This is a genomic window from Roseovarius aquimarinus (assembly GCF_043661195.1).
GTDB lineage: Bacteria > Pseudomonadota > Alphaproteobacteria > Rhodobacterales > Rhodobacteraceae > Roseovarius > Roseovarius aquimarinus.
The window spans coordinates 444,689-555,237 of record NZ_JBIHMM010000001.1; the positions used below are offsets into that span (position 1 = coordinate 444,689).

At 67.5% G+C, this 110,549-nt stretch carries 109 protein-coding genes, 6 tRNA genes, 1 pseudogene and 1 riboswitch (2 of these 117 running past the window's edge); of the genes and pseudogenes, 62 read left to right on the forward strand and 54 right to left on the reverse strand.

Annotated elements, in window-relative coordinates; translation table 11 throughout:
* The 5 genes in view from ACGRVM_RS02125 to ACGRVM_RS02145 are tightly spaced (at most 37 nt apart) and all read left to right on the forward strand, a layout consistent with a single transcriptional unit that may run on beyond the window.
* Positions 1-2,585, forward strand: partial view of a [protein-PII] uridylyltransferase family protein gene (locus ACGRVM_RS02125; protein ID WP_377170036.1) — the 3' portion only. Its footprint begins 253 nt before the window's first position; the window shows 2,585 of its 2,838 coding nt (coding positions 254-2,838); the start codon falls outside the window, past its left edge; it ends in the stop codon at positions 2,583-2,585.
* Entirely contained in the window at positions 2,582-3,043 is a 462-nt protein-coding gene (locus tag ACGRVM_RS02130; protein WP_377169159.1) for a hypothetical protein, read from the forward strand. The genes ACGRVM_RS02125 and ACGRVM_RS02130 overlap by 4 nt, the downstream gene beginning before the upstream one ends.
* Positions 3,010-3,657 carry a DUF6778 family protein gene (locus tag ACGRVM_RS02135; RefSeq protein ID WP_377169157.1) on the forward strand — a complete coding sequence of 216 codons (648 nt, stop codon included), beginning with the start codon at positions 3,010-3,012 and terminating at the stop codon, positions 3,655-3,657. The genes ACGRVM_RS02130 and ACGRVM_RS02135 overlap by 34 nt, the downstream gene beginning before the upstream one ends.
* Positions 3,658-3,694: 37 nt before the next feature.
* Entirely contained in the window at positions 3,695-4,903 is a 1,209-nt protein-coding gene (locus ACGRVM_RS02140) for an RSP_2647 family RNA methyltransferase (protein WP_377169155.1), read from the forward strand.
* Positions 4,900-5,445, forward strand: coding sequence for an RSP_2648 family PIN domain-containing protein (locus ACGRVM_RS02145; protein WP_377169153.1), 546 nt, complete (start codon positions 4,900-4,902; stop codon positions 5,443-5,445). The genes ACGRVM_RS02140 and ACGRVM_RS02145 overlap by 4 nt, the downstream gene beginning before the upstream one ends.
* A gap of 9 nt (positions 5,446-5,454) precedes the next feature.
* Here the strand turns inward: ACGRVM_RS02145 and ACGRVM_RS02150 are convergent, their stop codons facing one another.
* Together ACGRVM_RS02150 and ACGRVM_RS02155 are read right to left on the reverse strand one after the other, a co-directional pair.
* Positions 5,455-6,141 carry a M48 family metallopeptidase gene (locus tag ACGRVM_RS02150; protein WP_377169151.1) on the reverse strand — a complete coding sequence of 229 codons (687 nt, stop codon included), beginning with the start codon at positions 6,139-6,141 and terminating at the stop codon, positions 5,455-5,457.
* Positions 6,142-6,317: 176 nt separating this feature from the next.
* Positions 6,318-7,280, reverse strand: a complete 963-nt coding sequence (locus tag ACGRVM_RS02155) for a radical SAM protein (protein ID WP_377169149.1) — start codon at positions 7,278-7,280, stop codon at positions 6,318-6,320.
* 141 nt (positions 7,281-7,421) lie between these two features.
* Between ACGRVM_RS02155 and zwf the strand changes: the two genes are divergently transcribed.
* The 4 genes from zwf (at position 7,422) to ACGRVM_RS02175 (ending at position 11,762) form a co-directional block, all read left to right on the forward strand.
* A complete protein-coding gene (gene zwf / locus ACGRVM_RS02160; protein ID WP_377169146.1) occupies positions 7,422-8,879 on the forward strand; it encodes a glucose-6-phosphate dehydrogenase in 1,458 nt (485 codons plus the stop codon).
* Entirely contained in the window at positions 8,876-9,547 is a 672-nt protein-coding gene (gene pgl / locus ACGRVM_RS02165) for a 6-phosphogluconolactonase (protein WP_377169144.1), read from the forward strand. Before zwf ends, pgl begins: the two co-directional genes overlap by 4 nt.
* Before the next feature lie 2 nt (positions 9,548-9,549).
* Positions 9,550-11,154: a glucose-6-phosphate isomerase gene (gene pgi / locus ACGRVM_RS02170; RefSeq protein ID WP_377169142.1), complete on the forward strand. Its 1,605-nt coding sequence runs from the start codon at positions 9,550-9,552 to the stop codon at positions 11,152-11,154.
* Positions 11,155-11,486: 332 nt separating this feature from the next.
* Complete coding sequence (locus ACGRVM_RS02175) at positions 11,487-11,762, forward strand: glycine zipper 2TM domain-containing protein (protein ID WP_377169140.1); 276 nt, start codon at positions 11,487-11,489, stop codon at positions 11,760-11,762.
* Positions 11,763-11,826: 64 nt separating this feature from the next.
* On the opposite strand, the gene eno is transcribed toward ACGRVM_RS02175, so the two are convergent.
* The 3 genes from eno to xth form a co-directional block, all read right to left on the reverse strand.
* On the reverse strand, positions 11,827-13,104 hold the full coding sequence (eno, locus tag ACGRVM_RS02180; RefSeq protein ID WP_377169138.1) for a phosphopyruvate hydratase: 1,278 nt from the start codon (positions 13,102-13,104) through the stop codon (positions 11,827-11,829).
* Between the two features lie 109 nt (positions 13,105-13,213).
* Entirely contained in the window at positions 13,214-14,110 is an 897-nt protein-coding gene (locus tag ACGRVM_RS02185) for a DMT family transporter (RefSeq protein WP_377169136.1), read from the reverse strand.
* A 66-nt stretch (positions 14,111-14,176) separates the two neighbouring features.
* Positions 14,177-14,956 (reverse strand): exodeoxyribonuclease III, encoded by a 780-nt coding sequence (gene xth, locus ACGRVM_RS02190; protein WP_377169134.1) that lies wholly within the window; start codon positions 14,954-14,956, stop codon positions 14,177-14,179.
* 381 nt (positions 14,957-15,337) lie between these two features.
* Between xth and ACGRVM_RS02195 the strand changes: the two genes are divergently transcribed.
* Genes ACGRVM_RS02195 through ACGRVM_RS02205 form a run of 3 tightly spaced genes read left to right on the forward strand, consistent with a single transcriptional unit; the run spans position 15,338 to position 17,901 of the window.
* The gene (locus ACGRVM_RS02195; protein ID WP_377169132.1) at positions 15,338-15,856 is read left to right on the forward strand and encodes a hypothetical protein; all 519 of its coding nucleotides are present in this window, start codon (positions 15,338-15,340) and stop codon (positions 15,854-15,856) included.
* 42 nt (positions 15,857-15,898) lie between these two features.
* Positions 15,899-16,999, forward strand: coding sequence for a DUF6902 family protein (locus ACGRVM_RS02200; protein WP_394624015.1), 1,101 nt, complete (start codon positions 15,899-15,901; stop codon positions 16,997-16,999).
* Positions 16,996-17,901, forward strand: a complete 906-nt coding sequence (locus tag ACGRVM_RS02205; protein WP_377169128.1) for a DMT family transporter — start codon at positions 16,996-16,998, stop codon at positions 17,899-17,901. Before ACGRVM_RS02200 ends, ACGRVM_RS02205 begins: the two co-directional genes overlap by 4 nt.
* A gap of 41 nt (positions 17,902-17,942) precedes the next feature.
* On the opposite strand, the gene ACGRVM_RS02210 is transcribed toward ACGRVM_RS02205, so the two are convergent.
* Positions 17,943-18,266, reverse strand: coding sequence for a HesB/IscA family protein (locus ACGRVM_RS02210; protein ID WP_377169125.1), 324 nt, complete (start codon positions 18,264-18,266; stop codon positions 17,943-17,945).
* 106 nt (positions 18,267-18,372) lie between these two features.
* Here ACGRVM_RS02210 and ACGRVM_RS02215 point away from each other — a divergent pair, with 106 nt between their 5' ends.
* From ACGRVM_RS02215 to ACGRVM_RS02250, 8 genes are all read left to right on the forward strand, one after another.
* Entirely contained in the window at positions 18,373-19,581 is a 1,209-nt protein-coding gene (locus ACGRVM_RS02215; RefSeq protein ID WP_377169123.1) for a deoxyguanosinetriphosphate triphosphohydrolase, read from the forward strand.
* Positions 19,571-21,481: a cation:proton antiporter gene (locus ACGRVM_RS02220; RefSeq protein WP_377169121.1), complete on the forward strand. Its 1,911-nt coding sequence runs from the start codon at positions 19,571-19,573 to the stop codon at positions 21,479-21,481. The genes ACGRVM_RS02215 and ACGRVM_RS02220 overlap by 11 nt, the downstream gene beginning before the upstream one ends.
* Positions 21,482-21,530: 49 nt before the next feature.
* A complete protein-coding gene (gene argS, locus ACGRVM_RS02225; protein WP_377169119.1) occupies positions 21,531-23,276 on the forward strand; it encodes an arginine--tRNA ligase in 1,746 nt (581 codons plus the stop codon).
* A gap of 80 nt (positions 23,277-23,356) precedes the next feature.
* Complete coding sequence (locus ACGRVM_RS02230) at positions 23,357-24,355, forward strand: SPOR domain-containing protein (protein ID WP_377169117.1); 999 nt, start codon at positions 23,357-23,359, stop codon at positions 24,353-24,355.
* A 22-nt stretch (positions 24,356-24,377) separates the two neighbouring features.
* Positions 24,378-25,388, forward strand: a complete 1,011-nt coding sequence (gene nagZ, locus ACGRVM_RS02235; protein WP_377169115.1) for a beta-N-acetylhexosaminidase — start codon at positions 24,378-24,380, stop codon at positions 25,386-25,388.
* Complete coding sequence (locus tag ACGRVM_RS02240; RefSeq protein WP_377169113.1) at positions 25,378-26,172, forward strand: segregation and condensation protein A; 795 nt, start codon at positions 25,378-25,380, stop codon at positions 26,170-26,172. Before nagZ ends, ACGRVM_RS02240 begins: the two co-directional genes overlap by 11 nt.
* Before the next feature lie 43 nt (positions 26,173-26,215).
* Positions 26,216-26,833 (forward strand): SMC-Scp complex subunit ScpB, encoded by a 618-nt coding sequence (scpB, locus tag ACGRVM_RS02245; RefSeq protein WP_377170034.1) that lies wholly within the window; start codon positions 26,216-26,218, stop codon positions 26,831-26,833.
* 70 nt (positions 26,834-26,903) lie between these two features.
* On the forward strand, positions 26,904-27,110 hold the full coding sequence (locus ACGRVM_RS02250; RefSeq protein WP_377169111.1) for a hypothetical protein: 207 nt from the start codon (positions 26,904-26,906) through the stop codon (positions 27,108-27,110).
* 15 nt (positions 27,111-27,125) lie between these two features.
* Here the strand turns inward: ACGRVM_RS02250 and ACGRVM_RS02255 are convergent, their stop codons facing one another.
* The 8 genes from ACGRVM_RS02255 to ACGRVM_RS02290 all read right to left on the reverse strand — a co-directional run bounded on the left by ACGRVM_RS02255 (position 27,126) and on the right by ACGRVM_RS02290 (position 33,090).
* Positions 27,126-28,202: a 2'-deoxycytidine 5'-triphosphate deaminase gene (locus ACGRVM_RS02255; RefSeq protein WP_377169109.1), complete on the reverse strand. Its 1,077-nt coding sequence runs from the start codon at positions 28,200-28,202 to the stop codon at positions 27,126-27,128.
* Positions 28,203-28,324: 122 nt separating this feature from the next.
* A tRNA-Pro gene (locus ACGRVM_RS02260) sits at positions 28,325-28,401 on the reverse strand.
* A gap of 68 nt (positions 28,402-28,469) precedes the next feature.
* Complete coding sequence (locus tag ACGRVM_RS02265) at positions 28,470-29,390, reverse strand: MerR family transcriptional regulator (RefSeq protein ID WP_377169107.1); 921 nt, start codon at positions 29,388-29,390, stop codon at positions 28,470-28,472.
* Positions 29,391-29,393: 3 nt separating this feature from the next.
* The gene (gene ihfA / locus ACGRVM_RS02270; RefSeq protein ID WP_377169105.1) at positions 29,394-29,696 is read right to left on the reverse strand and encodes an integration host factor subunit alpha; all 303 of its coding nucleotides are present in this window, start codon (positions 29,694-29,696) and stop codon (positions 29,394-29,396) included.
* A 111-nt stretch (positions 29,697-29,807) separates the two neighbouring features.
* The gene (locus tag ACGRVM_RS02275; protein ID WP_377169103.1) at positions 29,808-30,782 is read right to left on the reverse strand and encodes a beta-ketoacyl-ACP synthase III; all 975 of its coding nucleotides are present in this window, start codon (positions 30,780-30,782) and stop codon (positions 29,808-29,810) included.
* Positions 30,779-32,032, reverse strand: coding sequence for a phosphate acyltransferase PlsX (gene plsX, locus ACGRVM_RS02280; RefSeq protein WP_377169101.1), 1,254 nt, complete (start codon positions 32,030-32,032; stop codon positions 30,779-30,781). Before plsX ends, ACGRVM_RS02275 begins: the two co-directional genes overlap by 4 nt.
* Before the next feature lie 81 nt (positions 32,033-32,113).
* Positions 32,114-32,320, reverse strand: a complete 207-nt coding sequence (gene rpmF, locus ACGRVM_RS02285; RefSeq protein WP_377169099.1) for a 50S ribosomal protein L32 — start codon at positions 32,318-32,320, stop codon at positions 32,114-32,116.
* Positions 32,321-32,505: 185 nt separating this feature from the next.
* Positions 32,506-33,090, reverse strand: a complete 585-nt coding sequence (locus tag ACGRVM_RS02290; protein ID WP_377169097.1) for a YceD family protein — start codon at positions 33,088-33,090, stop codon at positions 32,506-32,508.
* 88 nt (positions 33,091-33,178) lie between these two features.
* Between ACGRVM_RS02290 and ACGRVM_RS02295 the strand changes: the two genes are divergently transcribed.
* Genes ACGRVM_RS02295 through ACGRVM_RS02305 form a run of 3 tightly spaced genes read left to right on the forward strand, consistent with a single transcriptional unit; the run spans position 33,179 to position 36,219 of the window.
* Positions 33,179-33,640, forward strand: a complete 462-nt coding sequence (locus ACGRVM_RS02295) for an outer membrane protein assembly factor BamE (RefSeq protein ID WP_377169095.1) — start codon at positions 33,179-33,181, stop codon at positions 33,638-33,640.
* 12 nt (positions 33,641-33,652) lie between these two features.
* A complete protein-coding gene (locus tag ACGRVM_RS02300; RefSeq protein WP_377169093.1) occupies positions 33,653-34,387 on the forward strand; it encodes a GNAT family N-acetyltransferase in 735 nt (244 codons plus the stop codon).
* Between the two features lie 8 nt (positions 34,388-34,395).
* Positions 34,396-36,219 carry an ABC-F family ATP-binding cassette domain-containing protein gene (locus ACGRVM_RS02305; protein WP_377169091.1) on the forward strand — a complete coding sequence of 608 codons (1,824 nt, stop codon included), beginning with the start codon at positions 34,396-34,398 and terminating at the stop codon, positions 36,217-36,219.
* On the opposite strand, the gene ACGRVM_RS02310 is transcribed toward ACGRVM_RS02305, so the two are convergent.
* The 3 genes from ACGRVM_RS02310 to ACGRVM_RS02320 form a co-directional block, all read right to left on the reverse strand.
* On the reverse strand, positions 36,220-37,278 hold the full coding sequence (locus ACGRVM_RS02310) for an AbrB family transcriptional regulator (protein WP_377169089.1): 1,059 nt from the start codon (positions 37,276-37,278) through the stop codon (positions 36,220-36,222).
* A gap of 57 nt (positions 37,279-37,335) precedes the next feature.
* Positions 37,336-37,409, reverse strand: a tRNA-Gly gene (locus ACGRVM_RS02315).
* Between the two features lie 78 nt (positions 37,410-37,487).
* Complete coding sequence (locus ACGRVM_RS02320) at positions 37,488-38,057, reverse strand: YcbK family protein (RefSeq protein ID WP_377169087.1); 570 nt, start codon at positions 38,055-38,057, stop codon at positions 37,488-37,490.
* Positions 38,058-38,395: 338 nt separating this feature from the next.
* On the opposite strand from ACGRVM_RS02320, the gene ACGRVM_RS02325 reads away from it, so the two are divergent.
* From ACGRVM_RS02325 to ACGRVM_RS02340, 4 genes are read left to right on the forward strand one after another with little or no spacing between them, the layout of a single operon-like run.
* Positions 38,396-40,018 carry a L,D-transpeptidase family protein gene (locus ACGRVM_RS02325; protein WP_377169085.1) on the forward strand — a complete coding sequence of 541 codons (1,623 nt, stop codon included), beginning with the start codon at positions 38,396-38,398 and terminating at the stop codon, positions 40,016-40,018.
* 43 nt (positions 40,019-40,061) lie between these two features.
* Positions 40,062-41,153: a UDP-3-O-(3-hydroxymyristoyl)glucosamine N-acyltransferase gene (gene lpxD, locus ACGRVM_RS02330; protein WP_377169083.1), complete on the forward strand. Its 1,092-nt coding sequence runs from the start codon at positions 40,062-40,064 to the stop codon at positions 41,151-41,153.
* 31 nt (positions 41,154-41,184) lie between these two features.
* Complete coding sequence (locus tag ACGRVM_RS02335) at positions 41,185-41,442, forward strand: acyl carrier protein (RefSeq protein WP_377169081.1); 258 nt, start codon at positions 41,185-41,187, stop codon at positions 41,440-41,442.
* On the forward strand, positions 41,439-42,650 hold the full coding sequence (locus ACGRVM_RS02340) for a beta-ketoacyl-[acyl-carrier-protein] synthase family protein (protein WP_377169079.1): 1,212 nt from the start codon (positions 41,439-41,441) through the stop codon (positions 42,648-42,650). Before ACGRVM_RS02335 ends, ACGRVM_RS02340 begins: the two co-directional genes overlap by 4 nt.
* Here the strand turns inward: ACGRVM_RS02340 and ACGRVM_RS02345 are convergent.
* Positions 42,647-43,315: a glutathione S-transferase family protein gene (locus ACGRVM_RS02345; RefSeq protein ID WP_377169077.1), complete on the reverse strand. Its 669-nt coding sequence runs from the start codon at positions 43,313-43,315 to the stop codon at positions 42,647-42,649. The genes ACGRVM_RS02340 and ACGRVM_RS02345 overlap by 4 nt on opposite strands.
* A 91-nt stretch (positions 43,316-43,406) precedes the next feature.
* Entirely contained in the window at positions 43,407-44,114 is a 708-nt protein-coding gene (locus ACGRVM_RS02350; protein WP_377169075.1) for an invasion associated locus B family protein, read from the reverse strand.
* Positions 44,115-44,624: 510 nt separating this feature from the next.
* On the opposite strand from ACGRVM_RS02350, the gene ACGRVM_RS02355 reads away from it, so the two are divergent.
* From ACGRVM_RS02355 to ACGRVM_RS02415, 13 genes and pseudogenes are all read left to right on the forward strand, one after another.
* Entirely contained in the window at positions 44,625-46,163 is a 1,539-nt protein-coding gene (locus ACGRVM_RS02355; protein ID WP_377169073.1) for a helicase HerA-like domain-containing protein, read from the forward strand.
* 128 nt (positions 46,164-46,291) lie between these two features.
* Positions 46,292-46,864, forward strand: a complete 573-nt coding sequence (locus ACGRVM_RS02360) for an HU family DNA-binding protein (RefSeq protein WP_377169071.1) — start codon at positions 46,292-46,294, stop codon at positions 46,862-46,864.
* 19 nt (positions 46,865-46,883) lie between these two features.
* Positions 46,884-46,958, forward strand: a tRNA-Val gene (locus ACGRVM_RS02365).
* Between the two features lie 88 nt (positions 46,959-47,046).
* A pseudogene (locus tag ACGRVM_RS02370) lies at positions 47,047-47,118 on the forward strand (histidine phosphatase family protein); the annotation flags it as partial.
* Between the two features lie 85 nt (positions 47,119-47,203).
* On the forward strand, positions 47,204-47,620 hold the full coding sequence (locus ACGRVM_RS02375) for a histidine phosphatase family protein (protein WP_377169069.1): 417 nt from the start codon (positions 47,204-47,206) through the stop codon (positions 47,618-47,620).
* Between the two features lie 50 nt (positions 47,621-47,670).
* Positions 47,671-47,746 (forward strand) — tRNA-Val (locus ACGRVM_RS02380).
* A gap of 113 nt (positions 47,747-47,859) precedes the next feature.
* Positions 47,860-48,064, forward strand: a riboswitch (cobalamin riboswitch).
* A gap of 139 nt (positions 48,065-48,203) precedes the next feature.
* Positions 48,204-50,036 (forward strand): TonB-dependent receptor plug domain-containing protein, encoded by a 1,833-nt coding sequence (locus tag ACGRVM_RS02385; protein WP_377169067.1) that lies wholly within the window; start codon positions 48,204-48,206, stop codon positions 50,034-50,036.
* A 67-nt stretch (positions 50,037-50,103) separates the two neighbouring features.
* Complete coding sequence (locus ACGRVM_RS02390) at positions 50,104-50,913, forward strand: ABC transporter substrate-binding protein (RefSeq protein WP_377169065.1); 810 nt, start codon at positions 50,104-50,106, stop codon at positions 50,911-50,913.
* Positions 50,910-51,893, forward strand: a complete 984-nt coding sequence (locus ACGRVM_RS02395; protein ID WP_377169063.1) for a FecCD family ABC transporter permease — start codon at positions 50,910-50,912, stop codon at positions 51,891-51,893. Before ACGRVM_RS02390 ends, ACGRVM_RS02395 begins: the two co-directional genes overlap by 4 nt.
* Entirely contained in the window at positions 51,890-52,651 is a 762-nt protein-coding gene (locus tag ACGRVM_RS02400) for an ABC transporter ATP-binding protein (RefSeq protein WP_377169061.1), read from the forward strand. Before ACGRVM_RS02395 ends, ACGRVM_RS02400 begins: the two co-directional genes overlap by 4 nt.
* Positions 52,648-53,322, forward strand: coding sequence for an adenosylcobinamide amidohydrolase (locus ACGRVM_RS02405; protein ID WP_377169059.1), 675 nt, complete (start codon positions 52,648-52,650; stop codon positions 53,320-53,322). The genes ACGRVM_RS02400 and ACGRVM_RS02405 overlap by 4 nt, the downstream gene beginning before the upstream one ends.
* A gap of 115 nt (positions 53,323-53,437) precedes the next feature.
* Positions 53,438-53,514: transfer RNA gene (locus tag ACGRVM_RS02410), tRNA-Asp, on the forward strand.
* Between the two features lie 170 nt (positions 53,515-53,684).
* Positions 53,685-53,761 (forward strand) — tRNA-Asp (locus ACGRVM_RS02415).
* 20 nt (positions 53,762-53,781) lie between these two features.
* Here the strand turns inward: ACGRVM_RS02415 and ACGRVM_RS02420 are convergent.
* Positions 53,782-53,964 (reverse strand): hypothetical protein, encoded by a 183-nt coding sequence (locus tag ACGRVM_RS02420; protein WP_377169057.1) that lies wholly within the window; start codon positions 53,962-53,964, stop codon positions 53,782-53,784.
* A 157-nt stretch (positions 53,965-54,121) separates the two neighbouring features.
* Here ACGRVM_RS02420 and ACGRVM_RS02425 point away from each other — a divergent pair, with 157 nt between their 5' ends.
* Positions 54,122-54,568 (forward strand): type II toxin-antitoxin system RatA family toxin, encoded by a 447-nt coding sequence (locus tag ACGRVM_RS02425; RefSeq protein WP_377169055.1) that lies wholly within the window; start codon positions 54,122-54,124, stop codon positions 54,566-54,568.
* On the opposite strand, the gene ACGRVM_RS02430 is transcribed toward ACGRVM_RS02425, so the two are convergent.
* The 3 genes from ACGRVM_RS02430 to ACGRVM_RS02440 are packed head-to-tail and all read right to left on the reverse strand — an operon-like array spanning position 54,565 to position 56,656.
* Positions 54,565-55,032 carry a CinA family protein gene (locus tag ACGRVM_RS02430; RefSeq protein WP_377169053.1) on the reverse strand — a complete coding sequence of 156 codons (468 nt, stop codon included), beginning with the start codon at positions 55,030-55,032 and terminating at the stop codon, positions 54,565-54,567. The genes ACGRVM_RS02425 and ACGRVM_RS02430 overlap by 4 nt on opposite strands.
* Positions 55,029-55,526, reverse strand: a complete 498-nt coding sequence (locus tag ACGRVM_RS02435) for a phosphatidylglycerophosphatase A family protein (RefSeq protein ID WP_377169051.1) — start codon at positions 55,524-55,526, stop codon at positions 55,029-55,031. The genes ACGRVM_RS02430 and ACGRVM_RS02435 overlap by 4 nt, the downstream gene beginning before the upstream one ends.
* Positions 55,523-56,656 (reverse strand): bifunctional 2-C-methyl-D-erythritol 4-phosphate cytidylyltransferase/2-C-methyl-D-erythritol 2,4-cyclodiphosphate synthase, encoded by a 1,134-nt coding sequence (locus ACGRVM_RS02440; protein WP_377169049.1) that lies wholly within the window; start codon positions 56,654-56,656, stop codon positions 55,523-55,525. The genes ACGRVM_RS02435 and ACGRVM_RS02440 overlap by 4 nt, the downstream gene beginning before the upstream one ends.
* A 93-nt stretch (positions 56,657-56,749) precedes the next feature.
* Here ACGRVM_RS02440 and dusB point away from each other — a divergent pair, with 93 nt between their 5' ends.
* From dusB to hflX, 9 genes are all read left to right on the forward strand, one after another.
* On the forward strand, positions 56,750-57,766 hold the full coding sequence (gene dusB / locus ACGRVM_RS02445; RefSeq protein WP_377169047.1) for a tRNA dihydrouridine synthase DusB: 1,017 nt from the start codon (positions 56,750-56,752) through the stop codon (positions 57,764-57,766).
* The gene (locus ACGRVM_RS02450) at positions 57,763-58,878 is read left to right on the forward strand and encodes a two-component system sensor histidine kinase NtrB (protein ID WP_377169045.1); all 1,116 of its coding nucleotides are present in this window, start codon (positions 57,763-57,765) and stop codon (positions 58,876-58,878) included. Before dusB ends, ACGRVM_RS02450 begins: the two co-directional genes overlap by 4 nt.
* On the forward strand, positions 58,878-60,221 hold the full coding sequence (locus tag ACGRVM_RS02455; protein WP_377169043.1) for a response regulator: 1,344 nt from the start codon (positions 58,878-58,880) through the stop codon (positions 60,219-60,221). The genes ACGRVM_RS02450 and ACGRVM_RS02455 overlap by 1 nt, the downstream gene beginning before the upstream one ends.
* Before the next feature lie 120 nt (positions 60,222-60,341).
* Positions 60,342-62,588, forward strand: a complete 2,247-nt coding sequence (locus ACGRVM_RS02460) for a sensor histidine kinase NtrY-like (RefSeq protein WP_377169041.1) — start codon at positions 60,342-60,344, stop codon at positions 62,586-62,588.
* Between the two features lie 5 nt (positions 62,589-62,593).
* Positions 62,594-63,976, forward strand: a complete 1,383-nt coding sequence (gene ntrX, locus ACGRVM_RS02465) for a nitrogen assimilation response regulator NtrX (protein ID WP_377170032.1) — start codon at positions 62,594-62,596, stop codon at positions 63,974-63,976.
* Positions 63,977-64,055: 79 nt separating this feature from the next.
* Positions 64,056-65,432: a Trk system potassium transporter TrkA gene (gene trkA, locus ACGRVM_RS02470; protein WP_377169039.1), complete on the forward strand. Its 1,377-nt coding sequence runs from the start codon at positions 64,056-64,058 to the stop codon at positions 65,430-65,432.
* Positions 65,433-65,435: 3 nt separating this feature from the next.
* Positions 65,436-66,980, forward strand: a complete 1,545-nt coding sequence (locus ACGRVM_RS02475) for a TrkH family potassium uptake protein (protein ID WP_377169037.1) — start codon at positions 65,436-65,438, stop codon at positions 66,978-66,980.
* A gap of 158 nt (positions 66,981-67,138) precedes the next feature.
* Positions 67,139-67,378, forward strand: a complete 240-nt coding sequence (hfq, locus tag ACGRVM_RS02480) for an RNA chaperone Hfq (protein ID WP_076533031.1) — start codon at positions 67,139-67,141, stop codon at positions 67,376-67,378.
* Positions 67,379-67,402: 24 nt separating this feature from the next.
* On the forward strand, positions 67,403-68,731 hold the full coding sequence (gene hflX / locus ACGRVM_RS02485; RefSeq protein ID WP_377169033.1) for a GTPase HflX: 1,329 nt from the start codon (positions 67,403-67,405) through the stop codon (positions 68,729-68,731).
* Position 68,732: 1 nt separating this feature from the next.
* Here hflX and ACGRVM_RS02490 read toward each other — a convergent pair whose 3' ends face one another.
* Positions 68,733-71,207 carry a penicillin acylase family protein gene (locus ACGRVM_RS02490; protein WP_377169031.1) on the reverse strand — a complete coding sequence of 825 codons (2,475 nt, stop codon included), beginning with the start codon at positions 71,205-71,207 and terminating at the stop codon, positions 68,733-68,735.
* A gap of 132 nt (positions 71,208-71,339) precedes the next feature.
* Here ACGRVM_RS02490 and ACGRVM_RS02495 point away from each other — a divergent pair, with 132 nt between their 5' ends.
* Entirely contained in the window at positions 71,340-72,212 is an 873-nt protein-coding gene (locus ACGRVM_RS02495) for an NAD(P)-dependent oxidoreductase (RefSeq protein WP_377169029.1), read from the forward strand.
* A 99-nt stretch (positions 72,213-72,311) separates the two neighbouring features.
* On the opposite strand, the gene ACGRVM_RS02500 is transcribed toward ACGRVM_RS02495, so the two are convergent.
* From ACGRVM_RS02500 to ACGRVM_RS02515, 4 genes are all read right to left on the reverse strand, one after another.
* The gene (locus tag ACGRVM_RS02500) at positions 72,312-73,511 is read right to left on the reverse strand and encodes a peptidoglycan DD-metalloendopeptidase family protein (RefSeq protein ID WP_377170030.1); all 1,200 of its coding nucleotides are present in this window, start codon (positions 73,509-73,511) and stop codon (positions 72,312-72,314) included.
* A gap of 69 nt (positions 73,512-73,580) precedes the next feature.
* Positions 73,581-74,240, reverse strand: coding sequence for a protein-L-isoaspartate(D-aspartate) O-methyltransferase (locus ACGRVM_RS02505; protein ID WP_377169027.1), 660 nt, complete (start codon positions 74,238-74,240; stop codon positions 73,581-73,583).
* A complete protein-coding gene (surE, locus tag ACGRVM_RS02510) occupies positions 74,237-75,019 on the reverse strand; it encodes a 5'/3'-nucleotidase SurE (RefSeq protein WP_377169025.1) in 783 nt (260 codons plus the stop codon). The genes ACGRVM_RS02505 and surE overlap by 4 nt, the downstream gene beginning before the upstream one ends.
* An 83-nt stretch (positions 75,020-75,102) precedes the next feature.
* Positions 75,103-75,741, reverse strand: coding sequence for an SDR family NAD(P)-dependent oxidoreductase (locus tag ACGRVM_RS02515; RefSeq protein WP_377169023.1), 639 nt, complete (start codon positions 75,739-75,741; stop codon positions 75,103-75,105).
* 184 nt (positions 75,742-75,925) lie between these two features.
* Between ACGRVM_RS02515 and ACGRVM_RS02520 the strand changes: the two genes are divergently transcribed.
* Positions 75,926-76,507, forward strand: a complete 582-nt coding sequence (locus ACGRVM_RS02520; RefSeq protein WP_377169021.1) for a GNAT family N-acetyltransferase — start codon at positions 75,926-75,928, stop codon at positions 76,505-76,507.
* A 14-nt stretch (positions 76,508-76,521) separates the two neighbouring features.
* Here ACGRVM_RS02520 and purF read toward each other — a convergent pair whose 3' ends face one another.
* The 12 genes from purF to ACGRVM_RS02580 all read right to left on the reverse strand — a co-directional run bounded on the left by purF (position 76,522) and on the right by ACGRVM_RS02580 (position 88,705).
* On the reverse strand, positions 76,522-78,000 hold the full coding sequence (gene purF, locus ACGRVM_RS02525; RefSeq protein WP_377170027.1) for an amidophosphoribosyltransferase: 1,479 nt from the start codon (positions 77,998-78,000) through the stop codon (positions 76,522-76,524).
* A 98-nt stretch (positions 78,001-78,098) separates the two neighbouring features.
* On the reverse strand, positions 78,099-78,545 hold the full coding sequence (locus tag ACGRVM_RS02530) for a DMT family transporter (RefSeq protein ID WP_377169019.1): 447 nt from the start codon (positions 78,543-78,545) through the stop codon (positions 78,099-78,101).
* A gap of 19 nt (positions 78,546-78,564) precedes the next feature.
* Positions 78,565-79,185: a CvpA family protein gene (locus tag ACGRVM_RS02535; RefSeq protein WP_377169017.1), complete on the reverse strand. Its 621-nt coding sequence runs from the start codon at positions 79,183-79,185 to the stop codon at positions 78,565-78,567.
* Between the two features lie 25 nt (positions 79,186-79,210).
* Positions 79,211-80,578: a DNA repair protein RadA gene (gene radA / locus ACGRVM_RS02540; protein WP_377169015.1), complete on the reverse strand. Its 1,368-nt coding sequence runs from the start codon at positions 80,576-80,578 to the stop codon at positions 79,211-79,213.
* 48 nt (positions 80,579-80,626) lie between these two features.
* Positions 80,627-81,382 carry a DNA repair protein gene (locus ACGRVM_RS02545; protein WP_377169013.1) on the reverse strand — a complete coding sequence of 252 codons (756 nt, stop codon included), beginning with the start codon at positions 81,380-81,382 and terminating at the stop codon, positions 80,627-80,629.
* Between the two features lie 175 nt (positions 81,383-81,557).
* Positions 81,558-82,304, reverse strand: coding sequence for an ABC transporter ATP-binding protein (locus ACGRVM_RS02550; RefSeq protein ID WP_377169011.1), 747 nt, complete (start codon positions 82,302-82,304; stop codon positions 81,558-81,560).
* Positions 82,301-83,086 (reverse strand): MlaE family ABC transporter permease, encoded by a 786-nt coding sequence (locus ACGRVM_RS02555; RefSeq protein WP_377169009.1) that lies wholly within the window; start codon positions 83,084-83,086, stop codon positions 82,301-82,303. The genes ACGRVM_RS02550 and ACGRVM_RS02555 overlap by 4 nt, the downstream gene beginning before the upstream one ends.
* Positions 83,083-84,120 carry an alanine racemase gene (gene alr, locus ACGRVM_RS02560; RefSeq protein ID WP_377169007.1) on the reverse strand — a complete coding sequence of 346 codons (1,038 nt, stop codon included), beginning with the start codon at positions 84,118-84,120 and terminating at the stop codon, positions 83,083-83,085. The genes ACGRVM_RS02555 and alr overlap by 4 nt, the downstream gene beginning before the upstream one ends.
* A 57-nt stretch (positions 84,121-84,177) precedes the next feature.
* Positions 84,178-85,692, reverse strand: coding sequence for a replicative DNA helicase (locus tag ACGRVM_RS02565; RefSeq protein WP_377169005.1), 1,515 nt, complete (start codon positions 85,690-85,692; stop codon positions 84,178-84,180).
* Between the two features lie 177 nt (positions 85,693-85,869).
* Positions 85,870-86,544 (reverse strand): orotate phosphoribosyltransferase, encoded by a 675-nt coding sequence (locus ACGRVM_RS02570; RefSeq protein ID WP_377169003.1) that lies wholly within the window; start codon positions 86,542-86,544, stop codon positions 85,870-85,872.
* 52 nt (positions 86,545-86,596) lie between these two features.
* On the reverse strand, positions 86,597-87,652 hold the full coding sequence (pyrC, locus tag ACGRVM_RS02575; protein ID WP_377169001.1) for a dihydroorotase: 1,056 nt from the start codon (positions 87,650-87,652) through the stop codon (positions 86,597-86,599).
* 60 nt (positions 87,653-87,712) lie between these two features.
* Positions 87,713-88,705 carry a phosphoadenosine phosphosulfate reductase gene (locus ACGRVM_RS02580; RefSeq protein WP_377170025.1) on the reverse strand — a complete coding sequence of 331 codons (993 nt, stop codon included), beginning with the start codon at positions 88,703-88,705 and terminating at the stop codon, positions 87,713-87,715.
* A 168-nt stretch (positions 88,706-88,873) separates the two neighbouring features.
* Here ACGRVM_RS02580 and ACGRVM_RS02585 point away from each other — a divergent pair, with 168 nt between their 5' ends.
* The 8 genes from ACGRVM_RS02585 (at position 88,874) to ACGRVM_RS02620 (ending at position 99,176) form a co-directional block, all read left to right on the forward strand.
* Complete coding sequence (locus tag ACGRVM_RS02585; RefSeq protein ID WP_377168999.1) at positions 88,874-89,788, forward strand: AAA family ATPase; 915 nt, start codon at positions 88,874-88,876, stop codon at positions 89,786-89,788.
* A gap of 59 nt (positions 89,789-89,847) precedes the next feature.
* Positions 89,848-91,104 (forward strand): vWA domain-containing protein, encoded by a 1,257-nt coding sequence (locus ACGRVM_RS02590; protein WP_377168997.1) that lies wholly within the window; start codon positions 89,848-89,850, stop codon positions 91,102-91,104.
* Positions 91,105-91,210: 106 nt separating this feature from the next.
* A complete protein-coding gene (locus ACGRVM_RS02595; protein WP_377168995.1) occupies positions 91,211-93,265 on the forward strand; it encodes an OmpA family protein in 2,055 nt (684 codons plus the stop codon).
* A gap of 87 nt (positions 93,266-93,352) precedes the next feature.
* Positions 93,353-94,318, forward strand: coding sequence for an XdhC family protein (locus tag ACGRVM_RS02600; RefSeq protein ID WP_377168993.1), 966 nt, complete (start codon positions 93,353-93,355; stop codon positions 94,316-94,318).
* Positions 94,315-95,310: a molybdopterin-binding protein gene (locus tag ACGRVM_RS02605; RefSeq protein ID WP_377168991.1), complete on the forward strand. Its 996-nt coding sequence runs from the start codon at positions 94,315-94,317 to the stop codon at positions 95,308-95,310. The genes ACGRVM_RS02600 and ACGRVM_RS02605 overlap by 4 nt, the downstream gene beginning before the upstream one ends.
* A gap of 76 nt (positions 95,311-95,386) precedes the next feature.
* The gene (locus tag ACGRVM_RS02610; RefSeq protein WP_377168989.1) at positions 95,387-95,884 is read left to right on the forward strand and encodes a (2Fe-2S)-binding protein; all 498 of its coding nucleotides are present in this window, start codon (positions 95,387-95,389) and stop codon (positions 95,882-95,884) included.
* 38 nt (positions 95,885-95,922) lie between these two features.
* Complete coding sequence (locus ACGRVM_RS02615) at positions 95,923-98,304, forward strand: xanthine dehydrogenase family protein molybdopterin-binding subunit (protein WP_377168987.1); 2,382 nt, start codon at positions 95,923-95,925, stop codon at positions 98,302-98,304.
* A gap of 86 nt (positions 98,305-98,390) precedes the next feature.
* Positions 98,391-99,176 (forward strand): FAD binding domain-containing protein, encoded by a 786-nt coding sequence (locus ACGRVM_RS02620; RefSeq protein WP_377168985.1) that lies wholly within the window; start codon positions 98,391-98,393, stop codon positions 99,174-99,176.
* A 76-nt stretch (positions 99,177-99,252) separates the two neighbouring features.
* On the opposite strand, the gene infC is transcribed toward ACGRVM_RS02620, so the two are convergent.
* Entirely contained in the window at positions 99,253-99,747 is a 495-nt protein-coding gene (infC, locus tag ACGRVM_RS02625) for a translation initiation factor IF-3 (RefSeq protein WP_449619161.1), read from the reverse strand.
* 267 nt (positions 99,748-100,014) lie between these two features.
* On the opposite strand from infC, the gene ACGRVM_RS02630 reads away from it, so the two are divergent.
* Positions 100,015-100,830 (forward strand): prolipoprotein diacylglyceryl transferase, encoded by an 816-nt coding sequence (locus tag ACGRVM_RS02630; protein ID WP_377168983.1) that lies wholly within the window; start codon positions 100,015-100,017, stop codon positions 100,828-100,830.
* Between the two features lie 76 nt (positions 100,831-100,906).
* On the opposite strand, the gene ACGRVM_RS02635 is transcribed toward ACGRVM_RS02630, so the two are convergent.
* The 6 genes from ACGRVM_RS02635 to ACGRVM_RS02660 form a co-directional block, all read right to left on the reverse strand.
* The gene (locus ACGRVM_RS02635) at positions 100,907-101,770 is read right to left on the reverse strand and encodes a ferredoxin--NADP reductase (protein ID WP_377168981.1); all 864 of its coding nucleotides are present in this window, start codon (positions 101,768-101,770) and stop codon (positions 100,907-100,909) included.
* Between the two features lie 73 nt (positions 101,771-101,843).
* On the reverse strand, positions 101,844-102,248 hold the full coding sequence (locus ACGRVM_RS02640; RefSeq protein ID WP_377168979.1) for a DUF934 domain-containing protein: 405 nt from the start codon (positions 102,246-102,248) through the stop codon (positions 101,844-101,846).
* Entirely contained in the window at positions 102,245-103,018 is a 774-nt protein-coding gene (locus tag ACGRVM_RS02645) for a phosphoadenylyl-sulfate reductase (RefSeq protein ID WP_377168977.1), read from the reverse strand. Before ACGRVM_RS02645 ends, ACGRVM_RS02640 begins: the two co-directional genes overlap by 4 nt.
* Positions 103,005-104,696 carry a nitrite/sulfite reductase gene (locus ACGRVM_RS02650; RefSeq protein ID WP_377168975.1) on the reverse strand — a complete coding sequence of 564 codons (1,692 nt, stop codon included), beginning with the start codon at positions 104,694-104,696 and terminating at the stop codon, positions 103,005-103,007. The genes ACGRVM_RS02645 and ACGRVM_RS02650 overlap by 14 nt, the downstream gene beginning before the upstream one ends.
* Positions 104,696-104,998 (reverse strand): DUF2849 domain-containing protein, encoded by a 303-nt coding sequence (locus tag ACGRVM_RS02655; protein ID WP_377168973.1) that lies wholly within the window; start codon positions 104,996-104,998, stop codon positions 104,696-104,698. The genes ACGRVM_RS02650 and ACGRVM_RS02655 overlap by 1 nt, the downstream gene beginning before the upstream one ends.
* On the reverse strand, positions 104,998-105,978 hold the full coding sequence (locus ACGRVM_RS02660) for an NAD(P)-dependent oxidoreductase (RefSeq protein ID WP_377168971.1): 981 nt from the start codon (positions 105,976-105,978) through the stop codon (positions 104,998-105,000). Before ACGRVM_RS02660 ends, ACGRVM_RS02655 begins: the two co-directional genes overlap by 1 nt.
* A gap of 140 nt (positions 105,979-106,118) precedes the next feature.
* Here ACGRVM_RS02660 and ACGRVM_RS02665 point away from each other — a divergent pair, with 140 nt between their 5' ends.
* Complete coding sequence (locus tag ACGRVM_RS02665; RefSeq protein ID WP_377168969.1) at positions 106,119-106,580, forward strand: Lrp/AsnC family transcriptional regulator; 462 nt, start codon at positions 106,119-106,121, stop codon at positions 106,578-106,580.
* On the opposite strand, the gene tpiA is transcribed toward ACGRVM_RS02665, so the two are convergent.
* The 7 genes from tpiA to ACGRVM_RS02700 all read right to left on the reverse strand — a co-directional run.
* Entirely contained in the window at positions 106,575-107,336 is a 762-nt protein-coding gene (tpiA, locus tag ACGRVM_RS02670; protein WP_377168967.1) for a triose-phosphate isomerase, read from the reverse strand. The two genes, ACGRVM_RS02665 and tpiA, sit on opposite strands and share 6 nt — an antisense overlap.
* 11 nt (positions 107,337-107,347) lie before the next feature.
* The gene (locus ACGRVM_RS02675; RefSeq protein ID WP_377168965.1) at positions 107,348-107,677 is read right to left on the reverse strand and encodes a TfoX/Sxy family protein; all 330 of its coding nucleotides are present in this window, start codon (positions 107,675-107,677) and stop codon (positions 107,348-107,350) included.
* Positions 107,674-108,039: a HesB/IscA family protein gene (locus ACGRVM_RS02680; protein ID WP_377168963.1), complete on the reverse strand. Its 366-nt coding sequence runs from the start codon at positions 108,037-108,039 to the stop codon at positions 107,674-107,676. The genes ACGRVM_RS02675 and ACGRVM_RS02680 overlap by 4 nt, the downstream gene beginning before the upstream one ends.
* A gap of 62 nt (positions 108,040-108,101) precedes the next feature.
* Positions 108,102-108,464 carry an SUF system Fe-S cluster assembly protein gene (locus ACGRVM_RS02685; RefSeq protein WP_377168961.1) on the reverse strand — a complete coding sequence of 121 codons (363 nt, stop codon included), beginning with the start codon at positions 108,462-108,464 and terminating at the stop codon, positions 108,102-108,104.
* Positions 108,465-108,560: 96 nt separating this feature from the next.
* Positions 108,561-109,961 (reverse strand): 30S ribosomal protein S6--L-glutamate ligase, encoded by a 1,401-nt coding sequence (gene rimK, locus ACGRVM_RS02690; protein WP_377168959.1) that lies wholly within the window; start codon positions 109,959-109,961, stop codon positions 108,561-108,563.
* 138 nt (positions 109,962-110,099) lie between these two features.
* On the reverse strand, positions 110,100-110,396 hold the full coding sequence (locus ACGRVM_RS02695) for an NfeD family protein (protein ID WP_377168957.1): 297 nt from the start codon (positions 110,394-110,396) through the stop codon (positions 110,100-110,102).
* A protein-coding gene (locus ACGRVM_RS02700) for an SPFH domain-containing protein (RefSeq protein ID WP_377168955.1) crosses the window boundary here: on the reverse strand, positions 110,393-110,549 show its 3' portion. Its footprint extends 734 nt past the window's final position; 157 of the gene's 891 nt are visible here — the last part of the coding sequence; its start codon lies beyond the right edge, outside the window; it ends in the stop codon at positions 110,393-110,395. The genes ACGRVM_RS02695 and ACGRVM_RS02700 overlap by 4 nt, the downstream gene beginning before the upstream one ends.

Consider the following 110,549-nt stretch of genomic DNA (forward strand, 5'->3'; position numbering starts at 1 on the left):
GGCCTTTGCGGCAGGCCAAGCGGCGCGCGGCGCTTTTGATCGGGCTTGCGGATCTCGCGGGGGTCTGGCCGCTCGAGAAGGTGACGCAGAGCCTCACCGATCTTGCCGATCTCGCCTGCGAGGTGGCGCTCGGCCATGCCATCGCGCATGAGATTAAGCGCGGCAAGCTTCCGGGAATGCGCGAGGCCGATCTCGAGACCTGCGCCGGCATGACCGTGCTCGCCATGGGCAAGATGGGCGCGGGCGAGCTCAACTACAGCTCGGACATCGACCTCATCTGCCTCTATGACGACACCCGCTTCGATGCCGATGCCCAGCACGAGGCGCGCGCCGGGTTCGTGCGCGCCACGCGCCGCATGACGCAGATCCTCAGCGAGAACACGGCCGAGGGCTATGTCTTCCGCACCGATCTGCGTCTGCGCCCCGATCCCGGCGTCACGCCCGTCTGCATGTCGATGGCAGCCGCCGAGGCCTATTACGAAAGCCTCGGGCGCACCTGGGAGCGTGCGGCCTATATCAAGGCGCGGGCCTGTGCGGGCGATCTCGAGGCGGGCGCGCGCTTTCTCGAGACGCTGACGCCCTTCGTCTGGCGACGGCATCTCGACTTCGCGGCGATCGAGGACGCTCATAACATGCGACTGCGCATCCGCGCGCATAAGGGCCTCGGCGCCGATCTCGGCGGGCCGCTCGATCTCATGGGTCACAACATGAAGCTCGGGCGCGGCGGCATCCGCGAGATCGAGTTCTTCACCCAGACCCGCCAATTGATCGCCGGGGGGCGCGATCCAGGCCTGAGGATGCGCGGCACGCTGGCGGGGCTGAAGGGCCTCGCGGAAAAGAACTGGATTCCGGACGAGGTGGCGGCGGATCTGAGCGATCACTACCGCTTTCACCGCGAGGTTGAGCACCGCCTACAGATGCTGCGCGACCAGCAGACGCATGATCTGCCGACCACCGAAGAGGAATTCGCGCGCCTTGCGGCCTTCATGGACCGAGACACGGGCGATCTGAAGGACGAACTTCTGAGCCGGCTCGGCGCCGTCGATGCGGTGATCGAGCGTTTCTTCAAACCCGAGGGCGAGCAGAGCGCCGAGGAGACGCCGCAGGGCGCATGGCTCGATGCCAAGGTGATCGCGCGTTGGCCCAGCTATCCGGCGCTGCGTTCGGACCGCGCGGTGCAGATCTTTCGCCGCCTGCGGCCCGACATCCTCGCGCGGCTGTCGCGCACCTCGCATCCCGAGGAGGCGCTGCTGGCCTTCGACGGCTTCCTCGCAGGGCTTCCCGCCGGCGTCCAGCTTTTCTCGCTTTTCGAGAGCAATCCGCAACTCGTCGAGCTTCTGGTCGATATCGTCGGCACGGCGCCCGCGCTGGCCTCGTATCTTTCTCGAAACGCCGCCGTTTTCGATGCGGTGATCGCCGGCGATTTCTTCGCGCCCTGGCCGGGCCTTGGCGCGCTGCGCGCCGATCTCGCGGCGCGGCTCGCGCGGGAGGGCGATTACGAGGCGCGGCTGATCGCGCTGCGCGGCTGGCGGCGCGAATGGCATTTCCGGATCGGCGTGCATCACCTGCGCGGCCTTGTCGATGCGGCAACCTCGGCCCGCCACTATGCCGACCTCGCCGAGGCGGTGCTCTCGGCGCTCTGGGACGAGGTGGTGCGCGAATTCTCGGCCAAGCACGGCGCGCCTCCGGGGCGCGGTGCGGTCGTGATGGGGATGGGCTCGCTCGGCGCGCGGGCGCTAACGGCGGCATCGGACCTCGATCTGATCGTGATCTACGATGCAGGCGGCGCCGAGGGGTCGGACGGGCGCCGCCCGCTCGCCGTGCAGCCCTATTACGCGCGGCTCACGCAGGCGATGATTTCGGGGCTGACCGCGCAGATGACGGGCGGGCGGCTCTACGAGGTGGACATGCGCTTGCGGCCCTCGGGCAATCAGGGCCCGGTCGCCACGTCGCTTGCCGCGTTCCGCGACTACCAGACGACCCATGCCTGGGGCTGGGAGCATCTGGCCCTGACCCGCGCGCGCGCCATCGCCGGTCCGGAGGATCTCGGCGCCGAGATCGAGGCGTTCCGCGCCGAACTCATCGCCGAGGTGGCCGCGCGGCCCGGCACGGGCCCGCGCCTTGCGCGCGAGGTGGACGAGATGCGCGCGCGCATCCGCGCGGCCAAGGCGCCCGATGGCCCGCTCGATCCCAAGATCGGGCCGGGGCGCCTTCAGGACGTTCAACTCATCGCGCAGGCCGCCATCCTCGCCTCGGGCGAGGCGCCGCGACCGGGCCGTGCGGGGCTCGCCGCGGGCGTGCGCGCGGGCGAGCGGCTCGGCTGGTGGGACGCCGAGGGGGGCAGGGCGCTCGCGCGTGCGGGCAGTCTGTGCCGCGACGTGCAGATGACCGCGCGCCTTCTGGGAGAAGGCCCGCTCGATCCCGATGCGCTGGGGGCGGGCGCGCGCAGCTTCGTCTTGCGCGAGACGGGCGCGGAGGATATTTCCGGACTGGTCGCCGAGTTGGAGGCGCGGGCGGACGCCGCCGCCGAAGTCATCGAGTCGGCCATCGCGCGCGCCGCGTCGGCTCAGGGAACAATGCCATGAAATCGAGCGATCCTCTGGACAAGAAGGGCCTCATCTTCGAGGCCTACCGCATCGACGGCATCGCCCCCGAGGAATGCCGCTCGATCTTTCTCGACTGGGCCCTGTCGCTGCCCGAGGGGCAGGACACGCAGGAGGCCATCGCGCATTTCCTGGACCGCTACCGTGCGGACAATCCCGATCATCCGATGACCGAGGTCCTGCTTCAGGGACAGGCCGCCGCCGCGCGCCCCCGCCGCCGGGGGGGGCTGGAAATCGCGGCCGCGCGGCGAGGGCTAGGCCGCCTCCCGCCGCCGCAGAGTGGCCCGGCAATCATCATGCAATTGCGCGCAGTTCGTCGCGAATTGGCCCTAATTGACCAGCAATGTCGTCTCAAAGCGAGGACCAGACCCCTCGTGCAAAGGCCGAAGGCCGCAGGAGACCAGACATGCAAGCTTATCGCACCACGATCCGCACCCTGACAGCGCTCGCTCTCGCCCTCGGCGTTTCGGCCTGCGCCGCCACGCCCGAGAACGCCGTGACGCGCGCCGCCACGATGGACGCGCCGCAGGCGCCCGCCAGCATGGCGGTCAACATCAAGTCGGTCCGCGTGAGCGTGCCCGAGATGCTGGCCGTCTCCGAGGCCAACAGCTATTATCCGGCGGGCGACATCGTCTGGCGCGGCGATCCCGCCGGCGACCGCCACGCGCAGGTCGCCGCGATCTTCCAGGAGGCGATGACGCGCGGCACGCAATCCATGAAATCGGGCGTTCCGGCCATCCTCGACGTGCAGGTCCAGCGCTTCCATGCGCAGACCGAGAAGGCGCGCTATTCGGTGGGCGGCGTGCATGACATGGCCTTCCTCGTGACGCTGCGCGATCCGGCTTCGGGCGCCGCGCTCAGCCAGCCGCGCCGCATCAAGGCCGCGCTCAAGGGCTATGGCGGCAGCGAGGCGATCGCCGCCGAGCAGCGCGGCGAGACGCAGAAGGTGCGCATCACCGAGCATCTCGCCTCGGTCATCCAGCAAGAGCTGATCGCGCCGGGAAGCTACAAGCCCGAGAACCTCGGCCTGATGGCGATGTTCAGCTCCAATTGATCTTCCCGCAGGACGTGAGACAGGCTAAGGGGACGGTATGACACCGTCCCCTTTTCCCGTGATCCGCCTGAAACCCAAGACCTCGCCCAAGCCCGTGCGCTTCGGCGCGCCCTGGGTCTTCGACAACGAGCTCGTGACCGACCGGCGCACCCGCGCCCTCGCGCCCGGCACGATCGCCCTGCTCGAGGATGCCGAGCGCGCGCCGCTCGCGCTCGTCGCCGTCAACCCTGCCTCTCGCATCATGGCGCGCGTGCTTGATCTCGACACCAGGGCGAGCATCGACCGCGATTGGCTCGCCGCGCGCCTGCGCCGCGCGCTCGCGCTCCGCGAGCGGCTGTTCGATGCGCCGTTCTACCGTCTCGTGCATGCCGAGGCCGACGGCCTGCCGGGCGTCGTGATCGACCGCTTCGGCGAGACCTGCGTCATTCAGCCGAACGCGGCCTGGGCCGATGCGATGCTCGGCGATCTGGCCGCCGCCCTCGCCGAGGTGACGGGCGCGCGCACCATTCTCAAGAACGCGAGCGGCCGCGCGCGCGGGCTCGAGGGGCTCGATGACGTCTCCTCGGTCCTGATGGGCGCGGCGCCTTCGGCGCCCGTGCCGGTGCCCATGAACGGCGCGATCTACATGGCCGATCTGACAGGCGGGCAGAAAACCGGGCTTTTCTACGATCAGCGCCCGAACCACGCCTTCGCCGCGCGGCTCGCGGGCGGCGCGAAGGTGCTCGATGTCTTCAGCCATGTGGGCGGCTTTTCCCTCGCGGCGATGGCGGCGGGCGCGGCCTCGGCGCTGGCGGTGGACGGCTCGGAGCCGGCGCTCGATCTGGCGCGGCAGGGCGCCGGCGCGATGGGGCTGGACGCGGCGTTCCAGACCCGGCGCGGGGATGCGTTCGACGTGCTGACCGCGCTCGCCGAGGAGGGCGAGAGTTTCGACGTGGTGATCTGCGATCCCCCGGCCTTCGCGCCGAACAAGAAGGCGCTCGAGGCGGGGCTGCGCGCCTATGAGCGCACCGCGCGCCTCGCGGCGCCGCTGGTGCGGCCCGGCGGCTATCTCGGCCTCTGCTCGTGCAGCCATGCCGCCGATCTCGACGCCTTCCGCCGCGCGAGCCTGAGGGGCATCGGACGGGGCCTTTATGATACGGGCCGCGCGGCGCAGCTCATCCATACGGGCGGCGCGGGGCCGGATCATCCGATGCACCCGCAACTGGCCGAGAGCGGCTATCTCAAGGCGCTCTTTTTCCGGCTGTGAAGGCGCTTCTCGACACCTGCGTGATCTATCCCACGGTGATGCGCCAGATGCTTCTGGGCGCCGCCGCCGCGGGCGCCTTCACCCCGCTCTGGTCGGCGCGCATCGTCGAGGAATGGCAGCGCGCGGCGCTCAAGCTCGGTGCGGATGGCGCGGCGCAAGCGGCGGGCGAGGCGGCGCTTCTGGCACGCGATTGGCCCGAAGCCCAGGTGGGCTGGCCGCCTTCGCTCGAGGCGCGGCTCTGGCTGCCCGATCCGGCGGACACGCATGTGCTCGCCGCCGCCATCGCGGGCTCGGCCGACATGATCGTGACGCTCAATTCCAAGGATTTCCCGCGCCAGATCCTCGCCGAGGAGGGCCTCGCGCGCAGCGATCCCGATACGCTGCTTCAGGGTTTCTGGCAGGCCGACCCCGAGAGGATCGGCGCCGTCGCGCAATCCGTTCTGGACGAGGCGCGGCGCCTCGGCGGCGAGGACTGGAGCATGCGCGCGCTGATGAAGAAGGCGCGCCTGCCGCGCCTCGCCAAGGCGCTCACGCGATCCTGACGCGGCGCGTCAGCTTTGACCCCAGCGCCCCTCGAGCTTCTCGATCGCCGCGATGCGGTCATCGGTCTTGGGATGGCTCATCAACCAGGCCGGCGCGGCGCCGGAATTCGACTGCGTCAGCGCCTCGAGTTTGCGAAAGAGCGATTTCTGCGGCTCCGTCCCGATCCCGGCCTTGACCAGAAGCGCGGCGGCGTATTCGTCCGCCTCGTATTCGTCCCGCCGCGACAGCCGCGCCGCCAGAAGCGAGGTCAGCGCGCCCGCGATCATGACGCCGACCCCCGGCAGGAAGCGCGAGAGCACCATCGCCAGCGCCGTGCGCAGCGCGTTCTGGCCCGAAAAGTCGATCATGCGCCGCCGCGAATGGCCGAGAGCGACATGGCCCAGCTCATGCGCGATGACCGACGTCATCTCCTCGCCCGAAACCTCGCCCGACTGGAATTTCCTGTAGAATCCGCGGGTGATGAAGATGCGCCCGTCCGGCGCGGCCAGCCCGTTCACCGGGTCGATCTCGTAGATATGCACGCGCACCCGCTCGATATCGAGCGCGCGAGCAAGGCGGTCGGTCAGCCCCTTCAGCTTGGGATCCGCAAGCTCGCTCGAGCGCGCGCTCAGATCGCGCGACGTGCGCCAGACCGAGAAGCGGAACATGACGAAGGCGTAGATGAGCGCCAGAAGGATCGGGGTGAATTTCAACATGGGTCATATATGGGCCGCGCGCGCCATCCCGGCAAGCGGCGCGCGCGCGGCATATGGGCTTGCGGCAGCACCATGGCAGCTCCGACGCCGCTCCTATGCCGCATCTTCATCTTGGCCGAAATACTCCGGGGTGCGGGGCAGCGCCCCGCCGGGGCGATCCGCGTCGGTCAGCGCGCTCAGGCCGAGCAGCTCGCGCCGCCCAGCACGCAGAATTTTGCGCAATGGGGATGGTTGAGCGCGACGTCGCGCTCGGCCTCGGCCAGCGTCTCGCCCAGCTCGAATTCGGGCGCGTAGGGCAGGAGGGTGCAGGCCAGAACGGCGGGGCGCGCGGCGCCCTTGCGCTTGACCACCATCCGCGAGGAGGCGCACATCACGTCATTCGGCGACTTGCCGAGAATGTCCCAGCAGGCGGTCGTGATTTCGGGCACCTCGGCGCGCTCGTCCATCTCGGGGAAGAGAACGGTCGCGCCGGGATCGCCCGCGTCGATCGCATAGCCGCGCGCGGCATAGAGGCGCGCATAGCCTGCGCGGCCCTCGGCGTCGCTCTCGCCCCAGACGGTGCGGCCCGCGACGGCCATCGGCACGCCCGCATCGCGCAGCCAGTCCATGCCCTCGAGCGTGCGCGCGAAGGCGCCCTTGCCGCGCTCCTTATCGTGCAGCTCTTCGGACCAGTGATCGACGGAGATGCGGAATGTCATCTTGCCGGGATAGGCCGCGTTCAGCTCTTCGATGCCCGCGCGCATGGATTTGCGCATCATGGGGCGCATGGCGTTGGTGAGGATCAAGACCTCGTAGCCGCGCGACAGCGCCGCGCGCGCCATGCCTATCATCTCGGGGTTCATGAAGGGCTCGCCGCCAGTGAAGGCGATCTCGCGCACCGGCCAGCCGCGCGCCTCAATCTGGTCGAGATATTCGGCCACCTCGGCTTCGGTGATATAGACCAGTGCGTCGTTGGTGGGCGAGCTGAGGATGTAGCAATTCTCGCATTCGATATTGCAGAGCGTTCCGGTGTTGAACCAGAGCGTGTCGGGACGCGTCAGGGCGACATGCGCGCGGGCCTCGCCTTTGGCGGTCCGCTCGGGGTCGCGGAATTTGCCGGCATTGGCGCTGGCCGCACCGGTTTCGTCCAGATCTTTCATGTCGTTCCTTCCACGCCCCCGTATTTCTTTCCATCTGCCTAGCGCGGCGGCTCCGGCGGTGAAAGCCGTGCATCGGGCCTCTGACGCAGTTGTGAACGTGGCGCAAGGTGCTAAGGTGCGCCCCAAGCAGGAGATTTGTCCATGGTATCGCGCGTCATTCCCGTCCAGCCCTTCGATCTGGTGGTCTTCGGCGGCACCGGCGATCTGGCCCGGCGCAAGATCCTGCCGGCGCTGTTCCGGCGCTATTGCGCGGGGCAGATGGGCGACGCGGCCCGCGTCATCGGCGCGGCGCGCGCCGAGATGGACGACACCGCCTACCGCGATTTCGTGCGCGGCGCGATCACCGAATTCGGGGCCGACACGGCTTGCGCGCCGGATCAGCTCGAGGCGTTTCTGGGCCAGATCGGCTATGTCACGCTTGACGCGCAGGGCGCGCAGGGCTGGGACGCGCTCAAGGCGCGGCTGGGCGATGCGGACCGTATCCGCGCCTTCTATTTCTCTGTCGGGCCCGGTCTTTTCGCCGATCTCGCCGCGCGGATCGAGACGCACGGGCTGGCCGGCCCGGACACGCGCGTCGTGGTCGAAAAGCCCTTCGGGCGCGACCTCGCCTCGGCGCGCAGCCTCAACGCTGATCTGGCGAAGCATTTCGACGAGACGCAGATCTACCGGATCGATCATTATCTCGGCAAGGAGACGGTTCAGAACCTCATGGCCATCCGCTTCGGCAACATGCTGTTCGAGCCGTTGTGGAACAGCCAGTATGTCGATCACATCCAGATCACCGTGGCCGAGTCGGGCGGCGTCGGCAGCCGGGGCGACTATTACGACAAGGCCGGCGCGATGCGGGACATGATGCAGAACCACATCATGCAGCTTTTGTGCCTGACCGCGATGGAGCCGCCAGCGAAGTACGACCCGCACGCCGTGCGCGACGAGAAGCTGAAGGTGATCCGCGCGCTCGGGCCGGTGGAGCCGGGCGATGTGGTGCGCGGCCAATACGAGGGCACCGACAGCTTGCCCGGCTATCTCGAGGAGGTCGGCGACGACAGCAGCCGCACCGAGAGTTTCGTGGCGCTCAAGGCGCGCATCGGCAATTGGCGATGGGCGGGCACGCCTTTCTATCTGCGCACCGGCAAGCGGTTGCGCGCGCGTGCGAGCGAGATCGCGGTCGTCTTCAAGGACGCGCCCCATTCGATCTTCGGCGCCGATGCGGGGCGGCACCGCAACATCCTGACGATCCGCCTTCAGCCCAACGAGGGGATCGAGATGGGCGTGACCATCAAGGAGCCGGGGCCGGGGGGCATGCGCCTCGTCGATGTGCCGCTCGACATGACCTTCTCCGAGGCGCTGGGGCCGGAGGCGGGCGATATTCCCGACGCCTACGAGCGGCTCATCATGGACGTGATCCGCGGCGACCAGACGCTGTTCATGCGCGGCGACGAGGTGGAGGCGGCGTGGGAGTGGACCGATCCCATCATCGAGGCCTGGGACGCGCCGGGCGCCGAGCCATGCCCCTATGCCACCGGCAGCTCGGGGCCGGACGATGCGCTGGCGCTGATGCACCGGGACGGGCGCCGCTGGCGGGAGATACGCATATGAACATCGTCGAATATCCCGATGCCGAATTCATGGCGATGGGCCTTGCCGACGTGATCGCGGCCCAGCTGAGCGCGGTCCTGCGGCTGGCCGAGCGCGCGCTTCTCGTGGTGCCTGGCGGCTCGACGCCGGGGCCGGTCTTCGACACGCTCTGCGGCGCGCGGCTCGACTGGGGGCGCGTCGATGTGCTGCCCTCGGACGAGCGCTGGCGCCCGCAGGCGCATATCCGCTCTAATGCGGGCCTGATCGCGCAGCGCCTTCTGTGCGAACGCGCGGCGGAGGCGCGGCTCATCCCGCTTTATCTCGAAGAGGCATCGCCCGAAGAGGCCGCGCCGCGCCTTGCCGAGAGCGTCGCGCCGCATTTGCCGATCGACGTGGCGCTGGTGGGGATGGGCGGCGACATGCATACCGCGTCCATCTTTCCGCGTATGCCGGGGATCGAGGCCGCGCTCGCGCATGATGCGCCGACGCTTTTGCCGGTGCGGATCGAGGGCGAGCCGGAGCCGCGCATCACGCTGGCCGCGCATGTGCTGCGCAGCGCGATGCATCTGCACGTGGTCATCACCGGCGACGACAAGCGCGCCGCGCTCGAGCGGGCGCGCGGGCTCGACGCTGCCGAGGCGCCCATCGCGGCGCTGCTCGACGATGCCACCGTGCACTGGGCGCCCTGAGCATGTGGCGCGATCTGAAGGCGATGGCAGACAAGGCCCGCAGGCGCGGGATCGCGCCGCTGTTCGGCGGCGGGCGCGCGGCGGCGTTCTCGGCCCGTTTCGACGGGATGCTCTTCGACTATTCCAAGACGAGCATGGACGCCGAGGCGCGCGCCGCCCTGATCGCCTTGGCCGAGGCGCGGGGCGTCCCCGCGCGGCGCGAGGCGATGTTCTCGGGCACACCGATCAACGAGACGGAGGGGCGCGCGGTCCTGCATACCGCGCTGCGCAATCTCTCGGGCGGCGCGGTCACGGTGGACGGGCAGGACGTGATGCCGGGCGTGCGCGACACGCTCGCGCGGATGCGCGCCTTTGCGGGCGCGGTGCGCAGCGGTGCCTTCAAGGGGGTGGGCGGCGCGATCACGGATGTGGTCAATATCGGCATCGGCGGCTCGCATCTCGGCCCCGAAATGGCCGTGCGGGCGCTCGCGCCCTACCACGACGGGCCGCGCTGCCATTTCGTCTCGAACGTGGACGGCGCCGACATCACGGGCGCGCTGGCGGGGCTCGACCCCGCGCGCACGCTGATCCTCGTGGCGTCCAAGACCTTCACCACGACCGAGACGATGACCAACGCCGCGGCGGCGCGCGCCTGGATGGCCGAAAAGGTCGCAGACCCCGGTGCGCAGTTCGCCGCGCTCTCCTCGGCGATGGGGGAGGCGGCAGACTGGGGCATCCCGGCCGAGCGCGTCTTCGGCTTCGAGGATTGGGTCGGCGGGCGCTATTCGATCTGGGGGCCGATCGGCCTGTCGCTGATGATCGCGATCGGGGGCGAGGATTTCACCGATTTCCTGCGCGGCGGAGAGGCGATGGACCGCCATTTCCGCGATGCGCCGCCCGAGGACAACATGCCGATGATGCTGGCGCTGACCGGCCTTTGGCATCATCAGGCCTGCGGCTATCCCACGCGCGCGGTGCTGCCCTACGACCAGCGGCTCGCGCGCCTTCCGGCCTATCTGCAACAGCTCGAGATGGAATCGAACGGCAAGGGCGTCGATATGGACGGGCGCGCGCTCGGACATGGGGGCGGGCCGGTGGTCTGGGGCGAGCCGGGCACGAACGGGCAGCACGCCTTCTACCAGCTCATCCATCAGGGCACGCAGACCGTGCCGTGCGAATTCCTGCTCGCCGCGCGCGGGCACGAGCCGGAGCTTGCCCATCAGCACCGGCTTCTGGTGGCCAATTGCCTCGCGCAGTCCGAGGCGCTCATGCTGGGCCGCGACCTCGAGACGGCGCGCGCGCGGATGAAGGCGCAAGGCTTCACCGGGGCCGAACTGGAACGCCAGGCGCGGCACCGGGTCTTCTCGGGCGCGCGCCCCTCGACCACGCTCATCTACGATCTTCTGACGCCGCGCCGGCTGGGCCAGATCATCGCGCTCTACGAGCACCGCGTCTTCGTCGAGGGGGTGATCCTCGGCCTCAATTCCTTCGATCAATGGGGGGTCGAGCTCGGCAAGGAGCTGGCGCGCGAGCTTTCGGCGGCGCTCGAGCCCGGGAGCGCGCCGGAAGGGGGAAAGGACGGATCGACCCGGCAACTCATACGATACGTTCACACTCAACACGAGTGATCCGTCCTGCGCCCCGCCGCACCCCGGGGGTTGAGGCGGGCGGGGCGTCCCCGGGGCACCGCGACAGGATGCGATGCCGTTCGAGCGATTTTCATCAGCGGCAGTCCTTGGGGAGACCTGCACCAAGCGCCCGAACACCCGCAGACACGCGGCCCGCCGCCGACGAGTTTCAGCCGATAGCGATTTTTTGCCGAAAAAATCTCATCACGCCGATTTTTCGCGCGGAGGCTTGGAACCTGCGCCACTCTGCCGCTGTTGTGACAGCAACGCCCGTCCTCTGAGGGACAAACGAGCCGCGAGGGCGGCGGCCCAATGACTTAAAGGAGTTTTCCATGAAAACCTGGATCTACGCACTTGCCGGCACCGCGATGCTCGGCCTTGGCGCCTGCGAAAACCTGACCGAGAACCAGCGCACCGTGGCGGGCGTCGCGGGCGGCGCGGCCGCGGGTCTTCTGACCGCCGAAGCGCTCGGCGCCGATGATGAATGGCGCCTGATCTCGGCGCTCGGCGGCGCGGCGGCGGGTACGGTCGTGGCGCAGAACCAGAACCAGCGCGTCTGTGCCTATTCGCGCGGCGACGGCACCTATTACGAGGCGCCTTGCCCCTGATATTTCAGGATAGCTTAACGGAAAGGCGCGGCATTACTGCCGCGCCTTTTTTCATGCGCGCGCCTCAGCCACGCAGGATGCCGCGGCCCGCGTATTCGGCGGTCTCGCCCAGCAGTTCTTCGATACGGATGAGCTGGTTGTATTTCGCCAGCCGGTCCGAGCGCGCGAGGCTTCCCGTCTTGATCTGCCCGCAATTCGTGGCGACGGCCAGATCGGCGATGGTCGCGTCCTCCGTCTCGCCCGAGCGGTGCGACATGACGTTAGTATAGCCGGCGCGATGGGCCATATCGACCGCGCGCAGCGTTTCGGTGAGCGTGCCGATCTGGTTCACCTTGACCAGCATCGAATTGGCGCAGCCGCGCGCGATGCCGTCGGCCAGCCGCGCGGGATTGGTCACGAAGAGATCGTCGCCCACAAGCTGCACCTTGCCGCCCAGCGTCTCGGTAAGGGCCTTCCAGCCCTCCCAGTCGTCCTCGGCCATTCCGTCCTCGATCGAGATGATCGGGTAATCCGCGACGAGCGCGGCGAGGTAGTCGGCGTTTTCCTGACTGCCGAGCGACTTGCCCTCGCCGGTCATCTCGTACTTGCCGTTCTTGTAATATTCGGTCGCGGCGCAATCGAGCGCGAGGAAGATATCCTCGCCCGGCTTGTAGCCGGCCTTCTCGATGCTTTTCAGGATGAAATCGAGCGCCTGGCGCGCGCTGGCGATATCGGGGGCGAAGCCGCCCTCGTCGCCGATGCCTGTCGAGAGGCCCGCCGCGATCAGCTCTTTCTTGAGCGTGTGGAACACCTCGGCGCCCATGCGCACGGCCTCGCGGATATTCTCGGCCGCGACCGGCATGATCATGAATTCCTGAATGTCGATCGGGTTGTCGGCATGCTCGCCGCCATTGATGATGTTCATCATCGGCACCGGAAGCACGCGCGCGGACGTGCCGCCGACATAGCGAAAGAGCGGCTGGCCGGTGTAATCCGCCGCCGCCTTCGCGACCGCGAGCGACACGCCGAGGATGCCGTTGGCGCCGAGGCGCGACTTGTTGTCGGTGCCGTCCATCTCGATCATGGCCATGTCGATGGCGACCTGCTCGGTCGCGTCGAACCCTTCGAGCGCGTCCGCGATCTCGCCATTGACCGCCTCGACCGCGTCGAGAACGCCCTTGCCCATGTAGCGGGCCTTATCGCCGTCGCGCCGCTCGACCGCCTCATGCGCGCCGGTGGAGGCGCCCGAGGGCACGGCGGCGCGGCCCATCGTGCCATCCTCGAGCGTCACGTCGACCTCGATGGTGGGATTGCCGCGGCTGTCGAGAATCTCGCGGGCGTGGATGTCGATGATGCTGCTCATGGCGTCTGTCCTGATCTCGTGAAAATGCGTTGGTCCAGCCCATAGCAAAGCCACAACCGCAGGGGAATGGCTGGTAGCGCTAGCGCCTGTTTCGGCCCGCTGCGATGGCTCAGAGCGGTCCCTTGGGCTTGGCCTCGCGGAAGGCGCGGCGCGCGACGCGCTGCTCGCGGATGAGCGTGTAGAGGCCCGTCGCGATGATGATCGCCGCGCCGAGCAGCGTCCAGAGATCGGGCCGCTCGCCCAGTAGGAACATCCCGAGGATCAGCGCGAAGACAAGGCGCGCGTAACGGAAGGGCGTCACGGCGGCGATCTCCCCGATGCGCATCGCGCCGACGATGAAGTAATAGCCCAGAACGCCGAAGACCATCGCGCCGAAAAGATACGCCCAGGCGAGCGGCTCGGGCATGGTTCCGCCACCCGAGAAGAGCAGAAGGACGCCGCCCGTGGGCACCATCGTGCCGAAGGCATAGCACGAAAGCTGCATCGACGAGACGTTCGGCGGGATCACACGCGTCGCTAGATCGCGCACGGCAAGGCCCGCGACCGCGATCACCGCGAAGACCGAGGAGATGTCGAAGGCATCGAGCCCCGGCCGCACGATCATCAGAACGCCCATCATGCCCACGAGAATGGCCGACCAGCGCCGCCAGCCCACCTGCGCGCCCATGAAGAGCGCGGCGCCCAACGTCACCGCCAGAGGCGTCGCCTGCAGGATCGCCGAGACGGTCGACAGATCCGCCATCGCCAGCGCGGTGACGTAGCTGACCGCCGCGATGATCTCGCCCAGATTGCGCAGCATCACCGCGCGCGTCAGCAGGACCGGACCTATCAGCCGCGTTCCCTGCGCCTTTGCGGCCACGGCGAAGACCGCGCAGCCCGCCGCGCCCAGCATCATGAGGATCTGGCCCACCGGCAGGTCTTCGGAAAGGAGCTTGACGAAAAGATCCTCGGCGGCGAAGCCCGCCATCGCCACCACCATCAGGAGACTTCCGCGCAGGTTGTCCATTCTCGTATCCTTTCGCAGGCGCGCGAGCGATGCGCGGAAAACAAAGGCGCCGGGCGGCGAGGGCGCTCAGGCGCTCAGGCGCACCCAGACGGGCACGTGGTCCGAGGGCTTCTCGCGCGCGCGGACCTCGCGGTCGATCGCGCAATCCTCGAGCAGGTCCGCGCAGGCGGGGCTGAGAAGGAAATGGTCGATGCGGATACCGTCGTCGCGGTTCCACGCCCCGGCCTGATAGTCCCAGAAGCTGTAATGCCCCGGCCCCTGCGTGCGGGCGCGGAACGCCTCGGTGAAACCGAGGTTCAGAAGGCGGCGGAAGGCGGCGCGCGTCTCGGGCAGGGCCAGCGCATCCTTCTGCCATGCGTCGGGGCGCTTGGCGTCTTCGTCCTGCGGGATCACGTTGTAGTCGCCCGCCATCAGGAACGGCTCCTCCAGGGCCAGAAGCTCGGTTGCACGGGCCTGCATCCGCTCCATCCACGCCAGCTTGTAGTCGTATTTCGGGCCGGGCGCCGGGTTGCCGTTGGGCAGGTAGAGCCCGCAGACGCGGATGGCCGTCTCGCCCATCACCGTCGCCTCGATCCAACGCGCCTGCTCGTCGCTCTCGTCGCCCGGCAGGCCGCGCGTGACGTCCTCGAGCGGCAGTTTCGACAGGATTGCGACCCCGTTGAAGCCCTTCTGACCATGCGTTTCGACCGTGTAGCCGCGATCCTCGAAGATCTCGCGCGGGAAGGCCTCGTCGACCGATTTGATCTCCTGAAGGAGCACGACATCGCACCCGGCTTCGTCCAGCCATTCGGGCAGCGCGTCGATGCGGGCCTTGATGCCGTTGATGTTGAAGGTCGCGATCTTCATGGGCCGGTCCTCGCGGTGCGGAAATCCTCGCCCACCTATCGCCCAGCGGCGCGCCGGGGGCAAGGGAGGTGGCGGTCGAGCCCCGGCGCGGAGACGAATCGACCCGTATCCGCCAGGCATCCGATTCTCGCGTCCGCACGTTCAGGTTGTATCTTGACATTCCCGAACCACGTCGATTCCGCCACGTGAATCCGCTGAAAATTCCCCTGTGGATAAGTTTTTTCGGGGTCCGGATTCTCGCAATCCACGGCGCATCTTAGCGGAGATTCTTGAAATTCCTGCTGGGGCGCAACTCAACTTCCGGTTGAAATTTTTGTTGGCACGATGGGTTCAAGCTGCAAGCCTTTAGGTGTCTGCAACTTCAATCTGGGGATTATGAAAATGACAGCACAACGCAAAGTTGAAGCCACCTTCGCCGCAACTCGCACCACCACGCTCAGCATGCTCGATGGCGCCGGCGCCGAGATGTTCACCTCCTCGATGGCACCCGTCATGACCGCCGATGCGGGCCTTGGCGAAGGGCTCGAGATGTTCACCTCGTCCATGGCTCCGACCGCCACTGCCGATGTCTCCGCCGGCGACGCCGTCCAGATGTTCACCTCCTCGATGGCGCCCTCGGCCCGCCGCGACGCGATCGCCGGTGACAATGTGGAAATGTTTACCTCGTCGATGAGCCCCTCGGCCCGCGCCGATCTGCGCCAGGGCGACAATGTCGAGATGTTCACGTCCTCGATGGCTCCGAGCGTGACCGCCGACGCCGCCGCAGGCGACAACGTCCAGATGTTCACCTCGTCCATGGTCGCCGCAGGCGAGGCGACGGGTGCCTTCACCTCGTCGATGGCCCCGGCACGCGTGGCCCGCGAAGGCGATGCGGTCGAGATGTTCACCTCGAGCATGTAAGCCAGCACCCGAACGGGACGTTCGGGACGGACCTTTGAAAAAATGGAGATCACCCAAATGACGACCATCGTCCAACTCGACGTCCCGTTCCGGCAGCACAGCAAGGCCGCCCGCCAGGCGGCCCTGCTCAAGACCTTCGCCCAGACGCGCCGCACGCAAGAGGATGTGTTCTGGCTGAAGGAGAACGCCGAGATGCTGAACATCCTCGAATGCACGGGCGCGGATGTGGCGCCGGCCGCTTTGGCGCCGTTCCGGGGGTTCTACGACGACATCGAGGCGCGGATGGAATTCTTTCCGCAATATTACCGCTTCCTTCTGTCGCTCTGCCTCGATCTCGAAGATCTGGGCATGGCGGGCGCGAAGGGCGCGGCGCTGACCGAATGGGTCGCCGCCGAAGGGCTGGCCGATGCCGAGCTGTCGGATCTGCAACGCGCCGAAGCGCGGCGCCTCTGCGCGCGGCGCGGGATCGAGGCGCTGCCCGAGGATCGCGGACTGGACGCACGGCTGCGCGCCTTCGCCGCCCGCTCGCGCACCTTCGCGATGCCGAACAAGAAAGCGGCCTACGAGCTGACGCATATCGTCTTCTACCTGTCCGAATACGGGCGCAAGGATCCGCAGCTCGACAGCGATGCGCGGCGCAGCCTGATGTTCGCCGGAACGCTCGCCTTTCTCGACTTCAACGCCGATCTTTTGGCCGAGATCTGCCTTGCCATGCGGTTCGCAGGTATGGACGCCCCCGATGTCTGGGAGATATGGCTCATGCAGCAGATTCGCTCCTTCAGCCTGGAGGCGGGGGACGCGATGGCGGACGACTACCATGAATATCTCATGCTGAACTGGTTCATGACCAAGGCCGGGCAGGGCGGTTTCGGCGATCACGTGCCCGAGGGCCGCGTGACCTTTGTGCGCTCGCGTCCTGCATCGGCGCCGCTGCGCGAGCTGTCGCAATGCATCTATGCGATGGGCCGGGCGCGCTCGCCCGATTGGGAGATCATGCGCGACGAGGTCGCGGCGCAGGTCTCGGACGAGGCGCAGGCGGCACTGATCGCCGCCGAGGCTTCGACCGCCGAATTCGGCGCCTTCTTCGAGGGCTTCGCCCGCACCGGGCTCAGGGGCCGGATCGCGGCGGGAGGCGCGTCGTGATCGCGCTCGGCAGTGCACGCGCGGGGATCGCGCTCGGCGTCGGGCTGACCGTGCTCTACACCGCGCTCATCTCGGGGGCGGACGCGATCACCAAGCTCTTCGCGGCGAGCTATGCGGCCCCCCAGCTTTTCGCGCTGTCGGGCGGCATCGTCGCGCTCCTTGCGGTCACGGTGGATCGTGCGGCGCCCGCGCCGCGCGGCATCGGCACGCGCTGCCCGGGCGCGATGGCGGTGCGCAGCATCGCGACGGTCCTTGGCGCGGGTGCCTTCTTCTATGCGTTCCGCCTGCTGCCCTTCGCCGAGGTCTTCCTCTTCATCGCGATGATCCCGCTTTTCACCGCGCTCCTGTCCGGTCCGGTTCTGGGCGAGGCGGTCCGCCCGCAGGCCTGGGGGGCTGTGACGCTCGGGATGATCGGGCTTTTGTTCCTCGCGCCGGGCGGCTTCGGCAGTTTCGGCCTCGGGCATGCCGTGGCGCTGGCGGCGGTGCTTCTCGGCACGGTCTCGATGATGGCCTCGCGCTATATCGGGCTGCGGGACGGCAATCTTCTTGCGCAGGTCTTCTGGCCCAATCTCGCGCTCGCCGCCGCGAGCGCGCTGGCTCTGCCCTTCGTCTGGGCGCCGATGGGCGCTGCGGATCTGGGGCTGGCCGTCGCCTATGCAGGGCTTCTCTTCGGCGCGCGCTGGGTGCTCGTTGGCGCATTCCGCGCTTTGCCCGCCTATGTGATCACACCGCTCATGAACCTGCAATTCCTGTGGATGGTCGGCATCGGCGCCGCTGTTTTCGGCGAGGTTCCGGGCACCGCGCTCTACATCGGCGCAGCGCTCGTGATCGCGGCGGGTGCGTGGCTTATCTGGGATCAGGCGCAGCCGGGTGTCTGGCGCAAGGTGGTTCCGGCTGAATAGGCTTCATGCGGTGCGCGAATTTCGCATCGCAAGAACCTGAATTACATCGAGAAAGATGTTCCGCATCCGCAGCTGCTGCTGGCGTTCGGATTGTCGATCACGAAGCGCGCGCCGATCAATTCCTCGCTGAAGTCGATCACGGCGCCCGCAAGGAACGGCAGCGAGACGGAATCGACGACAACCTTCTGGCCCTGACCTTCGAGCACCAGATCGTCCTCGGCGGGCGTGTCGAGCTTGATGTCGTATTGAAATCCCGAGCATCCGCCGCCTTCGACGGCGATGCGCAGCGCCTGCCCCTGATCGCCGGCACCGATCTCGCTCAGGCGTTCGAAGGCGCGGGGGGTGACTTTGGGCGGCAGGTTCATTGGGGTCTCCGGCTCGGTGCAGGTGGTGTCGCGTCATGGGCAGTTTCAACGCCCGGCTGATTGCAATATATGAGCCGCAACGTCACCCGGCAAGGAGGCCGCTTTCATGAACGCGCGCATCGCCGCCGATCCCGGCCAATCCCGTGGCCGCCTCACGCCCGAGGAGGAAAGCGCGCACCGCTCCTGCTTCCAGCGCGACCGGGACCGCATCATCCATTCGAGCGCCTTTCGCCGGCTCAAGCACAAGACGCAGGTCTTCGTGGCGCATGAGGGCGACTATTTCCGCACGCGGCTGTCGCATTCGATCGAGGTCGCGCAGGTGGCGCGCACCATCGCGGGCGCGCTCGGCCTCAATGCCGAGCTGACCGAGGCGGTCGCGCTGGCGCATGATCTGGGGCACACGCCCTTCGGTCATACGGGCGAGGATGCGCTCCATGCGCTGATGGCGCCCTATGGCGGCTTCGATCACAACGCGCAGGCGATCCGCATCGTCACTTCGCTCGAGCGTCACTATGCCGAATTCGACGGGCTGAACCTGACTTGGGAGACGCTCGAGGGGCTGGCCAAGCATAACGGGCCGGTGACGGGCGATCTGCCGCATGCGCTGGCCGAATACGACGCGCGTCATGATCTCGAGCTTCACACCCATGCGAGCGCCGAGGCGCAGGTGGCCGCCCTGGCCGATGACATCGCCTATAACAACCACGATCTGCATGACGGTCTGCGCGCCGGCCTTTTTACCGAGGAGGAGGTGGCGGCGCTGCCCATTCTCGATGCCTGCTATGGCGAGGTCGACCGGCTCTATCCCGGGCTCGACAGCTATCGGCGCCGTCACGAGGCGCTCCGCCGCGTCTTCGGCGTGATGGTGGGGGACGTCATCGATACATCGCGCGCCGTGATCGCCGAGGCGGAGATCGAGAGCATCGACGCGGTGCGCCATCTGGGCTGGCCCGTCATCCGCTTTTCCGATTCGCTCTGGCGCGATCTTCAAGGGGTGCGCAAGTTTCTCTTCACGCGCATGTACCGCGCGCCGATGGTGATGGTGCAGCGCGCGCAGGCAACCAATGTGGTCGATGGGTTGTTTCCGTTCTACATGTCGCACCCCGAGCATCTGCCGCGCCGCTGGCAAGGCGACGTGGAGGCGGCGACGGACAAGACCGCGCTGGCCCGGCTGGTCAGCGACTACATCGCCGGGATGACCGACCGTTTCGCGCTGGCGCAGCATGCCGCGCATCTGGGCGGGCCGGGCGGCGCGGGATCCTGGCCGAACGCGGCGCCGGGCCCCAAGGCAGGAGAGACGATGCATGGCAGTTGAAAGTGCGGGGGCGATGAGCCCGGTCATGGCCTTCGCCCTCGTCGGCGCGATCGGCGTCGGCTCGCAATGGCTGGCGTGGAAGCTGCGCCTGCCGGCAATCGTTCTCATGCTGCTGGCGGGTCTGGCCATCGGGCCGGGTCTCGGCATCTTCGATCCGGAACGCGATATCGGGCGGCTCATGGGGCCGATGATTTCGATCGCGGTCGCCATCATCCTCTTCGAGGGCGGCATGACGCTCAACCTGCACGGGCTGCGCGAGGCCGCCGTGGGCGTGAAACGCCTTGTTGTGATCGGCGCGCCCGTGGGCTGGGCCGGATCGGCGGCGGCGCTTCATTACATCGCGGGGCTGAGCTGGCCGAGCGCGGCGGTCTTCGGGGGCATCATGATCGTCACCGGCCCCACGGTGATCGCGCCGCTTCTGCGCACCGCGCGGCTGGCCAAGCGGCCCGCGCAGCTTCTGCAATGGGAGGCGATCGTCAACGATCCCATCGGCGCGCTCGCCGCCGTGCTGGCCTTCGAGGTGGTGCTGGTGGTCTATGCCAGCGAGACCTTCGGCGCCGCCGTCTTCGACATGGGCGTCGGCATCGTCGTCGCGACGGCGATGGGCATCGCCGCGGGCTGGGTTCTGGCCGAAGGCTTCCGCCGCGGGCGCGTGCCGGAATTCATGAAGGTGCCCGTGGTCTTCGCCTCGCTCCTTCTGGTCTTCGCGCTCTCGGACAGCCTTCTGCACGAGAGCGGGCTTCTGGCCGTGACGATCATGGGCTTCTACCTCGCCAATGCGGGCCTGCCGAGCTATACCGAGCTGCGCCGCTTCAAGGAGCACGCGACGGTGCTGCTCGTCTCGGGCGTCTTCATCCTGCTAGCGGCCTCCATGAATATCGAGCGGCTGAGCCTTCTGGACTGGTCGGCGGCGATCTTCATCGTCGCGGTCATTCTGATCGTGCGGCCCGTCACCGTCATGCTCTCGCTCGCCTTCAGCAACGTGCCCATGCGCGAGCGGCTTCTCGTGGCCTTCACCGGCCCGCGCGGTGTCGTGCTCGTTGCGGTCGCGGGGCTGTTCTCCGAGCGGCTGGTGAGCGCCGGCATCGAGGATGCCGATATCCTGACGCCGCTCGCTTTCGCGCTGGTCGCGGCGACGGTGGTCCTGCACGGCTTCACGCTCAGCCCGATGGCGCGGGCGCTGGGACTCGCGGGCGCGCAGGTGCCGGGCGTCATCTTCGTCGGCGGCTCGCGTTTCTCGGCGGCCTTCGCCAAGGCGCTTCAGGCCGAGGAGATCCCGGTCCTCATCGCCGATGCCAACCGCGCGCGCCTGCGCTCGGCCCGCGAGCAGGGCTTGCCGATCTATGTGGGGGATATCCTGTCGGACGGGGCCGAGCACGGGGTCGAATTCATCAGCTTCGGGCGCGTCATCGCGACCTCGGACAATGACGCCTACAACACGCTCGTCGCCACCGACCTCGCCCCCGAATTCGGGCGCGAGCATGTCTATCAGCTCAAGCGCGCCAAGCAGGAGCAGACGCGTCACGCTCTGCCCGCGACGCTGGGCGGGCGCAGCATCGCGGGCGAGCTGCGCTATCTCGAACTGGCACAGCACATGCAGTCTGGCTGGGAGGTGCGCGCCACGAACCTGACCGAAGAATACGGGCTCGAGGCCTGGCGCGAGGACAATCCCGACTCGATCCCGCTCGCCGAGATCCTGCCGGGCCGCGCGCTGCGCATCCTCGCCGCCGATGCCGAGATGAAGCCGCAGGCGGGCATGCGCCTTCTGGCGCTCTCGCCCGGGCGCGACCGCGCCGTCGAGGCCGCCGAGCGCAACGGCGAGGACGATGCCAAGGAAGCGGCCAAGGACGCGGCGGTGGAGGCCGGAAGCGAGAAGGTGGAGGATCAGCGCAGCGATTGACGCGGGCCGCATCGGTGCTAAACCGGGGCGGAATTCAAGGAATGATGCGATGAACCTCTTTACCGATATTCGCGCCGCCGTCCTGGACGCGCTCGGCGCGCTCGAAAGCGCCGGAACGCTGCCCGCAGGGCTCGACAAATCCAACGTCACGGTCGAGCCGCCGCGCGATCCGCTGCATGGCGACATGGCCACCAACGCCGCGATGGTGCTGGCCAAGCCCGCGAGCCTCAAGCCGCGCGACATCGCCGATGCGCTGGTTGCCGAGCTTGCGAAAGATGCGCGGATCGACAGCGCCGAGGTGGCCGGCCCCGGATTTCTCAACCTGCGCCTCGCGCCGGGCAGTTGGCGTGACATCCTGCGCGCGGTGCTGCGCGAGGGCGACGATTTCGGCCGCTCCACGATGGGGCAGGGCCAGCGCGTCAACGTCGAATACGTGAGCGCCAATCCCACCGGCCCGCTCCACGTGGGCCACACGCGCGGCGCGGTCTTCGGCGACGCGCTGGCGAGCCTGCTGGATTTCTGCGGCTATGACGTCACGCGCGAGTACTACATCAACGACGGCGGCGGGCAGGTCGACACGCTCGCGCGCTCCGTCTACCTGCGCTATCTCGAGGCGCATGGCCGCGCGGTCGATTTCCCCGATGGGACCTATCCGGGCGACTATCTCATCGCGACGGGCGAGGCGCTGAAGGAAAAGGTCGGCGACGCCTGGGTCGATCAGCCCGAGGAGGTCTGGCTGGCCGAGGCGCGTGAATTCGCGACGGACGCGATGATGGACCTCATCCGCGCCGATCTGAAATCGCTCGGCGTCGAGATGGACAAGTTCAGCTCCGAGAAATCCTTCTACGGCACGGGCCTCATCGAAAAGGCGATCGCCTCGCTCGAGGAGAAGGGCCTGATCTACGAGGGCGTGCTCGAGCCGCCCAAGGGCAAGATGCCCGAGGATTGGGAGCCGCGCGAGCAGACGCTCTTCCGCTCCACCGCGCATGGCGATGACGTGGACCGGCCCGTCAAGAAATCGGACGGTGCCTGGACCTATTTCGCGCCCGACATCGCCTATCACTACGACAAGGTCACGCGCGGCTATCATATGCTGATAGACGTCTTCGGTGCGGATCACGGCGGCTACGTCAAGCGCATGAAGGCCGCCGTCTCGGCCCTCAGCGACGGCAAGGTGCCGCTCGACATCAAGCTGACGCAGCTCGTCAAGCTCTACAAGAACGGCGAGCCCTTCAAGATGTCCAAGCGGGCAGGGACCTTTGTCACCCTGCGCGACGTGGTCGACATGGTCGGCGCGGACGTCACCCGCTTTGTCATGCTGACGCGCAAGAACGATGCGCCGCTCGATTTCGACTTCGACAAGGTCCAGGCGCAAGCCAAGGAAAACCCTGTCTTTTACGTGCAATACGCCCATGCCCGCGTCCGCTCGGCGCTGCGCAAGGCCGAAGGGGCCGGGATCGACGTGTCGGACGCTGCGCTGGAGGCCGCCGATCTGGATCTGATCGCGCATGAGGCCGAGCTGAATCTCGCGCGCAAGATCGCTGAATGGCCCCGCCTCGTAGAGATCGCGGGCCGCACCGGCGAGCCGCACCGCGTGGCCTTCTACCTCTACGAACTCGCCTCGGATCTGCACGGTCTTTACAATCTCGGCCACGAGTTGCCCGAGCTGCGCTTCGTGCAGGAGGGCGATCCTGCAACGTCGCAGGCGAAAATCGTGCTGGCCAAGGCCGCAAGCGTTGTCATTTCCGCAGGGTTGGGTATCTTGGGCGTCACTCCGGCGGAAGAGATGCGATAGAAATCGCGCACCGGCCGGGGTCCGTGAGGCAGACATCATACCCCCGGCTGGCCATCCCGCCGGAGGACGAGAGGCGGAACATGGCAGAGTATCACCAGAACCACGCCGCACGCGGCCAGCATGAGCCGGTGGGCGCCTATCACGACGCACAAAGCGCGCCGCGCTGGGAAGACGCGCCGCAGGTCAGCACGCTGGGCCGGGCCACCTACGCGCTCGGCTCGCTCGTGTCGGTCGGGCTGGTGATCGGCCTCGGGGTCTGGGGCTACAAGCTTCTGGTGCGCGATGTGAGCGGCGTGCCGGTGATCCGCGCCGCCGAAGGGCCGCTGCGCATCCAGCCCGAGGATCCGGGCGGACGGCAGGCGATGAACCAGGGCCTTTCGGTCAACGAGATCGCCGCCATCGGCACCGCAACGCCCGCACCCGATCAGCTGATCCTCGCGCCCGCGCCGCTCGATCTGAGCGAGGACGACGCGCCCGCGGCGCGCCCCGAGATGCAGGCCGAAACCGCCGCCGCACCCGAGGAGGCTGCGCCGCAACCCGAGGTGGTCGAGGTCGAGGCCGACGAGATCGAGGACGCGCCCGAAAGCGGCACGGACGCGATGCTGGCCCTCGCCGAGGCGATCAGCGAGGGCATCACGCCGATGGAGCCGCTGAGCGAGGTCACGGAATCCACGCCGCAGATGGCCGAGGAGACGAGCGCGCCCGATGGTGCCGTCGGCGCGTCCCTGCGGCCTAAGGCGCGGCCCGCAGGTCTGAGCAATATTCGCCAGGTCGCGGCCACCCAGCCCGAAACGACCGCGCGCGAGATCGACGCGGACAGCATCGCGGTCGGCACGCGCCTCGCGCAGCTCGGCGCCTTCTCGAGCGAGGAGATCGCGCGCGAGGAATGGGACAAGCTCGGCGCGCGCTTCGAGGAGTATCTCGCCGGCAAGAGCCGCGTGATCCAGCGGGCCACGAGCGGCGGGCGCACCTTCTATCGCCTGCGCGCCATGGGCTTCGAGGACCTCGCCGATGCGCGCCGCTTCTGCTCGGCGCTGGTGGCGGAAAAGGCCGAATGTATCCCGGTGGTTACGCGGTGATCCTCAACTTTCGGAGGGCGGCATGAGTATTTTCGGCGCCACCATTCTCGACGCCACGGGGCCGCGCCTCAGCGCCGAGGAAAAACGCTTCTTCGCCGAGGCGGACCCGTTCGGCTTCATCCTCTTTCGCCGCAATATCGAGACGCCGGACCAGGTGCGCGCGATCTGCGCCGAGATGCGGGACGCGGTGGGGCGCGATGCGCCGATCACGATCGACCAGGAAGGCGGGCGGGTGCAGCGCCTGCGCGCGCCGCTCTGGCGAGACTGGCCCGCGCCGCTCGATCAGGTCGCGGCGGCGGGCGATCATGCCGCCGAGGTCATGTATCTGCGCTACCGCCTCATCGCGCATGAGCTGCACGCGCTCGGCATCGACAGCAATTGCGCGCCTCTCGTCGATGTGGCGGGCGGCGCGACGCATGAATTCCTGCGCGATCGCTGCTATGGCACCGATCCCGCGCGCGTGGCCGAGCTGGGCCGCGCGGTGGCCGAGGGGCTGCTCGACGGCGGCGTTCTGCCCGTTCTCAAGCATATTCCGGGCCACGGCCGCGCACAGGCCGACAGCCATCTCGATCTGCCCGTCGTCGATGCGGATCCCGAGGCGCTCGCCGCCTGCGACTTCCTGCCCTTCAAGGCGCTGAACGATCTGCCGATGGGCATGACCGCCCATCTCGTCTACTCCGCGATCGACAGCCTTCCGGCCACCGTCTCGCCCCGCATGATGCGCCTCATCCGCGAGGAGATCGGCTTCGGCGGGCTCATCATGACCGACGATATCTCGATGAAGGCGCTGAGCGGCTCTCTGACCGAGATCACGCGCGCGTCGCTCGACGCGGGCTGCGACGTGGCGCTTTTGTGCAATGCCTCGCTCGAGGAGCGGCGCGCCGTCGCGGAGGCCGCCGGACGGCTCGACGCGGCGGGGCAGGCGCGGGCGGAGGCGGCGCTGGCCGCGCGCCGGACGCCCACGGAGGTTGACATTTCTGCGCTGGAGGCAAAGCTGTCCGCCATGAGCGGCGGCGTTGCATATGGCGGATGACGAATGGGAGGCGCGGCGCGGCAGCGTCGCCGAGCGGCAGGCCGCCGAGGCGCTGATCGTCGATGTGGACGGCTTCGAGGGGCCGCTCGACCTGCTGCTGACGCTGAGCCGCACCCAGAAGGTGGATCTGCGCAAGATTTCCGTGCTTCAACTCGCGCGGCAATATCTCGCCTTCGTCGAAAGGGCGCGCCAACTCCGGCTGGAGCTGGCGGCCGATTACCTCGTCATGGCCGCCTGGCTCGCCTTTCTCAAATCCCGGCTGCTGCTCCCGCCCGACCCCGAGGAGGAAGGCCCCTCGGGCGAGGATCTGGCGGCCCATCTGGCCTTCCAGCTCGAGCGCCTTCAGGCAATGTGCGACGTGGCGGCACGGCTCATGGCGCGCGGCCAGCTCGGGCGGGATTTCTTTGGGCGCGGCTCCCCCGAGGGCGTCACACGCACGCGCAAGGTGCGCTATACGGCCACGCTTCTGGACCTCATGCAGGGCTATGCGCGCATCCGCACGCGCGATGAATTCCGGCCCTACGCGATGGACCGGGAGGCGATCTTCTCGCTCGAGCAGGCGCTGGAGCGGATGCGCGGGCTGATCGGATTCGGCGGCGACTGGACGGATATCTCGACCTATCTTCCCGACGGGTTCGGCACCGATCCCGCAAGGCGCCGCTCGGCCATGGCCTCGACCTTCGCGGCTTCGCTGGAACTGGCCAAGGAAGGGCGCATCGAGCTGCGGCAAGGCGAGGTGTTCGGGCCGATCCAATTGCGCAAACGGAGTGAAGAGCGTGGCTGAAGAGATTGACGACAAACCGGAAAGCCTCTTTGCCGCGCCGCCCATGGCCGAGCAGGAGCGCATGGTCGAAGCCATCCTTTTCGCCTCGAGCGAGCCTGTCGGCGTGCGCGATCTGGAGGCGCGGATGCCGCATGGATGCGATCCTGCCGAAGCGCTCGTGCATCTGCGCCGCCGATACGAGGGGCGCGGCGTGACGCTTCAACGAGTGGGCGACGCCTATGTGATGCGCACGGCGGCCGATCTGGGTTTCTTGATGGAGCGCGAGACGGTCGAGACGCGCAAGCTGAGCCGTGCCGCGATCGAAACGCTCGCCATCATCGCCTACCACCAGCCCGTCACGCGCGCCGAGATCGAGGAGATCCGGGGCGTCGCCGTCAGCCGCGGCACGGTGGACCAACTCCTCGAGATGGAGTGGATCCGCTTCGGGCGCCGGCGGATGACGCCGGGCCGGCCCGTGACCTTCGTCGTGACGGACGCCTTTCTCGGCCATTTCGGGCTCGAGAGCGCGCGCGATCTGCCCGGTCTCAAGGAGCTGCGCGCGGCGGGGCTTCTCGACAGCCGCCTGCCGCCGCTGTCGATGCCCGGAACGAAATCCGAGGATGACGAGGATGACGGCGCGCCCGAGGATGACGGCGATCAGACCGAGCTTTTCGAGGAATGACGCCGGAAGGCCGTGAAAATTCCGCGGTCAGGTGCTATGTTGGCGGCGAGGATAACAGCAGGAGGGCGCCATGAACGCCAACAGGTTGATCAATATGGCGATGCGCATGATCATGCGCCGCCTGATGCGCTCGGGCGTCGATGCCGGGATCGGCGCGGTGAGCAAGCGCATGTCGAAGGGCAAGGAAGGTCAGAGCGGCCCTGCGCCCGAGACGAAACAGGCGCAGAAACGCGCACGCGACACGATGAAGATCGCGCGGCGCATGGGGCGCATGTAACGCCTCAGCTTTGCCTTACACAGGCTTGAAATGCTTTGAAAGTTTGAGGCCCTGGCCTTGGTAGTTCGAGCTCAGGCCCGCGCCGTAGAGCGTCCGGGGCGGCTCGCTCATGCGCTCGTAGATGAGCCGCCCGACGATCTGGCCATGCTCGAGAACGAAGGGCGCTTCGTGGCAGCGCACCTCCAGCACACCGCGCGAGCCGGTGCCGCCCGCCGCGCCATGCCCGAAGCCGGGATCGAAGAAGCCTGCGTAATGCACCCGGAACTCTCCCACCATGGCGAGATAGGGCGCCATCTCGGCGGCGTAACCGGGCGGAATATGCACGGCCTCGCGGCTCACGAGGATGTAGAAGGCGCCGGGATCGAGAATGATCTGGCCCCGGTCGCTATGCACCTCTTCCCAGAACTCGGCGGGCGGGTAGTGCCCGATATTGTCGAGATCGATGACGCCCGTATGCGGCTTGGCCCGATATCCGACGAGCGTGCCCATCGCGGGCTCGAGATCGACGGAGAAGCCGAGGCCACCCTCGATCACCGGATCGCTGTCGACGAGCGTCTCGGCGGCGTGGAGCGCGCGCAGCTCGGCATCCGTGAGCGCCGCGCCGCCGCCGCTGAACCGTATCTGGTTGAGCCGCATCCCGGGCCTCACCAGAACCGAGAAGGAGCGGGGGCAGATCTCGGCATAGAGCGGGCCGTGATAGCCGGGCGGCACGCGGTCGAACTCGGCGCCGCCATCGGTGATCGCGCGCGTCAGCAGATCGAGCCGCCCGGTCGAGGATTTGGCATTCGCCGTGGCCTGAATGCTCTCGGGCAGCGCGAGGCTCTCCATCAGCGGCACAACATAGACGCAGCCCTTCTCGAGCACCGCACCGGCGCTGAGGTCGATCCGGTGCATCTCGAACTCGGCGAGGCGATCGGCGACGCGGCGGCCCTCTCCGGCAAGGAACGAGGCACGCACGCGGTAGGCGACATGGCCGAGGCGCAGATCGAGGCTCGCGGGCTGGATCTGCTCGGCGCGCACGGGCGGCTCGGCGGCGATGGCGCCGTCCGCGATGAGGCCTTCGAGTTGCTGGCTGGAAAGAACCCCGGTCATCGCTGCGCCTTCGGTCAAATTCTGGGCAATGTCGCGCAGGTTTAGCCGCCTTGGCGCCGCGATGCAATCTTGAGAAGGTTTCGCTGGAGCGGCGCCCAGAGGCTGTCGGGGAAGGGTGGTAATGGTCGGGCTAGCAGGACTCGAACCTGCGACCTTCCGTCCCCCAGACGGACGCGCTACCAGGCTGCGCTATAGCCCGACACTGGCGCTTTCATACTTGTTTTGGCGGCGGCGACAAGGGCTAATTCCAGTTTTTCGCGGGAGCGATCAGGATGATTTGCGCCCGTCGCCCATCCGCTTGCGCAGCGCGCCGAGCCGCGCCGCGATCTCGGCATAGCGGGCGGCAGCTTCGGGCGATGCCTTCGGGCGGGCGGCAAGCTCGGCCAGACGGATCGCGGGGGCGGGCGCGGCTGCGTCGTCGGCTGGATCGTCGGGGGTCTCGATGACGCGCGGTGCGGGAGGCGCGGCGTCCGCTTCGGGCGCGACCAGATCGGCGCCGCCGCGCGAATCGTCATGCGGGGCGGGCGGCTCGGGCGCGGCGATTTCGCCGGGGGTGTCCTGCGCGGTGGCGGGGCGGACATCTTCCGAGGACGCAGGGGTGGCGGTGACAGGCGCGGCAGGCTCTTCGGCCTCATCCATTGCATCTGCGCTCTGCGCGTCTTCGGATGGCGCCTCTTCTGCGATATGCGCCGGTGTCGCTGTATCCTCGCCGGGAAGGCTGGCGGCTTCGGGCGGCGCGTCCGCTACGACCTCCGGCCCATCTTCGGCGGTGGCGGGCTCTGCCGGTGCTTCGACGTCCGCCGGCGCGGGCATGCGTCCGAAATTCACCACCTCGCCGCGCGGCGCGTCCTCTTCTTCGACGTCGAGCGCGATGCCCGCGTCCTCCGTCTCGATGTCATGCTCCAGATCGGCCTCGAGCGGCGGCGACATGGCGGCGACATGGCGCACGCCCTGTTCCCGCATGATCTTCTGCACGCCCTTGATGGTCATGCCCTCGTCATGCAGCAATTTGCGAATACCGCCAAGGAGTTGCATGTCCGCCGGCCGGTAATACCGGCGCCCGCCCGCGCGCTTGACGGGCTTCACCTGGCTGAACTTGCTCTCCCAGAAGCGCAGGACATGGGCGGGAATTCCCAGCCAGTCTGCGACTTCACTGATGGTGCGAAAGGCATCCGCGGATTTGGACATGACCTAGCTCTTGTTCCCGGCGGCCACGCGGTCCTTCATCAGGTGCGAGGGGCGGAAACTGAGAACCCGGCGGGGGTTGATGGGCACTTCCTCGCCGGTCTTGGGGTTGCGCCCGACACGGGCCGACTTCTCGCGGACGGAAAAAGTGCCGAAGGACGAGATCTTGACCTGCTCGCCGCGCACCAGAGCGTCCGACATATGCTCGAGCACCGCTTCCACGAGCTGGGCCGAGTCGTTGCGCGACAGACCCACCTCCCGGAAAATGGCCTCGCTCAAATCCATTCGCGTCAATGTCTTGTCACTCATCGCATCCCCCGATTGCAGTTGCATGACAATAGGGTGATGTAAATTTGCGAGTCAAATACAATGACTTGGCGCAGGCAGTTCACGGCGCAGATCGCGCCCCGCCGGGCCGGTTCACCAGCGCAGCGCAACCGCGCCCCAGGCGAGGCCGCCGCCGATGGCCTCGCTGAGAATCAGATGACCGCGCTCGATGCGCCCATCGGCCACGCCGACCGACAGCGCGAGCGGGATGGACGCGGCGGAGGTGTTGCCGTGGTCCTGCACGGTCTGGATGACACGCTCCATCGGGACCCCCATCTTCTTGGCGGTGCCCTGGATGATGCGGATATTGGCCTGATGTGGCACGATCCAATCGACGTCCTCGGGCGTGACGCCGGTCTTCTCCAGCGCCGCTTCGGCGGTCGAGGTCAGCTTGTCCACGGCCTGGCGGAAGAGCGGATTGCCCTGCATGCGCAGCTTGCCCGAGGTGCCGGTGGTGGACACGCCGCCATCCACGTAGAGCATCTCGCGATAACGCCCGTCCGAATTCAGATCGGTCGCGAGGATGCCGCGATCGTTCGAGGTGCCGGCGCCGTCCTCCGCACCGAGGATGAGCGCGCCCGCGCCATCGCCGAAGAGCACGCAGGTGCTGCGGTCGGTCCAGTCCATGATGCGGCTGAAGGTCTCGGCGCCGATGACCAGAAGGCGGTCGGCCTGGCCCGAGACGATCATCGCGTTGGCGTTGCAGAGCGCATAGATGAAGCCCGCGCAGACCGCCTGCACATCGAAGGCGAAGCCGCGCGTCATGCCCAGCTCGGCCTGCACCATCGTGCCGACCGAGGGAAAGGTGAGATCGGGCGTCGAGGTGGCGACGATGATCCCGTCGATCTCGCTCACGTCGATGCCGGCATTCTCCAAAGCGGCGCGCGCCGCGCGCACGGCGAGATCCGATGTCGTCTGGCCCTCGGACGCGAAATGGCGCCGCTCGATCCCCGAGCGGGTGCGGATCCACTCGTCGGACGTGTCGACGAGAGACTCGAAATGGCTGTTGGGCACGATGCGGTCGGGCAGGTAATGCCCGATCCCGAGGGGAACGGCGCGGCGGATCATGCGGTGACCTCCGGCGCGGGTTTGTCGTCCTCGTCATCTCCGATCGAGACCGTGGCCGAGGCGACGCGGCTCGCCAGTTTCTCGGAAAATCCGGTGAGGGTGAGCTGGTAGGCCAGCTTGACCGCCGCAGAAACGCCCGTCGCGTCCGCCGCGCCGTGCGATTTGACGACCGTGCCGTTGAGGCCGAGAAAGACGCCGCCGTTGACGCGGCGCGGGTCGATCCGCTTTTTCAGGCGGCGCAGCGACGGGTAGGCGAGAAGCGCGGCGAACCGCGAGAGGATCGAATAGCGGAACGCCTCGCGCAGCAGATCCGCGATCAGCGTGGCCGTGCCTTCGCCGGTCTTGAGCGCGACATTGCCCGTGAAGCCATCGGTCACGATCACGTCCACCGTATCCCCGGGCAAATCGCGCCCCTCGACGAAGCCGACGAAATCGAAATCCGCGCCGCGCGCATGGGCCGAGATGAGATCATGCGCTTCGCGCAGCTCGGCGCGACCCTTGTGCTCCTCGGTGCCGACATTGAGAAGGCCGATCCGGGGCCGCTTCACGCCGAAGCCGTTACGCGCGTAGGAGGCGCCCATCAGCGCGTATTGCATGAGATCCTTGGCGTCGGCGCTCACATCGGCGCCACCATCCATCAGAAGGTTGAAGCCCTGAGGATTGCGCGAGGGCCACATCACCGCGATAGCGGGCCGGTAGATACCGGGAAGGCGGCGCAGGCGCAGAACCGACATGAGCATGAGCGCGCCGGTGTTGCCGCAGGAGACGCAGACCGTCGCCTCGCCCGCGCGCACGGCCTCGAGCGCGGACCACATCGAGGTGTCCTTGCCGTGGCGGGCGACATGGCTCGGCTTGTCGTTCATGGTGACGATCCCCACCGCATCGCGGATCGCGCAGCAATCGCGGAGGCTCTTGTGCCTGGCGACGAGCGGGGCGAGCTCGGCCTCGGGGCCGTGCAGGATGAAGGCGATGTCGGAATTGATCTTTGCGCTTGCGGCGATGCCGGCGACGACCGTCGCGGGCCCCATGTCGCCGCCCATCGCATCGACGGAGATGACGACCCGGCCTTCGAAGCCGGCGGGCAGGGGGGAGGCACCCGGCACAGTCCCGCCGCCCTTGGCGGGCGGCAGGGATTTGGTATCTCCGGACGAGCCGTTCGGCTGGCCGGGCGTCTCGCCGGTGTTTTGGCCGGTGTTTCCGCCGGTGGTCTGGCCGGGCTCGGCCGACGATTTGTCTGGACGCACGGTCATTCGGGCGGTCCGTCCTCGATAATGGTCAGGCACGACATACCGGGCACGGAAGACCGGGCGCGGCGAAGCGACGACGCGGGCTTAGGCCGCGTCTTCGTCCAGATCGACCTCGTCCGCCATCGCGATGATCTCGCGATCGGCGTAATGACCGCATGCCGAGCAAACGTGGTGCGGGCGCTTCAGCTCGCCGCAGTTGGGGCATTCGTTGGGGTTGGCGCCCGATAGGGCGTCATGCGCGCGGCGATTGTTGCGGCGCGATTTCGATACTTTATTCTGTTGGACGGCCATGTCGCGATCCCGATTCCTGTGGGCCGCGTCGGCCCTGTTTCCATGAGGTTGTGCGGCACATAGTCCGCCTTGGGGCGCCGGTTCAACCCCCAATTCCCGTGAGAGCGCGAAAATACAGCGAATTGCCGCGCCCGCAAGCGAATTCTCGCAAATGCGGCGCGTGACGTGGCGCTAGTGCACGGGCCCTATTGCCCGGTGTCGTCCTCGCCGCCATCGCCCATCTTCGCGCGCAGCGCCGCAAGGCCCGCGAAGGGCTTGACCGCATCGTCGTCGAGCGGCGTCTCGCCCGGCGGGGCGGCGCGCAGCTCGACAGGCTCGGCGTCCTCCTTGCGCGGATAATCCGGCAGCGAGAGCGCCAGCGCCTCGATGAGAACGCGCGCGAGGTCGATCACCTCGCCCAGCGGCTCCTCGGTGTCGTCCTCGGGCATCTCGACCCCGTCCTCGGGCGTCGGATCGAGCTCGGCGGCGCGCGGCATGTCGGACAAGAAGCGACGCCGGATATCCTGATCGATCCGGCTCGTCACCGGCTCGAGCGTGACGACGCATTCCTGAACCGCCGTGGCCCCGAGCCGCGCATCGAGCTGCCAGTCGCGCCGCCCGGAAGGCGCGAGCGTGCCGCGGAACGTCACCTTGCGCAGGGAGATCACGCCAAGCTCCTCGGCCATCGCGCGGCGCATCTCCTCGTCCGGCGCGATATCGAAGCTGAGCGTCGTGCCCTTGGGCAACTCGGCCACGCGCAGCGCGGCGGGATGTGTGAGCGGCTTTGCCATGCGCGGCCTGCTTCCTTTCTTGAACCCGAGGGGCGTAGTGTTGTAAGCGGGATAAAAGGCCGAAAGGCCGGGATGCAAGAGGGCAGTCATGTTCGGGACCGATTTTTCGCTGAAAGCCTGTGCTCGGGTTCTGGGTCTCGTCGGCGTCATGGCCTTGGCGGGCTGCCAGGCGACCTATCAGAATCATGGCTACGTTCCGCCCGAGGAAGACCTGATGCAGCTCGCTCCCGGTGTCGACACGCGCGCGACGGTCGATGACGTGATCGGCGCGCCCTCGGCCTCGGGCATGCTGTCCGAGGGTGACTATTATTATGTGCGCAGCCGCGTGAAGCATTTCGGCGCCTTCCGCCCCGAGGTGATCGAGCGCCAAGTGCTCGCCATCAGCTTCGATCAACAGGGTGTGGTGCAGAATATCGAGCGGTTCGATCTGCGCGACGGCAACATCGTCCCGCTGACGCGCCGGGTCACCGACAATTCGGTGCAGGACAAGGGCTTCCTGCGGCAGATGCTCGGCAATATCGGCAACATCAACCCGGCCGACTTCTTCTAGGAGGGGCTGAGCATGCCCGTGATCGGGCACAGGCGGTATGTCGCAAGGGTGGCCGGCGGGCCGGGCGATCTGGCGGCGGCGCAGGCACTGCGCGGCGCGGCCTTCGGGCTGAGCGGGCCGGACCGCGATCCGTTCGACGCGCGCTGCACCCATATTCTCATCGAAGACCGGCGCGAGGATCGGCTCGTGGCCTGTTTCCGTCTGGCCGATCTGCGGGGGGGCGAGGTGGACCGGGGCTATACCGCGCAATTCTACGATCTGTCGCGCCTTGCCGCGGCGCCGGACCTCATGACCGAGCTTGGGCGGTTCTGCATCCAGCCCGCCGCGCGCGATCCCGACATCCTGCGCACGGCCTGGGGCGCCATCGCGGCGCATGTGGATGCGTCCGGCACGCGGCTTCTCTTCGGGTGCACCTCCTTTCGCGGCACGGATCCCGCGCCGCATCGCGCGGCCTTCGCCGCGCTCGCCGCGGGGCATCTGGCGCCCGGTGACTGGGCGCCGGGACGCCGCGCGCGCCATACTTTGCCGCTGACGCCCGCGCCCCATGACGCGCACGCGGCGCGGGCGGGCATGCCACCGCTTTTGCGCAGCTATCTGGGCATGGGCGGGCGCATCGGCGATCATGCCGTGATCGACCCGGAATTGAGGACGATCCACGTCTTCACCGGCCTCGAAATCGCGGCGATTCCGGCGGCGCGCAAGGCGCGGCTGCGCGCGGCGCTTGACGGCGCCCGCACGGCGCGATAGCGGGCAGCATGGCCGCACGTCCCCCCCTTTTGCAACTCTCGGATATCTCGCTGACCTTCGGCGGTGATCCCGTCTTCTCGGAGCTTTCTCTGGTCGTTCAGCCCGGGGATCGCGTCGCGCTCGTGGGGCGCAACGGCTCGGGCAAATCGACGCTGATGAAGGTCATGGCCGGGCTGGTCGAGCCCGATGCGGGCACGCGCGTCATCGCGCCCGCCGCCTCGGTCGGTTACATGGAGCAGGATCCCGACATGGCCGGCTTCGCCACCTTGGGCGATTTCGCGGCGAGCCAGCTCGATCCCTCCGAGCATTACCGCGTCGAGATGGCGGGAGAGGGTCTCAAGTTCGATCCCGCGCGCCCGGTCGAGACCGCGTCGGGCGGCGAGCGCCGCCGCGCCGCGCTGGCCAAGCTCATGGCCGAGGCGCCCGAACTCATGCTTCTCGACGAGCCGACGAACCATCTCGACATCGAGGCGATCGCCTGGCTCGAGACGACGCTCAAGGAGACGCGGACGGGCTATGTCCTCATCAGCCACGACCGCGCGTTCCTGCGTGAGCTTACTCGTGCAACCCTATGGATCGACAGGGGAATGGTGCGGCGGCAGGAGAAGGGCTTCACCCATTTCGAGGAGTGGCGCGACAAGGTCTGGGAAGACGAGGACCAGCAGCGCCACAAGCTCAACCGCAAGATCAAGGCCGAGGCTCGCTGGGCCGTCGAAGGCATCAGCGCGCGGCGCAAGCGCAACCAGGGCCGCGTGCGCGCGCTGCAGGATCTGCGCGCCGAGCGAGCCGGCCAGATCAAGCGCCAGGGCGCTGCCGCAATGGCGCTGGAGGCGGGGCCGAAATCCGGCAAGAAGGTGATCGAAGCAGAAGGCATTTCAAAGGCTTACGGCGACAAGGTGATCCTGCGCGACTTCTCGCTTCGGATCCTGCGCGGCGAGCGTGTGGCGCTTGTCGGCCCGAACGGCGTCGGCAAGACGACGCTGCTCAACATGCTTCTGGGGCAGGAGGCGCCGGATAGCGGCACCGTCAGCCTCGGCACGAATCTCATGCCCGCCGTCTTCGATCAGGCGCGCGCGCAGCTCGACCCCGACATGAGCCTGTGGGATTCGCTCACCGGCGATCCCGAGATGCGCGTGTCGGGGAAGGCCGATCAGATCCTCGTGCGCGGCTCGCCCCGCCATGTGATCGGATATCTCAAGGAATTTCTCTTCGACGAGGCGCAGGCCCGCGCGCCGGTCCGCTCTCTTTCGGGCGGCGAGAAGGCGCGGCTGCTGCTGGCCAAGCTGATGGCGCGCGAATCGAACCTTCTGGTGCTCGACGAGCCGACGAACGATCTCGATATCGAGACGCTGGATCTGCTTCAGGAGCTTCTCGACTATTACGAGGGCACGATCATCCTCGTCAGTCACGACCGCGATTTCCTCGACCGCGTGGCGACGACGACCATCGCGATGGAGGGGGATGGCCGCGCCGTCGCCTATGCGGGCGGCTGGAGCGATTACCGCGCCCAGCGTGCCGAAGGCGCTGTGGCCGAGGGCGAGAAGGCGCCCGCACCGAGGCCTGCGACCAAGACGGAAAGCGCCGAGCCCAGCCAGAAGGGCCGGGCGCCGAAGCTGAGCTTCACCGAAAAGCACCGCCTCGCCGAATTGCCGGACGTGATCGCCCGGCTCGAGGCCGAGATCGCCAAGCTAGAAGGGCTGATGGCCGATCCCGAGCTTTTCACGCGCGAGCCGGTCAAGTTCCGCAAGGCCACCGAGGCGCTGACCGCGCGTCAGCAGGCGCTTGCCGAGGCCGAGGAAGAGTGGCTCTTCCTCGAGGAGAAGGCGGGCTGATCAGGCCCGAAGACGCCTGCCGAGGGCGCTGATCGCCACCACGGTGAGCAGGATGCGCAGGATGTGGTGCATCGTCACGAAAGCCGGGTTCGCGGCGAGGCTGAGCGCGATCAGGCCCATTTCCGTCACGCCCCCGGGCGCGTAGCTGATGAGAAGCGTGTCGAAGCCTTCGCCCATATGGGGCATCAGCAGCAGCGCGAAGACGCCCGCGAGCACGAGCATGAACGCGCCCGAGACACCGGCAAGCGCGGCGCCCTTCAGGAGCATGCCGCGCCCGATCCCCGCGAACCGCATGCCGAGCGCGGTGCCGATCACCACCTGCGCCAGATTGACGAGCCATGTAGGCACGTCGAGATGCACGAGCCCCGCGAGGTTGAGAGCGGCGGCGACGGCGAGCGGCCCGGTAAGCTGCGGGGCGGGCAGGCGCAGCGCGCGGCCCATGAGCCAGCCGGCGATGCCCGCAAGCAAAAGCCAGGGCAGCGCGCTCCACGGCACGGGGCCATGCGCCATCGACACGCCCGCCGCGCTGCCCACCGGCTGACCGAGATGAAGCGAGACGGCGATGGGCAGAACGCTCACCACGAAGACGATGCGCAGGAATTGCTGGGTCATCAGCCGCGGCAGGTCCGCCCCCGCCGCTTCTCCGAGCGCGATGCTCTCGTAAAGCCCGCCTGGCGCCGCCGAGAAGAAGGCGGTCGGGCGATCATAGCCGCCGAGCCTGCGGAAGAGGAGATAATTGCCGCCGAGCGCGATCACCACGAAGGCCGTCAGTGCGCCGAGGCTCAGCATGAGGCGGGGCGCATTCTCGAAAAGCGCGGGCGTCACCTGCGCGCCGATCATGAGGCCGATGATCGAGATGAACGCGATCCGCACCCATTGCGGAAAGCCGTATCCATCGGGAATGATCCTCCCCGCGCGCGTGCAGACAAGAAGCGCCACCGCGATGAGCGGGCCGAGCATGAAGGGCAGGGGTGTGCCCGCCAGCTGCGCGATGACGCCCGCGGCTCCGGCATAGCCCAGAAGGGCGAGCGTTACGGCGAGGCGGGCTAGGACTGTCATGGAAAAACTTGCGTCACCGCGGCGCTTTGCCGACGATGCCTCCACTGAGAATGTCGGTGGAGCGGGTAACGGGAATCGAACCCGTAACTAAAGCTTGGGAAGCTGCCGTGATACCTTTTCACCATACCCGCCGCGCCTGATCTGGTAGCACCAAGGGTGGGCGGGATTCAAGGTGAAAAGGTGGGATGCGCAGGCGCGCAAGGGAGGCCTCAGCCGCCCCAGCTGCGCACCGCGCCGCAATCCATATGAACGAAGTTCGAGCGCGAGTACTTGCCCACGCCGCCTGCGCGGCAGGCCATCGCGGCGCGGCCCATCTGGGTGACCGAGCGCGAGCCGAGGCGCAGGTCCGCCGCCTGACCCTTGAGGTGGAGCGAGTTCTTGGCGACGCCGCCCGAGCGGCTGCGCAGCATCGAATTCGTCTGCGGGCTGCGATAGCCCGACAGGAGCGTGTAGGGCTCTGACGTGTCCAGAAGGTTGTGCGCGGCCGTCATGATGTCGATCGTGCGAAGGTCGATGCCCTTGACGTCATTCGTGCGCCAGTCGCGCATGAAGGCCGAAATCTCGTTCACCGCGTCGCGGATGTATTCGCCTTCGATCCAATAGATCGTGTCGATCTTCTCGCCCGTGCGGGGCGAGACCATGCGCAGGCGGCGAATGTCGCCCGCTCCGCGAAGAAAGCCGAATGCGTTTCCGCTGGTTGGGGCCGCAACGAGTGCGGTTGCCGCGAACGCGCCCAGTAGCGCACGCCGCGACAGGCTGGTCGAGTTGGAAGTGGTCATTGATCTGCCTGTCCGTCGCTTCAAAGTTCTGCCCCCGCTTGGCGCGGGCGTTCGTCATCCCCCAGATGCGAGCCTAGCTATGGCACATTAAGATTCGGCAACCAAGACGCAGGTTCCCATTTTTTCCGTTCGCAACGGATTTCGGCGCAAATCCGCGCATTTCGGCCCGCACGTGGCATCGGCGCCACCGCCCGAGGCACTGAAAGGGCGATGGTCATGGCGCTGATGCGCGCGTGCCGCAGGCGCGCGGAAGCGGGCGGGATGACGCAGAATTTCATGGACAAATCGGCATTCCGCCGGATGACTGGAGGCAAGTCTTTGAAATTCCGGGGGACCCGATGACCATTGCCGCCATGTTCCAGACGCGCGCCCGGCGCGCCGTTCTGCCCGCGCTCGCCGCGCTCATGATCGCGGCGGCGCCGCAGCCGTCGCAGGCCGGCGTGACCGCGTTCAAGCAGGCGGTGGCGGAAGGCGCGTCGCGCGAGGACGGCCTCGCGGCGCACTACCGCGCAACCGGGTTCGAGCCGATCTGGACCGCGCAGACCCCGCTCGGGCTCGCGCGGCGGCAGGCCCTGATGCAGGCCATCACCGAGGCGCCCGCCCATGGCCTTCCGGCGAGCCGCTATGATGCCGACGGGCTGTTGGCGCGTATGAAGGCCGCGCGCACGCCGCGCGACCTTGGCCTTGTCGAGATCGAATTGTCACGTGTTTTCCTGCGCTTGGCGCATGATCTTCATACCGGCATGCTGACGCCGTCGCGCGTGGTCGAGGATATCGTGCGGGAGATTCCGCTGCGCAGCGACGAGGAGCTCCTAACAAGTTTCGCCGCAAGCGATGGCCCGCCTGCCGGCTTCTTCCGTGGCCTCACGCCGAAATCGGGCGAATACGGCCGCCTCATCCGGGAAAAGCAGCGGCTCGAGCGGCTTCTGGACGCGGGCGGCTGGGGGCCGACAGTTCCCGCGGCCTCGCTCGCGCCGGGCCAGAGCGGCGCGGCCGTGGTCGCGTTGCGCAACCGGCTGATGCGCATGGGCTATCTCGAGCGGACGGCGTCGGCCACCTATGACATCGCGATGCAGCAGGCAGTGCAGGCTTTCCAGGCGGCGCATGGACTTGTCGCCGATGGCACGGCGGGCGCGAGCACCATGACCGAGATTAACCGCCCCATCTCGGACCGCCTGCCGATGATCCATGTCGCGATGGAGCGCGAGCGCTGGCTCAACAAGCCGCGCGGCAAGAGGCATGTTCTGGTGAACCTCGCCGATTTCACCGCCCGCATCATGGATGATGATCGCCTCACCTTCGAGACGCGCGCCGTGATCGGCAAGGACACGGCGGGCCAGCGCAGTCCGGAGTTCTCGGATGTGATGGAATACATGGAGATCAATCCCGTCTGGCATGTGCCGCGCTCGATCACCGTCAAGGAATACCTGCCGCAGATGCAGCGCAATCGCGGCGCGGCGAGCCATCTGAAGCTCTTCAATTCGCGCGGGCAGGAAGTGAGCCGCGCCAACGTGAATTTCAATGCCTACACGGCGCGGACCTTCCCCTTCGCGCTCAAGCAGCCGCCTTCGGACCGCAATGCGCTGGGGCTGGTGAAGTTCATGTTCCCGAACAAGTACAACATCTACCTTCACGACACGCCGTCCAAGGATCTCTTCAACCGCAATGTGCGTGCCTTCAGCCACGGGTGCATCCGGCTTCAGCAGCCCTTCGACTTCGCCTACGAGCTGCTCGCGCCGCAGCAAGCCGACGCCAAGGGCTATTTCGACCGCATCCTGAATTCGGGCCGCCAGACGCGGGTCGATCTGGAAGAGGAGGTGCCGGTGCATATCATCTACCGCACCGCGACCGTGCCCGCCAAAGGCCCCGTGCAGTATCGCCCCGACATCTACGGGCGCGATGCGCGGATCTGGGAGGCCCTGCAACAGGCAGGGGTTTCGCTGCCCGCCATTCAGGGATAGATATCGCCGCGCCAGGCCGAGAGATCGCTGAAGGGGTGCGTGCATGTCCTATACAATCGCGGAAATCGCAAAGGCGCTCGGCGCCAAGGCATTGGGAGACGGAGCTATTTCCGTAACGGCCCTGGCCGAGCCTGCGGATGCCGGGCCGGACCAGCTCGCGCTCGCGACCAAGCCCGAATATGCCGAGGCGCTGCCCAAGGGGCGCGCTCGCGCCGCGCTGATCTGGGAGGGGGCCGATTGGCAGGCGCTGGGGCTCGAGGCCGCCATCGTGGCGCCGCGCCCGCGCTATGCCATGTCGGGCCTGACCGCGATGATGGATCTGGGCGAGGGTTGGGGCGAGGGCATCCACCCCTCGGCGGTGATCCACGAGAGCGCGGTGCTGGGCGAGGGCGTGCATGTCGGCCCGCTGACGGTGATCGGAGCGGGGGCCAGCATCGGCGCGGGCACGCGGATCGGGCCGCAGGTCAGCATCGGCGCGGACGCGCGGATCGCCGAGGGCGGGCTCATTCGCGAGGGGGCGCGCATCGCGGCCCGCGTCCGTATCGGCGCGCGCGTCATCCTCAATCCCGGCGCGGTGATCGGCGGCGACGGCTTCAGCTTCGTCACGCCCGAGAAATCGGGCGTCGAGTCGGTGCGCGAGACGCTCGGCGATCAGGGCGATGCGGCCGCGCAATCCTATGTGCGCATTCACAGCCTCGGCTCCGTGCGGCTCGGCGATGATGTCGAGGTGGGCGCCAATGCCGCCATCGACCGCGGCACGGTGCGCGACACGGTGATCGGCGATCGCACCAAGATCGACACGCTCGTCATGGTCGCGCATAACGTGGTCGTCGGCACCGACACGCTCCTGTGCGGCCTCGTCGGCATCGCGGGCTCGACGCGGATCGGCAACAATGTCGTGCTCGCGGGACAGGTCGGCGTGGGCGACAATCTTTTCGTGGGCGACAACGTGATCGCGGGCGGCGGCACCAAGATCCTCAGCAACGTGCCGGCGGGGCGCGTGATCCTCGGCTATCCGGCGATGAAGATGGACGCGCATATCGACATGTACAAGAATCTGCGCCGCCTCGGCAGGCTGGTGGCGGATGTCGCACAGCTCAAGAAATCTGTTTCAAAGGACGGGCAGAGTGACTAAATCCATGCCAGCATCCGAGGAGGGCCGGGATATGAGCATACCCGATCGCGTCATCGCCATCATCGCCGAGCAGGCGATGCTCGAGCCTTCGGATGTGACGCTCGACTCGACCCTCGAGGATCTTGGTGTCGACAGTCTCGGCCTCGTGGAGAGCATCTTCGCCATCGAGGAAGCCTTCGACATCAACGTGCCTTTCAACGCCAACGAGCCGACGGCGGGCGATTTCGACATCTCCACGGTCGGCTCCATCGTGGCCAATGTGCAGCGCCTGGTGGCCGAGCAGTCGTGAAGCGGGTGGTCATCACCGGCGCCGGCACGATCAACGCGCTGGGGCGGGACGTGCCCTCGACCCTTGCCGCGATGCGCGAGGGGCGCTGCGGGATCGGCCCGCTCGAGATCCGCGATGTCGAGCGGCTTGGCATCCAGATCGGCGGGCAGATCAAGGATTACGATCCCGAGACCGCTTTCGCGCGGCAGGACCTCGCGCTCTATGACCGTTTCACGCAATTCGCGCTGATCGCCGCGCGCGAGGCGATCGGGCAATCGGGCATCGAATTCACCGAGGAGCTGTCGCTCCGCGCGGGCGTGATCCTCGGCAATTCCGGCGGCGGCATGACCACAACGGACGAGAATTACCGCGCCGTCTACGAGGAGGGGAAGAACCGCGTTCATCCTCTTGTGGTGCCGAAGCTGATGAACAACGCGGCGGCGGGCCACGTGTCGATGACATGGGGTCTGCGCGGCCCCAGCTTCACGGTCTCTTCGGCCTGCGCCTCCTCGAATCACGCGATGGCGCAGGCGTTCCAGATGGTTCAGAGCGGCATGGCGCCGGTGATGGTCACCGGCGGCTCCGAGGCGATGCTCTGCTTCGGCGGCGTGAAGGCCTGGGAAGGGCTGCGTGTCATGTCCAAGGATGGCTGCCGGCCCTTCTCGGCGAACCGCAACGGCATGGTGCAGGGCGAGGGCGCGGGCATCTTCGTGTTCGAGGAATTGGAGCACGCCCGCGCGCGCGGTGCCGAGATACTGGCCGAGATCGCGGGCTACGCGATGGGCTCGGACGCGTCCGACATCGTGATGCCCTCGCGCGAAGGGGCGGCGCGCACCATCGCGGGCGCGCTCGCCAATGCACGCATCGCCCCCGAGGAGATCGGTTATATCAACGCCCACGGCACGGGGACGACCGCGAACGACCGCACCGAATGCGGCGCCGTGGCCGATGCGTTCGGCGCGCATGCCGCGCGGCTCATGATCTCGTCGACGAAATCCATGCACGGGCATCTGATCGGCGGCACCGGCGCGGTCGAGCTTCTGGCCTGCATCATGGCCCTGCGCGACGGCGTGATCGCGCCCACCATCGGCTACGCCGAACCCGATCCCGACTGTCCGTTGGATGTCGTCCCGAACGAGGCCCGTGAGGCCCGTGTCGATGCGGCGCTCAGCAATGCCTTCGCCTTCGGCGGCCTCAATGCGGTGATCGCGCTGCGGCGGGCTGTCTAGCCGGGCATTGCCGGCAGGCCGGGGTCCGTCGCGCGGATCTGGGGCAGGGCGGACAGCTTGTCCCACCAACGGCAGAGATTGGGATGACCTTTGAGCGCCGCGCGCCCTTCGACGGCGCGCAGGAAGTAGTCGATCATGGGCGCCAAATGGCAATCGGCGAGGGTGATATCGCGCCCGCCGAGCACATGGCCCTCGCCCGCGATGGCATCGAGCGCCGAGAGCACGGGGCGCGCGGCGGCCAACCCCTCGGCGATCTGTGCCTCATCCGGCGCGCCGCCCTCGAGCGGCTGAAACACCCGCTGCGCGAAGACTTGGCGCACCATCGGCCAATAGCCGTAGCTGTCGACGATGCTCATGACCTGCTCCATCCGCGCATGGGCCTCGGCGGCGGCGGGATGCAGGGGCGGTCCATCGAACGCCCGGTCGATATAGGAGCCGATCGCACGCGTCTCGAAAATGCGGAACGCGCCATGCACGAGCACCGGCACCCGGCCGAACGGGTGGAGCGCCAGATAGGCCGGATCCGGCGCATCGAAAGGATCGACCTCCACGGTCTCGTAGTCGAGTCCCTTGCATTCCAGCGCGATGCGCACCGCGCGGGTATAGACGCTGTAGCGATAGCCGTGCAGCACGATCCCGCGATCCATCGGCGCCTCTCCCATCATGATGCGCGCAAGGATAACTAGGGCAGGGGCCACCGCAACGAAAAAGGGCGCGCCACTCGGCGCGCCCTTCGCTCCGCTGACAAAGCGTCGCTTACTCGGTAAATTCGCCCACGGCCTCATAGCCTGCGGTGAAGCCACTCAGCGAGACGTTGATGCGCACCTTCTGGTCTGGCGCCTGCGCCGGGACCAGCGTGATCTGCGCCGTGGCGCCGCGCTTGAACTGGTCGACATCGGCCTGCGTCAGGCCCATCTGCGCGACGCAGCCGGCCTCGGTGCAGACGCGGTAGGGATAGCTCTTGGCGGTGCCGCCATCGACCGACAGCTTCAGCTCCTCGGTCAGCAGCGTGACCAGCGGCACGATCGCCGTCGCACCCGCCACGGCAGGCTCCTGACCCTCGATGCGGAAGACGCTGAACTCGGCCACGGGATTGCCGCCTTCCTCGCGCAGCAACTGGTAAAGCTGGCAGGGGTCTTCGCCATCGGGGTTGCGGAAGCAGCGCAGGTTCCAATCGCCGAACTGCTCCTTGACATAGACGGGCGGCTCCTCGTCCGAGACTTCGCGGCCCGTCGAGAAGGCGTTGCCCGCGCCATCGGCCGCGGCATCCTCGCCCGCCTCGGCCTCGGTGCCTTCGGCGGCTTCGGTGCTCTCCGCGCCCTCGGGAGCGGCATCGGTGGCCGTCTCCGCCGCGGTTTCGGCGGCGCTGTCGGCTTCGGGCTCTACGGCCGTGTCCTGCGCCATCGCGGCGCCCGCGAGGCCCAGAGCGGCGGCAAGGGTCAGGATGGAAATCGAGTTGGGCATAATGTCCCCTTCATGCTTGAAGTTTCCCGGATCACTCCGGGCGTCCCGGCGCATCTAACATGACGCGCGGGCACTGTCAGGGCCAAATTTCGCGGCGCCGTCCGCCTCATAGCGGATTTCCGCAAGCGCGCTCGGAGCAGGGACAAAACCCGGCACGAAGCCTCTGCGCATAGAAAAAGGGGCCGGCTGGCCCCTTCTTCCGTGATCTCCCTGCCGGACTTGGCCGACTTAATAATTGCAGTGAACGCTACGACAGCGGAGAATCGTCGTCAACAGTCAAAATAAGGCAGCTTTCCGACATGATTGCCGGCCGGAGAAATGCGCGCCACGGTGGCCCGAAAAAAGGCCGCACTCACAACGAGCGCGGCCAGTCTGACAGGGAGGACATGGCCCCGCCGCAAGGAGGACATGCGCGCGGGGACGAATTTGATACTGGCGGGGAAAGGTTAAGATTGTATGGTCACGCGGCGCGGTTTTTGAGCCGCGCGGCGATTTGGGGGATCGAGACGCATGACGGGCAGCATTTTCATCGGCGGCGGCGGGCCGGACTATTCCGAGGCGCAGCGCCTCGCTCTGAAATACGCCAATCGTCACGGGCTGATCGCCGGGGCCACGGGCACGGGCAAGACGGTGACCTTGCAGATCCTGGCCGAGGGTTTTTCCGCCGCCGGCGTGCCGGTCTTCCTGTCGGACGTGAAGGGCGATCTCTCGGGTCTCGCCGAAGCCGGGAGCGAGAGCTTCAAGCTGCACGGCGCCTTCACCAGCCGCGCCGAGAAGATCGGCCTCGCGGATTACGGCTATGACGCCTTTCCCGTCACCTTCTGGGACCTCTTCGGGGAACAGGGCCACCCCGTGCGCACCACGCTGGCCGAGATGGGGCCGCTTCTCCTCAGCCGCCTGATGGAGCTCAGCGAGGCGCAGGAGGGTGTCATGAACATCGCCTTTCGCGTCGCCGACGAGGAGGGCATGCCGCTCCTCGATCTCAAGGACCTTCAGGCGCTGCTGGTCTGGGTGGGCGAGAACCGCGATGCGCTGTCGCTGCGCTACGGCAATGTCTCGACGCAGTCCGTGGGCGCGATCCAGCGCCAGCTGATGGTGCTCGAGAACCAGGGCGGCGCCGAACTTTTCGGAGAACCGGCGCTCGAGCTGGGTGATCTGATGCATGTCGGCGCGGACGGGCGCGGGCAGATCAACATCCTCGCGGCGGACAAGCTGATGGGCTCGCCCCGGCTCTATGCCACCTTCCTTCTGTGGCTGCTCTCCGAGCTTTTCGAGACGCTGCCCGAGGTGGGCGATCCGGACAAGCCCAAGCTCGTCTTTTTCTTCGACGAGGCGCATCTGCTCTTCGACGATGCGCCCAAGGCGTTGGTCGACAAGGTCGAGCAGGTGGCGCGGCTCATCCGCTCCAAGGGCGTCGGCATCTATTTCATCACGCAGAACCCCGATGACGTGCCCGAGGATATTCTGGGCCAGCTCGGCAACCGGGTGCAGCATGCGCTGCGTGCCTTCACCGCGCGCGACCGAAAGGCGCTCAGCCGCGCCGCCGAGACCTATCGGCCCAATGCGCGTTTCGAGACGGTGGACGCGATCCGCGATGTCGGCGTGGGCGAGGCCGTGACCTCCATGCTCGAGGACAAGGGCGTGCCGGGCGTGGTCGAGCGCACGCTCATTCGTCCGCCCTCCTCGAAACTCGGGCCGATCGACGCCGCCGCGCGCCGCGCGGCGCAGGCTTCGTCCCCAGCCGCCGGAAAATACGAGACCCGCGTCGATCGCGAGTCGGCCTACGAGATGCTGAAATCGCGCGCCGAGGCCGCGGCCGCCGAGGCCGCCGAAGCCGAAGACGCCGCCGAGGCGCAATCGGTGGCGGAGCGCGAATTCAATGCCGGGCGGCGCTATTCCGGAAGCCGGACCGCACGCTCGAGCGCGCGGCGCGAGAGCGAGGGCGGTTTCGGCGAGGCGCTCACCGGCGCGCTTCTCAAGGAGCTTCAGGGGACAACCGGACGGCGTCTCGTCAGGGGCATTCTGGGCGGGCTCTTCAAAGGGCGCTGAGCCTGCATTTGAAGGTAAAGCTGGCATATTGACACGCTTGGGGCTATGATCGTCGCCGAGCAGTCAACAATCATAACCCATAAAGGGAGGCAGCCGAAATGGTCAGCCGCAAGACGACAGGCAGCAAGATGAAAAGCAAGAGCCCCAAGACGAGCCGCGCGAGCGCGATGCCGCCCAAGCCGCCCGCGCCGCTGCGCGCACAGGGCAGCGTGACGACGATGGTGCCGAAGCCCCCGCTCGCCGTCGCCAAGGCAGCACCCGCGCAAGGCGGCGCGAAGAGTGCGCCCCAAGCTGTTGAAAAGACGAATGTAAGACCTGCCAAGCCTGCCCAGGCGACGGACGAGGCGGGTGCCGAGCAGCTCAAGAAGCAGGAGCTGATCTCGCTCGTAGTCGAGCGTTCGGGCGTCGCCAAGAAGCATGCGAAACCCGTCATCGAAGCCATGCTCGAGGTTCTGGGCGCCTCTCTCGCCGAGGGGCGCGAGCTGAACCTTCAACCGATGGGCAAGATCAAGCGCAAGCGCGTGAAGGAAACGCCGCAAGCCCGCGTCATCGTTGCGAATATCCGCCAGCCTTCGGCGGCGGTCGCGAGCATTCCCGCAGGCGTCGCCACCGCGGCGAGCATACCCGACGCCGCCATCGACACCTCCACCGCGCCGCTGCGTCATCCGCTGAAAGAAGCGGTTGCAGAGGGCAGCGACTGACGCTAGAAACCCATCCCAAGGGTGATTAGCTCAGTGGTAGAGCGCTTCGTTCACATCGAAGATGTCAGGAGTTCAAATCTCTTATCACCCACCATCTTTCACTGGCACTCCAGTCGCAGCGGCGCCCCGATCGGGCGCCGTTTCGCGTTGGGGCGCCGGGACTTTTTCGCAAGGCGACGCGCATGCATCTGCCTGACTGGCCCCCGATCTGGTTCCTGCGGCATGGCGAGACCGAATGGAACCTCGCCGGGCGCATTCAGGGGCGGCGTGACTCGCCGCTGACCGCAAGGGGCCGCGCGCAGGCAAGCCGGGCTGATCGCGCCCGCCTTGGCGCAGGTCTTGGCCGGGCCGGGCGGCATCTATGTCTCGCCGCTCGGACGCGCGCGCGAAACGGCGGCCATCGCCTTGCCCGGCACGCCCGCCGTCGTCGACCCGCGCCTCGCCGAGATCGACACGGGCGCCTGGGAGGGCCGCCTCAAATCCGAGTTGCCGAAGGGCGCGAGCGATCTTGAAACCTATGCCGCCGCGCCGGGCGGCGAGGGGCTGGATGCGCTCATGATACGGGTGCGGAACTTTGCCGATGGGCTGCGCGGACCGAGCATCGTGGTGGCGCATGGCCTCTGGGGGCAGGTGCTGCGCGGGCTTGCGCAGGGTATGGCCTTCGAGGAGATGGGCGCGCAGGAGAACGGGCAGGGCTGCGTCTACCATCTCGAGGACGGCCGCGAGCGGCGGATCGGCAGCGCGACGGCTGAGTGAGTCTCCAGGCTCTTGCGCGGGGGCGCCGATGGCGCTAATCCGTGCCCAGCGGGTGGTTAGCTCAGTTGGTAGAGCGTTTCGTTTACACCGAAAATGTCGGGGGTTCGAGCCCCTCACCACCCACCATTCCACCTTATCTCAATGAGATACTGGCCAAGGTTCATGTACGCTGCTGAGCGTGCACGTCGCCGCGCGCGAAAATTTTCGATTTTCCCTCTTTCCGCAGCGGGGGCCGCGCGCTAAGCAGGTCGTGCTTCGGTCCAAGCCCGCGAGGGCGATGGATAATAGGGAACGCGGTTCGGCCATCGGCCAATTCCGCGACTGCCCCCGCAACTGTAGGCGGCGAGCGAAGCCGGAACATGTCACTGCCGCGCGTTGCGGTGGGAAGACCCGGCCAAGCTGTGACCCGCGAGTCAGGAGACCTGCCGAAGTGCTCACCCTGTCCGGACGCGGGGCGCGTCATGGGCAACGGATCCTTCCGTTGTGGTGGCATCCTCGCCGCCTGCGGAAGCCACGCGCTTCTCCGCATGCTCATTCAAAGACGCAAGGCGCGCCCGAAATAGGGTGCGTTCGGAGACAGACCATGAAGACCAGACTTCTCGCCACCACGATTCTCGCCGGCGCGGCGGCCCACGCCGCCGGCCATGCCGAGGCCCAGCAGACATTCGACCTCGGCACCATCGTGCTTTCGAGCAGCCTCTCGCCTGTCGAGCGCGGCCGCACCGGCGCCACGGTCGAGGTGCTGGAGGGCGATGATGCGGGCGGCAACGACACGACCGTGCTCGATGCGCTGACGCGTCTGCCGGGCGTCACCTCTGTCTCGAATGGCGGCCTCGGAGCGTCCGCGGGCATCTTCATTCGTGGCCTGCCGTCGCGCTATGTGGGCGTGCAGATCAACGGGATCGACGTGGCCGACCCGTCCGGCACGCAGAACCAGTTCAACTTCGGCGGTCTCACGGCAGCGGGTGTCGAGCGGGTCGAAGTGCTCAAGGGCTCGCAATCGGCGCTCTACGGCTCGGAGGCGATCGGTGGCGTCATCAACATCACCACGTATCGCCCTGAAAAACTGGGCTATTCAGGCGCGGCGCAAGTCGAGGCCGGAAGCTTCGACACTTACTCCGGATCGCTGAGCGGCGGCTACAAGTCCGAGCGCGGCTTCGTTGCGCTCACCTATGGGCGCGTCGAGTCGGAGGGTATTTCGGCCCAGAGCTTCAACACCGAGAAGGACGGCTTCGAGCAGAGCACGTTGACCGGCAGCGCCGAATTCGACGCGACCGAGACCCTGACCATCGGCGGCTCGGTGCTCTATCGCGAAGGCGATATCGAGATCGACCGCAGCCGTTTTTCGAACAACGCAACCGGCGAGATTTCGACCGAGGAACTCGGCGCGCGCGTCTTCGCCACGCTTGAGACGGGCGCGGTGACGCATACGCTCAGCTACAGCTATTTCGACATCGACCGGAAGGATCCGACCGGCGGGACCACCCGCTTCGAAGGCGAGCGCCGCACGCTGTCCTATCTCGGCAGTGCCGAACTCGGCGCGCGCACGGTGCTGAATATCGGGGCGGAGCGCACGGACGAAGATATAGACTCGGGCACGACCGTCGGCTCGGAAGACAACTCCGCGGCGACGGCCGAGCTGCTGTTCAGCCCGACCGAGCAAATCGATCTTTCGGCGGCGCTGCGCTATGATGACAACTCGAGCTTCGGCGGCGAGACCACCGGCCGCGTCGCCGCCGTCTGGCGCCCCGTGGAAGATCTGGCCTTCCGCGCCGTCGTCGGGACCGGTTACCGCGCCCCATCGCTTTTCGAGCGGTTCAGCAGTTTCGGCGATCCGGCCCTTCAGCCCGAGAAGAGCATCAGCTACGAGCTGGGCGCCGAGAAGACCTATGGCGAGGCCGGCTTCATCAAGGCGACCCTGTTCTACACTGATATCGACGATCTGATCGATTTCGACGGCGCCGCGACGGCCTGCGGCAGCGGGTTCGGCTGCTACAACCAGGTTCCCGGCACCACGACGTCGAAAGGCATCGAGCTGTCGGGCGAGGTCGCGCTCACGGACGCGCTTCGCCTCTTTGGCGCCTACACCTATACCGATGCCGAGACCGAGGGCGCGCGCCTGACCCGCACGCCCAAGCATGACGCCGTGATCGGCCTCGGCGCCGACTTCACCGAGCGGTTCGCGGGATATGTCGATATCCGCCACGTCGCCGATATCGTTCCGAGCGCCTTCGCACCGGCGAACAACAAGGTGGGCGATTACACGCTGGTCGGTGCCGGGGTGAGCTATGATCTCAGCGACAATGCCGAGATCTACCTGCGGCTCGAGAACCTCTTCGACGAGGATTATGAGACCGCGGGCGGCTTCAACCAGCCGGGCCGGGCGGCCTATGTGGGGCTTCGTGCGTCTTTCTGAGCGCATAAGAACGCTGGCCGCGTCCGCCTGCCTGGCGGGCGCGGATCTGGCCTTTGCAGGCGCGGCGATGGCCGCGCCCGAGAGAGTCGTGTCGATCAATCTCTGCACCGATCAGCTTGCGATGCTGCTCGCGGGCGAGGGGCAGCTTCTGTCGGTCAGCCGCATCGCGCTCGACCGGCGCGTCTCGCCCATGGCGGATGAGGCGGCGGGTTATGCGATCAATGCGGGCCGCGCCGAGGAGGTGCATGTGATGCGCCCCGATCTGGTGGTCGCGGGCAGCTATACCTCGCGCGAGACGGTCGCGATGCTGCGCCGCCTCGGCATCGAGGTTATCCAGTTCGACATCACCCGCTCGCTCGAGGATGTGCGCGCGCGCATTCTCGAGATGGGCGCGGCGCTCGGGCGGCAGAAGGCCGCCGAAGAGATGGTCGCGCGCTTCGACGCCGATCTCGCCGAGCTGCGCGCGGGCGCGCGTGTCGGCGGCGGCGATCCGCGCGCGGCGCTTTACTATGCCAATGGTTATACCTCGGGCGAGCAGTCGCTCGCCGACGACATCCTCGCCGCCGCCGGTCTGCGCAACGCGCCCGCCGAAGCGGGGTACGACTGGGGCAAACTGCCGCTTGAAATCCTCGCGATGCTGGACCCCGAGCTCGTCATCACCACGCGGCGCTATCCGGGCGGCAGCCGCGCCGAAGAGGTCATGGATCATCCGGTCGTCACCGGGCTGAGCGGGCAGGCGGCCAGCGCCGCCATGACGGATCAGGACTGGGTCTGCGGCACCCCCTTCGTGCTGCGCGCCATTTCCGACATGGCCGAGGCGCGGCGTGCGCTCAAGGCGCGCATGGCGGGCACGGCCGCAGGTGGCCCCGGCGGATGAGCCGCCTGATGGCGCCCCTCGCGCTGGCGGTTCTGGCGCTGTTCGCGGCCTCGCTGCTGATCGGGCCGGCGAGCCTTGGTCTGGGCGAGATGATCGCTGCGCTCTGGCAGGGGGGCGATGGCCCCGCCGCGATGGTGATGCGCGAGATTCGCCTGCCGCGCGCGATCCTCGCCGCGATGATCGGCGCGAGCCTCGGCCTCGCCGGGGCGGCGATGCAGGGCTATCTGCGCAATCCGCTCGCCGAGCCGGGTCTCATCGGCGTGTCGGGGTCGGCGGCGCTCGGCGCGGTGCTGGCGATCCAGACGGGGCTGGCGGCGAGCTTCGCGCTCGGCCTGCCGCTCGCGGCCCTTGCCGGTGCGCTGATCGGCGTCGTTCTGGTGATGGCGCTGGCGGGGCCGCGCGGCGGGGCGCTGACGCTCATCCTCGCGGGGATCGCGATATCGGCGCTGGCGGGTGCGCTCACCTCCTTGGTGCTGAACCTCTCGCCCAATCCCTTCGCCGCGAACGAGATCGTCTTCTGGATGATGGGCTCGCTCTCGGACCGCTCGATGGTGCATGTCTGGCTGGCGCTGCCGCTGATGGCGGTGGGCTGGGTCCTGCTCGGAACGCTGGGGCGCGGCCTCGATGCGCTGACATTGGGCGAGGACGCGGCCGCCGCGATGGGCATCAGCCTCGGGGCGATGCGCGCGGTGCTGGTGGTCGGCACGGCCTGCGTCGTCGGGGCGGGAACGGCGGTCGCGGGGGCCATCGGCTTCGTCGGGCTGGTCGTGCCGCATATCCTGCGCCCCCTTGTCGGCGCGCGCCCCTCGCGGCTCCTCTGGGCGTCGGCGCTCGGCGGCGCGATCATGCTCCTCGCCGCCGATATCGCGGTGCGCCTCATCTTGCCGTCGCAGGACCTGAAACTCGGCGTTCTGACCGCGATCGTCGGCGCGCCCGTCTTCCTGCATCTCATCTTCAAGACGCGGAAGGACGGGATATGAGCCTTCTGAGCCTCGAGCGGTTCGGCGTCGCCCTGCGCGGGCGCGAGATCTTCCGCGATGTGGATCTGACCATCGCGCCGGGCGAATTCGTGGGCCTGATCGGTCCGAACGGCGCGGGCAAGACGACGCTCATGCGCGCGGCGCTGGGTCTGATCGCAGCCGAGGGCCGCAGCAGTCTTGCCGAGATGGCGCCGCGTTTGCGGGCCAAGGCCGCCGCCTGGATGCCTCAGGCGCGCGAGATCGCCTGGCCCGTCAGCGTCGAGACGCTGGTGATGCTGGGCCGCGTACCTCATTTGGGCGCAGGCCAACGCGCCACCGCCGAGGATCATGCCGCGACGGATGCCGCGATCGAGCGGATGGGCCTTGCGCCTTTGCGCCAGCGGGCCGCGACCCGGCTTTCGGGCGGCGAGGCCGCGCGCGCGCTCATCGCGCGGGCCCTTGCGCAGGAAACCCCGCTTCTTATGGCGGACGAGCCGACGGCGGGCCTCGATCCCGCGCATCAGATTTCCACGATGGAGACGTTCGCGGCGCTGGCCGCGCAGGGCAAATCCTGCCTCGTCTCGCTCCATGATCTGGGCCTCGCGGTGCGCCATTGCACGCGCCTCGTGCTGCTCGCGCCGGGCGGCGGCCTCGTTGCGGATGGCGCGCCCGCCGAAGTGCTGACGCCCGAGCGGCTCGATGCGGTCTTCGGCATCGAGGCGGCGTGGCGCGACGGCGAGGGTGGGCCGATCTTCCAGCCCATGAGGGTCACGCGGTGAGCGGCCTCACGCTCGACGCGCCCTGGCTCGAATTCGATCTCGGAACCGAGATGCGCGTGCTGAGCTGGGCGATCAACCGCCCCGGCCTCGTCACCGCGCGGCGCATCCTCTGGCGCGAGGTGCGAAACGCGGACCTTCCCGCGGATCTCGACGTGCACAGGTGGCTGAAGGACGCGCTGGAGTCACGCGGCGCGCGCGATGCGGTGGCGTTCCTCACCTCGCGCGACATCGCCTGCCATCATGTAGCGCGCGCCGAGGTCGAGGGGATGCGCGCCACCGCCGTTGCCACAGTAGGCCTCTCCAATGCCGAGCGGATCGGGACGCGGATGGACCGCAGCGGGCAGGACTGGGGCACGATCAACATCGCGCTGCGGCTCGAGCCGGGACAGGGCGCCATGGCGGGCGCGGGCCTCAGCGATGCCGCCTTGATCGAGGCGCTCGCCCTCGCGGCCTCGGCGCGCACGGCGGCGGTGATGGAGGCGGGGTTCGATCTGCCCACAGGGCGGGCCACGGGAACGGGCACGGATTGCATCGCCGTCGCCGCGCCGGCGGGCACGATCGGCTATGCGGGCATGCACACCGCGCTCGGCGAAGCGGCTGGGCGGGCGGTGCACGAGGCGACCGCGCGAGGCGCCGAGGAATGGATGCGCACTGTGCGGCGCACGCTCTGATCCAAGCGGTCCGAGCAATTCGAAATTAGCTGAAACTCGCGCTTGACGCGTCCCGCGGTGCCGACTAAAGACGTGCCATCGCGGGACGGCTCACGCCCTCGCGCGATTGCAGTGGGCGGTTGTAGCTCAGTTGGTTAGAGTACCGGCCTGTCACGCCGGGGGTCGCGGGTTCGAGCCCCGTCAACCGCGCCACCGCTGCTTTTCTTCACGACATGGATGGTGTGTTTTCGGGCCTGTCCCGGCGCTTTTTGCGCGCCGTGTCGGCATGCAGGGGCCTTTGGAAAAATTCGCGCGCCGGCGCCGAAATCCGCGTTTTTACCCATTGACGCCCCCGCGCGGCTCCACTACTCCACACCCCACGCGCGGTTGTAGCTCAGTTGGTTAGAGTACCGGCCTGTCACGCCGGGGGTCGCGGGTTCGAGCCCCGTCAACCGCGCCACTTTCCCCTTGCATACCTCTTCATGGCTTGAGGCCACGATGCGTCACGGGGTCGGGCGTCAGCGCGTCCGGCCAGCCCCAGATGCGCTCGGCCGTGTAAAGAGCGACGCATATCCCGATGATCGCAAAGACGAATTTGACGCGTCCCCAGCTCGGCGGGTTTTGCGCCCATCGCGCCATGCGCATGAGCCAGCGGGTATTCATGCCTCGACCTCTCGACGCGTCTTGCGCGAAACCCGATCCCGCGCGGCGCGTTTGCTGCCATGTGCCGCAGCCCGCGTTCCGGGCCCGGCCCTTGCCATTTGCGCCGCAGTCTATGACATAAGGTGCCACTGTCACGCGAAAATGCCCGGAGGCGGCCTTGCCCACCCATTCCGAAACCCGAAAGCTTCCCTATAGCGCTCAGCAGATGTTCGATCTGGTCGCGGATGTGGGCGATTATCCAAAATTCCTGCCCTGGACCGCCGCCGCGCGTGTGCGCAGCCGGACCGAGCAGCCTGATGGGAGCGAGGTCATGGAGGCCGATCTCGTCATCAGCTTCAAGGTCTTTCGCGAGAAATTCGCAAGCCGCGTGGTGCTCTATCCCGAGGATATGAAGATCGACACCGAATATCTCGACGGGCCGTTCAAGCACATGGTCTCGAACTGGAAATTCACCGACACGGAAGAGGGCTGCACAGTCGATTTCCACGTGGATTTCGAGTTTCGCAACCGCATCCTGCAATCGGCGGCGGGGCTGTTCTTCTACGAGGCGATGCAACGCATCGTGCGCGCCTTCGAGCGCCGCGCGCGCGAGCTTTATGGCTAGGCGAGCGCGCCCAGCATCAGGGCGATCGCATGATCCGTCGCCGCCTGGCGCACCTCGGCCCGGCCGAGCGCGCCGAAATCCTGCATCTCGGTCCTGACCGGCGCGCCCTTGCGGGCGATCCCGAAACAGACGCGGCCCTCGGGCTTCGCGTCGCTGCCACCCGGGCCCGCGATGCCGGTAATGGAAACGGCCAGATCCGCGCGCGACGCGGCGAGCGCGCCCGAGGCCATTTCGGCGGCCACTTCGACGCTCACCGCGCCATGGGCCGCGAGCGTTGTCTCGGCAACGCCCAGAAGCTCAATCTTGGCCGCGTTGGAATAGGTGACGAAACCGCGCTCGACCACGTCCGAGCTGCCGGGCATCGCGGTCAGCGCCGCCATCACCATCCCGCCCGTGCAGCTTTCAGCGGCGGCGATCCTCACGCCCTGCGCCCGGGCGCGCTCGAGAAGCGCCTCGGCGCTCATGCCGCCATCACCCCATGCGCGAGCGCCGCGAGGGCGATGACGCCCAAGGCCGCCAGAATGCCCGCGATCACGTCATCCAACATCACGCCGAAGGGCGTATGCTTGCGGTCCGCCCAGCCGACGGGGCCGGGCTTCCAGATATCGAAGAGGCGGAAGAGCACGAAGGCCGCGATCCAGCCGGGCCAGAGCGCGAAGATCGACGCGCCGACATGCCACGCCCCGAAGGAGAGCGGCAAAAGCGCGATCCACTGGCCGATCACCTCATCGATGACAATATGCGAGGGGTCGTGATCGTCCGCGCCGCGCGTCATTTGAATCGTGGCCCAGACACCTTTGGCGAAGCCCACGATAATGGCGATGAGCAAGAGCCACGGCCCGCCGATCAGGTGCAGCGCGGCCCCGAGGGGCAGGGCCGCCGCCGATCCCCAAGTACCGGGGGCAGGGCGCAGATAGCCGATGCCGCCCACCGTCGCGATGAGCTGCGCGATCCTCATTGCGCCACCAGAAGGACGCTCGCCATGGCCGCAATGCCCTCCTCGCGTCCGGTGAAGCCGAGCCGCTCGGATGTGGTGGCCTTGACGGAAATACGCGTGATCCCGGTGCCCGTGATCTCGGCCAGCGCGCCGCGCATCGCCTCGGCATGGGGGCCGATCTTGGGCCACTCGCAGACGAGCGTGATGTCGATGTTGCCGATGCCGAAGCCCATCTCGCGCGCCAGCGCGACCGCATGGCGCAGAAATACATGGCTTTCGGCGCCCTTCCACTGCGGCTCGCTCGGCGGGAAATGGCGGCCGATATCGCCCATGGCGAGCGCGCCGTAGATCGCGTCGCAAAGCGCGTGAAGGCCCACATCGGCGTCCGAATGGCCCTGAAGCCCCCGCTCATGCGGGATCGCCACGCCGCAGAGCATGACGTGATCGCCCTCGCCGAACCGGTGAACGTCGTAGCCGGAGCCGATGCGAATATCCATCTTGCCTCTCAGAATGGCCTCGGCCCGCGCGAAATCGGGGGGATGCGTGATCTTGAGATTGTCCTCATCGCCCGGCACGATCACCACGTCAAGCCCGGCCGCCCGCGCCACTTCGACATCGTCGGCGGCCTCGCCGTCATATGCGCGATGCGCGGCGAGGATATCCGCGAAATCGAAACCCTGCGGTGTCTGCGCGCGCCAGAGCCCGCTGCGATCCGCCGTGCCGGTGACGCGGCCCGCCTCCCCGGTCCAGAGCGCATCGGTCACAGCAAGCGCGGGCGCCGCCGCCCGCGCGCCGTCCTCGAGCGCGCCGAGCACGCGGCCTATGAGCGCAGCGCTCACGCAGGGCCGGGCGACGTCGTGGATCAGCACGCGGGTGCAGCCCGTCTCCTCCAGCGCCTCGAGTCCGGCGCGCACCGAAGCGGCCCGGCTCGCGCCGCCTTGCGTCGTCCGCACGCCCTCCGGCGCGGAATAGGCTTCGATATCATCGGGATGCAGGGCGATCATGATGTTTTGCACGTCGGGCTGCGTCCGGAATCGCTCGACCGTCCAGTCGATCACGCGCCTTCCCGCGAGGGGCTGCCACTGCTTGGGCAGATCGCCGCCCGCGCGGGTGCCGCGTCCTGCGGCGACTATCAAAACGGCACATGTCATGCCAATCACGCTATCGCGCCGCGCCGCAGCATGCAATTCATTGCAGTGGCCCGCCGCGCCCGCTAAGACTGTAGCGTCATGGGGACACAGCCAATGCCGCGCACCGACAGGGTTCTGCCACCGCGCCTCGAGATCGGGGGGCTTTCACTCGGCTCGCCGGTGCTGCTCGCGCCGCTGGCCGGGATCACCGATCTGCCGTTTCGCAGCCTCGTGACGAGCTTCGGCGCGGGCCTCGTCGTGAGCGAGATGATCGCGAGCCAGGAGATGGTGCAGGCCAAGCCTTCTGCGCGCGGTAAGGCCGAGCTCGGGCTGGGCGCCGAGGCGACCTCCGTTCAGCTTGCCGGGTGCGAGCCGCACTGGATGGCCGAGGCCGCGCGGATGGTCGAGGCGCAGGGCGCGCGTCTCATCGACATCAACATGGGCTGTCCGGCCAAGAAAGTGACCCGCGCCGCCGGCTCCGGCGCGGCGGGCTCGGCACTGATGCGCGAGCCGGATCTGGCGCAGCGCCTGATCGAGGCCGTCGCGGGCGCCGTGTCGGTTCCCGTGACGCTCAAGATGCGGCTCGGCTGGGACGACGCGCAGCGCAACGCGCCGCTTTTGGCGCGGATGGCCGAAGACGCGGGCGTCGCCATGATCACCGTGCATGGGCGCACGCGCTGCCAGTTCTACAAGGGTGCCGCGGACTGGGCGGCGATCCGCGAGGTGCGGGACGCCGTGTCGATCCCCGTGATCGCCAATGGCGACATCACCTGCGCCGGGACGGCGCGCCGCGCGCTGGCGGCCTCGGGCGCCGATGGCGTGATGGTGGGGCGCGGGGCGCAGGGCCGTCCTTGGGTGCTGGCCGAGATCGCGCATCGCATCGCAGGTCTGCCCGCGCCGAAAATTCCCGAAGGTGGTGCTTTTATCGACATGATTGCAAGGCATTACGAGGCGATGCTCAACTTCTACGGCAAGGAACTGGGCGCCCGCGTCGCGCGCAAGCATTTGGGCTGGTATCTGGACGAGGCCGCGCCGGAATTGCGCCGTGCGGTTCTGACGTCACCAAACCCGGACAAGGTTCTGCGCCTGCTGCCGCGCGCCGTGCAAAGCCGCTTCGAGGTGGCCGCATGAGCGGGCCCGAGGCGTCGCTCGAGGGCGCGCTCTGGGCGGCGCTGCCCGTGCCCGCGCTGATCGTCGATGCCGAGGACCGCGCCTGCCGCGTCAATCCCGCCGCCGAAGCCTTCCTGAACAGCTCGGCGCGCAGCCTCGCGGGCCAGCCCGTCTGGGAGGTGCTCGATCTCGACACGCCGATCGCCGCCGCCTTCGAGCGCGCGCGGCAAGGCGGCGGGCCGCTTTTCGTGGCCGATATCGGCATCGGCGCGGGGGGGCGCGCGGCGGTGCAATGCAGCCTTCAGGCCGCGCCCGCGCCGGAAGGCGGCGGCGCGATGCTCATGCTGATTACGCCGCGCGCCCTTTCGGGGCAGATCATGGCCGGGCGGGCCATATCGGGCCAGATGCTTCACGATCCGGGCGCGCATCCCGCCGCGCGCTCCGCCATCGGCATGGCCGAGATGCTCTCGCACGAGATCAAGAACCCGCTTGCCGGCATCACCGGGGCCGCGCAACTTCTGTCGATGAACCTCGGCCCGGAGGACCGCGAATTGACCGACCTCATCGTGAGTGAAAGCCGCCGCATCGCCGCGCTGCTCAGCCAGGTCGAAAGCTACGGAAATCTCGCGCCGCCGCGCCTCGCTCCGGTCAATGTGCATGACGTTCTGCGCCGCGCGCGTCGAAGCGCATCGCTCGGCCTCGCCTCCGACATGCGGATAGAGGAGGCCTATGATCCGTCCTTGCCCGAGGCATGGGCCGATGCGGACATGCTGCTTCAGGTTCTTCAGAACCTTATCAAGAACGCGGCGGAAGCGGCCGGCGGCGCGGGCGGCACGATCACCCTGCGCAGCAGTTTCGAGCAGGGCGCGCGCCGGAGGGCCGAGGATGGCATCCCCGCCGCGCTGCCGCTTCATATCGAGGTGATCGACGACGGGCCGGGCGTGCCCGAGGAGCTGAAGGCGAGCCTTTTCGAGCCCTTCGTGTCGGGCCGCGAGAACGGCACCGGCCTTGGCCTCGCGCTCGCCGCGCGCATCGTCGCGGTGCATGGCGGCTGGATCACCGCGCAATCGCAGCCGGGGCGCACGGTTTTTCGCGTCTCGCTGCCGCTCGCGCCGCGCGGGAGGGCCGTCTGATGGATGGAACCGTTCTCATCGCGGATGACGACCGCACCATCCGCACGGTTCTGAGCCAGGCGCTCACGCGTGCGGGCTGCAAGGTGCACGCGACCTCGAGCCTCACGACCCTCATGCGCTGGATCGGCGAAGGGATGGGCGATGCCGTGATTTCGGACGTGGTCATGCCCGACGGAAACGGCCTCGAGATGCTGCCGCGCATCGCCGAGACGCGGCCGGGGCTGCCGGTCATCATCATCTCGGCGCAGAACACCGTGATGACCGCCATCCGCGCCGCCGAGGCCGAGGCCTGGGATTATCTGCCCAAACCCTTCGATCTGCCCGACCTCATGTCGCGCACGGCCCGCGCGCTCGAGACGCGGCGCACGCCGCGCGCCCCCGCCGCCGAGGCGCCGCCCGAAGAGCTGCCCATCGTCGGGCAGAGCGCGCCGATGCAGGCGCTTTTCCGTGTGCTGGCGCGGGTGATCGACAGCGATCTGTCGCTCTGGATCGCGGGCGAGCAGGGGACGGGCAAATCGCTCACCGCGCGCGTCGTGCATGATGTCTCGCGCCGCCGGGGGCGGCCCTTCCTGGCCGCCGGGCCTGCCGATCTGGCCGATGACGCCGCGCCCGCGCGGCTTCTCGCGGAGGCGAAGGGCGGCACGATCGTTCTCGAAGGCGTGCAGGATTTCAGCGATGCCGCACAATTGCGGGCGCTGTCGCTCGTCGATGCGGCGGCGCGGGGCGGGGACGCGCCGCGCGTCATCGCCACCGCGCAGACGGGCGGCAATCTGCGGGGGGATCTCTATTACCGCCTTGCGGGCGCCGCCATCGACATCCCGCCGCTCAGGGCGCGCAAGGGCGACATGTCGCTGCTCGCCACGCATTTCCTCTATCTGGCCGAGGAGGCCGGCGCACCCGCGCGGCGCCTTGCGCCCGAGGCGCTCGAGGCGCTCGAGGCGCATGACTGGCCGGGGAACCTGCGCGAGCTCGAGAACGCGATGCGCCGCCTCGCGCTGTCCGCGCGCGTGCCGGTGATCGCGCGCAGCGAGGTCGACGCGCTTTTGGCGAGCCATGCCGCCAGTCCGGCCGCCGCGCCCGCCCCGGGCGGCGAGACGCTGCCCGATGCCATCGCCGAGCATCTGCAACGCTATTTCGATCTGCATGGGCAGGACTTGCCGCCCGCGGGCCTCTACGCGCGCGTCCTGCGCGAGATGGAGGCGCCGCTGTTGCGCATCGCGCTCGATGCGGTGGGCGGAAATCAGGCGAAATGCGCCGATTTGCTCGGGATCAATCGAAATACCCTCCGGAAAAAGATCACCGATCTGGATATTGAGGTGACACGCCGCCGCAAGTTGATGTAAAAGCGCAACAGACCTGTGGCGCAAATGGAAGGCGAGCCTTCCCGGCCACAAGATATGGTGGGCGCCGCAGGAATGGCGCCGATGCGCTGGGGGGTGCAAGTGGCCGCAAGGACACGCAAAATGGGCTGGGAACGTCTGTCGCGCCTGCGTCGGGCCAAGCGTTTCCAGACCGTCGCGACCCTCGGCCTCGTCAGTCTCGGCCCTGTCCTGGCCCTTGTGACCTTCCTTGTGATGGGCCCGCTCGATCAGGGCGCACAGTCGAACGTGCTGCGCATCGTGCTTCTGGCCGACCTCGTCTATGTCATCGCCGTCGCCGCGCTCGTGCTGCAACGCGTCGTGCAGATGATCTCGGCGCGGCGCTCGCAGAGCGCGGGCTCGCGGCTCCATCTGCGTCTGACGGGTGTCTTCGCGATCATGGCGCTTTTGCCGACGATCACCGTCGCCGTCTTCGCCACGCTGTCGGTCAACATGGGGCTAGAGGCGTGGTTTTCGGACCGGGTCGGGCGGGTGGTGAGCAATTCCGTCGCCGCCGCCGAGGCCTATGAGGACGAGCATCGCCGCGATCTCATCATCGACGCGCAGGCCGTGGCGCGGTTTCTGGAGGACGTCAAGCAGCGCAGCGTCTTTCTCGATGATGGCGACATTAGGCAGATCCTTTCCGAAGGGCAGCGCGAGATCCAGCGCGGGCTGCGCGAGGCGTTCGTGATCGACGGCAGCGGCGAGATCCGCGCGCGGGGCGAGTCGTCCTATCTCTTCGATTACGAAGAGCCCTCCGCCGAGACGCTGGCCGAGGCGCGGCGCGACGGCCTGCTGGTCATTCAGGACTGGGACAACAACGAGTTTCGCGCGCTCATCCCGCTCGAAGGCTTCGCGGACCGCTATCTTTATGTCAGCCGCAATGTGGACGGCGATATCCTGAACCTTCTGGACGAGACCAAGGAAACCGCCAATTTCTATCAGCAGCGCGAGAGCGAGCGGGGCCGCGTCCTGTTCGAGTTCGGGCTGCTCTATCTCGGATTCGCCGTGATCCTGATCCTCGCCGCCGTCTGGCTGGGGCTGTGGTTCGCCGAGCGCCTCGCGCGCCCCGTGGGCCGCCTGACCAGCGCGGCGCAGCGCATCGGGGCGGGGGATCTTGATGTGCAGGTCCGCGAGGAAGAGGGCGACGACGAGATCGCGCAGCTCAGCACCTTCTTCAACCAGATGACGCGCCAGCTCAAAGGCCAGCGCGCGGCGCTTTTGTCAAATACCGAGCAGATCGAGCGGCGGCGCCGCCTCTTCGACTCGGTTCTGGGGTCCGTCTCGTCGGGCGTCGTCGGCCTCGATGCGAAGGGGCGCGTGACCTTCGTGAACCGCGCCGCGGAAAAGCTGCTCGACTGGCAGGAGGATCGGCAATCGGTCGATCTGTCGGTCGCCGTGCCGGAATTCGCCGAGCTTTTCGCGCGGCTGCGCAAAAGCGCGGGCGGCTTCGTGCAGGACGAGATCCGCGTGACGCGCGGCGGCGCGCAGGAAAGCCTTCTGGTGCGCATGTCCACCCGCCGCACCGACAAGGGCAAGCGCGAGGGCTATGTGGTGGCCTTCGACGATGTGACCGACCTCGTGAGCGCGCAGCGCATGGCCGCATGGGGCGATGTCGCGCGCCGCATCGCGCATGAGATCAAGAACCCGCTCACACCCATCAAGCTCTCGGCCGAGCGCACGCAGCGCAAGTTCTCAAAGCTGCTGGCCGAGGAGGACGCCGAGTCGCTCAAGCAGCTCACCGGCGTCATCGTGCGCCAGACGGACGATCTGCGCCGCATCGTGGACGAATTCAGCAAGTTCGCCCGCATGCCCGAACCCGAGCGCAAGCCCGAAAGCCTCACGCGGCTTTTGCGCGAAGCGGTGCTGCTTCAGGAGGCCGGCCAGCCCGAGGTGCGCATCGAGACCGATCTCGACGCGGCGCCGCTCTGGGCGGATGTGGATGCGACGATGATCAGCCAGGCGCTCACCAATCTGATCAAGAACGCGGGCGAAGCCACGGAAACACTTGTCGAAAAGGGCCTTGCGCCCGAAGGCTATCAGCCCGTGATCCGTGTGCGGAGCAGCCATGCGGACGGGCGCGCGGAACTGACGATTTCGGACAACGGCACGGGCCTTCCCGAAGATCGCTCGCGCCTCTTCGAGCCTTATGTGACGACGCGCGACAAGGGCACGGGCCTCGGTCTGCCGATCGTCAAGAAGATCATCGAAGAGCATGGCGGCACGCTCAGTCTCGTGGATGCCGCCCCCTTCGAGGAGGGCGCGCATCCGGGCGCCATGGCCGTCATACGGCTGGATTTGACCGAAATGATTTCAGAGCAGGAAAGCGCCGACAAGGCGGTGGGAGCATGACACGCATGAGCGACATTCTGATCGTTGACGACGAGCGGGACATCCGCGAGCTGATTTCGGACATCCTCGAGGACGAGGGGTTCGCCACCCGGCTCGCCGGCAATTCCGACGAGGCGATGGCCGCCATCGCCGCCGAGCAGCCGGGCCTTCTGATCCTCGATATCTGGCTGAAAGACAGCAACATGGATGGCATCGACATCCTGAAGGCGGTCAAGCGTGATTATCCCGAGGTGCCGGTCGTCATCATTTCGGGCCACGGAAATATCGAGATCGCCGTCGCCGCGATCAAGCAGGGCGCTTATGATTTCATCGAGAAGCCCTTCAACATCGACCAGCTCATGGTGGTCATCCGCCGCGGCATGGAGACGAGCCGCCTGCGCCGCGAGAATTCCTCGCTCAAGCGCCGCGAGACGACGCCCGCCGACATGCTGGGCGACAGCGCCGTCTTCCGCGCTCTGCTGGGCCAGCTCGACAAGGTGACGCGCTCGAACGGGCGGGTGATGCTCTCGGGGCCGGCGGGTTCGGGCAAGGAACTGGCCGCGCGCTATATCCACGTCAATTCCAACCGCTCCGGCGCACCCTTCGTCACCGCGCCCTGTGCATCGATCGAGGCGGAGCGCATGGAAGAGGTGCTTTTCGGACGCGAGAGCGAGGAAAAGGGCATCGAGCCGGGTCTGCTCGAGGAGGCCAATGGCGGCGTCATCTATTTCGACGAGGTGGCCGACATGCCGCCCGGCACGCAGTCCAAGATCCTGCGCGTGCTGGTCGATCAGCAATTCCTGCGCGTCGGTGGCTCCGACAAGGTGCAGGTGGATCTGCGGGTGATATCCTCCACCTCGCGCGATCTCGAACATGAGATCGCCGAGGGGCGCTTCCGGCGGGAGCTCTTTCATCGTCTCAACGTGGTGCCGATCGCCGTGCCGGCGCTCGAGGAGCGGCGCGACGACATTCCGCTCCTGACCGAGTATTTCATCGAGATGCTGAACAAGACCCAGGGCCTGCCCCTGCGCAAGCTGGGCGCGGAGGCGCGCGCGCAGCTTCAGACCATGTCCTGGCCCGGCAATGTGCGCCAGCTTCGCAACGTGGTCGAGCGTGTGCTGATCCTCGGCGACGGCTCTGGCGAGATCGAGGCGCGCGAGCTGCCCGGCGAGACGGACAGCGCGCCGGTGGATGGCCGCGTCGTCCTCTCGGGCGCGCTCGCGACGATGCCCCTGCGCGAGGCGCGCGAGGCGTTCGAGCGCGAGTACCTGCTCACCCAGATCAACCGCTATGGCGGCAATATCAGCCGCACGGCGGAATTCGTGGGAATGGAGCGCAGCGCGCTGCACCGCAAGCTGAAATCGCTGGGCGTCGTCACCTCCTCCAAGGCGGGCGCGCGGGCGGGCTGAGGGGCGCGCTGCGCCAAGGTATTTGACCGCACGCTGATAGTCGGGCACATCGGGGCGAGACGGCTTTGAAAGGCATGGCATGAAGGTCATCATTTGCGGCGCGGGGCAGGTCGGCTGGCAGATCGCGCGGCACCTCTCGGGCGAGAACAACGATGTGACGGTCGTGGACAGCAATCCCGATCTGGTGCGCCGCGCGACCGATACGCTCGACGTGCAGGGCCTTTGCGGTTTCGCGAGCTATCCCGACGTTCTCGACCGCGCGGGGGCGCGCGATGCGGACATGATCATCGCGGCCACCTATTCGGACGAGGTGAACATGGTGACCTGCCAGGTCGCCCATTCGGTCTTCGCCATCAGCCGCAAGATCGCGCGTCTGCGCAGCCAGTCCTATCTCGACGCGATCTATTCCGATCTTTACCGGCGCGATCACATGCCCATCGACGTGGTCATCAGCCCGGAAAAGGAAGTGGCCGAGGCCGCGCTCCAGCGCCTCGCCGCGCCCGCCGCCTTCGACACCGAGAAATTCATGGGCGGCAAGGCGCAGCTCATGGGCCTTCGGCTCGACGAGGATTGCCCGGTGGTCAACACGCCGCTGCGCCAGCTTTCGGATCTTTTCTCGACCCTGCGCGTCGTCGTGCTGGCCGTGCGGAGGGACGGACGGCTCTTCGCGCCCGAGGCGGCGGACCAGCTTTTCGTCGGGGACGAGTGCTATGTCTTCGCGCCCAACGAGGATATTCCGCGCACGCTCGAGGTCTTCGGCAAGAAGGCGCCCAAGCAGGAGCGCGTGGTGATCCTCGGCGGCGGCAATGTGGGCCTTGCCGTGGCCAAGGCGCTCGAGGCCAGGGGCCGGGGATTGCGCGCCAAGGTGGTCGAGCGTGACCGCCGCTGCGCCGAGCGGGCGGCGGACGCGCTCGAGCGGACCATCGTGCTGAACGGCGACGCGCTCGACCGCGCGATCCTGACCGAGGCGGGCATCGGCAAGGCCGATGCGGTCCTCTGCGTGACCGACGACGACAAGACCAACCTTCTGGCCGCCGTGCGCGCCAAGTCCGAGGGCTGCCCCTTCGCCATCGCGCTCATCAACGACCCGACGCTCATCCCGCTGCTCGAACCCATCGGGGTCGACGCCTATATCAACCCGCGCGCCACGACCGTCAGCAGCATCCTGCGCCATATCCGGCACGGGCGCGTGCGGGGCGTCTATTCCATCGGCGACGCCGAGGCCGAGGTGATCGAGGCGCAGGTCATGTCCACCTCCTCGATCGCGGGCAGCATGATCCGCGACATCGACTTTCCCGAGGGCGTACTGGTCGGCGCGGTCCAGAAGGGCGACAAGATCCTCAAGCCGACGAGCGGGATGCGGATCGACGAGGGCGACGTGATCGTGATCTTCGCCATGGCCGACGATGTCGAGCGTGTGGAGCAGCTGCTTCAGGTCTCGATCGACTTTTTCTGAGCCATGCAGCGCCGCGCTCGCCTCCTGCGTCCATCGCCGCTCTCGCGGATGCCGCTGATCCTGATCCTCGCGGCCATCGTGTCGGTGGCGATGTTCGTGCCCGCGCTGCACGCGCTCTTTCAGGAAGAGCACACCGTCTCGCGCGCCTTCGGCTATTCGGGCGCGCTGGGGCTGGTGGTCATCGGGCTCATTGCGCTCGCGATGGGCGGCAACACGCGCCGCGAGGCGAGCGATCTCGACAACCTCATGTCGCTGAGCCTCGCCTTCATCGCGCTGCCGGTCTTCATGGCGGTCCCGTTCTACGAAGGGCTGCGCACGACCAGCTTTCTCAACGCATATTTCGAGATGGTCTCCTCGATCACCACCACGGGCGCGACGCTCTTCGACAAGCCGGGGCGCCTCGTGGACAGCCTGCATCTGTGGCGCGGCATGGTGGGCTGGATGGGCGGCCTTCTGATGTGGATCGCGGCCTCGGCGATCCTCGCGCCGCTGAACCTCGGGGGCTTCGAGGTGACGGCGACGGCCGAGCCGGGGCAGGGCGACGATCAGCAGGGCCGCTTTCAGCGCGCGGGCTCCGGCCGGCGCGTCTGGCAGATCACCACGGCCCTCGCGCCGCTCTATATCGGGCTCACGGGGGCGCTCTGGCTCTTTCTGGCCATCGGCGGCGACCGTCCGCTCGTCGCGCTCATCCATGCCATGTCCACGATGGCGACGAGCGGCATCTCCCCCATCGGCGGGGTCGAGCAGGCCGGATCGGGCATCGGCGGCGAGGTCATCATCTTCTTCTTCATGATGTTCGGCCTCTCGCGCCTGACCTTCTCGGCCGATACCGTCACCTCGGCGCGGCCCGGCCTGCACAACGATCCGGAATTCCGGCTCGGCATGCTGATCGTGCTGGGCGTGCCGCTCCTTCTCTTTTCGCGCCACTGGATCGGGGCGGCGAGCGCGGATCAGGTCGAGGACATCCCTTCCGCGCTGAGCGCGCTTTGGGGGGGCATGTTCAGCGTAGCCTCCTTTCTGTCGACCACCGGCTTCGAGAGCGCGCATTGGGATGTCGCGCGCGAATGGTCGGGTCTCGGCACGCCGGGCCTCATCCTGATGGGCGTCGCGCTCGTCGGCGGGGGCGTCGCTACCACGGCGGGCGGGGTCAAGCTCTTGCGGGTCTATGCGCTCTATCTCAACGGCCAGCGCGAGATGGAGCGCCTCGTGCATCCCAATTCGGTCGGGCGTGCGGGCGCGCGCAGTCGCCGCATGCGACGGCAGGGTGCGTTCGTTGCGTGGATCTTCTTCATGCTCTTCGCCATGACGCTCGCGCTCGTGACGGTGGTTCTGGCCGCGTTGGGCCTCGAATTCGAACAGGCGATCATCCTCGCCATCGCGGCCCTCTCCACGACGGGGCCGCTCACGCAGATCGCGGGCGAGGTGCCCATCGCGCTGAACCTCATGGCGCCCGCCGCCAAGCTGGTCGTCTGCGCCGCGATGGTGCTGGGCCGGCTCGAGACGCTGGCGATCATCGCCCTCATCAGTCCCAGCCTCTGGCGCGACTGACGGCGAGGGCAGGGCTTTCGCGCGGCAAGCCTTGGAAGCCATTTGATTTTAGGGCTGGAAACTCCAATCGCGGCGCTCCATATTGGGCATTACACACGCGCACGCCCGCATGCCGATCCGCGGCATATTGCAAGAATAATGGAATTTTGGGGACAACTATGGCAACCGACCGTCAAAACCTTCAGGACGCATTTCTCAATCAGGTGCGCAAGACCAAGACGCCCGTGACCGTCTTTCTCATCAACGGCGTCAAGTTGCAGGGTGTCATCACCTGGTTCGACAATTTCTGCATTCTGCTGCGCCGCGATGGCCAGTCGCAGCTTGTCTACAAGCATGCGGTCTCGACAATCATGCCGTCCCAGCCCATCAGCCTTTATGACGGTGATGATGCGGCCTGATCGGCCCGCCCCGAAAGTCCCTTCATGATCGACGACGACGAGTTCGAGCTGCGCCCCGATGCGGATGGCAGCTATGACACGCGCACACGCGACACCCGCGCCTGGGTGATCCATCCCGATATCTGGAAATCGGGCGGCCATGCGCGCCGGCCCGAGCTGGCTCTGGAGGAGGCAGTCGCGCTCGGCCACGCGCTTCCGGGCCTCGAAGTGCTGGGCGGCACGGTCGTGCGATTGCCGAAGGTTCATCCCGGCAAGCTCTTCGGCAAGGGCAAGATCGCCGAGTTGAAGGCGGAGTTCGCCGCCAACGACATCGAGCTCGTGCTGATCGACGGCCCGGTGAGCCCGGTGCAGCAGCGCAATCTCGAGAAGGAATGGGGTGTCAAGATACTCGATCGGACGGGCCTCATCCTCGAGATCTTCAGCGACCGCGCGGCGACGCGCGAAGGCGTCCTGCAGGTCGAGATGGCGGCGCTGAGCTATCAACGCACGCGGCTCGTGCGCGCCTGGACGCATCTCGAACGCCAGCGCGGCGGCCTCGGCTTCGTCGGCGGCCCCGGCGAGACCCAGATCGAGGCGGACCGGCGCGCCATCGACACGCAGCTCGTGCGCCTGCGCCGCCAGCTCGACAAGGTCGCCAAGACGCGCACGCTGCACCGCGCCGCGCGCGCCAAGGTGCCGTTTCCCATCGTCGCGCTGGTGGGGTATACCAACGCCGGGAAATCCACGCTGTTCAACCATCTGACCGGCGCGGATGTCATGGCCAAGGACATGCTCTTCGCCACGCTCGATCCGACGATGCGGCGCGTCGCGCTGCCGGGCGGCGGCCCCGAGGTGATCCTGAGCGACACGGTGGGCTTCATCTCGGATCTGCCGACCGAGCTTGTCGCCGCTTTCCGCGCGACGCTCGAGGAGGTCTTGAGCGCCGATGTGATCTGCCACGTGCGCGACATCTCGCATCCCGAGACGGAGGCGCAGAAGGCCGATGTCGAAGCCATTCTGGAGAGCCTCAAGGTCGACAAGGACGTGCCGCGCCTCGAGATCTGGAACAAGATCGACCTCATGCCGGAAGACGAGCGCGCGGCGCTCGTCACCCGCGCCGAGCGTACCGAGAATGTCGAGGCGATCTCGGCCGTGACCGGCGCGGGCGTCGAAGGGCTGATCGCGCGTCTGGGCGAGATGCTGAGCGGGGACGCGCGGCTCGAGGTGGTGGATCTGCCTTTCGCGGCAGGCGCCAAGCGCGCATGGCTTCACCGCCAGGGCGTGATCGAAGAGGAGAGCCAGGGCGAGGAGGGCTATCGCCTCACCGTGCGCTGGACCGCCCGCCAGCGCGCCGAGTTCGACGCGCTGAGATAGCTCACTCCGCTTCGGGCGTCAGCACCGTCACGCCCACGGCGCCCGCGCGGGCGAGGGCCGGATCGAGCGACATCGGGATATACTCGCCGCGCCGCCAGAGCTGCGCCAGATCGTCGTAATGCCGGCTCAGAAAATGGCCGGACTGGCCGGTCGAGATGATGAAAACGCTGCTGCCGGGATCGGCGAAATCATAGACACCCCGATAGCCCGCGGCATGGACGTTGTTGAAAGGATGCTCGCCCGTGCCCGAGGTGCGCCCGCGCTGGAGCGTGTTGTCGCCGCCGCCGGTCGATTGGCGGATATTCACGAAATAGCGCAGGCCCGGCACGTCGCCGAGAACCGGATGGTCATGCGTCGCCTGATGCGCGTCCCCCCAGCGCAGCGATTCGAGCGCGGTGCCATAGCGGTCGGTGATCCAGACCAGCGCATCGTCGAGCGCGAGCCGCGCGATGTCGGTGCAGGTCTCGACCGGGTTCGACTGCTTGACGTCGCACCATGCGCTGGCGCCGTCGATATCGCGGAAGACGCGCTCGACGAAGACGGGGTCGGTATGCGTGAACTCGTCCGCGAGCGGGCCGAGCTCGTCCTTCGCGAGGCGCTGGCCGAGCGCGCGCAGCCAGGCGGCATAGATCAGCGGCTCGGGGCGGTGCTCGTTCATCTCGCCGTTCCATTCGGCCAGCAATTCGAGCGCGCGCTGGCGCAGACGCTGCGGCGTGCCCTCGGGCGCGCTTTCGCCGGTGAACCACAGATCGGCGCCGATCAGCGGCAGGAGCGAGCGCGCGGTGAAGCTGACCGTGTCGAGCTGCGCCTCGACGAAGCTGTCGCGCGTATGCACCTCGCGCCCCTGCATCAGGCGCTGCCAGCGATGGATGCGCTGCGTGTCGCCCCAGAGGAAGCTCACATGGCTGGGAAAGGGGCGGTCCACGATCTTGTTGTTCGTATTGCCGAGGATGCCGCCCGGCGGGTCGATGAATTCGGGATTGGCCGAATAGGGATAACGCCCTTGCCAGCGGTTCTGCGGCAGCCAGCCACGGCTCGGAAGGCGCCCTTCGGTGTCATGCGCGGCGCTGCGGCGGGGCATGGCGCCGACGAGCTTCATGGCAATGCGCCGGTCATCCGCCACCGTCAGCACCTGCGCGGGGGCAACGAACTCCTCGCCCGCAGCCAGCGCCTCGTCCACGTTCTCGGCGCGCATGAGCGCGATCCCGGCGCTCATCGTCGTGTCGCGCGGGCTGAGCGCGGTCCAGGAGACGCTGGTGACATGGCCCGGCGGCGTGATCGTGCCGAGCCCGAATTGCGAGCCGGGCAGAACGGGGCCGTTCTCTGTCGCGCGGAGGGTCAGCGTCACCGGCTCCTCGCCCGCGATGGTGATGATCGAGCGGCGGGTGGTGAAATCGGCCCAGCCATCGGGCGTGCGGTAGCGGTCGGGGTTTTCGGGATCGACCTCCTCGATATGCACGTCGAGATCGTCGAGATAGGCCGAGGTGATGCCCCATCCAAGCCGGTCGCTGCGCCCCGAAAGCACGAGCGGCACGCCAGGAATGGTCGCGCCGATCACGCCGCCCGAGGCGAGTTCGAGCCGCGCGAGATACCAGATCGAGGGAGCGGTGAGGCCCAGATGCGGATCGTTTGCCAGAAGCGTGCCGCCCGAGGCCGAGCGCGCCGGCGCGGCGGCGAAGGCGTTCGACGCGCCCGCCAATTCGGGCGGCGGGGCGGGCGAAAGCGCGTTCGCGGGCGGGGCGGGCGCCTCGGCGAAGCGCGGCAGGGCCCCCGGCGCGAACCAGCTCGAATAGCGCGGCAGGGCGGCGATGCCGCTGCCGGGGGCGTCGGGCATGATGTCCTGAAGCCGCGCGGGATCGTCGAGCGCGAGCGAGGTGCGCGCACGCAGCACCTCGTTGCGCAGATGGGGCGACAATTGCACGGCCATGAGCTTGATGATGGCGATGGAATCGGCGGGCACCCAGGGCGCGATCGGGGCGTTGAAGACGAACATCTCGGGCGCGCCGCGCCCCAGCGCGCTCTCGTTGATTTCGGTCAGGCGCGCGTTGACGCCGCGCGCATAGGCCTCGAGCGCGGCGCGCGTCGCCGGATCCTGCCATTCGACCGAACGGCGCGCGGCGCCGTAGATGTCGAAGCGGCGCAAAAGCTGATCCGTGCCGAGCGTGCGCGGGCCGAAAATCTCGGAAAGCCGGCCCTGCGCCGTGCGCCGCAGCACCGTCATCTGCCACAGACGGTCCTGCGCATGCGCATAGCCAAGGGCCTGGAACACGTCCTCCTCGGACTGTCCGAAGATATGCGGCACGTTCGCGTTGTCGCGCACGATCTCGACCGGGGCCGACAGGCTCGGAACGGTGAGGCGCGCTTCGTAGTCCGGCAGCGAGCGCGAGAGCAGGAAATAGAGCCCGACGACACCGAGGACGCCGAGCACCAAGAGCCCCGCCGCGATCCGCATCAGCCATTTGAAAACCGTCGCCATGCCGCGCTGCCTTGCCTCTTTGCCCTGCCGACCCGTGGTCGTGCCCTTGTCGCCTCGTGGCCGAGGGGATAGTCAGAAAGGATCTAAAGGACAATGGCCGCGCAAGGCAATGTGAACGAGGAGAGCGCAACCATGGCGAAGCTGGCATTTCTGGGACTGGGCGTGATGGGCTATCCGATGGCGGGGCATCTCGCCGCTGCGGGACATGAGGTGACGGTCTACAACCGCACGGCCTCCAAGGCCGAGGCCTGGGCCGCCGAGCATGGCGGCGCTTTCGCGCCGACGCCGCGGGCGGCGGCCGAGGGCGCGGATTTCGTCATGGCTTGCGTCGGCAATGACGACGATCTGCGCGAGGTCTGCCTCGGCGAGACCGGCGCCTTCGCCGGGATGGACCGGGCCGCCACCTTCGTCGATCACACCACCGTCTCCGCCGCCGTCACGGCCGAGCTCTACGCCGCCGCCGCCGATGCCGGCATCGCCTTCGTGGATGCGCCCGTCTCGGGCGGGCAGGCAGGCGCGCAGAACGGCCAGCTTTCCATCATGTGCGGCGGCGACGAGGCGGCCTATGCCGCCGCCGAGCCGATCATGAACACCTATGCCAAGTTCTGCCGCCGCATCGGCGCCTCGGGCGCGGGTCAGATGACAAAGATGTGCAACCAGATCGCCATCGCGGGCGTGGTGCAGGGCCTGAGCGAGGCGCTGCATTTCGCCGAGAAGTCTGGGCTCGACGGCGCGGCGGTGGTCGAGGTCATCAGCCAGGGCGCGGCGGGAAGCTGGCAGATGGTCAACCGCTCGGGCACGATGCTGGACGGGCATTTCGAGCATGGCTTCGCGGTGGACTGGATGCGCAAGGATCTTGGGATCTGCCTCAAGACGGCGGACGAGACCGGCGCGTCCCTGCCGCTCACGGCGCTGGTCGATCAGTTCTACAAGGACGTCCAGAAACTGGGCGGCGGGCGCTGGGACACGTCGAGCCTCATCGAGCGACTGCGCAAGATGGGCTGAGGCCCGCGCGGCCTTCGGCGGCGGGATTTGCGGGCATTCAAGGCAAACGGGCGCGGGCAGAGGATGCCGGCGCCCGTTTTGCTTGTCTGCTCCGCTTGTCTATTCGGTGAGATAGGGGATCGGATCGAGGCTGTCGAAGCCGTTGCGGACCTCGAAATGCACGGCGGCGGGGCCGCTCGACGGGATCTTGGCGATCGCCTGCCCACGGCTCACCGCGTCGCCCGTCTTGACCGAGACATTGTCCACGTTCGAATAGACGGTCAGCAGGTTGTTGGCGTGCTTGACCACGATGATCGGCGTGCCCTTCGTGTCCTTGGTGATGGCCGCGACTGTGCCGCCATCTGCGGCCTTGACGGGCGTGCCGGGGCTGGCCGCGATGTCGATGCCGTCATTCTTGCCTTTCGCGTAGGGCCGTACGATATCGCCGACGACCGGATAGCTCATGCGCGCCTTGGGCGCCGAGGCGGTCGTCTGCTGTTGGCCGAGATCGGGGGCTTCTTTCGGCTCTTCCTTGGCCACGGCGGCGGGGACGGTGTCCTCCTCGGGCAGCGGCTTGGCGGCGCTCGGCGGCTCGGGCGTGGGCGTGCCGGCCCCCGGAAGCTGCGTTGCGGGCACATCATTTGCATCGAAGCCCGCGCGGCGCTCGCCCGGAAGGGCGACGGGGATGATGAGATACTGCCCTTCGCGCACCGAGAAATCCGAGCCGAGCCCGTTCCACTCGGCGAGGCTGCGGATCGACACGTCATAGAGGCGCGCGATGGTATAGGCGGTCTCGCCGCGCGCGACCTTGTGGCGGATCGGCTCGGCGCCGCTCTGGCGCTCGGCGGGCTCGAGGCTGCTCGTCTGGATCTGGCTGGCCGAGGCATTGTCGATCGCGGCGCCCGCGATCTGGGTGATATCGCTCCCGCCCGGCTGGATCGGGCCGCCGGCAGGTTCGGCCACGCGGCCGGGCAGGGCGATCACCTCGCCCTGGCGGAGCGGATCGGAGGGCTGGATGCCGTTGTAGCGCGCCAGCTCGTTCGCGTCGGTGCCGATGCGCTGCGCGAGGCTCGAGAGCGTGTCGCCGCGCCGCGCCACCGCGACCTGGTAGCCGGGATAGGAGATGATGCCGCGCGCGTCGGGCTCGGGGCGGTCCGCCGTCGCGGTGCGCGCCGCCGGGGCGGTATCCAGCCCGCCGATGGGACCGCGCAGGTCGAAATCCATCGTGTCGCCGCAGGCCGACAGGGCGAGGGCGCAGCTTCCGGCCATGAGGACGCTCAGGCGGGTGCGGCGCGTATGGGGGCGCGATTGGCTGCTCATATCGGTCTCGTCCTCGTGTTTCGTCCCGCGCCTGTCGCGGACCATTCGCCTCATGTCTCCGCGCGGCTCTCAGGCCGTGTCGCGACCCAGCCCCTCGATCAGCGGAACGAAGCGGACGGGGCGCAATTCGTCATAGTCGAAACCGCCCTCGTGCCGCGTGACGCGGATCAGTCGCTGCACCGTGTCGGACTGGCCGACCGGCACGACCATGATACCGCCGATTTTGAGCTGGGCCAAGAGCGGTCCGGGCGGATCCTCGGCGGCGGCGGTGACGAGAATGCGGTCGAAGGGCGCCTGCTCGGGCAGCCCGAAGCTGCCATCGGCGGTCAGCGCGGTGATGTTGGTCAGATCGAGCGCGCGGAAGATCTCGGTCGCTTCCTGCACGAGGCGGCGATGCCGGTCGACCGTGTAGACGCGCCGCGCCAGCAGCGACAGGATCGCCGCCTGATACCCCGAGCCGGTGCCGACTTCGAGTACCTTGTCGCGCCCGCTGAGTTTCAGCGCCTGCGTCATGAGGCCCACGATCGAAGGCTGGCTGATGGTCTGCCCGCAGGCGATCGGCAGTGGCATGTCCTCATAGGCGCGGTCGGCGAAATAGCCGCGGATGAACGGGCCGCGGTCGATCCGCTCCATCGCGTCGAGCACGCGGCTTTCGGTGATCCCCTTCGAGCGGAGCGCGAAGAGGAACTGCATCTTGCGTTCGGCGGGATCGTCCTCGGGCATGGTCATTCGATCGCCTTGAGCCGCTCCAGGATGTCATGCGCGGTCAGGTCCGCGCGCATCGGCGTGGCCGAGATATAGCCGTCGAGATTGACCGCCGCGTCCGAGCCGGGCGAGGTGGGCTGCTGCTGCGGCGCGCCCGTGACCCACAGGAACCGGCGCCCCGAGGGCGACAGATGCGGCTCGACGCCGAAGCCCATGTCGCGCCGGAAGCCTTGCGGCGCGGCCTTGAGACCCTTCACTCCGCTGGCGGGGACGGGCGGGAAATTCACATTGTAGAAGATGCCGTAATCGTCATCCGTCCAGACGCCCTTGTCCAGTAGCCGCTGCACCGTGCCGAGACCGTGAACGCGGGAGGCCTCGAACGTGTCGCCGAGATCCTTGTTGGCGGGGCCGTAGAATTGGCTGAGCGCGATGGCACGGATGCCGTTCAGCGCGGCCTCCATCGCGGCGCCGAGCGTGCCGGAATAGACCGCATTCTCGGCGGCGTTGTTGCCCCGGTTGACGCCCGAGAGGACCAGATCGGGCGGGTTGCCCTTGAGGATGTCGTGAAGGCCCGCCAGCACGCAATCGGCGGGGCTGCCCTGCACGGCATAGCGGCGCGGGGCCATCTCGCTGACCATCATCGGCTGCGTGTAGGAAATGGCATGCGCGACGCCCGATTGCTCGAAGGCGGGCGCGACGCACCAGACCTCGCCCTCGGGGCCGGCCAGCGCCTCGGCGATCTCGGTCAGGACCGCAAGGCCGGGCGCGTTGATGCCATCGTCATTCGTGATGAGTATGCGCAAGAAACCGCCTCCAACAGTGACCTTGCGCCGTGTCTATCGACACGGGCCGTGGCGGGCAAGCCTCGGCGGGCGCAGGCGCGCGCCTAGCCGACCAGCGACAGCAGCCTGCGGGCTTCGCTCTGGACATCGGCGAGGCTCTCGCGGTCCTCGCCGGGGTAAAAGCGCGCGCGGGTCGCCGTCGCCATGGGGGCGGGGCTGACGATATGCACCTTGGGGCCGTGCTTGGCGCTCTCGGCCTGCCAGGAGCGGGCGAGCGCGATCTGCGCGGCCTTGGTCGCACCATAGGCGCCCGCGAATTTCTCGCCGGCCTTGAAATCCTCGAAGAACATGGCCTGACCGTCCTCGCCCAGAAGCGGCGCGATGAAGGGGATGAGATGGCCCATCGCGTTCATGTTCGTGGCGACGGACTTGTCCCAATCGCGGCTGTCGATATGCATCGCGGGCGAGAGGGGCGCCGCGTGGATGGCGGTATGCGCCCAGAAATGAATGCGTCCCCAGCGGTCATGGATGCTGCGGCAAAGCTGGCGCATCGCATCGACGTTGGTGATATCCATCGGCGCGAGCGTGGCCGAATGGCCGGCGGCCTGAATGCGGTCGTCGAGCTCCTCGAGCGCGCCGGTGGTGCGCGCGACGGCGACGACATGATGCGAGGCCGAAAGCTCGAGAGCGAGCGCCGCGCCGAGGCCGCGCGAGGCGCCTGTGATGAGGGCTACTTGTGTCATGGCCGCGGGTGTGCACCCGGCGCGCGGCGGCGTCAAGAGGGGCGGAGGCGCCCGCAGGCTGTAGGCCGTCCCAGGCCTGCCGAGCATCGCCGGCGCTGGACAGTGCTGCGGTGCAGCACTAGGTTTCTCGGAGGGAGGTGACGAGGCCAGCAATCATGGCTTCATAAGCCGCGAGGTGTATGTGATGCGCTCGAAGCCTGCCCCCACAGCCTTTGATATTCGGCGGCTATGGAGCGCTGACAGCACGATCCTGATCGAGCATTTTCAACGGCTGGACACCCAGACGCGCCACATGAGGTTTGGCGGCCCCGTCTCGGACAGCTTCGTGACCGATTACGCGGCGCAGGCGCTCTCCATCGACTCCGTGATTTTCGGGGCTTTCCCCGATGGCGGGTTGCGCGGCGTTGCGGAACTACGCGGCATTCTTGGCATGTGGCCGAAGCAGGCCGAGATCGCCTTGCTTGTCGAGCCCGACTGGCAGGACGGAGGCATCGGGGACGCGCTTCTTGGCCGGGTTATAGCGGCCGCGCAGAACCGCGGCATCAATAAGGTGCACATGCTTTGCTTGCGCGAAAATGCACGGATGCAGAGCCTCGCGCGCAAGCATGAAGCCGAATTGATTTTCTACATCGGCGATGTTGAGGCGACCCTACAGCCGCCTTGGCCGACGCCCATGTCCGTCTTCGAAGAGGTCTATGGAGATCCTCATGGCTATTTCAGGGCGGTTTTCCCGCTAGGTCCATGGCTGCCGCGCCGGTCGGAGTGAGTCACCTGCGCCGATCACTCCGCCGCCTTCAGCTCGAACCCCTGTTCGATCTGGTCCGACGGGCGCACCGGGTATTCGCCCGAGAAGCAGGCATCGCAATATTGCGGGCATTTCGCATTGCGCCCTTCGGCCTCGCCCACGGCACGATACATGCCGTCGAGCGAGATGAACTTGAGGCTGTCCACGGCGAGATGCTGGCGCATCTCCTCCTCGCTCATCGTCGCGGCCAGAAGCTTGTCGCGCTGGGGCGTGTCGACGCCGTAGAAACAGGGCCAGGCGGTGGGCGGGGAGGCGATGCGGAAATGCACCTCCGCGGCGCCCGCATCGAGGATCATCTCGCGGATCTTGCGGCTGGTCGTTCCGCGCACCACGCTGTCATCGACGAGGATCACGCGCTTGCCCTCGATCAGGGCGCGGTTCACGTTCAGCTTGAGGCGCACGCCCATATTGCGGATCTGCTCGGTCGGCTCGATGAAGGTGCGGCCCATATACTGGTTGCGGATGATGCCCATCGCGTAGGGGATGCCCGATTGCTGGCTGAACCCGATGGCGGCGGGCACGCCCGAGTCGGGCACGGGGCAGACGATATCCGCCTCGACAGGGCTTTCCTTGGCCAGCTCCACACCGATCTGGCGGCGCGTCTCGTAGACGCTGCGATCGCCGATGATGCTGTCGGGGCGGCTGAAATAGACATGCTCGAAGATGCAGAAGCGCGATTTCTGCTTGCGGAAGGGATGATGGCTCTCGACGCCGCTCTTGGTGATGACGACCAGCTCGCCCGGCGCGATCTCCCGGATATACTTGGCGCCGATGATGTCGAGCGCGCAGGTTTCACTGCTGAGCACCCAGCCGTCGCCGACTTGGCCCAGCACCAGCGGGCGCACGCCCAGAGGATCGCGCACGCCGATCAGCTTGGTGCGGGTCATCGCGACGACCGAGAAGGCGCCCTCGACCCGGCGCAGCGCATCCTCCATCCGCTCGGGGATGGTGCGTTGGAGCGAGCGGGCCATGAGGTGGATGATGCACTCGGAGTCGGAATTCGACTGGAAGATGCTGCCTCGCTCGATCAGCTCCTTGCGGAGCGCCATCGCGTTGGTGATGTTGCCGTTATGCGCGATCGCCGCGCCGCCCATCGAGAATTCGCCGAAGAAGGGCTGCACGTCGCGGATCACCGGCATCTTGCCGCCCGAGGTGGAATAGCGCACATGGCCGATGGCCAGTTCGCCCGGCAGCGTCTCCATCAGGCTCTGCTTGGTGAAGTTGTCGCGCACATAGCCGAAGCGGCGGGCGCTGTTGAACCCCGCCGTCGCGTCGTAGCTGACGATGCCGCCGGCTTCCTGTCCGCGATGCTGAAGCGCGTGAAGACCGAGCGCGGTGAAGTTGGCCGCGTCGGGCACGCCGATCACGCCGAAGACGCCGCACTCCTCCTTCAGCTTGTCGCCATCATCCGCATCGCGCAGATAGGATGTGTCGAAGGGATGGGCGGGAGGCATGAGTTTGGTCAAAGCGGCGCTCCGAATCCGGTTTTCACAGATGCGTCACACATAAGGACTGATGGCGCCCGTGTCACGGCATGATCTCGGGGAAGTGACTACCAGCGCGACAGCACCACGCCCGCTCCGACCAGCGCGGCGGCCAGCACGCGCATCGGATTGATGGCATGCTGCGCCGCGCCGAACGCGCCGAGATGATCGAGAAGGAGCGCGGCGCCCATCTGCCCGAAGATCATGAGCGATGCGGTGGTCACGACGCCGAGGATCGGCACGCTCCAGAGCGCGGCAAAGACATAGACCGCGCCGAGCGCGCCGCCGATCAGCAAAAGGGCGGGCACTTGTCCGATGCGCGCGAGGCTCGCGCCTTCGCCGATGAGGAATGTCGCCACCAGAAGGATCGCGAAGCCGACCCCGAAGGACACGGTGGCGGCCCCGATGGGGCTGCCGATCCCGCGCCCGAGCGCCGCGTTGATCGGCGCTTGCGCCGCGACCATCGCGCCCGCGACGGCCATCAGGATCGTCGCGACAAGGATCTGGTTGTTCACGTCGTTCTCATCCCGGCAGTTACTGCGCAGGCTCCGCCGGAGCGATGGTCGTGCCTTCGGGGGCATCGATGCCGGTCTCGACCGGGCCGCCGTCGCAATTGCCGACCAGCGCTTCGTATTGTGCGGTAATCCAGCCCAGGGCCTGCTCGGGATTGCCGTCCTCGATCTTGCCGGTCATCTGCCCGAAGACGCGGGCCGAGCGGCTGTCGTCGATCATCTGGATATCCTGGCCCGTCACGACCGTGTCGTAGACGAAATAGGCGATCGCCACGAGAAGCACGCCGCGCGCGACGCCGAAGACGAAGCCGAGGCCCTGATCCAGCCCGCCGAGCGCGGAGCGCTGGACGAGCGACGAAAAGAGCGGCGTGATGAAGGATGCGACGATGAGCGCGACTGCGAAGACGAGGGCGAAGGCGCCGATCATGCTCAGCTCGCAGCTATCGGCGATGAAGTCGCCGATCATCGGGATTTCCTTGACCAGCGGCTCCACCTGCGGCGCGAAGATGAAGGCGAGCATGCCCGCGACGACCCAGCCCGCGATGGCCAGCGCCTCGCGCACGAAGCCACGGCTGTAGGCCAGAAGCGCCGACAGCACGATAACGAGCGCCACAACGCCGTCGATGATGGTAAATCCGTCCATTGCCGCCCCGATCCTGATGCGCGTGCTATCCCGCGCCGAAAATGTCACCCACGAAACCGGTCAAGTCCGCCGCACGCGTCAGTCTCAGACCACTCTTCCCGCCGGATTTTCCGCCCTCGGGAAGGATTGCCGCCGTGAAACCAAGTTTTTCGGCTTCTTTCAACCTGTTTTCGGTCTGTCCCACCGGACGCAGCGCGCCCGAGAGGCTGATTTCCCCGAAAACGACCGTATCGGCGGGCAGGGCGGCGTCTTCCCGCGCAGACATGAGCGCGGCGGCGACGGCAAGATCCGCCGCAGGCTCGGTGATCTTCATGCCGCCCGCGACGTTGAGATAGACGTCGAGCCCCGCGAAGGGGATGCCGACGCGCGATTCCAGCACCGCCAGAATCATCGACAGGCGCGCGCCGTCCCAGCCCACCACGGCGCGGCGCGGCTGGCTGTGCGGCGAGGGCGCAACAAGCGCCTGAAGCTCGCACAAGACGGGCCGCGTGCCCTCGATCCCGGCGAAGACGACCGATCCCGGCGAGGGCGTGCCGCGCTCGCCCAGAAACAGGGCCGAGGGGTTCGCCACCTGCGCGAGGCCCCCGCCCGTCATCTCGAAGACGCCGATCTCATCCGCAGGGCCGAACCGGTTCTTGACCGCGCGCAGGATGCGGAACTGGTGCCCGCGCTCGCCCTCGAAATAGAGCACGGTATCGACCATGTGCTCGACCACGCGGGGGCCGGCGATCTGGCCGTCCTTCGTGACATGGCCGACGAGGATGACGCTCACGCCGCGCCGCTTGGCGAAGCTGGTCAGCTCATGCGCGGCGGCGCGCACCTGGCTGACGCTGCCGGGCGCGCTGCCGATCGTGTCGAGCCACATGGTCTGGATCGAGTCGATGATGACGAGATCGGGCTTTTCCGCCTCCATCGTCGTCAGGATGTCGCGCAGGTTCGTCTCGGAGGCGAGCTTGACATCCGCGCCGCCGAGGCCGAGCCGCGTGGCCCGCATGCGCACCTGCGCGCTCGCCTCCTCGCCCGAGACGTAGATGATCTTGAGCCCGCGGCCCGCGAAACTGGCTGCGGCCTGTAGAAGAAGCGTCGACTTGCCGATGCCCGGATCGCCGCCGACGAGGATGGCCGAGGCCGGCACCAGGCCGCCGCCCAGCACGCGGTCGAGCTCGTCCATGCCCGATCCGGTGCGCGGCGGCGGCGCCTCACGGGCCGACAGATCGGAGAGCGTCATGCCCTTGCCACGGCTCGCGCCCAAAGAGTTGGCGGCGGGGCCGGCGCTCAGGCCCACATCCTCCTCGATCGTGTTCCACGCCCCGCAGGCGTCGCAGCGCCCCGACCATTTGGAATGGACCGCGCCGCAGGCCGTGCAGGTGAAGGAGGGTTGGTTCTTTGCCATGCGCCGCTCATGCCCCAGCTTGGAGGGGCAGTCAAATGCCCGTTCGCGTCATTCCGCGGCGGTCTTGGTGACATCGACGAGGCCGCGATGCGGCGCGCCGCCACCCAGCTCGGGCAGGACGGTCTTGAGATCCTCCTTGAGCCGTCCGAGCTGGCTGCGCGCGACGCTCTCGTCCAGATCGACCCGCGCCGCCCAGTGCTTGAGTTCCTGGCAGACCAGCTTGGCCTTCTCGAGCCGCGCCTCGAAGGCCTCGATTTCCTGCTGGCGCTGGATCAGGAAGGCGCGGGCGCGCGCGACCTTCTCGTCGGAATAGGTCTCGGCCAGCTCGCGGCTGAGATAGGACATCTGCGCCGCCACCTCGAGCATGGCGGGCTCGAGCGTGCCGAGATCGGGATGCTCGTTGAGATGCGCGAGGCGCGCGCGCACGGCGTCGAATTCCGAATGGATACCGAAGGCGCCCGAGCGGTCGGCGGCATGCGCCAGCGCATAGGCGCGCGCCACGTCCTCCATGTTGATCGCAAAACGGCGATGCGAATTCTCGAGCTTCATGATGCGCGCGTTCGACGGCAGGAAGAAACAAAGCATGACGGCAAGAAGCGTCACGCCGATCTGAAAGACCTGTCCGGCATGGGCGTAGTCCCGATCGCCGAGCCGCACGCTGAACTCGAGCCAGGGCCAGATCCCGAGCGCGGCGAGCACGCTTGCGAGTATCAAGGTGAGTGTCGCGACCACGATCACCGCGAAGGCGATCCGTTGCAGCATCGCCTGCGCCAGCTTGAGCGCGGGTTTGGTGTGAGCCGGCATCTTATCCCCCCAGACAATAGCCTCGTTCAACCTGTCGGCGATATTATGCCGATTGAGGCGCAACACGAAGGGAATAATGAAAAATCGACCGATCAGGCGCGCCACGTGACCGAATTGCCCGGATTTCGACCGGTTGTTTCGCGGCAAGGGACAATGGCGTGCGGCGCGGCGCGGCTCAGCGCACCGCCTCGATGGGGCCGGTCGCGCGCCCGTGGATGAACTGATCGAGATAGGGATCGCCCGAGGCGTCCATCTGCCCGACCGGGCCGGTCCATTGGATCACGCCGTCATGCAGCATGGCGATGTTGTCGGCGATGGCGCGCACCGAGGTCATGTCATGGGTGATCGTCATGGCGGTCGCGCCCATTTCCGTCACGATCTCGCGGATGAGATCGTTGATGACGCCCGACATGATCGGATCGAGGCCCGTCGTCGGCTCGTCGAAGAAGATGATCTCCGGCTCGGCGGCGATGGCACGGGCGAGGCCCACGCGCTTTTGCATGCCGCCCGACAGCTCGGCGGGAAACTTGTCGGCCTGCTCGGGCGTGAGGCCGACGCGGCGCAGCTTCTCGATGGCGATCTCGCGCGCCTCGGCGGGCGGGCGCTTGAGCGCGCCGCGCATCAGGCGAAAGGCCACGTTCTGCCAGACGGGCAGCGAGTCGAAGAGCGCGCCGCCCTGAAAGAGCATGCCGAACCGCGCGAGGAAGGCATCGCGGTCGCCCTTGGTCACATCCGCGCCGTCGAGCGTGATCGTGCCGCTGTCGGGCGTCACGAGGCCGAGGATGGATTTCAGCAGGATCGACTTGCCGGTGCCCGAGCCGCCGATGACGACCATGGACGTGCCGCTCTCGATGGTCAGATCGACGCCGCGCAGGACGTGGTTCGAGCCGAAGGATTTATGAACGCCGCTGAGGTTGATCATGCCGAGAAGAACACCTCCGTCAGCACGTAGTTGCTGGCGAGGATCAGCACCGAGGCGGCGACGACGGCTGCCTTGGTCGCGCGGCCCACGCCCTGTGCACCCCGGCCCGAATTCATCCCGCAATAGCAGCCCATCAGCGCCACGATGAAGCCGAAGACCGCGCCCTTGATCATGCCGCTGATGACGTCCCACGCCGTCAGGAAGTCGAGCGTGTTGTGCATGTAGGTCGCCGCGTTGAAGTCGAGCCGCCCGATGGCCACGAGAAAGCCGCCCATGATGCCGATGATGTCGCCCACACCCACGAGGAGCGGCACGGCGAGCGTCGCGGCCAGCACGCGGGGCAGGGTGAGATATTTCATCGGATTCGTGCTGAGCGTGGTCAGCGCGTCGATCTGTTCGGTCACCTTCATCGTGCCGATCTCGGCAGCGATGGAGCTCGCCACCCGCGCCGCCACCATGAGCCCGCCCAGAACGGGGCCAAGCTCGCGCGTGAGGCCGATGGCGACGATGGACGGCACGACCGTCTCGGCGTTGAACCGCGCGCCGCCCGCATAAATCTGAAGCGCCAGCGCGCCGCCGGTGAACAGCGCGGTAAGGCCGACGACGGGCAGGGAGAGCCAGCCGATCTGGACCAGCGCCTGCATGAACTCGCGGCCGTAGAAGGGCGGGCGCAGAAGATGCGAGACCGTCTCGCCCGCGAAGATCGCAACGCGCCCGGTGCCGGCGAGCGCGCCGAGCGCGGCGCGCCCGAGAAGCGCCAGAAGATGCAGGATCGTCGTCATCCGCCCGTGTATCGCCTTGTATAGCGCGCTCCGAGCGCGGTGAGGATCTCGTAGCCGATCGTGCCCGCGGCATCGGCCACGTCGTCGATACCCTGATCCGGCCCCATGAGCGAGAGCGTTTTGGGATCGTGCGGCAGATCCGTCACATCGACGCCGATCAGATCCATCGACACGCGCCCCGCGAGCGGGCAGCGCATGTCGTCCGCCCAGACCGCGCCGCGCGGCGACAGGGCGCGGAAGATGCCGTCGGCATAGCCCGCACCGATCGTGGCGATGCGGCTGGGCCGCTTGGCGATCCATGTCCCGTTATAGCCCACGGCCTCGCCCGGCGCGACGTCGCGGCACTGGATCACCGGAATGTCGAGCGTGGCCACCGGGCGGGCATCGGCGAAGGGCCGCCCGCCGTAGAGCCCGATGCCCGGGCGCGTCACGTCGAAATGATAGGCACGGTTGAGCAGAACGCCGCCCGTGTTGGCGAGGCTCAGCGGGCAATCGAGACCGGCGGTCATCTCGCGGAAGAGGGCAAGCTGGCTGCGGTTCGCCTCGTCGCCGGGGATCTCGGATGCGGCAAGATGGCTCATGATGAGCTGCGGCCCCTGCGCGACGGCGATATCGCGCACGGCGGACCACTCGCTCTCCTCCATGCCGAGCCGGTTCATGCCCGTATCGAGCTGGAGCGCGAAGGGATGCCCCGGCAGCGCCTCGAGATGGCGGATCATCTGGTCGAGCGAATTGAGCACCGGACACAGGTCCATGTCGCTCAGCATGTCGGCATCGCCCGCCATATGGCCCGAGAGCACATAGATGACCGGGCCGGGGCCGAGCGCCTGGCGCAGGCTCGCGCCTTCCTCGGCGACGGCGACGAAGAACGTGCGCGCGCCCGCCCGGGCCAGCGCGCGGCCCACCCGCGCGGCGCCGAGGCCGTAGGCGTCGGCCTTGACCACCGCCGCCGTCTCGGCGCGGCTCATCGCGGCCAGAACCTGCCAATTCGCGACGAGCGCGTTCAGATCGACGGTGAGGATGGCTGTGCTCATGGGCGGCGTTGTGACACGGGCGCGGGCAGGGTCAAGGCCAAAGCGGCGCGGTGCGCGTCAGAAATCCTGATCGCCGCCGCCGCCACCGTTTTGCCAGGGCTGCACGAGATTGCCGAAGCGCGTGAAACGCCCCTCGAAGCTCAGTTCGACCGTGCCGATGGGGCCGTGGCGCTGCTTGCCGATGATGACCTCGGCCTTGCCGTGCAGGCGCTCCATCCGCTCCTGCCACGCCGCCATTTCCTCGAGCTTGTCGTCCGAGGGCTTCTCGCGCTCGACGTAATATTCCTCGCGGAAGACGAACATCACCACGTCGGCATCCTGCTCGATCGAGCCCGATTCGCGCAGATCGCTGAGCTGCGGGCGCTTGTCCTCGCGGCTCTCGACCTGGCGCGAGAGCTGCGAGAGCGCGATGACGGGGATATCGAGCTCCTTGGCGATGGCCTTGAGACCCATCGTGATCTCGGAAATCTCGTTCACGCGGTTTTCGCTGCGCCCGGTGCCGCGCACGAGCTGGAGATAGTCCACGATCAAGACGTCGAGGCCGTGGGTCCGTTTCAGACGCCGCGCGCGCGCCGCAAGCTGGCTGATGGGCAGGGCGGGCGTGTCGTCGATATAGAGCGGGCAGGATTCGAGCTGTTTGGCGGCATCGACGAAGCGGCGGAATTCGCCCTCGGTCATGTCGCCGCGCCGGATCTGCTCGGACGGCACTTCGGAAGCCTCCGAAAGGACGCGCGCCGCGAGCTGCTCGGCGCTCATCTCGAGGCTGTAGAAGCCCACGACGCCGCCCTCGATCGCGCCTTCGGTGCCGTCGGGCCGCGTGCCGCGCCGGTAGGCCTTGGCGATGTTGAAGGCGAGGTTGGTGGCGAGCGACGTCTTGCCCATCGAGGGACGCCCGGCGAGGATCAGAAGGTCCGACTTGTGCAGGCCGCCCAGCTTCTTGTCCATGTCGATGAGGCCGGTGGAGACGCCGGCGAGACCGCCCTCACGCTGATAGGCGGCGTTGGCGACATTAACCGCATCCGATACCGCCTTGAGAAAGCTTTGAAATCCACTTTCAGTTTGGCCTTGTTCGCTCAGCTTGTAGAGCATCTGCTCGGCTTCGACGATCTGGTCCTTGGGCTCGCTGTCAACATCCATTCGCGCGGCCTTGCCGGCGATATCGTGCCCCAGATTGATGAGCTCGCGCCGAATGGCGAGATCGTAGATCATCTGCGCGTAGTCACGCACGGCATAGGTCGAGATCGCGGCGCCCGCCAGATTGACGAGATAGGCCGGACCGCCCAGCTCCTTCAGACCCTCGTCCTCCTCCATGAAGGCCTTGAGCGTCACCGGCGAGGCGAGATTGTTCTTGGCGATGCGGGCGGCGGCGGTCTCGAAGATGCGGGCATGGACCGGATCGTAGAAATGCTGCGGGCCGATGATGCTGGCGATGCGGTCGAAGACATCGTTGTTCGTCAGGATCGCGCCCAGAAGCTGCTGCTCGGCCTCGATCGAATGGGGCATCGTGTCGGCGGCTTGCACCTCGGCACCCGCCGCGGCCCCGGTCGCGTTGAAGGTGGTGATCTCGTTCATGATGCGGTCCCCGGCTGCTCGGCCCTGCTCATACAGTCAGGGCAGGCGCCGGGGCAAATGGTATAAGTCTGTGGATAATTGCGCGGCGCCAAGCTGCACTGCATATTGCGGCGCGAAAGGCATTCATGTCAACATCTGGTGGCGCGGCGCGCCCGACGTGGCGAAAAAACAACGCGCTCAGGCGCGCGCCTCCTGCCAGGCGCGGGGCGCTTTGAGAAAGGCCTCGACCTCGGCCAGCGTCGCGTCGTCGAAGGTGCCCTGCGCGCGCGCCTCGGACAGCACGTCCCACCATGTGCAGAGGTGATGGAGCGTCACACCATGATCGCCCAGCGTCTTCTGGGTGTCCGGAAAGATCCCGTAATAGAAGATCACGGCCGTATGCGCGCAGCGCGCCCCGGTCTCGCGGATGGCGTCGACGAAGCCGATCTTGGAGCCGCCATCGGTCGTCAGATCCTCGACCAGAAGCACGCGCTGGCCTTCGGTCATCGTGCCCTCGATCCGCGCGCCGCGCCCGTGGCCCTTGGGCTTCTTGCGCACATAAGTCATCGGCAGCGCCATCCGCTCGGCCATCAGCGCGGCGAAGGGAATGCCCGCCGTCTCGCCGCCCGCGACGTTGTCGAAGGCCTCGAACCCGGCGTTGCGCATGACGGTGATGGCCAGGAAATCCATCAAGGTGCTGCGGATGCGCGGATAGGAAATGAGCTTGCGGCAGTCGATATAGGTGGGGCCGGGCAGGCCGGAGGAATAGATGTAGGGCTCTTTCGCATTGAAATGAACGGCGCCGATCTCCAGCAGCATGCGCGCGGTGAGGCGGGCGATCTCGTCGGCGGAAGGGTAGGTGCTGGGGATCATGGGTGCGGTCCTTGGTGATGCGTGTCGGATATCGCCTTCGGCGAGGATATTTTCAGCAAGAAGAACGGGCGGAGACGTGCCAATTCGGAACGAAGCCGGGATCGAAGACCGTCACGGGGCCGTCCGGTGTTTCGATCTGGCCGGGCAGGTCGGGCGCGCCGCGGGTGAGCGTGATCCGCGCCTCGTTCGGCGGCAGGCCGTAGAAGGTGGAACCGTTCAGCGAGGCGAAGCCTTCGAGCTGACCCAGCGCTCCTTCCTCCTCGAAGACATGCGCGAGAATGGGCAGCGTGTTGGGCGCGGTGAAACAGCCCGCGCAGCCGCAGGGTTGCAGCTTGGCCGGATCGGTATGCGGCGCGCTGTCGGTGCCCAGAAAGAAGCGCGCGTCGCCCGAGGTGGCGGCGGCGCGCAGGGCGAGACGATGCTCCTCGCGCTTGGCCACGGGCAGGCAGTAGTAATGCGGGCGGATGCCGCCCGCGAGGATGTGGTTGCGGTTGATGACCAGATGATGCGTCGTGATCGTCGCGCCGAGATGTTCCGGGTGGGCCTTCACGTAATCGACGCCCTGCGAGGTCGTGATATGCTCCATGACCACCTTGAGACCCGGCACGCGGCGGCGCAGCGGATCGAGCACGCGGTCGATGAAGACCGCCTCGCGGTCGAAGATGTCGACGGCGGGGTCCGTCACCTCGCCATGAACGCAGAGCGGCAGGCCGATCTCTGCCATCCGTTCGAGCACGCCCTGCACGCGCGCGAAATCGGTGACGCCGCTCGCGGAATTGGTGGTGGCCCCGGCGGGGTAGAGCTTGACCGCCGTGACGAGGCCCGAGGCATGTGCGCGCGCGACATCCTCGGCCTCCGTCGCCTCGGTCAGATAGAGCGTCATGAGCGGCGTGAAATCCGCGCCCTCGGGCAGCGCCGCAAGAATGCGGGCGCGGTAGGCCTCGGCATCGGCGCCGGTCACGACCGGGGGCACGAGGTTCGGCATGATGATGGCGCGGGCGAAGTCGCGCGCGGTCCAGGGCAGGACGGCGCGCAGCATGTCGCCGTCGCGCAGGTGAAGATGCCAATCGTCGGGGCGGCGCAGGGTCAGATGATCTATGGTGCTCATGGCGCGGGGCTTACACGAGCCGGCGGCGCCGCGCCAGAGCTTTGCCGCCGCGCTCCGCGCTCACTCCTCGGCGTCGCCCGTCGCCTTTTCCGTATCGCTTCCGGGCGGCAGGCGCAGGCCCTCTTCCTCGGCATGGCGGCGCGCCGCGTCGAGCGCCTTGCGGAAGGGCCGGGCGTTGCGCTGCTCGAGCACCTTGCGCGCGAGGAGGACCAGAAGATAAGGCCGCAGCGGCGATTTGAGCTGTTCAAGCAGGCGGAACTGATAGCCGCCATCGCGCCGGCGCGCCCGGTAGAGCCGGGCGAGGCCGAGCCGGTCGAGCTTGCCCGCGCTCAGCTGGGCGAGGATGCGGAAGAGGATCTGCACACGCATGAGGCTCTTTTGCAGATCGCGCCCCATATGGCGCATCCGGAACAGCGTCACGTTACGGCGCGCGAAAAGGGCGGCGTGCATTGCGTTGAGTGGCTCCGCCGGATCGTAGATCACGAAAGCTTCCCTGGCCGCGTCGAGCATGTCGGGCGCATAGCCGTAGCGATCGGTGAAGGAGGTGCGGCGCATGTCACGGAAGCGATCGTCCCATTCGGCGATGCGCGGATCGAGCGTCGCCTGGGGGTTCAGCACGACGACGCGCGCGCCGGGCGCCGCCACGGAAAAGGCCGCCGCCGCATAGCCGCAGGAGCCCGAGCCATAAAAGATGACCTGCTCAAAATCCTCGAAGAAGCCGTCGTCGATCAGTCGGTCGAAATAGCCGTAGACCGATTTGTCGCGGAACCATGTGTCGCCGTCCGACACAAGGCAGAGATGCGACCACCCGAGCGCGCGCGCGATGTCCCATCCGAGCGGATGCGCGTCGCGCGACAGCTCCTCGATGGCCTGATGCGTCTCGAAGGTGACGAGAAGCGTCGGCTTGTCCTCGATGAAGATCGCCGCATGCTGCGCACCCAGCCGCTCGACATAGCCGTCCTCGCCCGCGATCTCGGCGGCCTTGTCGAGCCACGCGTCGCGCCCGTCGAGCCCCGTCAGGGGCGTGGGGGACGAATTGGACGCGTCTTGCATGGCTTTGTCCTCGATGACGGGCGGCGCCGCGCCGAAATTGCGCGTGTTCAAGGTCAAGCTAGTCCTCAATTCAGGCGAAATTTTGAAAAATCCGTGGGGTTTGCTGGACAGGCCGGACCGCGCGCGCCACCATGACGTGTATCGATTGAAATGCGGGGCAGGGTGCCGATGGACGATGTGAAGACGATCGAGGATGTCGAGCGCCTCCTCGCGGCCGAAGGATATGTCTGCGGGCGCGCACTTTCGACCGCGCTTTTCCTCTCGCTGCGCCTCGGGCGGCCGCTCTTTCTCGAGGGCGAGCCCGGCACCGGCAAGACCGAGATCGCCAAGGCCATCGCCGCCGCGCTGGGGCGCAGTCTCATCCGCCTGCAATGCTACGAGGGGCTCGACGCCTCGAGCGCCGTGGCCGAGTGGAATTTCGCGGCGCAGATGATCGCCCTGCGCGCCGCCGAGCTCGACAAGGAGCGCGGCGAGGATGCGGGCGCGCTGAAGGACCGTCTCTTCACCGAGGACTTCCTGATCGAGCGCCCGCTCCTGAAGGCGATGCGCCCCCAGCCGGGCGGCGCGCCGGTTCTGCTGATCGACGAGCTCGACCGCACCGATGCGCCCTTCGAGGCGTTTTTGCTCGAGGCGCTCGGCGACTATCAGGTGACCTTGCCCGAACTCGGCACGATCAAGGCCGCGGTGCCGCCCATCGTCATCCTGACGTCGAATCGGACGCGCGAGGTGCATGACGCGCTCAAGCGGCGCTGCCTCTATGCCTGGGTGGATTACCCCGATTTCGAGCGCGAGGCCGAAATCCTCGCCGCGCGCGTGCCGGACCTGCCGCAAAAGCTGAGCCGCGAGGTGGTCGCCTTCGTGCAGAGCCTGCGCACGGAGGATCTTTTCAAGAAGCCCGGCGTCGCCGAGACGATCGACTGGGCCAAGTGCCTTCTGGCGCTCGATGCGGTCGCGCTCAGCCCGCAGGTGATCGCCGACACGCTGGGGGCGCTCCTGAAATACCAGGACGATATCGCGCGGCTGAACAACAGCGAGGCGAGCCGCATCCTCAGCGAGGCGCGCGCGGCGCTGGCCCCGGCATGAGGCTTCATCTTGGCAAAAATACTCCGGGGGTCCGGGGGTAGCACCCCCGGCGCCGCACCATGCCCGAATACCCGGATCTCGCCATTCCCGAAACGCCGCGCCTCGCGCTCAACATTGTGCATTTCGCGCGGGCGCTGCGCCGGGCCGGGATGCCCGTGGGCACGGGGCGCATCCTCGACGCCGTGCGCGCGGTGGGCGCCGCCGGCTTCACCTCGAAGCGCGATTTCTACTGGACGCTCCACGCCGCCTGCGTGACGCGCCCCGAGCATCGCGCCGTCTTCGGCCAGATCTTCCGCCTCTATTGGCGCGATCCGCGGTTTCTCGAGCATATGATGGGGCTTCTCATCCCCACGATGCGCGGTCTGAACGAGGACCGCGCCGCCCAGGCGGCCGAGAAGCGCGCCGCCGAGGCGCTTCTCGACGGGGCCGAGGCGCCCGAGCGCGACATCCCCGAGCCGAAAGACGAGGACGCGCTGCTCGAGATCGACGCGAGCGCCACGCATTCCGCCCGCGAGCGCCTGCGCAATCTCGATTTCGAGCAGATGGGGATGGCCGAGATCGCCGAGGCGCAGCGCATGCTGGCGCGGCTGCGCCTTCCGGTGCCGCCCATGCCCTCGCGCCGCCTGAAGGCCGATGCGCGGGGGCGCGTTCTGGACGCCGCGCGCACCATGCGCCTGGCCATGCGCCATGGCGGCGAGGTGATGCAGATCGCGCAGCGCGCGCCGCGCGTGCGGGCGCCCGATCTGGTGGTGCTTTGCGATATTTCCGGATCGATGAGCCAATATAGCCGCATGGTCTTGCATTTCGTCCATGCCGTCGCCAACCGGCGCGGCGAGACGGGCTGGGGCCGGGTGCATGCCTTCACCTTCGGCACGCGGCTGAGCAACGTGACGCGGCATCTGGCCACGCGCGACGTGGACGCGGCGCTCGCGGCGGCGGGGCGCGAGGTGCAGGATTGGGAGGGCGGCACGCGGATCGGCGATTGCCTGCGCGCGTTCAACCGCGACTGGTCACGCCGGGTGCTGGGGCAGGGCGCGCTGGTGCTGCTCATCACCGACGGGCTCGATCGCGGCGCGCCGGAGGTTCTGGGGGCCGAAGTCCAGCGCCTCGGGCTGACCGCGCGGCGGCTCGTGTGGCTCAACCCGTTGTTGCGCTGGGACGGATTCGCGCCGAAAGCACAGGGGATCGCCGCGATGCTGCCGCATGTCGATGCGGTCCTGCCCTGCCATTCGGTCGCCACCTTGGGCGATCTGGCGGACACGCTCGCGGCGCCGGGCCTCGTCGGCGAAAAGGCGCGCCTCATGCGGATGCGCTGAGCGGCAAACGGAACGCATCCGCTCTCCGGGGCGTTCCACGGCAACGTGTCTTGCACGCCTCACCCGGGCGGAAGACATCTTGCGTAACGACACTCAGGAGAGCTCCATGCATCGCCACTGGCTGACCTCGACGACCGCCATCGCCCTTGTTCTCAACGCGGCGGCGCCCCTGCCGCTCGCCGCCTCGGCACCCACGACGCTGCGCACCATGCCCGAGGGGGCCGGGGCCGAGATGCGCCTTGCCCAGAGCGAGACCAACCCCGCCGCCGAGGAGATGATGGAGAACATCATCGGCGACGGCGGCGCGGCAGGATCGGCCGAGCAAGGCGGCGCGGATGCGGCTGCCGAGGCCGCGCAAGCTCAGGCGGAAGCCGAAGCCGAAGCCGCCGAAGAGGCGCAGGCACAGGCGGAAGCGGAGGCTCAAGCGGAAGCGGAAGCCGCCGCAGAAGCCGAAGCAGCGTCGCAGCAGCAGGCGCAAGAAGAGGCGCAGGCGGCTGCGGAAGCCGAAGCGCAGCGGCAGGCGGAAGAAAACGCCCGGGCGGCCGCCGAAGCCGAGGCACAGGCCGAAGCGGAAGCCGCGCAGCAAGCCGAGGCCGAGGCTGCGGCGCAGCGTCAAGCGGAAGAAGAAGCGCAGGCGGCGGGCGAAGCGGAAGCCGCGGCTCAAGCGGAGGCCGAACGGCAGGCCGAGCAGGAGGCGGCGGCGGAAGCTGAAGCCGCCGCAGAGGCGGAAGCCGAGGCGGCCCAGCAGGCCGAGGAGGCTGCCGCCGAAGCGGAGGCGATCCAGCAGGCCGAGGAGGCGGCGCAGGCAAAAGCCGAAGCGAATGCGGCTGCGGAAGCCGAGGCCGCACGGCAGGCCGAAGCCGAGGCTGCCGCAGAGGCGGAAGCAGCGCAGCAGGCGGCGGAAGATGCCGCGGAGGAGGCCGAGCAGACCGCAGAGGAGGTTCAGGCCGAAACGATCGGCGAGACCGAGCGCAGCCAGTCGGCGGAGAACGCGGCGCCGGATGCCCAGCCCGAGAATCAGCCGGAAACCCTGCCCGAAATCAGCGCCGAGGCGCAGGCCGCGGCGGCGCAGCAGGCGGACGAGGCTGCGGCCTCGGCGGCGGCGGCGTCGGAAGATGCCGAGGTGATCGAGACGCAGGACACGACCGTCACCGAGGCGGATGCGCGCGCCTCCAACGAGGAGTTCGCGACCACGGCGAGCGGGCAGGCCGCTCCTGCGGCGCAGGCCGCGCCGACCGTGGCAGACGACGATGACGACAACCAGCTTCTGAAAAATCTCGGCGTCGCGGCGGCGGCGGGCCTTGGGGCCTATGCCATCGGCCGCATGCTCGACGGCGGCGGCCGCGTTGTGTCGAATACCGGCGACCGGGTCGTCGTGCAGGAGCCGTCGGGCGGCTATCGCATCATCAAGGATGACGACACACTGTTGCGCCGCCCGGGCAACGATGTGCAGACCGAGACCTTCTCGGACGGCTCGACCCGCACATCCGTGACTGCGGGTGACGGTAGCCAGACAGTCACGATCCGCGCCGCCGATGGGCGGGTGCTCCGCCGCACGCGTATCCTGCCGAATGGCGAGCGGGTGCAGCTCTTCGACGACACGCGCAGTTTCGCCCGCGTCGATGTGACCGAGCTGGAACGCGCGCAGTCGGCCCGCGCGGCGGATTACGATTACAGCGCGTCGGACGTGGACGAGCTGCGCACCGCGCTAAACGCCGCCAATGGCGTTCAGACCGACCGGACCTATTCGCTGAACCAGATCCGCCGCATCGACGCGGTGCGCAAGCTGGTGCCGGTGATCGCGCTCGACGCGATCAACTTCAAGACCGGCTCGGCGGTGATCGAGGCCCAGGAGGCGCAGGATCTGGCCGATCTCGGCCGCACGATGGCCGCCGCGATCGAAGAGGACCCGAGCCAGGTCTTCCTGATCGAAGGGCATACCGACACGGTGGGCGATGCGAGCTACAACCTCGCCCTGTCGGATCGCCGCGCCGAATCGGTGGCGCTCGCGCTGACCGAGTATTTCGACGTGCCGCCTTCGAACATGATCGTGCAGGGCTATGGCGAGTCCGATCTGCGCATCCGCCAGCAGGGCGACATCCGCGCCAATCGCCGCGGCGCCGTGCGCAACATCACGCCGCTGCTGCGCGGGGGCCGCTAGGTCGCCCCGCACAGCTCGGACAGCGCCCACGAGATGTGATTGAAGCGACCGGCCCTTCGCCCCATACTGCGGGCGGAGGGCTTTTTCATGCAGGACGCTGACGATATTCCGCGCATCGCGCTGGACTGGCACCGCGACGGTAAAGGCGCGGCGCTGGCGACGGTCACGCAGACATGGGGCAGCGCGCCGCGCCGCGTGGGCGCGATGCTCGCGATTTCGGGCGCGGGCGACATGGCGGGCTCGGTTTCGGGCGGCTGCGTCGAAGGCGCGGTGGTGGCCGAGGCGCTCGAGGCGATCGGGGACGGCGAGGCGCGGCATCTCGAATACGGGGTGGCCGATGGCGATGCCTTCGCGGTGGGCCTCGCCTGCGGCGGCACGATCCGAATTCTCGTGCAGCCCATGGGCGGCGCGCTCCCCGAGGCGGTTCTGGCCGATCTCGTGGCCGCGCGGGAGGCGCGGCGACCCGCTGCGCTGATCACCCCGGAACGCGGCGCGCCCCGGCTCGAGACCAGGGGCTTCGAGGAGCGGTTCCGCGCCGATCGTTCGGGCTTCGACGAGGAGAGCGGCGATTTCGTCGCCGTTCACAACCCGCCCTTGCGGCTCATCGTCGTGGGCGCGGTGCATATCGCGCAGGCGCTGGTGCCGATGGCGCGCATCGCGGGCTATGATCCCACCGTGATCGACCCGCGTGCCGCCTTCGCCAGCGAGGCGCGGTTTCCGGGCACTCGGCTCATGGAGGATTGGCCCGACGATGCGGTGCGGGCCCTCGGGCTCGATACGCGCACCGCGCTGGTGCTGCTCACGCATGATCCCAAACTCGACGATCCGGCCCTGAACGAGGCGCTGCGCTCGGGCGTATTCTATATCGGCGCCCTAGGATCGACGCGCACCCACGCCAAGCGGCTCGAGCGGATGCGCGCGGCGGGCTTCACCGAAGCGGAATGCGCGCGCATTCACGGCCCCATCGGCCTCGATATCGGCGCGGCCGGCCCGGCGGAGATCGCCGTCTCCATCCTCGCGCAGATGACGCAGGTGCTGAGGCGCGGCGCATGAAATTCGGCCCGGTGCCCCTGGCCGAGGCGGAGGGCGCGATCCTCGCCCATTCTGAGGCGGTGCCGGGCGGGCGGCTGCGCAAGGGGCTTTGCCTCGATGCCGGGCATGTCGCCCAACTGGCGGAGGCCGGGCTGAACGAGGTGACGGTCGCCCGGCTCGGCCCCGAGGATATCGGAGAGGATGCGGCGGCAGAGGCGCTGGCGCGCGCGCTCGCCGAGGGCGCGGAGGGCATCCGGCTCAGCGCTCCCGGCACGGGGCGCGTCAACCTGATCGCCGAAGGGCCGGGCGTGGTGCGGATCGACGCCGCCGCCATCGACGCGGCCAACACGGTCGATCCGATGATCACCGTCGCCACGGTGCCGCAATTGGCGCAGATGGGGCGGGGCGGCATGGTCGCCACGGTCAAGATCATCTCCTACGCGGTGGACGGTGCGGCACTGACGCGGGCCTGCGACATATCGCGCGGCGCGCTGCGCCTCGCCGCACCGCAGCGCCGGAGCGCGACGCTGATCGTGACCGAAACCGCCGCCGGGCCGGGCGACAAGGGGCGGGACGCCATCGCCGCGCGGCTCGAGGCGCTCGAGATGGAGCTTGCCGAGGTCATCCACGTCCCGCACGAGACCCTGCCGCTCGCCGAGGCGCTCGGCCGCGCGACGGGCGAGATCGTGCTGATCCTGACGGCCAGCGCCACATCGGATGCCCATGATACGGGCCCCGAGGCGCTCCGTGCGGCGGGCGGCAGCGTCACGCGCTTCGGCATGCCGGTCGATCCGGGCAACCTGCTCTTTCTGGGCGATCTGGGGCCGCGCCCCGTCATCGGCCTGCCGGGCTGCGCCCGCGCGCCCAGCCTCAATGGCGCGGATTGGGTGCTGGCCCGGATCGCCTGCGGGATCGAGGTGGGATCGGGCGATATCGCGCGCATGGGCGTGGGCGGGCTTCTCAAGGAAATTCCCAGCCGCCCGATGCCGCGCCGCGGCAAGAAATCGCCCTAGATTCAGGCTTCTCAACTGCCGATTGCCGTGCTTAACTCTGAGGCAACGACAAAGATAGCTCATAGGGAGGGCGCCCATGTCACAGGTCAGCATGACCGTGAATGGCAAGACCGCGAGCGGCACCGTCGAGGGCCGCACGCTGCTTGTCGATTTCCTACGCGAGACTTTGGGACTGACCGGCACGCATGTCGGCTGCGACACCAGCCAGTGCGGCGCCTGCGTCGTCCATGTGAACGGCAAGGCGGTGAAGGCCTGCACGATGTTCGCCGCCGAGGCCGACGGGGCCGAGATCGACACGATCGAAGGGCAGGCGGCGCCCGATGGCACGCTCAACACCATCCAGCAGGCGTTTCAGGATCATCACGGCCTGCAATGCGGTTTCTGCACGCCCGGCATGGTGATGAGCGCGGCGGCGCTCCTCAAGGAGAACCCCAAGCCGACCGAGGCCGAGGTGCGCAGCTACCTGAGCGGAAATATCTGCCGCTGCACCGGCTATCACAACATCGTCAAGGCGATCCTCGCCGCGAGCGGGCAGGACGTCAGCGGCCTCGGAAGCAAGATCGCCGCCGAGTAACGCTGCCAGAGCTCATCGCCAACCCAGGGAGACACGACATGCCCAAGGACAATGCACCCGATCATGGCGGAATCGGCGCCAGCCCGAAGCGGCGCGAGGACATCCGCTTCCTGTCGGGCACCGGCAACTACACCGACGACATCAACCTGCGCGGACAGGCCTATGTGCATTTCCTGCGCTCGGATGTGGCGCATGGCAAGCTGAACGGTCTCGATCTGAGCGAGGCCGAGAAGATGCCGGGCGTCGTGCGGATCTTTACCGGCGAGGATTTCAAGGCGCTCGGCTCAATCCCCTGCGGCTGGCAGGTGACGGACCGCTTCGGCAACCCGATGCAGGAGCCGCGCCATCCGGTGCTGGCCGAAACCCATGTGCGCCATGTGGGCGATCCCATCGCCGCCATCGTCGCCGAGACGCGCGAGCAGGCCCGCGATGCCGCAGAGGCGATCGTCGTCGATCTCGAGGAGCTGCCCGCCGTCGTGGATATGGCCAAGGCGCTCGAGGAGGGTGCGACGAAAGTACATGAAGAGCTCTCCAGTAACCTTTGTTTTGACTGGGGTTTCGTCGAGGAGAACAAGCAGGCGGTGGATGAGGCGATCAAGAACGCCGCGCATGTCACCAAGGTCGAGCTGGTCAACAACCGCCTCGTGCCGAACGCGATGGAGCCGCGTGTCGCCATCGGCGATTACAACCGCGCCTCGGGCGACTCGACGCTCTACACGACCTCGCAGAACCCGCATGTGATCCGGCTTCTGATGGGCGCTTTCGTTCTGAACATTCCCGAACACAAGCTGCGCGTCGTCGCGCCCGACGTGGGCGGCGGTTTCGGCTCCAAGATCTACCACTACGCCGAGGAAGCGCTCTGCACTTTCGCCGCCAAGGCCCTGAACCGGCCCGTGAAATGGACCTGCACCCGCTCGGAGGCTTTCCTCAGCGATGCGCAGGCGCGCGATCATGTCACCACGATCGAGCTCGCGCTCGACAAGGACAACAACTTCACAGCCGTGCGCACCAGCACGCTGGCCAACATGGGCGCGTATCTGAGCACCTTTGCGCCCTCGATCCCGACCTGGCTGCACGGCACGTTGATGGCGGGCAATTACAAGACGCCGCTCGTCTATGTGAACGTGCGCGCGGTCTTCACCAACACCGTGCCGGTCGACGCTTACCGCGGAGCGGGCCGCCCGGAGGCGACCTACCAGCTCGAGCGCGTCATCGACAAGGCGGCGCGCGAATTGGGCGTCGATCCCATCGCGCTACGCCGCCAGAATTTCGTTACCGAGTTTCCCTATCAGACACCCGTTGCGGTCGAGTACGATTCGGGCGATTTCAATCGCTTGATGGACAAACTTGAAGCGCGCGCCGATTTCGGCGGCTTCGAGGCGCGCCGCAAGGAGAGCGAGAAGAACGGCAAACTTCGCGGCCTCGGCATCAACTGCTTCATCGAGGCTTGCGGCATCGCGCCCTCGAACCTCGTCGGGCAACTCGGCGCTCGCGCGGGCCTTTACGAGAGCGCGACGGTGCGCGTGAACGCAACGGGCGGCATCACCGTGATGACCGGCAGCCACAGCCACGGGCAGGGCCACGAGACGGTCTTCCCGCAGGTCGTGGCCGACATGATCGGCATCGATCCCGCCATGATCGAGATCGAGCACGGCGACACGGCCAACACGCCGATGGGCATGGGTACCTACGGCTCGCGCTCTATCGCCGTGGGCGGCAGCGCGATGGTGCGTGCGACCGAGAAGATCATCGCCAAGGCCAAGAAGATCGCGGCGCATATTATGGAGGCCTCGGACGGCGATATCGAGCTGAAGGACGGCAAGTTCACCGTCGCGGGCACCGACAAGTCGCTCGCCTGGGGGGACGTCACGCTAGCGGCCTATGTGCCGCATAACTACCCGCTCGACGAGGTGGAGCCGGGGCTTGAGGAGACGGCCTTCTACGATCCCAACAACTTCACCTATCCTGCCGGCGCCTATGCCTGCGAGGTCGAGGTCGATCCCGAAACCGGCAAGGTCACGATCGAGAAATTCACCACCGCCGACGATTTCGGCAATATCGTGAACCCGATGATCGTGGACGGGCAGGTGCATGGCGGCCTCACGCAGGGCATCGGGCAGGCGCTGATGGAGAATTGCAGCTATGACGCGGACGGGCAGCTCCTGTCGGCCAGCTACATGGATTACTGCATGCCGCGCGCCGACGACGTGCCGTTCTTTTCCATCGACCATTCGAACGGCACACCCTGCACCCATAACCCGCTCGGGGTGAAGGGCTGTGGCGAGGCGGGGGCCATCGGCTCGACGCCGACCGTCATCAACGCGGTCGTCGATGCCCTGCAATCGGGCGGGCACAAGGTGGATCATGTCGACATGCCCGTGACGCCGAGCCGCGTCTGGGCGGCGATGCAGCAAGGCTGAAACGGAAGGCGTTCGGGGCTCCGCCCCGGACCCCGGGATATTTGAGGCAAGCAGAAAGACTTGCCGCGAAAGAGGGAGACAGCACGATGTATGCATTCGAGATCGAGCGGCCGGGGAGCATCGCCGAGGCGGTGGCGGCGCTGAAGACCGAGGAGGCGCAGCCGCTGGGCGGGGGGCAGACCCTCATTCCGACGCTCAAGCAGCGGCTCGCCATGCCGTCGGTCCTGGTGAGCCTTGCGGGCATTCCCGAGATGCGGGGCATCTGCATGGACGACAAGGGCCGCATGTGTGTCGGAGCCTCGACCACCCATGCCGAGGTCGCGGCGGCCGAGGGATTTTCGGGCCTTTCGTCGCTCGCCTCCCATATCGGGGATCCGGCGGTGCGCAATCGCGGCACGATCGGCGGAAGTCTCGCTAATAACGATCCATCGGCCTGCTATCCCGCCGCGGCGCTCGGCGCCGGCGCGATCATCGAGACGGACCGGCGCGAGATCGCGGCGGATGACTATTTCCTCGGCATGTTCGAAACGGCGCTCGATGAGGGCGAGATCATCACCCAGGTGCGTTTTGCGCTGCCCGAAAGATCCGCCTACGCCAAGTTCGAGCAGCCCGCCTCGCGCTTCGCGCTGGTCGGGGCCTTCGTGGCGAAGTTCGAGGATGGCGTGCGCGTCGCGATCACCGGCGCGTCGGAGAGCGGTGTGTTCCGCTGGACCGAGGCCGAGGAGGCGCTGTCTAAGAATTTCGATGCGAGCGCGCTCGAGGGGCTGAGCGCCTCCGCCGAGGGCATGATGGGCGATCTGCATGGCACGCCCGAATATCGCGCGCATCTCGTCGGGGTCATGACGCGGCGCGCTGTCAAGGCGGCCGCCTGAGCTTACTCACAGTCGGCGAAAACGAAAACGGCCCGGAGGATCTCCGGGCCGTATGTCATTCAGCGTCGATTACTATTCAGCGGGCGATGGGGCCGATGATCATGATCATCTGGCGGCCTTCCATCTTGGGCATGTTCTCGACCTTGCCGGTGCCTTCGACATCGGCGGCCACGCGCTCGAGCAGGGTGCGGCCCAGATCCTGGTGGGCCATCTCGCGGCCCCGGAAGCGCAGGGTGATCTTCACCTTGTCGCCGTTCTCGAGAAACTTGAAGACGTTACGCATCTTGACGTCGTAGTCATGCGTGTCGGTGTTGGGGCGGAATTTCACCTCCTTCACCTCGATGATCTTCTGCTTCTTGCGCGCTTCGGCCTCGCGCTTTTGCGTCTCGTACTTGTACTTGCCGAAATCCATGATCTTGCAGACAGGCGGCTTGGCGTTCGGCGAAATCTCGACCAGATCCAGCCCGGCCTCCTCGGCCATTTCGAGGGCGCGGGCGCCCGAAACGATACCGACATTTTCGCCATCGGCCCCGATCAGTCTGATTTCGGCGTCACGGATGCGTTCGTTCACGCGGGGGCCAGTATCGCGCGTGGGCGGCGCGTTATGCGGTCTGCGGGCTATGGCTTTGATCCTTCGATGGTTGTTGGAAAGGTATGGAGTGGCAAGGTAGCCATGCAAATGACGGGTTTCAAGGCGCAAAATGGGCCTTGGGGGCGGCTGCGGAGGGAACTCAACTTGCGTCCGGCGGGTTCTGGATGCATGAACCACGAGGACCGACACCGGATCGGCCCGTCTGGCGGGCACCGGCCCGCTGTCATTTGAATTAGGGGTATTGCAATGAAGAACCTTGTATGGATTGTGCTGGCCGTCATCATTCTGTTCGGCGGCTACATGCTCGTCACCGGCGATACGCCGCGCGACATGGTCGAGGATGCCGAGCAGGCGATAGACACGCCGGCGGAGATCGAGACGACCGAGGAGAGCGTCGAGGAAACCGCGGACACGGCAGCCGAAAGCACCGAGGACGCGGCGAACGAGGCGGCCACCGAGACGCAGGAGGCCGCTGACGCGACGGGCGATGCGCTCGATACCGCCTCTGACGAGGCGCTCGACGCCGCAGGCGATGCGGCGAATGCCGTCGAAGGCGCCGCGACCGAGGCGGCGGACGCCGTTGGGAACGCCGTCAGTGACGCCGCTGCCGGGATCGAGAACGCCGTCGAGGACATGTCGCAAGAGGGCAGCGAGGCCGTGGAAGGCGCGGATGCCGAAGCGGGCGAGAGCACCGTCAGCGACGAAGCGGTGAGCGATGTCGTCGACAACAGCGAAGCGCCCGAGACCGAGGCGGCCACCGATGCCGCGACGGGCGATGCAGCCGCAACATCCGACGAAGGCCTGACCGACGCCGTCAACGACAGCGCGGCGCCCGAGACGGAAGCCGCGGGCAGCGACGCGGAGAGCGCCGCCGCGGGCGATGTGCCTGCCGCACTCACCGCCGAGAATTTCGACATGGAGCGGGCCATCGAGCTCATCGAGAATTCGGATGTGAACGACACGCAGAAAATGCTGCTCAAGACCCAGCTCGAGAAGGTCGAGCAGAACCCGGACCTTCTGAACGCGATGCTCGAGCAGATCCGCGCCGCCGTTCTCGAGTGACGGTCAGCCCGATCAAAGACGATGCCCGCGCCGGAGGATCACCGGCGCGGGCTTTTTCATTGGCGGTGGGCGGTGCTCAGTCGAGGAACGCCTTTTCCACCACATATTCGCGGGGCGCCGAATTCGCGCCCTCGCGCAGCCCGTATTCCTCGAGCAGCGCTTTCAGATCGAGGTTGAACGCGAGATTGCCGCAGATCATCGCGCGGTCGGTCTCCGGGGCGAGGGGCGGCACGCCGAGATCGGCATAGACCTCGCCCGAGCGCATGAGATCGGTGATCCGGCCCATCTTGGGGCTCTCCTCGCGCGTGGTCGTGGGGTAATAGCGCAGCTTGGCCGCGAAACCCTCGCCGATCAGCTCTTCGAGCATTTCGTTGCCGCGCACGTCTTCGATCAGTTGCGCGCCGTATTCGAGCTCGCCCACCGTGCGGCAGGTATGGGTGACGATCACCTCGTCGTAATCCTCGTAGGTCTGCGGATCGCGCAAGAGCGAGGCGAAGGGTGCGAAGCCCGTCCCGGTGGCGAAGAGCCAGAGCCGCTTGCCGGGCAGAAGCGCGTCATGCACCAGCGTGCCTACGGGCTTGGGGCGCAGGATGATCTCGTCTCCGGGCTGGATATGCTGCAATTTCGACGTGAGCGGGCCGTCCTCGACCTTGATCGAGTAGAATTCGAGCTCGTCGTCCCAGGAGGGCGAGGCGATGGAATAGGCGCGCAAAAGCGGCTTCTGCTTGCCCGTCTCGGGGTCGGGATCGCCCATGAGGCCGATCATCACGAACTCGCCCGAGCGGAAACGAAGCGAGGCCGGGCGCGTCACGCGGAAGGAAAAGAGCCTGTCGGTCCAATGCGTGACCTGCGTGACGGTCTGCGCATCGGGCAGGGTTGGCGCGGCGCGCTTCGGGGTCTGCTGTGTGGCGGTATCGGTCACGTTGCTCATCTCGTTCATATGGTCTTCCCACCGCTGCCTTGCACCGGCGCCCTTCCTATAGTCCTTGAAATGGATCAATTAAAGGCGGCGTTCAGCCGCGCAGCCGCGCCTGATAGTCATGCGCGCGCCAATCGGCGCGGAAAAGCCACTGATCCTCGGGCTGACGTGCGGCCAGCGCCTCGTCGATTTCGACCTCGTCGAAACCGCAGCGGCGCGCCATCGCGTATTGATCGGCCAGCACATGCCCGCGCGCGCGCAGCCGGCCCTTGTAGCCCATGAGACGCAACTGGCGCGCGATGGAAAAGCCGCGCCCGTCGGCGGAGCTGGGAAAATCGACGCGGATCATCGCGATCTCGGGCAGGCGCCCCGCCAGTTCGGCAGGGTCCACGCTGGAGGCGAGATTGATGCCCACGCCGTCGCGCGCATCCTCGAGCGCCACGATGGGCAAGGTCCAGTCATCGGGGCCGAAGCCCGCGTCGGTCACGATCACGCTCATGCGTCTTCTCCTAGGGTGCTGCCTTGTCTGATGAATTTGCCGTCCACGAGATGTATCCCGCATTCCGTCTTGTCCTGGCCCTTCCAGCGGCCCGCGCGTTCGTCCTCGCCCGCGGCGACGGGCGAGGTGCAGGGCATGCAGCCGATGGACGGATAGCCCTGCGCGACCAGCGGATGGCGCGGCAGGCGGTTTTCCTCGATATAGGTGCGCGCATCGCCGGGCTGCCAATGGGCGAGCGGATTGACCTTGAGCCGGCCCTCGTGCTGCCCGTTCGGGGCCTCGACCTCGAAGAATTCGAGATCCGCGCGCGCCGCGCCCTGATAGCGTTTGCGCCCGGTGATCCAGCCGTCGAAACCCTCGAGCGCGCGGGCGAGGGGCACGGTCTTGCGCAGCGCGCAGCAGGCGTCGGGATCGCTCTGGTTCAGCATCGCGGCGGGATCGCGTGCCTTCAGCTCCTCGGGATCGGGCCGGATGAGGCGCATGTCCTTGAGGCCCAGCCGCTCGGCCAGCTCCTGCTGATAGACCAGCGTCTCGGCGAAGAGCATGCCCGTCTCGAGGAAGATCACCGGCGTCTCGCGCCGCGCCAAGGCCACCATGTGCAACAGCACGACCGATTCCGCCCCGAAGGACGAAACCAGCGCCAATTGCCCCACATCGGGATCATGAAGCGCGCGCGCGAGCACGGCGATCGCCGAGTGATGGCGGTACGCCTCGTTCAGCGCATCCGCGCGCGCCTGAAGCGCGGTGATGGGCGTCTCATGCCGGGACATTGGCCTCGGCCTTCCTGCGCGGCTTGGCATCCGCGTCGCCGTAGAGCGCGGCCTTGAAAGGCTCCATCCCGAGGCGGCGATAGGTCTGAAGGAAGGTCTCGGACGGCTCGCTGCGATGTTCGAGATAGGCCAGCATGATCGCCTCGATCGCGGGCACGATCTCGTCCGCCGAGAAGCCCGGCCCGGTGCGATCGCCGAGGCGCGCATCCGTTCCGCCATCCCCGCCGATGGTGATCTGGTAATTCTCGACGCCCGCACGGTCGAGGCCGAGGATGCCGATATGGCCGACATGGTGATGCCCGCAGGCGTTGATGCAGCCCGAAATCTTGATCTTCATCTGGCCGATCTCATGCTCGAGCTTGAGCGCGCCGAAGCGGGTGGCGATCTCCTGCGCGATGGGGATCGAGCGGGCGGTCGCGAGGGCGCAATAATCCATGCCGGGGCAGGCGATGATGTCCGAGATGAGGCCGATATTCGCCGTGGCGAGTCCCACCTCGCGCAAGGCCGCATGGATCGCCGGCAGGTCCGAACGATGGACATGCGGGAGGATCACGTTCTGCTCGTGGCTGATGCGCAGCTCGTCATGGCCGTAGCGCTCGGCGAGATCGGCCATGACGCGCATCTGCTCGGACGTGGCGTCGCCCGGCGTCTCGCCATGCGCCTTGAGGCTGATCGAGACGATGGCATAGCCAGGCGCGCGGTGGGCCGCGAGATTCGTGTCGGCCCAGGCGCGAAAGACCGGATCGGCGGCGCGGGCCGCGTCATAGGCTTCGGTGCCGCCCTCGCGGAAGGCGGGCGGCGCGAATTGCGCGCGGATCGCGCCCAGAAGCTGCTGGTCCACGCCGCTGAACTGCGGGCGGATCAGCGCATAGCGCTCTTCCACACGGGCGCGGATATCGTCGATACCGTGCTCGTGGACGGTGATCTTGATGCGCGCCTTGTACTTGTTGTCGCGCCGCCCGATCGTGTTCCAGACGCTCACCACCGCCTCGAGATAGGGCAGCAGGTCTTCTTCGGGCAAAAAGTCGTGCAGCACCTTGCCGATCATCGGCGTGCGGCCCAGACCGCCGCCGACCAGCACCTGATAGCCGATATCCGACCCGCGCCTCACGATGCGCAGGCCGATATCATGGGCGAGCGTCACCGCCCGGTCCATCGGACTGCCGGTGACGGCGACCTTGAACTTGCGCGGCAGGAACTGGAATTCGGGATGGTCGGTCGACCATTGGCGGATCAGCTCGGCGATGGGGCGCGGATCGGCGACCTCGTCGGCGGCGGCGCCCGCGAAATGGTCCGCCGTCACGTTGCGGATCGTGTTTCCGCTCGTCTGGATCGCGTGCATCTGCACCTCGCCGAGCGCGTCGAGGATATCCGGCACGTCCTTCAGCTTAGGCCAGTTATACTGGATGTTCTGGCGCGTCGTGAAATGGCCATAGCCCTTGTCCCAACGCTCGGCGATCATCGCAAGCTGGCGCATCTGGCGGCTGCTCAGCGTGCCGTAGGGAATGGCGACGCGCAGCATGTAGGCATGCAGTTGCAGGTAAAGACCGTTCATCAGGCGAAACGGCTTGAACTCGTCCTCGGTCAGCGAGCCGTCGATGCGCCGCGCGACTTGCGCGCGAAACTGGCGGTTGCGCTCGGCCACGAAGGCCGCGTCGAATTCGGAATAGGTGTACATCACTGCGCCTCAGCTTGCTTGCCGTGGAAATAGTTGGACGGCCCGGTGCGCCGGAATTCCTCGCGGAAATGCGTCGGCTGCGGGCCGGCCTCGCTCGGGGCGACATCAGCGAGATAGGCGCCGACGACTTCGGCGGCGCGGCCCTGCGCGCCCAGAAGGCGCAAGTCCGCATCGGCCTCGTCGGTCAGCACTTCGGCCTCGGACAGATGGCGCGTCCAGGTATCGGCCTCGGTCAGGTAGACGACATCGCCCTCCAGCAGCGCGTTGGCGGTCACGACCTTGGGGGTGAACTCACGGGGCATCAGGCGGTCTCCTCGAGCGGGACAAGATTGGTCAGGGGCGCGATGCCCGGAATGATCTGCGGGGGCAGGCCCGCGGCATGGCAGGCGGCGACGAGCCGCGCGTCCGGCGCGGAGGGCATGAGGCACATCACATGCGTGCCCGCCTCGGCCGCGTCGATGAGCGTCGCGGCGCTGCCCGGCAGGGGGCCGAAGACCGCCTCGCGCCGGGCAAGCTCCAGCACGGCGGGCGAGACCGCGTCCGCGTGGAGCACCAGATCGGCCTCGTGCAGTACGCGGCGCGTTTTGTGGGGCAAAAGCTCAGGATCGTAGCTTGCCACGACCGCGAAGGTGATGCGCCCCGGCTCGCCGCGCTGCCCCAGATGGCGGGCAAGCTGGGCGTCCAGCACTGCGGCCAAATCCTCGCCGCGTTCGAGCGCCTCGGGACCGCTGCGGAAGAAGAAGGCGCTCCAGAAGGCGCGGCGCGCACGGCCCATCGGCAGCGCCTCGGCGGCAGCGCGAAACGCACGGGCAGCGCGGGCGAGGGGGCCGAGCGCGGCGGGAAGCATCGCCTCGATATCGGCCTTGATGGCGCGCGCCAGAACCGGCGCCGTCCCTTCGGTGCCGATGGCGACGGTCACCGGATCGCGGTCGACGATGGCGGGCGTGATGAACTGGCTGTCTTCGAGATTGTCGACGATGTTCGTAAGCGCCCCGTCGGCGCGGGCCAACGCGACGTTGTGCGCATCGAGCCCGTCATCCTCATCGGCGGCGTAGAAGAGCGCGGCGCAGAGCGCGTCGCCCGGACCCATTGGGCGGCGGCGCAGGGCGAGCTTGCTTTCGGCGGCCCACGCCTCGATCTCGGGGGCGGGCGCCTCGGCGAAGACGGTCAGGTGCGCCTCGGTCTTCATCAGCAGGCGCAGCTTGGCCAGCGCGGCGTCGCCGCCGCCCGACAGCACCACGCGGCGCCCCTCCAGTGCGATGAAGATCGGAAAATGTCTCACGTGCCGTCCATTCCGTTTGACTTGCCCTCATATATAGAAAATATTCCCAGTAAGGCGCCATGGGGGCGGGTGAATAAGGACGTTCGTTCCATTTAGCATTCGCTTCGGTGGCAAAATTCCAAGGAACGGAGAAATGCGGAATGGCTGTTCGTCTGGACGATCTGGATCGGAAGATCCTCGGGGAATTGCAAACCGATGGGGGTCAGTCGCTCGACGATATCGCGAAATCGGTCGGCAGCTCCAAGACGCCGGTCTGGAACCGGATTCGCAAGATGCGCGAAGCGGGCGTCATCAAGCACCAGACCTATCTGTTGGATGCCGAGGCGCTGGGGTTCGAAGCCTGCTTCTTCGTGCTGATCCGCACATCCGAGCATGACGCGGCGTGGCAGCAATCCTTCCTCAAGGCTCTGAAAGGCCGTCCCGAGGTGCAGGAAGCGCACCGGCTCGCGGGGGATATCGACTACATCCTCAAGGTGCGCGTGAAGAATGCCCGCGCCTACGACACGTTCTATCAGGCGCTCATTTCAGAAGTGAGGGTGCATAACGTGACCGCCTTGCTCTCGATGGAAGAGATCAAATCGACCACGATCCTGCCGCTATGACGCTTTAGCTTCGGCCTCCAAGGCCTTGACGATCGCCGAGAAATCTTCGGCCTTGAGGCTCGCGCCACCGACGAGCGCGCCGTCGACATTCCGCACTGCGAAGATCTCGGCGGCGTTGGCGCCCTTGACGGAGCCGCCGTAAAGCAACCGCACCGCGCCGCCCGTTTCTTCGCCGAGGCGCTGCTCGAGCTGCATGCGGATGAAGTCATGCACCTCGCCGATCTGCCCGGTCGAGGGGGTGAGGCCCGTGCCGATGGCCCAGCAGGGCTCGTAGGCGACGACGGTGTTCCCGCCCGTCGCGCCGTCGGGGAGCGAGGCGGCGAGCTGCGCGCCGATCACTTCGAGCGTGGCGCCGGCCTCGCGCTCGGCAAGGCTTTCGCCGACGCAGATGATGGCGGTGAGGCCCGCGCCGATGGCGGCGTGCGCCTTGGCGCGGACCATGTCGTTCGTCTCGCCATGATCGCTGCGGCGCTCCGAATGGCCGAGGATGACCGCGCGCGCGCCTGCATCCTTCAGCATCGCGGCCGAAATGTCGCCGGTATGCGCGCCGGAAGGGGCCGCGTGGCAATCCTGCCCGCCAATGGCGATGAGGGACGCATCAGCCCGCGTGGCAGCGGCGCCGAGGAGCGTGAAAGGCGGGCAGATCAGCAGATCGACGAGGCCGCCCGGGTGCCCCTCGGCCAAGGCGTCCAGCATGTCGAGCGACGCCGCGTCGCCGTTCATCTTCCAATTGCCCGCCGCCAGTTTCCGCCGCATGTCCGTCCCCCTCAGCCACCTTCGCTCAACGCTTGCCCAGCCCAATCGCAAGCGGCGTCCGGATCGTCAAGAGCGGCGCTCGGCAGCGTCCAGTATCCCATCGTGAGTGTCTTGCCATCGGATTTGCGATCATAGCTGAATTGCGCGGCACCCTCGGCGGCCATGCGCCGCGCGAGGTCACCGGACGCGCGCAGATAGATACGCCCTTGGCTATCGAGACACGCGAAAATGGCTCCATCGCAATAAAGCGTGGCGCCGCCCATCATCCTGCGATGCGTAATCTCGCCCAGCGCCGAGAAAAGCTCGCGCGCGAAGGCGATGTCGGGCGCGCTGACGCTCACCCGTTCTGGCTGAGCTTCTCGTCGAACTTGATCGACTCGCCGCATCCGCACGCTTCGGTCACGTTGGGGTTGTTGAAACGGAACCCCGACTCGAGCAAGCTGACCTCGTAGTCGATCTCGGTGCCGAAGAGGAACATCTGCGCCATGGGCGCGATCATCACGCGCGCGCCGGCGGTCTCGACCACCTCGTCATGCGGGTCCACCTCGGTCACGTAATCCATCGTATATTCCATGCCCGCGCAGCCGCCCTTCTTGACGCCGATGCGCAGGCCCTGATGGCCGTCCTTCGCCATGAGGCGCGCGATCTGCGCCGCGGCGCGGTCGGTGATCGTGACGGCCTGTTTTCCGGGTATTCCAAACATCTGCGGGTCCTCTGCCTCTTGCGTGGCGCGGGGGCGGGCGCCCCCGGTGTCGATCCTGCCCGTTACATGAAGCCCAGCTCGAGCCGGGCCTCGTCGCTCATCATGTCCATGCCCCAGGGCGGCTCCCAGACGAGGCTCACATCCACCTGCTTGATCCCATCGAGCGGCTCGATCGCATCGGCGACCCAGCCGGGCATCTCGCCCGCGACGGGGCAACCGGGCGCGGTGAGGGTCATGATGACCTTGACCGCATTCTCCTCGTCGATGTCGATCGTGTAGATGAGGCCCAGATCGTAGATGTTGACCGGGATCTCCGGATCGAAGACCGAACGGCACGCCTCGACGATCTCCTCGTATTTGGGATGCGAGGTCGAGGAGGGCGCGATGAGGGGGATACCCTCGAAGGGCTGGGGATTTTCACTCATGTCTTGTCCTGCATCTTTGCCTGACTGAATATATAGGGATTGCGGTCGCCCGCGTCCAGTGCGGGCGACCTCGGGGGATGCCGCCGCCCGGAGCCCTCAGACGCCCTTGCGCTTGCGGATCGGGGTGGGGCGCACCCGCGCCTCGATCGTCTCGTAGAGCTTGCCGACGATGTTCTTGCCGGTCGAGCCCTCGATCCCCTCGAAACCCGGCGAGGAATTGACCTCGAGCACCTTCGGCCCTTTCTCGGCGCGCAAGAGATCGACGCCCGCCATGTTGAGATTGAAGGCCCGCGCGGCGCGCAGGGCGGTGTCCCGCTCTTCCTTGGTGATGCGCACCGATTGCGCGCTGCCGCCCCGGTGCAGGTTCGAGCGGAAATCGCCCTCGGCCCCGGTGCGCTTCATCGAGGCGACGACCTTGCCGCCGATCACGAGGCAGCGGATATCCTCGCCCGCGGCCTCCTTGACGAAATCCTGAACGAGGAAGTTGGCCTTGAGGCCCCGGAAGGCGTCGATGACCGATTCCGCCGCCTTGCGCGTCTCGGCCAGAACGACGCCCTTGCCTTGTGTCGACTCGAGCAGCTTGACGATCAGCGGCGCGGTGCCGACGAGGCCGATGATGTTGCCGGTATCGCGCGGGCTGGCGGCGAAGGCGGTGTTCGGCATGCCGATCTTGGCGCGGGCCATGATCTGATGCGCGTGCAGCTTGTCGCGGCTCGCGGTGATGCCCGCGCTGCCGTTGACGCAATAGGTGCCGATCGTCTCGAACTGGCGCAGGATCGCGGCGCCGTAGGGCGTGATCGAGGCGCCGATACGCGGGATCACGGCGTCGAAGCGCGGCAGGCGCTTGCCGTCGTAATGCACCTCGGGCGCCATCGCGTTGATCGCCATGTAGCAGCGTGTGGTGTTGACGACTTCGACGGTATGGCCGCGCTTCTCGCCTTCCTCGACGAGGCGCCGGGTGCTGTAATTGTCCTCGCGGCTCAGCACGGCGATGCGGAGCGCGCGGTCGGGCGCCTCCGTGCGCATCTTGGCGCTCGTGTAGACGTCATAGCTGAGTTCCGGCTGCAGAAACCGGTCGGTCGCCACGATCGAGATGTGATCCTTCAGCGCCTGCCGGCCCAGCAGCATCCGGCTGGCCATGCCGTGGCGGTTGGTCAGCGTGATCTCGATGGGCCAGATATCGCCATTGACCGACAGGGGCGTTTCGATGACATAGCGAGACTCGCTCTCGCCGTTCGAGGAGGTGACGTCGCGCCGGTCGATGATGACGGCCGAGCAGGGGATGACCAGATCGTCGCGGCCCGGAATGGGGTGCAGGGTGAACCGCACCTTGGGACGCGTGGCGGGGCCGAAGGTCTCGATGTCGAAGGCATGGAGCGCGGAGGTGCGTGCGCCGGTATCGACCTTCGCGCGGAGGGCGGGCACCCCCAGCTTGGGCAGGCCGACCCATTCCTCCCACCCGAATTGCAGCGGTTCTGGCGGCGCGGAAGAGGGCATCGGCGAGCATCCTTTCGATGGGCTGGCGTAAGGCGCGCTTATCTATCGCGATTCGCGTCAGCGTAAAGCCCATGTGTGACGCCTGCAAATCAGCCTGCCGTCAGGTCACGCGGAAGCGGCGGTGCCTTGGGACGCCCCTCAGTGCCGGTTGATGTCGTCCCGCACCCGCCGCACCTGCCCGGTGCGAAAGCGGAAAACGCGGCGCAGCACGGCCCATGCGATGAGCGAGAGCACCGCCCAAAGCGCCACGAGGGCCGAAAGACCGAGGGCCGGCGGCGCGAGCGCCAGAAGGATCCCGACGAGTGCCGCGCCGATGGCGAAGCCCAGCGCCATGAAGCCCGGCAGCGCCAGTTCCAGCATGGCGAGCAGCATCGCCCCCGCGAGCCAGACCCACCAGAGTTGCCAGAGGGGAAGGGTTTCGGCCAGTTCGATCATGACTTGCCCCGCAACATCGAGAAGGCGTTGCCGAAGGCTTCGAGCGCGTTTGCCGGCACGAGGATCGTCGAGGAGGAGGGGCTCGCGCCCAGCGCGTTGAGCGCCTCCACCTGTTTCAGCGCCACCTGATATTGCGCGGCCTCGAGGCCGTTA

Excerpts from the sequence above, each read along its gene's own strand:
- ACGRVM_RS02310 (WP_377169089.1), bottom strand. The coding sequence starts at position 37,278 with ATGACAGTCCTAGCCCGCCTCGCCGTAACGCTCGCCCTTCTGGGCTAT.
- radA (WP_377169015.1), bottom strand. The coding sequence starts at position 80,578 with ATGGCAAAGAACCAACCCTCCTTCACCTGCACGGCCTGCGGCGCGGTC.
- scpB (WP_377170034.1), top strand. The coding sequence starts at position 26,216 with ATGGCCGAGCAGGAGCGCATGGTCGAAGCCATCCTTTTCGCCTCGAGC.
- ACGRVM_RS02435 (WP_377169051.1), bottom strand. The coding sequence starts at position 55,526 with ATGAGGATCGCGCAGCTCATCGCGACGGTGGGCGGCATCGGCTATCTG.
- ACGRVM_RS02640 (WP_377168979.1), bottom strand. The coding sequence starts at position 102,248 with ATGAGCGTGATCGTGACCGACGCGGGCTTCGGCCCCGATGACTGGACC.
- ACGRVM_RS02390 (WP_377169065.1), top strand. The coding sequence starts at position 50,104 with ATGGCCGCGCCCGAGAGAGTCGTGTCGATCAATCTCTGCACCGATCAG.
- ACGRVM_RS02515 (WP_377169023.1), bottom strand. The coding sequence starts at position 75,741 with ATGACACAAGTAGCCCTCATCACAGGCGCCTCGCGCGGCCTCGGCGCG.
- ACGRVM_RS02550 (WP_377169011.1), bottom strand. The coding sequence starts at position 82,304 with ATGATCAACCTCAGCGGCGTTCATAAATCCTTCGGCTCGAACCACGTC.
- hflX (WP_377169033.1), top strand. The coding sequence starts at position 67,403 with ATGATCGACGACGACGAGTTCGAGCTGCGCCCCGATGCGGATGGCAGC.
- ACGRVM_RS02325 (WP_377169085.1), top strand. The coding sequence starts at position 38,396 with ATGACCATTGCCGCCATGTTCCAGACGCGCGCCCGGCGCGCCGTTCTG.
- eno (WP_377169138.1), bottom strand. The coding sequence starts at position 13,104 with ATGAGCAGCATCATCGACATCCACGCCCGCGAGATTCTCGACAGCCGC.
- ACGRVM_RS02220 (WP_377169121.1), top strand. The coding sequence starts at position 19,571 with ATGGCAGTTGAAAGTGCGGGGGCGATGAGCCCGGTCATGGCCTTCGCC.
- ACGRVM_RS02135 (WP_377169157.1), top strand. The coding sequence starts at position 3,010 with ATGCAAGCTTATCGCACCACGATCCGCACCCTGACAGCGCTCGCTCTC.
- ACGRVM_RS02185 (WP_377169136.1), bottom strand. The coding sequence starts at position 14,110 with ATGGACAACCTGCGCGGAAGTCTCCTGATGGTGGTGGCGATGGCGGGC.
- pyrC (WP_377169001.1), bottom strand. The coding sequence starts at position 87,652 with ATGAGCACCATAGATCATCTGACCCTGCGCCGCCCCGACGATTGGCAT.
- ACGRVM_RS02615 (WP_377168987.1), top strand. The coding sequence starts at position 95,923 with ATGCCCAAGGACAATGCACCCGATCATGGCGGAATCGGCGCCAGCCCG.
- ACGRVM_RS02300 (WP_377169093.1), top strand. The coding sequence starts at position 33,653 with ATGCCCGTGATCGGGCACAGGCGGTATGTCGCAAGGGTGGCCGGCGGG.
- ACGRVM_RS02290 (WP_377169097.1), bottom strand. The coding sequence starts at position 33,090 with ATGGCAAAGCCGCTCACACATCCCGCCGCGCTGCGCGTGGCCGAGTTG.
- ACGRVM_RS02495 (WP_377169029.1), top strand. The coding sequence starts at position 71,340 with ATGGCGAAGCTGGCATTTCTGGGACTGGGCGTGATGGGCTATCCGATG.
- ACGRVM_RS02645 (WP_377168977.1), bottom strand. The coding sequence starts at position 103,018 with ATGTCCCGGCATGAGACGCCCATCACCGCGCTTCAGGCGCGCGCGGAT.
- ACGRVM_RS02630 (WP_377168983.1), top strand. The coding sequence starts at position 100,015 with ATGAAGAACCTTGTATGGATTGTGCTGGCCGTCATCATTCTGTTCGGC.
- ACGRVM_RS02250 (WP_377169111.1), top strand. The coding sequence starts at position 26,904 with ATGAACGCCAACAGGTTGATCAATATGGCGATGCGCATGATCATGCGC.
- ACGRVM_RS02455 (WP_377169043.1), top strand. The coding sequence starts at position 58,878 with ATGGATGGAACCGTTCTCATCGCGGATGACGACCGCACCATCCGCACG.
- ACGRVM_RS02200 (WP_394624015.1), top strand. The coding sequence starts at position 15,899 with ATGGAGATCACCCAAATGACGACCATCGTCCAACTCGACGTCCCGTTC.
- ACGRVM_RS02140 (WP_377169155.1), top strand. The coding sequence starts at position 3,695 with ATGACACCGTCCCCTTTTCCCGTGATCCGCCTGAAACCCAAGACCTCG.
- ACGRVM_RS02240 (WP_377169113.1), top strand. The coding sequence starts at position 25,378 with ATGGCGGATGACGAATGGGAGGCGCGGCGCGGCAGCGTCGCCGAGCGG.
- ACGRVM_RS02355 (WP_377169073.1), top strand. The coding sequence starts at position 44,625 with ATGACGGGCAGCATTTTCATCGGCGGCGGCGGGCCGGACTATTCCGAG.
- hfq (WP_076533031.1), top strand. The coding sequence starts at position 67,139 with ATGGCAACCGACCGTCAAAACCTTCAGGACGCATTTCTCAATCAGGTG.
- zwf (WP_377169146.1), top strand. The coding sequence starts at position 7,422 with ATGGTATCGCGCGTCATTCCCGTCCAGCCCTTCGATCTGGTGGTCTTC.
- ACGRVM_RS02305 (WP_377169091.1), top strand. The coding sequence starts at position 34,396 with ATGGCCGCACGTCCCCCCCTTTTGCAACTCTCGGATATCTCGCTGACC.
- ACGRVM_RS02665 (WP_377168969.1), top strand. The coding sequence starts at position 106,119 with ATGGCTGTTCGTCTGGACGATCTGGATCGGAAGATCCTCGGGGAATTG.
- ACGRVM_RS02570 (WP_377169003.1), bottom strand. The coding sequence starts at position 86,544 with ATGATCCCCAGCACCTACCCTTCCGCCGACGAGATCGCCCGCCTCACC.
- ACGRVM_RS02210 (WP_377169125.1), bottom strand. The coding sequence starts at position 18,266 with ATGAACCTGCCGCCCAAAGTCACCCCCCGCGCCTTCGAACGCCTGAGC.
- ACGRVM_RS02505 (WP_377169027.1), bottom strand. The coding sequence starts at position 74,240 with ATGACCATGCCCGAGGACGATCCCGCCGAACGCAAGATGCAGTTCCTC.
- ACGRVM_RS02535 (WP_377169017.1), bottom strand. The coding sequence starts at position 79,185 with ATGGACGGATTTACCATCATCGACGGCGTTGTGGCGCTCGTTATCGTG.
- trkA (WP_377169039.1), top strand. The coding sequence starts at position 64,056 with ATGAAGGTCATCATTTGCGGCGCGGGGCAGGTCGGCTGGCAGATCGCG.
- argS (WP_377169119.1), top strand. The coding sequence starts at position 21,531 with ATGAACCTCTTTACCGATATTCGCGCCGCCGTCCTGGACGCGCTCGGC.
- dusB (WP_377169047.1), top strand. The coding sequence starts at position 56,750 with ATGCCGCGCACCGACAGGGTTCTGCCACCGCGCCTCGAGATCGGGGGG.
- pgi (WP_377169142.1), top strand. The coding sequence starts at position 9,550 with ATGTGGCGCGATCTGAAGGCGATGGCAGACAAGGCCCGCAGGCGCGGG.
- ACGRVM_RS02655 (WP_377168973.1), bottom strand. The coding sequence starts at position 104,998 with ATGCCCCGTGAGTTCACCCCCAAGGTCGTGACCGCCAACGCGCTGCTG.
- ACGRVM_RS02420 (WP_377169057.1), bottom strand. The coding sequence starts at position 53,964 with ATGAATACCCGCTGGCTCATGCGCATGGCGCGATGGGCGCAAAACCCG.
- ACGRVM_RS02580 (WP_377170025.1), bottom strand. The coding sequence starts at position 88,705 with ATGCAAGACGCGTCCAATTCGTCCCCCACGCCCCTGACGGGGCTCGAC.
- ntrX (WP_377170032.1), top strand. The coding sequence starts at position 62,594 with ATGAGCGACATTCTGATCGTTGACGACGAGCGGGACATCCGCGAGCTG.
- ACGRVM_RS02585 (WP_377168999.1), top strand. The coding sequence starts at position 88,874 with ATGGACGATGTGAAGACGATCGAGGATGTCGAGCGCCTCCTCGCGGCC.
- purF (WP_377170027.1), bottom strand. The coding sequence starts at position 78,000 with ATGCCTCCCGCCCATCCCTTCGACACATCCTATCTGCGCGATGCGGAT.
- tpiA (WP_377168967.1), bottom strand. The coding sequence starts at position 107,336 with ATGCGGCGGAAACTGGCGGCGGGCAATTGGAAGATGAACGGCGACGCG.
- ACGRVM_RS02255 (WP_377169109.1), bottom strand. The coding sequence starts at position 28,202 with ATGACCGGGGTTCTTTCCAGCCAGCAACTCGAAGGCCTCATCGCGGAC.
- nagZ (WP_377169115.1), top strand. The coding sequence starts at position 24,378 with ATGAGTATTTTCGGCGCCACCATTCTCGACGCCACGGGGCCGCGCCTC.
- ACGRVM_RS02360 (WP_377169071.1), top strand. The coding sequence starts at position 46,292 with ATGAAAAGCAAGAGCCCCAAGACGAGCCGCGCGAGCGCGATGCCGCCC.
- ACGRVM_RS02275 (WP_377169103.1), bottom strand. The coding sequence starts at position 30,782 with ATGATCCGCCGCGCCGTTCCCCTCGGGATCGGGCATTACCTGCCCGAC.
- ACGRVM_RS02130 (WP_377169159.1), top strand. The coding sequence starts at position 2,582 with ATGAAATCGAGCGATCCTCTGGACAAGAAGGGCCTCATCTTCGAGGCC.
- ACGRVM_RS02430 (WP_377169053.1), bottom strand. The coding sequence starts at position 55,032 with ATGAGCGCCGAGGCGCTTCTCGAGCGCGCCCGGGCGCAGGGCGTGAGG.
- ACGRVM_RS02335 (WP_377169081.1), top strand. The coding sequence starts at position 41,185 with ATGAGCATACCCGATCGCGTCATCGCCATCATCGCCGAGCAGGCGATG.
- pgl (WP_377169144.1), top strand. The coding sequence starts at position 8,876 with ATGAACATCGTCGAATATCCCGATGCCGAATTCATGGCGATGGGCCTT.
- ACGRVM_RS02555 (WP_377169009.1), bottom strand. The coding sequence starts at position 83,086 with ATGACGACGATCCTGCATCTTCTGGCGCTTCTCGGGCGCGCCGCGCTC.
- ACGRVM_RS02195 (WP_377169132.1), top strand. The coding sequence starts at position 15,338 with ATGACAGCACAACGCAAAGTTGAAGCCACCTTCGCCGCAACTCGCACC.
- ihfA (WP_377169105.1), bottom strand. The coding sequence starts at position 29,696 with ATGAGTGACAAGACATTGACGCGAATGGATTTGAGCGAGGCCATTTTC.
- ACGRVM_RS02620 (WP_377168985.1), top strand. The coding sequence starts at position 98,391 with ATGTATGCATTCGAGATCGAGCGGCCGGGGAGCATCGCCGAGGCGGTG.
- ACGRVM_RS02545 (WP_377169013.1), bottom strand. The coding sequence starts at position 81,382 with ATGCCGGCTCACACCAAACCCGCGCTCAAGCTGGCGCAGGCGATGCTG.
- ACGRVM_RS02650 (WP_377168975.1), bottom strand. The coding sequence starts at position 104,696 with ATGTACACCTATTCCGAATTCGACGCGGCCTTCGTGGCCGAGCGCAAC.
- ACGRVM_RS02230 (WP_377169117.1), top strand. The coding sequence starts at position 23,357 with ATGGCAGAGTATCACCAGAACCACGCCGCACGCGGCCAGCATGAGCCG.
- rpmF (WP_377169099.1), bottom strand. The coding sequence starts at position 32,320 with ATGGCCGTCCAACAGAATAAAGTATCGAAATCGCGCCGCAACAATCGC.
- ACGRVM_RS02695 (WP_377168957.1), bottom strand. The coding sequence starts at position 110,396 with ATGATCGAACTGGCCGAAACCCTTCCCCTCTGGCAACTCTGGTGGGTC.
- plsX (WP_377169101.1), bottom strand. The coding sequence starts at position 32,032 with ATGACCGTGCGTCCAGACAAATCGTCGGCCGAGCCCGGCCAGACCACC.
- ACGRVM_RS02400 (WP_377169061.1), top strand. The coding sequence starts at position 51,890 with ATGAGCCTTCTGAGCCTCGAGCGGTTCGGCGTCGCCCTGCGCGGGCGC.
- alr (WP_377169007.1), bottom strand. The coding sequence starts at position 84,120 with ATGAGCACAGCCATCCTCACCGTCGATCTGAACGCGCTCGTCGCGAAT.
- ACGRVM_RS02350 (WP_377169075.1), bottom strand. The coding sequence starts at position 44,114 with ATGCCCAACTCGATTTCCATCCTGACCCTTGCCGCCGCTCTGGGCCTC.
- ACGRVM_RS02595 (WP_377168995.1), top strand. The coding sequence starts at position 91,211 with ATGCATCGCCACTGGCTGACCTCGACGACCGCCATCGCCCTTGTTCTC.
- ACGRVM_RS02175 (WP_377169140.1), top strand. The coding sequence starts at position 11,487 with ATGAAAACCTGGATCTACGCACTTGCCGGCACCGCGATGCTCGGCCTT.
- ACGRVM_RS02610 (WP_377168989.1), top strand. The coding sequence starts at position 95,387 with ATGTCACAGGTCAGCATGACCGTGAATGGCAAGACCGCGAGCGGCACC.
- ACGRVM_RS02490 (WP_377169031.1), bottom strand. The coding sequence starts at position 71,207 with ATGGCGACGGTTTTCAAATGGCTGATGCGGATCGCGGCGGGGCTCTTG.
- ACGRVM_RS02605 (WP_377168991.1), top strand. The coding sequence starts at position 94,315 with ATGAAATTCGGCCCGGTGCCCCTGGCCGAGGCGGAGGGCGCGATCCTC.
- ACGRVM_RS02680 (WP_377168963.1), bottom strand. The coding sequence starts at position 108,039 with ATGTTTGGAATACCCGGAAAACAGGCCGTCACGATCACCGACCGCGCC.
- ACGRVM_RS02215 (WP_377169123.1), top strand. The coding sequence starts at position 18,373 with ATGAACGCGCGCATCGCCGCCGATCCCGGCCAATCCCGTGGCCGCCTC.
- ACGRVM_RS02565 (WP_377169005.1), bottom strand. The coding sequence starts at position 85,692 with ATGAACGAGATCACCACCTTCAACGCGACCGGGGCCGCGGCGGGTGCC.
- ACGRVM_RS02155 (WP_377169149.1), bottom strand. The coding sequence starts at position 7,280 with ATGAAAGATCTGGACGAAACCGGTGCGGCCAGCGCCAATGCCGGCAAA.
- rimK (WP_377168959.1), bottom strand. The coding sequence starts at position 109,961 with ATGCCCTCTTCCGCGCCGCCAGAACCGCTGCAATTCGGGTGGGAGGAA.
- ACGRVM_RS02295 (WP_377169095.1), top strand. The coding sequence starts at position 33,179 with ATGTTCGGGACCGATTTTTCGCTGAAAGCCTGTGCTCGGGTTCTGGGT.
- ACGRVM_RS02450 (WP_377169045.1), top strand. The coding sequence starts at position 57,763 with ATGAGCGGGCCCGAGGCGTCGCTCGAGGGCGCGCTCTGGGCGGCGCTG.
- ACGRVM_RS02395 (WP_377169063.1), top strand. The coding sequence starts at position 50,910 with ATGAGCCGCCTGATGGCGCCCCTCGCGCTGGCGGTTCTGGCGCTGTTC.
- ACGRVM_RS02150 (WP_377169151.1), bottom strand. The coding sequence starts at position 6,141 with ATGTTGAAATTCACCCCGATCCTTCTGGCGCTCATCTACGCCTTCGTC.
- ACGRVM_RS02520 (WP_377169021.1), top strand. The coding sequence starts at position 75,926 with ATGCGCTCGAAGCCTGCCCCCACAGCCTTTGATATTCGGCGGCTATGG.
- ACGRVM_RS02320 (WP_377169087.1), bottom strand. The coding sequence starts at position 38,057 with ATGACCACTTCCAACTCGACCAGCCTGTCGCGGCGTGCGCTACTGGGC.
- ACGRVM_RS02385 (WP_377169067.1), top strand. The coding sequence starts at position 48,204 with ATGAAGACCAGACTTCTCGCCACCACGATTCTCGCCGGCGCGGCGGCC.
- ACGRVM_RS02345 (WP_377169077.1), bottom strand. The coding sequence starts at position 43,315 with ATGATGGGAGAGGCGCCGATGGATCGCGGGATCGTGCTGCACGGCTAT.
- ACGRVM_RS02460 (WP_377169041.1), top strand. The coding sequence starts at position 60,342 with ATGGGCTGGGAACGTCTGTCGCGCCTGCGTCGGGCCAAGCGTTTCCAG.
- ACGRVM_RS02635 (WP_377168981.1), bottom strand. The coding sequence starts at position 101,770 with ATGAACGAGATGAGCAACGTGACCGATACCGCCACACAGCAGACCCCG.
- ACGRVM_RS02440 (WP_377169049.1), bottom strand. The coding sequence starts at position 56,656 with ATGACATGTGCCGTTTTGATAGTCGCCGCAGGACGCGGCACCCGCGCG.
- ACGRVM_RS02265 (WP_377169107.1), bottom strand. The coding sequence starts at position 29,390 with ATGTCCAAATCCGCGGATGCCTTTCGCACCATCAGTGAAGTCGCAGAC.
- lpxD (WP_377169083.1), top strand. The coding sequence starts at position 40,062 with ATGTCCTATACAATCGCGGAAATCGCAAAGGCGCTCGGCGCCAAGGCA.
- ACGRVM_RS02500 (WP_377170030.1), bottom strand. The coding sequence starts at position 73,511 with ATGAGCAGCCAATCGCGCCCCCATACGCGCCGCACCCGCCTGAGCGTC.
- xth (WP_377169134.1), bottom strand. The coding sequence starts at position 14,956 with ATGAAGATCGCGACCTTCAACATCAACGGCATCAAGGCCCGCATCGAC.
- ACGRVM_RS02600 (WP_377168993.1), top strand. The coding sequence starts at position 93,353 with ATGCAGGACGCTGACGATATTCCGCGCATCGCGCTGGACTGGCACCGC.
- ACGRVM_RS02685 (WP_377168961.1), bottom strand. The coding sequence starts at position 108,464 with ATGAGTGAAAATCCCCAGCCCTTCGAGGGTATCCCCCTCATCGCGCCC.
- ACGRVM_RS02590 (WP_377168997.1), top strand. The coding sequence starts at position 89,848 with ATGCCCGAATACCCGGATCTCGCCATTCCCGAAACGCCGCGCCTCGCG.
- ACGRVM_RS02475 (WP_377169037.1), top strand. The coding sequence starts at position 65,436 with ATGCAGCGCCGCGCTCGCCTCCTGCGTCCATCGCCGCTCTCGCGGATG.